The 115343-nt window shown below is 39.1% G+C and carries 98 protein-coding genes and 1 riboswitch (1 of these 99 running past the window's edge); of the genes, 17 read left to right on the top strand and 81 right to left on the bottom strand.

Annotated elements, in window-relative coordinates; genetic code table 11:
• The 6 genes from E0E32_RS01035 to E0E32_RS01010 all read left to right on the top strand — a co-directional run.
• Positions 1-276: the 3' portion of an alpha-helical endospore appendage domain-containing protein gene (locus tag E0E32_RS01035; protein WP_235817440.1), read on the top strand. It extends 126 nt beyond the left edge of the window; the window shows 276 of its 402 coding nt (coding positions 127-402); the start codon falls outside the window, past its left edge; the stop codon is at positions 274-276.
• Between the two features lie 25 nt (positions 277-301).
• Positions 302-814 (top strand): hypothetical protein, encoded by a 513-nt coding sequence (locus E0E32_RS01030; RefSeq protein WP_130858698.1) that lies wholly within the window; start codon positions 302-304, stop codon positions 812-814.
• Entirely contained in the window at positions 792-1811 is a 1020-nt protein-coding gene (locus E0E32_RS01025; RefSeq protein ID WP_066186834.1) for a glycosyltransferase family 2 protein, read from the top strand. The genes E0E32_RS01030 and E0E32_RS01025 overlap by 23 nt, the downstream gene beginning before the upstream one ends.
• Positions 1812-1828: 17 nt before the next feature.
• Positions 1829-2893, top strand: a complete 1065-nt coding sequence (locus E0E32_RS01020) for a polysaccharide pyruvyl transferase family protein (RefSeq protein WP_130858697.1) — start codon at positions 1829-1831, stop codon at positions 2891-2893.
• A gap of 18 nt (positions 2894-2911) precedes the next feature.
• Positions 2912-3859 (top strand): glycosyltransferase, encoded by a 948-nt coding sequence (locus tag E0E32_RS01015; RefSeq protein ID WP_130858696.1) that lies wholly within the window; start codon positions 2912-2914, stop codon positions 3857-3859.
• Positions 3860-3943: 84 nt separating this feature from the next.
• A complete protein-coding gene (locus E0E32_RS01010; protein ID WP_130858695.1) occupies positions 3944-4831 on the top strand; it encodes a CgeB family protein in 888 nt (295 codons plus the stop codon).
• A 99-nt stretch (positions 4832-4930) separates the two neighbouring features.
• Here the strand turns inward: E0E32_RS01010 and uppS are convergent, their stop codons facing one another.
• The 3 genes from uppS to E0E32_RS00995 form a co-directional block, all read right to left on the bottom strand.
• Complete coding sequence (gene uppS / locus E0E32_RS01005) at positions 4931-5710, bottom strand: polyprenyl diphosphate synthase (protein WP_286171608.1); 780 nt, start codon at positions 5708-5710, stop codon at positions 4931-4933.
• Between the two features lie 79 nt (positions 5711-5789).
• Positions 5790-6440 carry a hypothetical protein gene (locus tag E0E32_RS01000; RefSeq protein ID WP_130858694.1) on the bottom strand — a complete coding sequence of 217 codons (651 nt, stop codon included), beginning with the start codon at positions 6438-6440 and terminating at the stop codon, positions 5790-5792.
• A gap of 38 nt (positions 6441-6478) precedes the next feature.
• Positions 6479-7123, bottom strand: a complete 645-nt coding sequence (locus E0E32_RS00995; protein WP_130858693.1) for an NUDIX hydrolase — start codon at positions 7121-7123, stop codon at positions 6479-6481.
• 305 nt (positions 7124-7428) lie between these two features.
• Here E0E32_RS00995 and E0E32_RS00990 point away from each other — a divergent pair, with 305 nt between their 5' ends.
• Positions 7429-9279 (top strand): choice-of-anchor I family protein, encoded by a 1851-nt coding sequence (locus E0E32_RS00990; RefSeq protein WP_165444913.1) that lies wholly within the window; start codon positions 7429-7431, stop codon positions 9277-9279.
• Between the two features lie 787 nt (positions 9280-10066).
• Here the strand turns inward: E0E32_RS00990 and E0E32_RS00985 are convergent.
• The 10 genes from E0E32_RS00985 to E0E32_RS00940 all read right to left on the bottom strand — a co-directional run bounded on the left by E0E32_RS00985 (position 10067) and on the right by E0E32_RS00940 (position 23682).
• The gene (locus E0E32_RS00985; RefSeq protein WP_130858691.1) at positions 10067-11116 is read right to left on the bottom strand and encodes a polysaccharide pyruvyl transferase family protein; all 1050 of its coding nucleotides are present in this window, start codon (positions 11114-11116) and stop codon (positions 10067-10069) included.
• Between the two features lie 76 nt (positions 11117-11192).
• Positions 11193-12284 (bottom strand): glycosyltransferase, encoded by a 1092-nt coding sequence (locus E0E32_RS00980; RefSeq protein WP_130858690.1) that lies wholly within the window; start codon positions 12282-12284, stop codon positions 11193-11195.
• Between the two features lie 326 nt (positions 12285-12610).
• Complete coding sequence (locus E0E32_RS00975; RefSeq protein ID WP_130858689.1) at positions 12611-14050, bottom strand: sulfatase family protein; 1440 nt, start codon at positions 14048-14050, stop codon at positions 12611-12613.
• Between the two features lie 119 nt (positions 14051-14169).
• Positions 14170-15117 (bottom strand): glycoside hydrolase family 43 protein, encoded by a 948-nt coding sequence (locus E0E32_RS00970; RefSeq protein ID WP_130858835.1) that lies wholly within the window; start codon positions 15115-15117, stop codon positions 14170-14172.
• A 61-nt stretch (positions 15118-15178) separates the two neighbouring features.
• A complete protein-coding gene (locus E0E32_RS00965; protein ID WP_066186809.1) occupies positions 15179-16072 on the bottom strand; it encodes a carbohydrate ABC transporter permease in 894 nt (297 codons plus the stop codon).
• A gap of 39 nt (positions 16073-16111) precedes the next feature.
• Positions 16112-17056, bottom strand: a complete 945-nt coding sequence (locus E0E32_RS00960) for an ABC transporter permease (protein WP_066187375.1) — start codon at positions 17054-17056, stop codon at positions 16112-16114.
• Between the two features lie 97 nt (positions 17057-17153).
• Positions 17154-18728, bottom strand: coding sequence for an extracellular solute-binding protein (locus E0E32_RS00955; RefSeq protein ID WP_066186807.1), 1575 nt, complete (start codon positions 18726-18728; stop codon positions 17154-17156).
• 183 nt (positions 18729-18911) lie between these two features.
• A complete protein-coding gene (locus E0E32_RS00950) occupies positions 18912-20918 on the bottom strand; it encodes a glutaminase family protein (protein ID WP_130858687.1) in 2007 nt (668 codons plus the stop codon).
• Positions 20919-21422: 504 nt separating this feature from the next.
• A complete protein-coding gene (locus tag E0E32_RS00945) occupies positions 21423-22073 on the bottom strand; it encodes a YesL family protein (protein ID WP_130858686.1) in 651 nt (216 codons plus the stop codon).
• A gap of 70 nt (positions 22074-22143) precedes the next feature.
• Positions 22144-23682, bottom strand: a complete 1539-nt coding sequence (locus E0E32_RS00940) for a sulfatase family protein (RefSeq protein WP_130858685.1) — start codon at positions 23680-23682, stop codon at positions 22144-22146.
• 392 nt (positions 23683-24074) lie between these two features.
• Here E0E32_RS00940 and E0E32_RS00935 point away from each other — a divergent pair, with 392 nt between their 5' ends.
• Positions 24075-24932, top strand: coding sequence for an AraC family transcriptional regulator (locus E0E32_RS00935; protein ID WP_130858684.1), 858 nt, complete (start codon positions 24075-24077; stop codon positions 24930-24932).
• Positions 24933-25176: 244 nt separating this feature from the next.
• On the opposite strand, the gene E0E32_RS00930 is transcribed toward E0E32_RS00935, so the two are convergent.
• The 4 genes from E0E32_RS00930 to E0E32_RS00915 all read right to left on the bottom strand — a co-directional run bounded on the left by E0E32_RS00930 (position 25177) and on the right by E0E32_RS00915 (position 33220).
• Entirely contained in the window at positions 25177-29301 is a 4125-nt protein-coding gene (locus E0E32_RS00930) for a carbohydrate-binding protein (protein WP_130858683.1), read from the bottom strand.
• A gap of 93 nt (positions 29302-29394) precedes the next feature.
• Positions 29395-30930 (bottom strand): arylsulfatase, encoded by a 1536-nt coding sequence (locus E0E32_RS00925; RefSeq protein ID WP_066186796.1) that lies wholly within the window; start codon positions 30928-30930, stop codon positions 29395-29397.
• A 481-nt stretch (positions 30931-31411) separates the two neighbouring features.
• A complete protein-coding gene (locus E0E32_RS00920; RefSeq protein ID WP_130858682.1) occupies positions 31412-32521 on the bottom strand; it encodes a GGDEF domain-containing protein in 1110 nt (369 codons plus the stop codon).
• Positions 32522-32734: 213 nt separating this feature from the next.
• Positions 32735-33220 carry a DinB family protein gene (locus E0E32_RS00915; RefSeq protein ID WP_130858681.1) on the bottom strand — a complete coding sequence of 162 codons (486 nt, stop codon included), beginning with the start codon at positions 33218-33220 and terminating at the stop codon, positions 32735-32737.
• 141 nt (positions 33221-33361) lie between these two features.
• Here E0E32_RS00915 and E0E32_RS00910 point away from each other — a divergent pair, with 141 nt between their 5' ends.
• The 6 genes from E0E32_RS00910 to E0E32_RS00885 all read left to right on the top strand — a co-directional run bounded on the left by E0E32_RS00910 (position 33362) and on the right by E0E32_RS00885 (position 41279).
• On the top strand, positions 33362-34489 hold the full coding sequence (locus E0E32_RS00910) for a CdaR family transcriptional regulator (protein ID WP_130858680.1): 1128 nt from the start codon (positions 33362-33364) through the stop codon (positions 34487-34489).
• Between the two features lie 80 nt (positions 34490-34569).
• Positions 34570-35982, top strand: a complete 1413-nt coding sequence (glcD, locus tag E0E32_RS00905; RefSeq protein ID WP_130858679.1) for a glycolate oxidase subunit GlcD — start codon at positions 34570-34572, stop codon at positions 35980-35982.
• Positions 35979-37319 (top strand): (Fe-S)-binding protein, encoded by a 1341-nt coding sequence (locus E0E32_RS00900; protein WP_130858678.1) that lies wholly within the window; start codon positions 35979-35981, stop codon positions 37317-37319. The genes glcD and E0E32_RS00900 overlap by 4 nt, the downstream gene beginning before the upstream one ends.
• A 705-nt stretch (positions 37320-38024) precedes the next feature.
• Positions 38025-38987: an ABC transporter ATP-binding protein gene (locus E0E32_RS00895; RefSeq protein ID WP_130858677.1), complete on the top strand. Its 963-nt coding sequence runs from the start codon at positions 38025-38027 to the stop codon at positions 38985-38987.
• Positions 38980-40497 carry an ABC transporter permease/substrate-binding protein gene (locus E0E32_RS00890; protein WP_130858676.1) on the top strand — a complete coding sequence of 506 codons (1518 nt, stop codon included), beginning with the start codon at positions 38980-38982 and terminating at the stop codon, positions 40495-40497. The genes E0E32_RS00895 and E0E32_RS00890 overlap by 8 nt, the downstream gene beginning before the upstream one ends.
• Positions 40498-40838: 341 nt before the next feature.
• Positions 40839-41279 carry a hypothetical protein gene (locus E0E32_RS00885; protein WP_130858675.1) on the top strand — a complete coding sequence of 147 codons (441 nt, stop codon included), beginning with the start codon at positions 40839-40841 and terminating at the stop codon, positions 41277-41279.
• A gap of 95 nt (positions 41280-41374) precedes the next feature.
• On the opposite strand, the gene E0E32_RS00880 is transcribed toward E0E32_RS00885, so the two are convergent.
• The 3 genes from E0E32_RS00880 to E0E32_RS00870 all read right to left on the bottom strand — a co-directional run bounded on the left by E0E32_RS00880 (position 41375) and on the right by E0E32_RS00870 (position 45900).
• Positions 41375-42121 carry an alpha/beta hydrolase gene (locus E0E32_RS00880; protein WP_130858674.1) on the bottom strand — a complete coding sequence of 249 codons (747 nt, stop codon included), beginning with the start codon at positions 42119-42121 and terminating at the stop codon, positions 41375-41377.
• A 462-nt stretch (positions 42122-42583) separates the two neighbouring features.
• Positions 42584-44734 carry a pullulanase gene (locus tag E0E32_RS00875; protein ID WP_130858673.1) on the bottom strand — a complete coding sequence of 717 codons (2151 nt, stop codon included), beginning with the start codon at positions 44732-44734 and terminating at the stop codon, positions 42584-42586.
• Between the two features lie 410 nt (positions 44735-45144).
• Positions 45145-45900 carry an SDR family NAD(P)-dependent oxidoreductase gene (locus E0E32_RS00870; RefSeq protein ID WP_066186770.1) on the bottom strand — a complete coding sequence of 252 codons (756 nt, stop codon included), beginning with the start codon at positions 45898-45900 and terminating at the stop codon, positions 45145-45147.
• Between the two features lie 209 nt (positions 45901-46109).
• Between E0E32_RS00870 and E0E32_RS00865 the strand changes: the two genes are divergently transcribed.
• On the top strand, positions 46110-46400 hold the full coding sequence (locus E0E32_RS00865) for a hypothetical protein (RefSeq protein WP_235817439.1): 291 nt from the start codon (positions 46110-46112) through the stop codon (positions 46398-46400).
• A 56-nt stretch (positions 46401-46456) separates the two neighbouring features.
• On the opposite strand, the gene E0E32_RS00860 is transcribed toward E0E32_RS00865, so the two are convergent.
• Positions 46457-47389, bottom strand: a complete 933-nt coding sequence (locus tag E0E32_RS00860) for a D-2-hydroxyacid dehydrogenase (protein WP_130858672.1) — start codon at positions 47387-47389, stop codon at positions 46457-46459.
• Between the two features lie 60 nt (positions 47390-47449).
• Positions 47450-47887 (bottom strand): MarR family winged helix-turn-helix transcriptional regulator, encoded by a 438-nt coding sequence (locus E0E32_RS00855; protein WP_066186765.1) that lies wholly within the window; start codon positions 47885-47887, stop codon positions 47450-47452.
• A gap of 100 nt (positions 47888-47987) precedes the next feature.
• On the opposite strand from E0E32_RS00855, the gene E0E32_RS00850 reads away from it, so the two are divergent.
• A complete protein-coding gene (locus tag E0E32_RS00850) occupies positions 47988-48977 on the top strand; it encodes a YhdH/YhfP family quinone oxidoreductase (RefSeq protein ID WP_130858671.1) in 990 nt (329 codons plus the stop codon).
• 80 nt (positions 48978-49057) lie between these two features.
• Here the strand turns inward: E0E32_RS00850 and E0E32_RS00845 are convergent, their stop codons facing one another.
• From E0E32_RS00845 to E0E32_RS00800, 10 genes are all read right to left on the bottom strand, one after another.
• Positions 49058-50683, bottom strand: a complete 1626-nt coding sequence (locus E0E32_RS00845) for an extracellular solute-binding protein (RefSeq protein ID WP_130858670.1) — start codon at positions 50681-50683, stop codon at positions 49058-49060.
• Positions 50684-50804: 121 nt separating this feature from the next.
• The gene (locus tag E0E32_RS00840) at positions 50805-51683 is read right to left on the bottom strand and encodes a carbohydrate ABC transporter permease (protein WP_130858669.1); all 879 of its coding nucleotides are present in this window, start codon (positions 51681-51683) and stop codon (positions 50805-50807) included.
• 12 nt (positions 51684-51695) lie between these two features.
• Positions 51696-52649 carry an ABC transporter permease gene (locus E0E32_RS00835; protein WP_130858668.1) on the bottom strand — a complete coding sequence of 318 codons (954 nt, stop codon included), beginning with the start codon at positions 52647-52649 and terminating at the stop codon, positions 51696-51698.
• Between the two features lie 293 nt (positions 52650-52942).
• Positions 52943-54742, bottom strand: a complete 1800-nt coding sequence (locus E0E32_RS00830) for a cache domain-containing sensor histidine kinase (protein ID WP_165444912.1) — start codon at positions 54740-54742, stop codon at positions 52943-52945.
• 17 nt (positions 54743-54759) lie between these two features.
• Positions 54760-55803, bottom strand: a complete 1044-nt coding sequence (locus E0E32_RS00825) for a response regulator transcription factor (RefSeq protein WP_130858666.1) — start codon at positions 55801-55803, stop codon at positions 54760-54762.
• Between the two features lie 93 nt (positions 55804-55896).
• Entirely contained in the window at positions 55897-57015 is a 1119-nt protein-coding gene (locus tag E0E32_RS00820) for an alginate lyase family protein (protein ID WP_286171605.1), read from the bottom strand.
• 41 nt (positions 57016-57056) lie between these two features.
• Entirely contained in the window at positions 57057-58049 is a 993-nt protein-coding gene (locus tag E0E32_RS00815; protein ID WP_130858665.1) for a hydroxyacid dehydrogenase, read from the bottom strand.
• Positions 58046-58912 (bottom strand): sugar phosphate isomerase/epimerase family protein, encoded by an 867-nt coding sequence (locus E0E32_RS00810; protein ID WP_130858664.1) that lies wholly within the window; start codon positions 58910-58912, stop codon positions 58046-58048. The genes E0E32_RS00815 and E0E32_RS00810 overlap by 4 nt, the downstream gene beginning before the upstream one ends.
• Before the next feature lie 26 nt (positions 58913-58938).
• Positions 58939-60099, bottom strand: coding sequence for a Gfo/Idh/MocA family protein (locus E0E32_RS00805; RefSeq protein WP_130858663.1), 1161 nt, complete (start codon positions 60097-60099; stop codon positions 58939-58941).
• Between the two features lie 205 nt (positions 60100-60304).
• Complete coding sequence (locus tag E0E32_RS00800) at positions 60305-61180, bottom strand: AraC family transcriptional regulator (protein WP_130858662.1); 876 nt, start codon at positions 61178-61180, stop codon at positions 60305-60307.
• Between the two features lie 211 nt (positions 61181-61391).
• Here E0E32_RS00800 and E0E32_RS00795 point away from each other — a divergent pair, with 211 nt between their 5' ends.
• Positions 61392-64319, top strand: coding sequence for a chondroitinase-B domain-containing protein (locus tag E0E32_RS00795; protein ID WP_165444911.1), 2928 nt, complete (start codon positions 61392-61394; stop codon positions 64317-64319).
• 223 nt (positions 64320-64542) lie between these two features.
• On the opposite strand, the gene E0E32_RS00790 is transcribed toward E0E32_RS00795, so the two are convergent.
• The 49 genes from E0E32_RS00790 to E0E32_RS00550 form a co-directional block, all read right to left on the bottom strand.
• Positions 64543-65430, bottom strand: a complete 888-nt coding sequence (locus E0E32_RS00790; protein ID WP_130858660.1) for a helix-turn-helix transcriptional regulator — start codon at positions 65428-65430, stop codon at positions 64543-64545.
• A 248-nt stretch (positions 65431-65678) separates the two neighbouring features.
• Entirely contained in the window at positions 65679-67163 is a 1485-nt protein-coding gene (locus E0E32_RS00785) for an MFS transporter (RefSeq protein WP_286171604.1), read from the bottom strand.
• A 221-nt stretch (positions 67164-67384) separates the two neighbouring features.
• Entirely contained in the window at positions 67385-68245 is an 861-nt protein-coding gene (locus tag E0E32_RS00780; protein WP_066186756.1) for a sugar phosphate isomerase/epimerase family protein, read from the bottom strand.
• 48 nt (positions 68246-68293) lie between these two features.
• Positions 68294-69436 (bottom strand): Gfo/Idh/MocA family protein, encoded by a 1143-nt coding sequence (locus E0E32_RS00775; RefSeq protein WP_066186754.1) that lies wholly within the window; start codon positions 69434-69436, stop codon positions 68294-68296.
• A gap of 3 nt (positions 69437-69439) precedes the next feature.
• Positions 69440-70318 (bottom strand): helix-turn-helix transcriptional regulator, encoded by an 879-nt coding sequence (locus tag E0E32_RS00770; RefSeq protein ID WP_165444910.1) that lies wholly within the window; start codon positions 70316-70318, stop codon positions 69440-69442.
• 317 nt (positions 70319-70635) lie between these two features.
• Positions 70636-71502 (bottom strand): aldo/keto reductase, encoded by an 867-nt coding sequence (locus tag E0E32_RS00765; protein WP_066186748.1) that lies wholly within the window; start codon positions 71500-71502, stop codon positions 70636-70638.
• Between the two features lie 389 nt (positions 71503-71891).
• Entirely contained in the window at positions 71892-72221 is a 330-nt protein-coding gene (locus E0E32_RS00760) for a helix-turn-helix domain-containing protein (protein ID WP_066186745.1), read from the bottom strand.
• Between the two features lie 805 nt (positions 72222-73026).
• Positions 73027-73173 (bottom strand): anti-repressor SinI family protein, encoded by a 147-nt coding sequence (locus tag E0E32_RS00755; RefSeq protein WP_130858658.1) that lies wholly within the window; start codon positions 73171-73173, stop codon positions 73027-73029.
• Positions 73174-73184: 11 nt separating this feature from the next.
• Positions 73185-73269, bottom strand: a riboswitch (cyclic di-GMP riboswitch).
• Between the two features lie 161 nt (positions 73270-73430).
• Positions 73431-74426 (bottom strand): metallophosphoesterase, encoded by a 996-nt coding sequence (locus E0E32_RS00750; protein ID WP_066186742.1) that lies wholly within the window; start codon positions 74424-74426, stop codon positions 73431-73433.
• Positions 74427-74436: 10 nt separating this feature from the next.
• Positions 74437-76230: an ABC transporter ATP-binding protein gene (locus E0E32_RS00745; RefSeq protein ID WP_130858657.1), complete on the bottom strand. Its 1794-nt coding sequence runs from the start codon at positions 76228-76230 to the stop codon at positions 74437-74439.
• Between the two features lie 12 nt (positions 76231-76242).
• The gene (locus tag E0E32_RS00740; protein ID WP_066186737.1) at positions 76243-77412 is read right to left on the bottom strand and encodes a nucleotidyltransferase domain-containing protein; all 1170 of its coding nucleotides are present in this window, start codon (positions 77410-77412) and stop codon (positions 76243-76245) included.
• Between the two features lie 5 nt (positions 77413-77417).
• Positions 77418-77876 carry a lasso peptide biosynthesis B2 protein gene (locus tag E0E32_RS00735; protein ID WP_066186735.1) on the bottom strand — a complete coding sequence of 153 codons (459 nt, stop codon included), beginning with the start codon at positions 77874-77876 and terminating at the stop codon, positions 77418-77420.
• A 15-nt stretch (positions 77877-77891) separates the two neighbouring features.
• Positions 77892-78182 carry a lasso peptide biosynthesis PqqD family chaperone gene (locus E0E32_RS00730; protein WP_130858656.1) on the bottom strand — a complete coding sequence of 97 codons (291 nt, stop codon included), beginning with the start codon at positions 78180-78182 and terminating at the stop codon, positions 77892-77894.
• Entirely contained in the window at positions 78179-79150 is a 972-nt protein-coding gene (locus tag E0E32_RS00725; protein ID WP_130858655.1) for an aldolase, read from the bottom strand. Before E0E32_RS00725 ends, E0E32_RS00730 begins: the two co-directional genes overlap by 4 nt.
• A 113-nt stretch (positions 79151-79263) precedes the next feature.
• Complete coding sequence (locus E0E32_RS00720; protein ID WP_130858654.1) at positions 79264-79407, bottom strand: paeninodin family lasso peptide; 144 nt, start codon at positions 79405-79407, stop codon at positions 79264-79266.
• Positions 79361-81340: an asparagine synthase-related protein gene (locus E0E32_RS00715; protein ID WP_130858653.1), complete on the bottom strand. Its 1980-nt coding sequence runs from the start codon at positions 81338-81340 to the stop codon at positions 79361-79363. Before E0E32_RS00715 ends, E0E32_RS00720 begins: the two co-directional genes overlap by 47 nt.
• A gap of 194 nt (positions 81341-81534) precedes the next feature.
• Complete coding sequence (locus tag E0E32_RS00710) at positions 81535-82692, bottom strand: NAD(P)-dependent oxidoreductase (protein ID WP_130858652.1); 1158 nt, start codon at positions 82690-82692, stop codon at positions 81535-81537.
• Positions 82693-82946: 254 nt separating this feature from the next.
• Positions 82947-83510: a dTDP-4-dehydrorhamnose 3,5-epimerase gene (rfbC, locus tag E0E32_RS00705; RefSeq protein ID WP_207302257.1), complete on the bottom strand. Its 564-nt coding sequence runs from the start codon at positions 83508-83510 to the stop codon at positions 82947-82949.
• Positions 83511-83544: 34 nt separating this feature from the next.
• Complete coding sequence (gene rfbA / locus E0E32_RS00700) at positions 83545-84444, bottom strand: glucose-1-phosphate thymidylyltransferase RfbA (protein WP_066186721.1); 900 nt, start codon at positions 84442-84444, stop codon at positions 83545-83547.
• A 20-nt stretch (positions 84445-84464) separates the two neighbouring features.
• Positions 84465-85454, bottom strand: coding sequence for a glycosyltransferase family 2 protein (locus tag E0E32_RS00695; RefSeq protein ID WP_130858651.1), 990 nt, complete (start codon positions 85452-85454; stop codon positions 84465-84467).
• Positions 85455-85474: 20 nt separating this feature from the next.
• Complete coding sequence (locus tag E0E32_RS00690; protein WP_130858650.1) at positions 85475-86641, bottom strand: acyltransferase family protein; 1167 nt, start codon at positions 86639-86641, stop codon at positions 85475-85477.
• Positions 86642-86684: 43 nt separating this feature from the next.
• Positions 86685-88457: an ABC transporter ATP-binding protein gene (locus E0E32_RS00685; protein ID WP_130858649.1), complete on the bottom strand. Its 1773-nt coding sequence runs from the start codon at positions 88455-88457 to the stop codon at positions 86685-86687.
• A 64-nt stretch (positions 88458-88521) separates the two neighbouring features.
• A complete protein-coding gene (locus E0E32_RS00680) occupies positions 88522-88719 on the bottom strand; it encodes a hypothetical protein (RefSeq protein ID WP_165444909.1) in 198 nt (65 codons plus the stop codon).
• A gap of 32 nt (positions 88720-88751) precedes the next feature.
• Positions 88752-89879, bottom strand: coding sequence for a glycosyltransferase (locus E0E32_RS00675; protein ID WP_165444908.1), 1128 nt, complete (start codon positions 89877-89879; stop codon positions 88752-88754).
• A 15-nt stretch (positions 89880-89894) separates the two neighbouring features.
• Positions 89895-91091, bottom strand: a complete 1197-nt coding sequence (locus E0E32_RS00670; protein WP_130858646.1) for a glycosyltransferase — start codon at positions 91089-91091, stop codon at positions 89895-89897.
• A 24-nt stretch (positions 91092-91115) separates the two neighbouring features.
• A complete protein-coding gene (locus E0E32_RS00665) occupies positions 91116-92099 on the bottom strand; it encodes a glycosyltransferase (protein WP_130858645.1) in 984 nt (327 codons plus the stop codon).
• A gap of 17 nt (positions 92100-92116) precedes the next feature.
• A complete protein-coding gene (locus E0E32_RS00660) occupies positions 92117-92533 on the bottom strand; it encodes an FAD synthase family protein (RefSeq protein ID WP_130858644.1) in 417 nt (138 codons plus the stop codon).
• On the bottom strand, positions 92520-93779 hold the full coding sequence (locus E0E32_RS00655; protein WP_286171600.1) for a CDP-glycerol glycerophosphotransferase family protein: 1260 nt from the start codon (positions 93777-93779) through the stop codon (positions 92520-92522). Before E0E32_RS00655 ends, E0E32_RS00660 begins: the two co-directional genes overlap by 14 nt.
• Positions 93695-94744 (bottom strand): glycosyltransferase family 2 protein, encoded by a 1050-nt coding sequence (locus tag E0E32_RS00650; protein WP_130858643.1) that lies wholly within the window; start codon positions 94742-94744, stop codon positions 93695-93697. The genes E0E32_RS00655 and E0E32_RS00650 overlap by 85 nt, the downstream gene beginning before the upstream one ends.
• Positions 94745-94759: 15 nt before the next feature.
• The gene (locus tag E0E32_RS00645; RefSeq protein ID WP_130858642.1) at positions 94760-95938 is read right to left on the bottom strand and encodes a glycosyltransferase; all 1179 of its coding nucleotides are present in this window, start codon (positions 95936-95938) and stop codon (positions 94760-94762) included.
• On the bottom strand, positions 95910-97064 hold the full coding sequence (locus E0E32_RS00640) for a glycosyltransferase family 1 protein (protein WP_130858641.1): 1155 nt from the start codon (positions 97062-97064) through the stop codon (positions 95910-95912). Before E0E32_RS00640 ends, E0E32_RS00645 begins: the two co-directional genes overlap by 29 nt.
• Positions 97051-97422 carry a helix-turn-helix domain-containing protein gene (locus E0E32_RS00635; protein WP_130858640.1) on the bottom strand — a complete coding sequence of 124 codons (372 nt, stop codon included), beginning with the start codon at positions 97420-97422 and terminating at the stop codon, positions 97051-97053. The genes E0E32_RS00640 and E0E32_RS00635 overlap by 14 nt, the downstream gene beginning before the upstream one ends.
• A 3-nt stretch (positions 97423-97425) precedes the next feature.
• Positions 97426-98580 (bottom strand): DegT/DnrJ/EryC1/StrS family aminotransferase, encoded by a 1155-nt coding sequence (locus E0E32_RS00630; RefSeq protein WP_130858830.1) that lies wholly within the window; start codon positions 98578-98580, stop codon positions 97426-97428.
• A 66-nt stretch (positions 98581-98646) separates the two neighbouring features.
• Complete coding sequence (locus E0E32_RS00625; protein ID WP_165444907.1) at positions 98647-99441, bottom strand: methionyl-tRNA formyltransferase; 795 nt, start codon at positions 99439-99441, stop codon at positions 98647-98649.
• A 1-nt stretch (position 99442) separates the two neighbouring features.
• Positions 99443-100078: a sugar transferase gene (locus tag E0E32_RS00620; RefSeq protein WP_286171599.1), complete on the bottom strand. Its 636-nt coding sequence runs from the start codon at positions 100076-100078 to the stop codon at positions 99443-99445.
• A 15-nt stretch (positions 100079-100093) separates the two neighbouring features.
• Positions 100094-101158 carry a UDP-glucose 4-epimerase GalE gene (gene galE / locus E0E32_RS00615; protein WP_130858638.1) on the bottom strand — a complete coding sequence of 355 codons (1065 nt, stop codon included), beginning with the start codon at positions 101156-101158 and terminating at the stop codon, positions 100094-100096.
• Positions 101159-101460: 302 nt separating this feature from the next.
• A complete protein-coding gene (locus tag E0E32_RS00610) occupies positions 101461-102537 on the bottom strand; it encodes an EpsG family protein (protein ID WP_130858637.1) in 1077 nt (358 codons plus the stop codon).
• 13 nt (positions 102538-102550) lie between these two features.
• Entirely contained in the window at positions 102551-103441 is an 891-nt protein-coding gene (locus tag E0E32_RS00605; protein WP_130858636.1) for a glycosyltransferase family 2 protein, read from the bottom strand.
• Entirely contained in the window at positions 103438-104556 is a 1119-nt protein-coding gene (locus E0E32_RS00600; RefSeq protein WP_130858635.1) for a glycosyltransferase family 1 protein, read from the bottom strand. Before E0E32_RS00600 ends, E0E32_RS00605 begins: the two co-directional genes overlap by 4 nt.
• Positions 104541-105695, bottom strand: a complete 1155-nt coding sequence (locus tag E0E32_RS00595) for a glycosyltransferase family 4 protein (RefSeq protein ID WP_130858634.1) — start codon at positions 105693-105695, stop codon at positions 104541-104543. The genes E0E32_RS00600 and E0E32_RS00595 overlap by 16 nt, the downstream gene beginning before the upstream one ends.
• A 28-nt stretch (positions 105696-105723) precedes the next feature.
• Positions 105724-107547: a polysaccharide biosynthesis protein gene (locus E0E32_RS00590; RefSeq protein ID WP_130858633.1), complete on the bottom strand. Its 1824-nt coding sequence runs from the start codon at positions 107545-107547 to the stop codon at positions 105724-105726.
• A 368-nt stretch (positions 107548-107915) separates the two neighbouring features.
• A complete protein-coding gene (locus E0E32_RS00585) occupies positions 107916-108563 on the bottom strand; it encodes a CpsD/CapB family tyrosine-protein kinase (protein WP_130858632.1) in 648 nt (215 codons plus the stop codon).
• On the bottom strand, positions 108544-109287 hold the full coding sequence (locus tag E0E32_RS00580; RefSeq protein WP_066186655.1) for a YveK family protein: 744 nt from the start codon (positions 109285-109287) through the stop codon (positions 108544-108546). Before E0E32_RS00580 ends, E0E32_RS00585 begins: the two co-directional genes overlap by 20 nt.
• A gap of 443 nt (positions 109288-109730) precedes the next feature.
• The gene (locus E0E32_RS00575; protein WP_130858631.1) at positions 109731-110189 is read right to left on the bottom strand and encodes a hemerythrin domain-containing protein; all 459 of its coding nucleotides are present in this window, start codon (positions 110187-110189) and stop codon (positions 109731-109733) included.
• Between the two features lie 73 nt (positions 110190-110262).
• On the bottom strand, positions 110263-110679 hold the full coding sequence (locus tag E0E32_RS00570; RefSeq protein ID WP_066186649.1) for a DUF3021 domain-containing protein: 417 nt from the start codon (positions 110677-110679) through the stop codon (positions 110263-110265).
• A 1-nt stretch (position 110680) separates the two neighbouring features.
• Entirely contained in the window at positions 110681-111130 is a 450-nt protein-coding gene (locus tag E0E32_RS00565; RefSeq protein WP_130858630.1) for a LytTR family DNA-binding domain-containing protein, read from the bottom strand.
• 33 nt (positions 111131-111163) lie between these two features.
• A complete protein-coding gene (locus E0E32_RS00560) occupies positions 111164-111910 on the bottom strand; it encodes an ABC transporter permease (RefSeq protein ID WP_130858828.1) in 747 nt (248 codons plus the stop codon).
• A 20-nt stretch (positions 111911-111930) separates the two neighbouring features.
• Positions 111931-112830: an ABC transporter ATP-binding protein gene (locus E0E32_RS00555; RefSeq protein WP_130858629.1), complete on the bottom strand. Its 900-nt coding sequence runs from the start codon at positions 112828-112830 to the stop codon at positions 111931-111933.
• Between the two features lie 550 nt (positions 112831-113380).
• Positions 113381-114829 carry a sulfatase family protein gene (locus E0E32_RS00550; protein ID WP_286171598.1) on the bottom strand — a complete coding sequence of 483 codons (1449 nt, stop codon included), beginning with the start codon at positions 114827-114829 and terminating at the stop codon, positions 113381-113383.
• Positions 114830-115343 lie beyond the last annotated feature (514 nt).

The raw sequence follows: 115343 nt of genomic DNA, 5'->3' as shown, positions 1-115343 counted from the left end.
GGAGAAAAACTTCAAGCTTTCTTAAAAAACCATGATCATTGCCTGCAAGACTACGTAAAAATAAATCATAGTGTAAACCAAACATTGCGAACGGTAGTTAAATCGCAAATGTTACTCCAGTTTAAGCTCGAAGATGTTGCAGATCTAGACGACTGCGGTTGTGACGAAGGTAAACAAAAACCGAAAAAGCCGGACTGCAATAATTTCCATGAACAACTCCGTTCTAAAGACAGACCTGCTAAACACAAGGGTCATGATCATCATCCCAAAAAATAACGATAATCAAAGGAGGAAATGTAAGATGAGCTCTGTACGATCAACTATCCAACAAGACTTTTGCAGAAGTGAGGCCAACTATACCGCATACACCTTAGCCTTCTTACATTTTCTATTCCGATATTTGCAAGAGTTAACCAACGATAACCTTTCCACACAAGAAAAAAAGCAAATAGAAAAACAATTAGTGTGTTCTCTCCACGTGATTGGAGAGCTCCACCACCACCTCTTGAAAAGAAAAAATCTGTTAGATTCACAACTAAATCTTCTTCCTAATACACCCGATCCTGATCCATCCGATAATGAAGCATTACAGCAGCAATTGCTGCGTTTTAAAAAACTACTTACTGTTCATCGTTTTCAATTGGCTCCAGACAAACAACAATGTCTAACGATTGTCAATCATTTACTAAACCACTATCAGGCCATACCTATTATTAATCAATCCCCCTCTTACGTACCATGGGTTGATCAAAATGTATCAGGTTCACTTTGGAAGAAGGAGAGTGGCAAGCATGACACAGCCAGTATCGATTAGTTTGTGTATGATCGTTAAAAACGAGGAAGCGTTTATAAAAAAATGCTTGGAAAGTGTTCAGTCATTAGTCGATGAAATGATTATTGTCGATACAGGATCAACCGATCAAACCCTTTCTATTTGCGATACCTTTGAGGCAAAAGTTTTCCCTTATACCTGGGATGACCATTTTGCCAATGCGAGAAATTATGGTTTGCAGCAAGCAACAGGGGACTGGATTCTGTGGTTAGATGCGGACGAACAATTAGATCACAGCAAGACAACTAATTTAACGGAAACCTTACAAACTACCAAGGCACTAGCTCTCTCACTTCCTGTCATTAATTACATCGGAGATCAATTAGAAGATATGAATCAGCAGGCTTATTTATACTACCAGCCTCGCCTTTTTCGTAATCATCAGGCGATTCGTTTTGTCGATCGCATTCATGAGACACTTCAAATTCCTAGTGAAACCATCATTACTTATCCAGATCTCTCCATCCATCATTTTGGCTATATTCAAGAAATACAACAACGCAAAAACAAGGCAAAACGCAATAAACAATTATTAAAGAAAGAATATGTCAATGACCAGCACAACCCTTGGACGGAATATCATTTGGCGAGTGAATATTATCGCGAGCAAGATTATCAAGAGGCATTTGACTACATTAATCAATCCTTATTACAGTTTCTCTTATCTGGTAAAAAACCACCAGCCCTTTTATATAAAATGAAATATGACATCCTGTTGCGTACCAATAGTTTAGATCAGGCATTAACCGGTATTGAGAAGGCACTGCAATTATATCCTGATTATGTCGACTTACATTATTACAAAGGTTGTATCTTATTCGAACAAGAAGCGTATGCCAGCGCCTTAACAAGCTTTGATCAATGCTTAACACTAGGCGAAGATCATCCGGACTATCTCGTTTTAAAAGGAGTGGGAAGCGATATGGCACAACAATGGAAGGATGCCTGCTTAGCTAAACTCAAGGAAAAAGATCAATAATATCAGGAGGTTGTCCTATGAAACATGTGTTATATATTGGCTGGATTGGTTATCACAATTTAGGTGACGAACTCATGTTTGATTTATTTAAACAGCAATTTTCTCAATTAGGAGAGGACTATAAGCTAGATACCGTGAATAATGAAAAAAGATACCTCGATAATGCACGTATTGCGGACTATGATTTAATCGTACTTGGTGGCGGCTCGATTCTTAGCGGGCCAGATCAATTGATTCAGCCCTATATTATAGAAACCCTCTATCGGGCCTTGCAACTAAATAAGAAGGTGATGATCTGGGGCTCAGGAATAGATTGGGTGCCACAATCTTATATCGCCCTCGATGCCCCAATCACATGGCAAGCATCGAAAGAGTTAAAACAAAAAACGTCCACTGTTTTCAAGGAAAGTGTCTGGACTGGCGTAAGAGGTCCACTTACCCATCAAGTATTGCAACAATGTGGTATTAACGATTCGATTGAGGTGGTCAGCGGTGATTCTGCCTTTTTATTGGAAAAGGGGGCTACTAAAGAACAGAAAGAGAATATAATTGGTGTTAACTGGGGAACTTCCTATCAGAATATCTATGGTTATGATGAAATCACACTGGAGAATCGTCTAGCTTCTGCCTTAAATCAATTAATTGCCAAAGGTTATAAGATTTATTTCTATCTCGTATGGCAGGCTGATCTAGATGTAACGAAACGTCTCTGTCAAAAAATATCCAACCAACAGGCGATTACCTTAGATGAAAAAATCTACTATCAAGATGATTTAATAGCATTAATGGATCGCTTCTCCTTCACCATTAATTTTAAATTACATGCTAATTATTTATCATTAGCTGCACAGGTTCCATTTATCGCTCTAGGCTATCGTTTTAAAATATATGACTTTGCTGCTTCGATTGATTTAAGTGATATGGTCATTGCAACAGACGACAACCAGCTTGCTGATAAAATTCTTTCACTTGAACAGCAAATCACCACGAATCAAGAGAATATTGTTGACACGATGCGACAGTACCAGCAAATGTATCAAAAAAAGCTTGTTGCACCTTTCCAACAGGGACTTTATCTTTAAGAGTAAGGAAGCGTGATCATGAAGAAATTAAAAATTTTATTTGTTACTCGAAATGATCGTGAATACATCGTGCCCGCCTCCCATTACTTTATCGAGGAATTGGGCAAGTTAACCAATCTACATGTCACACACCAGTCAGGGGATATCAACAAACTGGTTGCAGAAATGGAGGAAAAACCAGACTTTATTTACATTAACGATTACCTGGAAAATGGCTCTCCTGTTGTAAAAAACCTAAAACAACTGAAGCTACCATTCGCTGTAGGCCTTCATGATCTCCACTATCAGAAACCTTACCGAAAGGCGATGCTGAAAAAAGAGGAAGTTCAGCATATTTTCACCTATTATCGTGATAAGTTTCTGCAATGGTATCCTGAATTCTCAGAACAGATGCACTGGTTGCCTCACCACGCCCATAGTGATATTTATTGTGACTATCACCAGAATAAGGACATCGATGTATTAATGATGGGATCTTTATTAGAAGACTATTATCCTCTTCGGGTCTTAATGCAAAAACGTCTGGACAGGCGCCCTGGATTTGTCTATCACTCTCATCCAGGTTATCGTAATGTCCAACAGCAAGAGAATAACGTCTATGTGGGTACTAGCTATGCCAAAGAATTAAACCGAGCCAAAATCAGCCTCACTTGTGACTCTGTTTTCAAATATCCATTAATGAAATACTTTGAAATTACGGCGTGTAACACGCTTCTGTTAGCACCTTATTCCAAGGAATTAGGTGATTTAGGTTTTATACCAGGTGTAAACTTTGTCTCCATTAATGAACAAGATTTTGAAGAGAAAATGGATTATTACTTAGAAAATGAAGCAGAAAGGCAAATGATTGCGCACAATGGCATGTATTTATCACAACATCGCCATTCCACCAAGCAGCGAGCGCAAGACTTTTTAGATGAAGTGGTGACTATTTTAACAGAAAAACCCCCATCTTCTCTGATCTAAAGACAGATAAACATACGCTTTTCCACTTGAACCATACACTAAACAAGATAACAGCTTTTATGCAGAAAGGACTGTATCGACAAAGTGGAAAAGCGTAAAATACTCATGTGTTACGGCAAGACAAATTTCACGCCTGGTCGATATCTAGAGGAAGGGTTGCGCGCAATCGGAATCCATGTCGATGTATTTCAAGATAGTATTGACTTTAATCAAGTTGACTGGAGACAATACCTCGCAGTATTATTTGTAGAAAGTCCTTCCAAACCACCTGTACGCGTCAAACATATCAATCAGGTAACCATTCCGAAACTCTTCTGGGTTCACCACGGTGAAAATCGTTTAGTCACCAATAGACAATTAGCGGCACAATATAAGCCTGACCTTATCTTAATGGCACATTCCTTACATTTGGCAAAGCATTTTGTAGTGCCCGTACATTTCTTTCCATTTGCCATGGCCAAAGACGTCTTTAATAACAGCAAAACCTTAATGGATCGACCTACTGACATTTCCTCTGTAGGTACGTTAGATCCTGTCTATTATCAACGGCGCAAGCGGGCAATTGCTCGTCTAAAGGAACAATTCCAGTCTACCTACCAAATGTCTTTTCATAAACGTGTTTTCTTAGACGAATTAGCGGCGACTTACCGTGACAGCAAACTAGTTGTTAACCATACCGCTGATCATATCAAAAGCCTTAATATGCGACTTTTTGAAGGGGTTGGCTGTGGCGCCCTTGTCCTTAGTGATTACGTGCCAAAAATGGAAGAAATATTTACTCCGGACAAACATCTCGTGCTTTTCGATAACCATAACGATCTATTGGAAAAGGCAGATTATTATTTAAACCATCTCGATGAGGCACAAACGATTGCTTCCTCTGGGTATCGCCATCTTTTAACCAAACACACATACGAACACAGAGCGCAGGAGTTGTTAGATAAAATAGAGGAAGTGAAGGAAAAACAATAAGCAAGATACAAAACGTGAATAGCCCTAAAAGAAGCCATTGTTTGATGACAATTGATTCTATTAGGGCTATTGTTTTTTAGCATAGAAGAGACTTTGAAGCTATTTTGCTTTACGAATATCATACTCTTCCATTGCCTTCATCAATAACTTTGCATTAAAACTGGGCCAATACTTTTTTGTAAACCAAATCTCAGAACTAGAAATCTGCCAGAGCAGAAAATTGCTTATTCTCAAATCCCCACCCGTTCTTATGATTAATTCAGGGTCTTCCACCCCTTTGGTATACAAATAATTTGTAAATGTCTCTTCTGATATATTAAGGATGGTTTCCTTTGATTCATTGATTAGTATCTGTTTAGCCGCTTGAAGAATATCTTTTCTTCCGCCATAGTTTAATGCAAAATGAACATGCATACCATTATTTTTAGATGTTTTCTTTTCTGCTACTTTTAATAATTCCACGGTTTGAGGTGGCAGGCTGTTTATATCTCCAATGAAATTTATCTTTATATTCTTTTTATGATAAACCTTCAATATTTCACTTTTGAAAATTTCCGATGGTAAATCCTTGATTAAATAATCTACCTCTCCTCCGGGGCGTTTCCAATTTTCTGAGGAAAAAGCATACAGCGTTAAATGTTTAAGTCCCATTTTATGACAGTCCTCTATGATATTTCTTAATGCCAGCATCCCTGCATAATGCCCAATGGATCTTGGAAAACCTCTATTCTTTGCCCACCTTCCATTCCCATCCATGATGATTGCAATATGTTTAGGAATGGTCATATCTAATTTATTGATGGTATGAAACGATGAAAACATCGAGAAAAAAAGCCATACTATTTTTTTATATGCTTGAAATATTAATTGGTGAAACATCATATTCGCCTCCTTAAGGAAACTTTACATTCAAATAATATATGACTGTACATGCTGTAGACGTACTAGGATTGATTTCTTATTTGCCAATTTTAATAACTTCATTTATTTCTAAATCAATCAATCTGGTACTAGTATCTGACTTAGAAATAAAAAGTGCTTCCCCATTTTTATTTATACAATAAGCAATTGGTATGGAAATCCCACAGTTTCTAAATGAACCGTCGGCATGACTGGTTCCAATTATGTAACAATTATGCTTAATAGCCGTTTTCTTTGCATAATCAATCCAGTCATTAAATTGATTTTCACTAAACATCCCCGTTCCGATAGGATGAGCAATAAAATCAATGAAACAATCCCCAGCAAACCCTTCCACTCCTTTTAATATTTCCATACAAAGAATATAACCGATAGTACCCTTACTTGTCTGCACTACTATAGGTTCTAAAAGATTATTCTTATGTATTGGTGTTTTAGCTCGATCAAGTACTTTTTTTCCATTGTTGTCAATAATCAAACCACGGTCTTTATTTTGATTATCTTTATATCCCGTAATAATTATCGTTTCTGTTCTTACCGCAAGATTACTGATCTCTTCTAATAAATCTTTATCCTGAAGGTAACCTTCTGGAAATAACAAAATATCTACATTTGGTAAGGTATCCAGTTCTTCCTTCAATTGATTCAGACTATTTTCTTGTTTTGGTTGTCCTACAAGTATTTTCAATTTCATTTATCTCCTTAGTCATTTTCACCTATAAAAGCTTATTCCACTCTACTTATAACTGTATATGGTCTTACTGTAAAATGCTCTAAAGGAATAGAAGAAGAGGACATCGCATCCAACATTCTACTCTGGAAATTGCCTCTTGTTACATACTGACACATATTGTTTTTACTGATTGTGAAGAATCCACAATCTTGTATCTCATTTGATTGAGTACTTAATTGTCCATCTAGATATTGGCCCGCAAAAACGAATACTATATGCCTTTTGGTTTCATTAGTATAGACACCAGTAATCCCACTTAACGTTACCTCAACACCTGTTTCTTCTTTTATTTCCCTCTTACAGGCTTCGTCTATACTTTCCCCCTCCTCTACTATACCGCCTGGCATTTCATACGTATCCGATCTCCATTCCGTTTTTACTAGTAATACTTCCCCTTGTTTATTTTCAATCCATCCACAGGCTGCAAGAGAATACTTACTATCAAAATAATCACCTGTAGAATGTAAAAATTCTTCCTTTTTTTCTAGTATGACTTGATCAATGGAATGCTTGTTTTTCTGAGCTAGTTGAAAAAGAGGATCGTCTTTTACCTTTTGTTGAATAGCATAATAATCATCCATATCTTTATATTCCCATATCGCTTCTACTTTTTTTTTCAATATTTGTCCATCTGCCAACTAATTTCGCTCCATTTTTCATCTGATTAGGTAACAAATAGGAATGAAAATAATTATTAAAAGATTCATATTTATCAGCGTTTATTTTATAGGTCCTTTTGCGATAAATCACAGCTCTCTACTCCTTTTCATGATAAAACATTTATCCTTTTTTAGTTTTCTTTATATCATATAATTGTAAGCGTTTTACAAAATAATCGCAATCCTTGGATTAACCTTTACAAAAAATTAACCCAGATTTTACAGCCATTTATTATTCCAATGCTATGATTAGTGTAGCAATTAACAAAGAGGTGAAAACGGAAATGAAAAAAACATTATTCTATTTATTCATCACCATCACTACCCTAGCAGTTTCACCACTAACTTCAATGGCGAGTGATAATTCTTCAAACGAAGCATTGACCGATCTCTCACTTTACAATGGAGCAACGAAAGAAAGTTTACCCATCGAACTAACCGGACGATACATAAGTGGCGCCGAGTATGGAGCTGGAGGAGCAGAAATTGTGGCTTACGATGAAAGAAGCCATCAAATATTTTCTGTTAATGGCGATGAACAATCCATCGATATTTTAGATGGAGAATCATTAATAGACGATCAGCCTTTTACGGATATTCCTCTTAAAGAACGATTACTAATGGAAGATTTGGATCCTTCTTTGTCGAATGTTTCTGATTTAACAAGTATTGCGGTCCATCCAAACGAAGATATCATTGCAGTAGCTATAGTAGCCGATCCGAAAACAGATCCTGGTCATGTCCTTTTTCTAACAAGTGCTGGTGATCATCTTGCAACAGTTGAAGTTGGCGCCCTGCCAGACATGGTTACATTTACACCAGATGGAGAACAATTACTGGTTGCCAATGAAGGGGAACCAAACGAAGACTATAGTGTAAACCCGGAAGGATCCGTTTCGATTATTAATATTAGCCAAGGCATAGAGGAGACAGATATCGCTACGGCTGGATTTTCGGATGAAATCGTTGATGCTGACGTACGCAAAGTCCACCCTGAGGCAAGCTATCCAGAAGATCTGGAACCAGAATATATTGCTATAAAAGAAGACAGCTCCCTAGCTTATGTGGTCTTGCAGGAAAATAATGCAATAGCAACTCTTGATTTAGAGGATAATACTTTTACAAGTGTACAATCGCTTGGTTATAAGGATCATTCAGAACACGGAAATGGAATGGACGCTTCTAATGAAGACGGTAAAATAAATATCCAGAACTGGCCCGTATTAGGAATCCACCAGCCAGATGCGATAACACTCTATGAAACGAATGGAAAAACATATATTATTACCCCGAATGAAGGGGACGCACAAGACTATGATCGTTTTTCAGAAGAAGCGCGTGCAGCCGAGCTTGAAGATAATGTAACCTTTCATGCAGATTTATTTTCAGGATACACGCAAGAAGAATTAGATCAACTCGTTGCAGACGATCTATTCGCTGATGAAAACCTGGGACGTTTGAACGTAACCACTTCTGCACCAACGAATGAGGAAGGCCACTATGAAGCTCTTTACGCGTTTGGCGGACGTTCCTTTTCGATTTTCGATGCCGATACGATGGAACTTGTTTTTGATAGTGGTGATGCATTCGAACAAAAAATAGCGGAAATCAACCCGGATTTATTTAATAGTGACCATGAGGAAGACGCATTCGATGACCGCAGTGATAACAAAGGTCCCGAACCAGAAACCGTCGAACTTGTGGAAGTAGATGGGAAAACGTATGCTTTTATTGCGCTTGAACGGGATGGTGGTTTGTTTGTCTATGATATTACCAATCCAGCAAATGCCAGCTATGAAGCGTATTTCTCCACACGTGATATAGATGGTACGGGTAAAACAAGTGATATTGCACCTGAAGGACTAACATTTGTTCCAGCAGACAGAAGCCCTAACGGCGAAGCAACGCTCCTAGTCAGCTATGAAGTCACGGGAACGGTCGCCTCATTTACTGTAGGGAGTGATGTTGCAAATACGGAGTCTGCTGACGATGACTTAGTTCATACCGTCAAACCAGGCGAAACCCTGTTTGAAATTGGATTACGTTACAATTATTTATGGACGACACTCGAACAAACGAATGATTTTGAAAACCCTGATTTGATTTATCCAGGTGAACAGCTGATGATCAAATAAGAAAAACCGGGCAAAATTCGTCCGGTCCTTTACGAATAACTAAAAGTAGCCACAGAACTGCCGATAAGATGGATTATGTAAAGTAACCCACTTTCTGGAGTGGTAAGTTTGATCGTTTTATCTGTGCAAAGCAAGCGCTGCGGGAATAGGCTACGCTTTCCATGGGGCCGGCTTCAGCTAACTAAAAAGAAAAGCACTTTTTAGTGGATCTTCAGCTCGTCCTAGTCCCATAGGAGTCTCCGCATATTCCCTCCGCTAGTTTGGAGTACAACAATGGTTGTTACTGCTAGAATGAAGGGTTCTAGGTACCTAGACAGTATTGTAGCAAAAGGAGAAAATCGTCAACTTATTTTTCGGATATGTCATGGATCACGCTACAAAATGGTTCTTTCATTTATAAAAACCACAATGTATGATCGCATCATTCTCTCAACAAATTTATCTAGCATGGTGATGGTGCCTAGAATGCTACATCCTAGCAGTCATTCGATTGTAGTCCTACTACCTAGCGGAGGAAATAGGTGGAGACTCCTGCGAGAAAAGCGCAGTGTGAAGACCCCGCAGGAAGCGATCTTTGCTGACGAGGAGGCTGAGCCAAGCTCGCGGAAAGCGGAACCTATTTCCGGAGCGTTTCCTAGCACAGACAAACAATCAACTTTACTACATGGAATAATGGAACTAGATACTTTACATCATCTATCTTATCGGTACCACCATTCGTTCAAGATCAAAATCGGTCCACATCCTATCATACTCAGAATTCTATACTTTTTTATTTATTTAGCGATTATATCATTTTCTCCTTAAATACCTGTTCAATCTTTGGTTGATAGTAAGCTTGTTTATCTTGATAAGTCTTGATATATGTCTCCCGCCGTTGTGTGACTTTCGTGACTAATGGAATAAGATCTTGAGCGATATTGGCATTAGCAGTAGAAAGAACTAAGTTTTCTAAACCAAATGAGGCATACATATCAAAGACTTTAAAGCGATAGCCTAGTGCAATAGCCGGTGTACCTGCAGCAAAAGATAGTAGATTCGGATGCAATTTAAAATTAATCGTTAGCTGACAACCGGATAGTTCGCTCATTAATTCTTGTTCACTATACCGTTTCTTTTCAAAAAAAACGGCATCTTCTCGGTCGATTTTCTTCTGCAAACGTCGGCAGGCTGCAAAGTCTTGATCCCATACCGCATAAATAAAAATCTGATAGCCTGCAGCAATTAATTGTTGGGAAACAAGAACAAGCTGATCCTCTAATGCTTTTTCATTACCTCCATACAGCTGATTATTGGTCGTACCCCAGTTAATCCCAATGGTTTTCGAATGGAGTTTCTTAGGATTCTCTACTTGCAATAAAACACCAGGATCACCAATTACAGGAATCGTCTCTATACCCGTTAACGTCTCCAATACCTTTTTGGTATAGGGACCTCTGACTCCTGCAAATGTGGCGGCATGCAATACCTCCTTCAGCATGGGAACCTCTTCTCCACGAAAACGCGAAATAGACGGTATGTTTTCTCCTTTTCGAAGCTGGTCGAGCTGCGTTTCCGTAATACGATCGATACCACTTCCCCATATGATAATGTTTTTCCCCTGTTTCACTGCCTTATATAAAACAGATATATAGCTTGGTGCAATCAAGGAGCCTCCACCTAAAACGATTGTGTCATACGGTTCCAACTGATTAATATTAACCGTTGGGAAAGCCGGTACAACGGTCATTTTTTCTGGTGCCAGATACTTCTCTTGCAATGTTTGAAAGGCATGCCACAAGAGATCGTCACCTAAGTTGTGATAACCGATCCAGCCAATATACAATACCTTCCTCATGCCATCACCACCTTTTTTATAATATGATCATCCACAGAAAGGAACCCTTTTCTGCTATAGCGAAAAGGGCTGCGGCCTATTGATTCTTCTTCGCATATTCTTTGAAAAATTTCTCATTATATAGCACTTGTGTATCTTGGGGCCGATACGTTTTCGCCTTGCTATTATGCTCTATGGCACGATCCTGATCACCAATTTGCCAATAACACACGCATAATTGCAGGTGTGGATACCATGTTGCATAACTTTGTTGGTAAAACCCTTGACTGTCGCTGATATCAACATCTACGGCTAATCGATACCAAATAATCGCCTTTTCAAATTTGTTTTTTTCTTTATACAAATCTCCAATACGGCAAGAGACCTCTGGCCGCGGCACATCATAGGTGATCGACATCACTAATGACTCAATCTCTTTTTCTGGATTACCTAGACTCCGGTAACAGGCGGCCATGTTAATACAGGCGCGGATCTCATCCTCGATCCATCCCTTTTTCGTTGCCAGGAATTCACGATAATAGATGGCAGCCTTTTGAAATAAACGATGATCCTTCAGTTCATTTGCGTAATAAAATAAATCGCGCGGACTAAATTTCTCTCCTTGCTTTAGTCGTTTTTCATATATCTTTAAATTACGATCTTTTGGCACAGAATCTTTCGTTTTATCGGACTTACGGTGAGCAACAGCAATATCGGATGAAATAATATGTCCATATACCTCGAGATATTCATGGACCGGGCCTATCCATTGAAAATTCTTTTCTCGTTTGACCAGTCTGTTTCTGCGATAACTAAAGGTTGGGGTGTTGTATTCATCAAAAGCAATATGATATAGCATCGAAACAGCATCTTCTGTCCCATCTAGTTCTGCTTTTAATTGTCTTAATTTTTCTTGATCTTCCTTTTCTAACATATCATCAGCATCAAGCCAAAGAATATAATCACCATGAGCCTGGCTGAATGCAAAGTTTCTTGCCGCTGAAAAATCATCGATCCATTCAAAATCAATAACCTGCTCGGTGAAATCCTGCGCAATTTCCTTTGTTTTGTCCGTAGAACCGGTATCCACGATAATCACTTCATCACAAATTGGCGCCACACTGTCTAAGCATTGCCGCAATACTTCCTCTTCATTTTTTACAATCATACATAAACTAATCTGCATCATAAAAAGCACACCACCAATGATAAGATATAGTAATATATGATGGATAGGGAAATTGTGAAACCTTATGAAGAGAAAATAGGTTATAAGAAGTTGTTCAAAAAGCCCAATAAAAATGACGCATCGAATTTCTGCGTTGGCGATATAGGAACTTCTACTAAGACCGCCCACGTCCTGTAGGCAACGCAGCAGTCAACACATCCTGCGTGAGTCTGTTCCTCACGTATGAAAAGCATACGTTCCGGTACTCAAAACTGCACCGCCTTGAACTTCTTGGTCCTTTTCATCAGGCTTTTTGAACGCGCACTATAACGATAGAAGATATCCATTTACCACGGTGATTGTCTTAATGGTAGCGGATCGGCTGTTTCTGCCATTCGATCACATAAGCGTTGGAATAGCGTCATCTTTATTGTTTGATAAGCAGAGTGATCCCAAATGTTTTCCACTTCATTTGGATCATCCTTCAAATGATACAATTCACCTGTTTTGTCACCGTGATATGAGACCAGCTTATAATCTTCATTCCTTACCATGGTTGCATGAGTTATGTTTTTTTTATCTTTCAAATTTACGTTGTAGTATTCACAATAGACATCATTGCGATAGGAATAAGCTAGATCTTCTTTTACGAGCACAGGCCATAACGATTGTCCTTGCATACCCTCATATATTGGCTCACTTGCTGCTTCTAATAATGTAGGAGCAAGATCCACCAGTTCAATCAAATGATCGATTTTTTGACCTTCTCTTATTTTTGCAGGCCAGGAAACAAGGAATGGAACTTTTACAGATCCTTCATAAAAATGAGGCCCTTTTAAATAGATACCATGATCGCCCAATAATTCACCGTGGTCAGACATAAAAATAATCATCGTGTTATCTATTTGTCCTGTCTCTTCTAATGCTGCTATCATTCGGCCTACCTGGTCATCAATTAAATCAATCATCGCCCAATAAGCAGCCCGAAGCATGCGATGATCATGCTCGTTCATTTCAGAATAAGCTAGATGCCCTTTCATTCCATAGGCACCTTCATGGTCAACTTGTTGATAGATGGGCTTATGGTCAAGCTCATTTTTCGTATAGTTTCGTAATGGAAGCTCCTGCAATCGATCAAGGTAACGCTGTAGATACTGTTTGGGTGGATTGAATGGGTGATGTGGATCAAAAAAATTAACAGAAAATAGCCATGGTTTATCAGCGTTTTTATTCGCTTCCATAAATTGAATAGCTTTTTCTGCACACCACGTGGTTTGATGATCCTCCACCTCAGGCCCATATTGAACATATGAACATGTTTCTAATGATTGCGGTTTAAATTCCTTTCCTTTTTCCTGAAGCCATTGTGTATATTCATTAGTAGGCCAATCTGGCTGTGGGTGATGCGACCAATGAAACTGCGAATACCCGTCATCAATCCTAGCTTCTTCCTCTGGTGCTACCGACGGATGACAAGGTGAAATATGCAGTTTTCCTGATAAACCACACTTATACCCTGCATCTGCTAGCAATTTCGTAACTAATACTTCATCATTTGAAATCGCTTGGCCATTTTGACGGCAGCGATTCGTTCGCGGATAACGACCAGTAAGAAAGCTGGCACGACTTGGCGTACATACAGTACTCTGACTATAGCAATTTTCAAATAGTACCCCCCTTTCAGCCAGTCGATCTATATGAGGGGTTTTGACAAATTCATTTCCGTAACACCCTAATGAATCAAAACGTTGTTGATCCGTACATATCCATAAAATATTTGGTTTCATTTCTACCACCTCTTTGACCTTTTTTCAGAATATTCCTTCATCATATATCCAGAAATAATTTATCGAATGGCGTGTGGAATAAGACGACGCTTACTATATTACCTCTATCTCAGGTTACCTCACTCCCCGGACGGTACAGCAATAGGAATTTCAGTGGCTACAGGAATGCCAAAATTAGGAGACCCATCTGCATTCCACGTGAATTTTTGGATACGAGTACTTCGTTTTTGAGCTCCACCATCTGATTCCGAGATAGCATGATAAATAATCCAATCCTCGGTTCCATCAGGAGACTGCGTAAAGCCATTATGTCCTGGAGCAAACACTTGATTTTCTTCACTTTTCTTAAATACAGGCTGGTCAGATTTTGCCCATGAGTGTGGATTTAATAGATCTAATTCCATCGATGCAGTTAACATACCTAGACAATAATCATCAGACCAGGTAGTACTGGCAGAATATATCATAAATAATTGATTATTCCGCTTTAATAACACCGGTCCTTCGTTAATAGCCATTCCACCTTGTTTTTCCCAATCAAATTCTGGCTTTGATAGCAATACTTCTGCTCCCTTTAATGTCCAGGGATTTTCCATTTCAGAAATATATAATGCAGATCCGTAATCTGGAAAATTACCATACCCAGCATAAATAAAATACCATTTATGCTGATGTTCAAAAACAGTACCATCCAAACCGGGGTGATCAGTATTGACAAAGCCCTTTTCCCTCCATTCTCCAGTAAATGGATCAGAAGTATTCTCCAGAACAAACACTTTTCTTGTTTGGTCCCCACCTTCACCATCATTGGCAGTAAAATACACATACCAAACATCATTTATCTTATGAATCTCAGGTGCCCAAATATTGGCACAATTAATTCCTTTTTCCGGTGCAGTCCAAATCGTTTTATGGTCTCCCTGTGCAATTCCACTTAATGTTGTTGATTTCCATAATTCAATCTTGGTTCTCCTTGTCACCATAAAATAATAGACATCCTTGTCCTTCCATACCCAAGGGTCCGCTCCTAAATGATCTAATAATGGGTTTTGAAATGTATTTTCCATCACAAACTCACACTCCTATAATAATTGTTTTTCAATGTACAAATCTGATACTACTCTCTACTTACCCCTTAATCGAGCCAATCATAACCCCTTTCACAAAATGCTTTTGAACAAAGGGATACATAATTAATACTGGTAAACTAGCAACGATGATTAAGGCATACTTTATACTTTCACCCAAAAGCAGCTTATCTCCTAAACCAAAACTATCAAGACCATCTGTCGCACTTGCTTGTGTCACCAAAAGAATCTCTCGTAAGACAAGCTGTAAAGGATAGAGCCCATCATCTCTAAGATAGATGAGTGCATTAAAGAATGCATTCCAATGACCTACTGCATAAAATAGGATCATTACCGCCAATATTGGCTTAGATAATGGTAAAATGATCTTCCATAGCATATGAATATTGTTACAGCCATCTATCATAGCAGATTCCTGAATTTCCCACGGGATACTGGATTGGAAATAGGTTCGCATAACAATTAAATTATAGGTAGCTATAGCATTGGGAATCATCATCGCCCACATCGTATCCACCAGTCCCAATTCTTGTACGATTAAAAAGGTTGGAATTAATCCCCCACTAAAGAACATCGTAAATGTAATAATAAACATAAAGAGGTTTCTTCCTGGTAAATCGCGTCTTGAAAGTGGATAAGCTGCCAATGTTGTTAATACAATATTAATAAACGTTCCACCGACTGTGTAGATAATCGTATTTTTATACCCATTCCACACCTCTCCATTTTTCAGAATTTCCGTATACGCATCTAGTGAAAAATCCACAGGAAACAGCCACATCTCACCATTCATCACTTTTTCAGGATTGCTAAATGACGCACTGACAACAAAGATTAATGGATAAAGTACAATGATCAAAATAATGGCAGATATAATAACTACAGCTATATCAAACCATTTATCATCTGAAATTTTTCGGGAGTTTCCTCTCATCTCCCTTTCCCCCTTCCTGTCAAATAAAATTAAATCTCCTTACCAAAGACTAGTCTCAGCTTTTTTCTTTGCTACATGATTAATCAAGATTAACAGCGCAAAATTAATAATAGAATTAAATAAACCAATAGCTGCACTATAACTGTAATTACCATTAAGAATCCCGCTTCTATATACAAATGTCTGGATCACATCACTAGCTTCCATGTTCAAATTGTTCTGCATTAACAATATTTTTTCAAAGCCGACATTCATAAAATTACCGATATCCAAAATGAGTAAGATAACAATCACCGGTAATAATCCTGGCAAAGATACGTGTAGAATTCTTTGCAGCCTGCTAGCTCCATCTATTTTGGCCGCCTCATATAATTGAGGATCAATCCCACTTAAGGCAGCAATATAAATAATCGATTGCCAGCCTGCACTTTGCCAAATACCAGAACTGATTAGTACCGATTTAAACCACTCAGGTCTTTCCATAAATGCAATCGGTTCAATTCCCAGAGAATTAAGGATGGTATTGATAAAACCACCATTAGGATCAAGAAATAGATTTAGCATTCCTACAATAACTACTACAGATATAAAATGAGGGACATATGTAACATTTTGAACTACTTTTTTTAACTTATTACTACTAATTTCATTGACTAACAACGCAAGCATAATTGGAATGGGAAAAGCAAAAAGTAAGGATAATAAACTAATCGATATCGTATTCCAAATAATTCTGCCAAAGTAATAAGAATCAAAAAATCGAATAAAGTGTTCCAAACCGACCCATTCACTTCCCAAGAAACCAAAAGCAGGATTAAAATCTTTAAAGGCAATCTGTAAGCCGTACATTGGTACATATTGAAACACAATATACCATGTTAATGGCAGCAGGAGCATTAAATATAAATCGTACCGCTTAGCAATACCCATCCACGTTCTCTTTGCTTTGGATGCAGGTTTAACCTGATAATTAAGCCCTTCCATTTCCGTTTTTGTTTTACTCATACATAGCACGCCCTCTCCACTTCATCATTAAAAGGGAATCATTAGGCACAAATGAACATGTGCCTAACGACAAGAATTAATCTTTATATTGCGTATCATAAGCCTCTTGATAAATTTCAATTAATCGAGACAGACCCATATTTTCAATCGTTGATACATAATCATCCCACTGATCAAAACTCATATCACCATTAATAAACTTAGCAGTACTTTCATTATAGTAGGCATCCATATCTTGACGAATCTGTTCCACTTCTTCTGCCGTGTCTACATCAAACAACGGAGGTCCGTAGATAATCTCCGGCAAATAATCATCCAGTTGTTTCTGAGCTTCTTGTACAGCTGGCGGATTAATCCCGGAAGCATTGTATTCTGTAATATATTGAGGAGCGCCCCCGCCTGGATATGGAGTGAAATCACCAATAGCTACACCATAACCACGTGGGTCATCATAAATTTCATCACTATATTCAGGAAGACCTTCTTCATCGTAATAAAATGTTTCGTCCTCAATTCCATACCTAAACATAATCGAACCTTCTTCACTAAAGAAATAATCTAACCATCTAATAGTTGCAGCAGGATGCTCATTATTGGATGTAATGGCAAAGGTACCGAAATCTCTAGCAATTGGTCCAGAAGGCTGTATTTGGTCTCCGTGGGGTCCTTTCACTGGTGAAATCCCTATATACTCCCACTCTTTCGCTTGATCATTCAAATCATTTGCTTGTATATGAGACATACCAATTTTACCAGCAGCTACTTTCCCCATATAATCGGCTTGGTTATGCGTCAATACTTCCCGATCTAATAACCCTTCGCTGTATAGCTGATTTAAAAACTGTAGCAATTCTTTATATCTATCACTGGTTTTCCAAAATTGCACTTCATCGTTTTCAATATTAATCGTATTACCCATTTGATGTAACAATCCCCATGAACCGCCTATGGTGTTGATTAATGAATATAAATTTCTTTCCGTTAATGGTATTTCATCCTGCTCACCATTCCCATTCGGATCGTCATTTTTAAAAGCGGTGAGCACTTCAATCAGTTCATCAGCGGTGGTAGGTTCGTCCAGACCTAATGTATCTAACCAGTCTTTATTAACCCAAAATTTCTCATTACGGGCAGCATCCAATTCTATAATGGCAGGTAAGGCATAGATATGACCGTCTGGTGCAGTAATAGATGATTTGATTTCTGGATACTGTTCAAAAAGAGCGGTTAAATTTGGCGCATATTCATCGATTAAATCCTCCAGTGCGATGAATATCCCGGATGAACCATATTCCACTGCTTGCGTTTGGGAAAGACTTGCCTTATAGAAAACATCAGGTAGCTCACCAGAAGCTAACTCCAAGCTTTTTCTCTCATCAAAATTATCTTGCGGAACATCATCCCATTCCACCTTGATATTGGTCATATCTGCATACTCTTGAAAAACCAACATATCTTCATAAGGTCCATTCTGTGGGGAACGTCTCGCAAAAAACTCTAGACTGATCTCTTCATCGACAATGGGAAATCCTTCTTCATTAAGTGTTTCAGGGGTACTTTCACTTTGCTCTTCATTGGTTTGTTTCGAGCAGCCAATCATAATCAAAACGCCCAAAATAAACATACACATAAGTCCAATACTTTTTTTCATATTTTTTCCTCCATGGTATTTCTGTCTTTTTCGATAATAACTTCTCGACATTTAATAGAAACACTGATAAATAAAATTCTTAAAAGAAAATCACCCCCTAAATATTTCTAAATCACTATCAACTTTCTAATTTTTACATCTCATGCTGTATGCTCATACCTGTTACAAGGTATAAAGATCACTTCACTTCGGCTCATCCATACGGTCAGCCAACAACTTAATGAACAATCCCCCTACAACAGATCGATTTTTAAATCCAGCAATTCTGCCATCGATGGTATAGTACCAATCTGTGAACGGCACTCGTGAATCTGTTTCATTTAGAAAATCCCAAATAGGATTGATTAATTGTTGAAAATCTGTTTTTTCCTCGGCCAGTGTTGCTGCCCATATTAGCCAGTCCGCCTTGGTATATGTCTTTCGATTGTCTAATGGCGTTCCGTATGGATTACTTTTACGCAAATACCAAGCAACCTCTTTCTTTTTCAAGTCTTCTGAAAATAAATTTAATTGAAATAGGTTATCCCAAACCAAATTGTACTTCAAGCTCCATGTACCTGGTGTATCAAATGTAAGACGATAATGGTCGTCATCTCGGGCCATTGATTCCCATTGACTAGCCATTTCTTTTGCCTTTTGAAGATATTCCACTCCTTCCTCATTGCCCATCCAACCTGATAAGAATCCATAGCTGGCAATTCCAATAATGGCTTTAATGGAAAGGTTCGCATTATGTGCCAGATGTCCGCCAAAATCATCCGTACATAACTGATTACCAGGATCCATTCCATATTCTATTAAATAATTGGCCCATTGCTGCAATAACCCCCAGTAATCAGAAGCAAAACTCGTACTTTGTTCTGCCCAACATACTGCCGCAGTCATAATCAACATATTTCCACATTCTTCTATTGGCATTTGCCTTTTTAGTTCCATTCCATATGCCTGACCTTCTGCAACTGGATATCTGCCAATATCATGAGGGGCAAATTCATACGGCCAAGCTTTTGAATCTGCATATTGAAAAATTGGTCTTAACATCCCTCTGACTAATTCCGTATTGTATAGGAGAAATAGTGGCATTGATGGATAACTCACATCAACCGTCGCTAAACAGCCATTACTATTATTTTCTTTTGATAAAAATAGTATCTCTCCATTTTCATCTGCAACTAATTTGTGGGCCGCAATTGCTTGACGATAGGATAATGCTAGAATATCCGCATATTTCTCACCTCCTGCTTCTTTAGCATTAGCAATCATTTCATTATTAAAGCGATTACATTTTTCCGTAATTACTGAATATTCACGAATAGATGCGAGCACAACATCTTCAAAGCTTTGCCCATTTCTTGCCCAATAACCTGGCAAGTGTTTGTTAAAATACTCAATGGCATACACATCATCATAAGCCACTATCAAATAATTTGAGACTTCTTTAACCCCTACTTCCCCATAATCTAGTACACTAGCAAGTATAGGCATATCATGATCAACCGCTCGAGGAAAATGTTGGTCATCTGTTTCAGGTAATGTTTTCCATTCGATAAATTGATCACGTATGTCTACGGATCCAATAGCAGTTGTAGCTGCTGTACCATCTGGTATAACAAGGGTTGCATATCCCCAATCCACACGAATCATATCACCCTTACGTTTTAAAACTTCTTGTTTTTCCGTACCTACTTGAAGAAGCTGACTTCCATCCTCCAGTCGATTTCTTGAAGTCACTACTTCCTGAATTGGAACATCTACTGCAAGTTCACTCGTAATGTCGTAGTAAATATTCACATGATGATTTTCACCATCGTTTGAACAAGCCTTCACCGTAATATAAGAAGTAGGTCTGGCCATCACATCAAGGTCATCTAACAACAATGGTGTTGTAAAATTAACAGTGAGCGTGATTCCGCCTGCTTCAAATGTATAAATACTAGACAGCGGCTTAATCGTCAGATCCGTCTGCTGCATGGCCGGAGCATTCAGTGATTTAAAATCACTACGGCGATCATATCCCCCCATAAACCGCCATACCTTTCCGTCAATCACAGCCAACCCTACCATGCCATGGGTTGCCCCGGTCCAATGAATTGTTTCTGCTGCATGTAATTGATTGGCGTTTGACCAAATACTAAAATATGGATCAATGGTTGCCAACGGTACTGCAGGTGGTCTTAATTTGTTTGCCATTCTGTTAACCTCATTTCCTCGATAATTATAGTGATTCCCATTTTATTGTTAGTATCCATTTAACTATTATTAATACCCGAGCTTATGATCCAGCTGTCCACCCACCCCCTTCACATTTATTTGTTCAACAACAAAGATATTGGATATCGCTTTCATTACTTTGAATAACGGTTTTCCATCTGCTTGTTCATATGACTAAATATAAGCTATTGAAAATTATTTTAAAATGTTAATTTGTTAGATCGTCAGTTACCATTTTGTTAGAATGAGTAAATTTTTGATGGTTGGTGAGTAAACAAAAGGGATTGCCTCTTATGTTACTTGTTTAAAAATGGACAAAAAAAACATCCCGATATGACCTATAGTAAATGGATAGATTTCAAATACTATAGCTGGGATGTTCATTCTAGAATACATATATGATATTCAATAATTAATGAAGTACAGTTAGAATCTTTCTTATTAAACCAAACTAGATAGTCATTTTCTGATGCCTTGATAAAGTTATGCTTCCTCTACCACCTGTCTTTGATTTTCTTTCCTAGCTTCCATTTTTCTAAATGACATATAGGCTAATCTCATTAAAAGATAACTAAATAGGCTTCCGCCAAAGAAAGGGATCAGGCCAGGTAGAAATAGGAACATTTCATAAATAACATAACAGCTTAACACCATCAATATGGTAACCAAGGGTTGCATAATCACAAATATGACAGCACTTCTAAAGTAATGAATAATCTTCATTTGATAGTGAACAAATAAGGGGAAAATGAATAATAAAACAAGAAAATATACGAGAAAAAGCCCTAGAATGAAATATCTTAGTAGATAAATAATAAATCCTTCTTGCAATTGAAAAAAACGATGGTCCATATATAATAATACACCCATGCTGACGATTATTAAAAATACAATATTAGACCTTTTAAAATCTTTTCGATAGGTACCCCAAAATATATGAAATACAGAAATTTCGTCTGCACCCATAACCATTTTTCTAGTCACCGCAAATAAGCCAGCAGTTGCAGGTCCCATCCCAAAAATAATGCCGCCTACAACGATAAACAACAACCATAATATGTTTACATATGCCAGCCTCATTATCCATTCACTCAGACGATAAAGACCTGCCATAAAACCATTTTCTATCATCATTGCACATTCCCCCCATCCACTTATATTGGCATGCTTTCATTCATCAATCCATGTTGGGTTTCTAAACTCTCTATGCAAAGCTTTGTCTGGGTGGAATCGGTTTTTCTAATTCACCATAAATATCTATTATTCTCATCAACATTTTCAGCTTCATATCTTTATATTGGGGATCATCAAAAAGATTTATAAATTCTCGTGGATCCTCCGTCAGATCATATAGCTCCCCTTCCTCTCGTTCTAAATAATAATTTAGTTTATACTGATCCATAATCAATGTTTTTACATAAAAGTTAGGTTCTGCTCGATTTTCAACTAAACACCATTCTCGGCTTGACTCATCAGGGTGTCTCATCGTATGTAGCTGACTTACCCCTTGCATCGTGTCTGTCTTTTCCAGACCGGCCAGTTCTAAAAACGTTGGTGCCAAGTCTACTAGACTAATCAATGACGATGTTCGCTTTCCTGCTGGAACCTTGTTCTTCCATCTTACAAGAAAGGGGACACGTAGAATATCATCATAATGAATAGGACCTTTCAACCATAAACCATGATTTCCTGCGTAATCACCGTGATCTGAAGTAAAAACAACCATTGTATTATCTGCCATTCCGAGTTCATCTAATTTATTCAAAACTCTTCCAATATGGTAGTCTATTAAACTAATCATACCGTAATAAGAAGCTAACCATTTTCTAGCTCGTTCATATCCGATCTTCTTATTCGTATGACCCAAACATTGTAAACCACCTGTATCATGACCTGGGTCGGCAGTTACTTCAATATCCATTTCATCCATCCGATCTTCAGAGAGATATCGGTGAAGCATAGGCTTATCAAGCATCTCCCCCTCTTTCTCTATAAACAATGGTAGTTGTTCTGGATCATACATGCTGTTCCAAGGTTCGGGACATAGAAACGCATTATGTGGATCTTGGAAACTGCACCATGCCATAAAAGGCTGTATATTATCTTGTTTGTCGAGAAAGTCAATGGTTTTATCTGCAGTCCAACGTGTATAATGATATTCCTCTGGTAACTCCCATGATCCTTCACGATAACCGCCTCCAGGCCCAAAATATTGTTGGGGATCAATCCCCTGTTCCGCCAACCATGCCCCATAATGCATACCATGAGAAGAATCTTCATCTGCATGTCCATGAAGCATTGCCACTTGCTCAAAACCATAATAAGGTCCATCCCATTTTTTCCAAAATTCACGATCATGAATATGTGGTGGTGCTTCGAAACTTCCTTCTTTTAAAACTGGTTTGAAATGTGCTTTGCCAAATAGTCCAGTTGCATAACCACTTTTCTGCAGCTGATGACCAAAAGTAGACCGATTTTCATCTAATTCAACGCCGATATTCCAACACCCATGTCTGGATGGGTATTCGCCAGTGATGATGGAAGAACGGCTGGGAGAACATACCGGGTTGGATACATATGCCCTATCGAATGCCGTACCTTCTGCTGCCAATCGATCTAAATTAGGAGTGTGAATAGCTTCATTACCTAATGCCTGAATCGTATTCCAGTGTTGTTGATCTGTCGTTATCATCAAAATATTTGTTTTCTTATTCTCCATTCCTGTTCCCTCAACTTCTCTCATATCTTTCTGATTTTGAATCCTAAGATACTTATTTTCGTTTCTCTAATAATTCCATGTTTTAAAATACTTCACGCATTGAAAAGGCTTACTTTTTAGGTCCATCATTTCCACTCATATTGGCGAGAAATGATTTGTTTATATCTTCTATTTTACACACAGATAAAAATTTAAAAATGTCCATTTGTTAGTTTTGATTTAACAAATTGTTACTTGTCATTTGTCTTTATTATTGCTCTCCCAAATCGTAAAAAGAAAACTATGTTGACGCACATTTTGCTATTGCCTCTTGCTTATCTATTTTCGCATTTGCTATAATCAGAAAGAATTATAGTTCGATAAGTAGTCACTGTGTTACCTTTAAAAATAAGAAATCAATATTGGTGGTGGAAAATTTGAAGGAATTTTCTCATGAATTTGCTGAACATTGGTATTATAACCCGACCCCCTTACTTAAATCGGGTGGACTTTGGCCAATTAGAGCCGGGCATAATAAAGCTAAATCCAATTATAAAATGGGACCAAGATTGATTACCTATTTCAGTATTCATTTTGTTTTAGAGGGAGAAGGGACGTTCCAGCAGAATAATATAGAAACAACGATTAACAAAGGGGATTTATTTTGTCTTTTTCCTAATCAAACACATCATTACTCAACTAATCCTAAACATAAGTTAAAGATGTTTTGGTTAGCTTTTGATGGAAAACAAGCACTTCCCTTACTAAATAGAACGGGGTTGACACAATATTCTTCCTATTTGAACGGCATTTTAAATGACGCCATTGCCAGTACCATAGAAGAGCTGTCTGATTACTTCCAAGACACGGATGAACCCGATGATTTATTATTTATTAGTATTATCTATAAACTTTTCCACCAATTATATCAACAGTCCATTCGTTTAAATCTATCAACCTCTTCTCCTTCAAATTGGCTTGAAAAAGGGGAAGATTACATGAATATGCATTTTGCTGAGAACATTACCGTTGCCGATGTAGCAAAATATATTGATATTAACCGATCTTACTTTACTACTGCCTACGCCAAAAAAACAGGTATAACACCTAGTAAATATATTTATAAACTAAGAATGGAAAAAGCAATAGAATTAATAACGGATGATTCACATACGATAACGGAAATAGCGTTAACTCTAGGCTATTCGGACTTATATTCTTTTTCCAGAGCGTTTAAGAAATTTTATGGTATGTCTCCAAATCAATACAAAAAACATCAAACGTCAGAGGAATAACATGTCGAGGTATTCACTTGTCTTTTATAGTTTGTTCTTCATCTTATTTTAAGCAATTTCATGAATAGGATTAACGTTCCGTAAAACGTACTTTTACATTACATCATCCAACTTATCGGTATCGTGATTCATTCCAGATTAACATCATTCCAAGTCCTATTATTCCAAGGATTAGTAGACTTTCTTTACTTAAGAAAAAGGACTTATCGATCTGAACAGATAAGCCCTTCATTTATTTAGTAGATTATTTGTTTTCTATCATCTGACGTACACTATCGTGCATAATTGAATAGGCAAAGTCAGAGATTTTTCCGTTTTCCTTCTGTTTGGTTACGTGTTTGATCATATTCTTTAGCTGTTTTATCGCTTGCTTATCTTTTCCTTTATCTTGATGCTTTTCTGCTTGTTTGAGGTTATTTAGAAGTAATTTGTAAAGGGACTTATCGATGTCACCTTCATCATGGAACTTCTCCAATAATCCCTTTGTTGATTCGTAATCTGGGTAAGGCCTGACAAGAAAATTATCATATTTTGTATCACTATAAAAGCTGCGAACACCTACTTTTCCGTGAGTAAAGGCTGTGATACTGTGGTCAGTATAATCAATTTTGGGATTATTCATATCGCCAACATAAACCTTGATATTGGCTCCATTAATATCAACCTTTATATGTTGCCATTCATCAATAGGTTCTGTCAAATCAGCACCTTCCAAATAAGTCCAATCATAATTTAATTTGCCCAGATGTACACCATCATTATTTATATACGCTACATAGCCCTGTAACATATCCGCACTATTATGATTAAGCTCCGTGCCATGCCCTGGATTATTGGCCCTAAACAAAATCCCGCCATCGCCTTTTCCATCAACAATTTTCATATCTGTCTCCACGATATAATTGTTCCAACCATGCTCACCAGTTATCGACTTCGCAAATGTACCTGCTCCTGAACGATATACTCCCTCTGGTTCCTCTACTTCAAAATCATCACTATTGTGAAAACTAAAGCTATGAAAATCAAATTCACCGTTGACGGTTTCTACTTTAATCGTATGTTCACCAGCAGGTAATGATACCTTTTCCTTTATGACGCTTGTCCAATTATCTAATCCACCTGTTTGCGGGATATCGATAATGCCTGTGAGATCTACCTCGTCATCTAACCAAATTCTGGCTTGACTGCCTTGTACATCGTTAGCAACCTTTAAGTCTAATACGTATTCATGAGCTTCTTCTACATCTACTTTGTATTGATACCATTCTCCTGTTTGATTCCAGCCAATGTTAAAGGTTCCATCAGGATGATTACGAATGTCTACCCCACCATACCGATATTTCCCGCCGACATTTTCAATTGTTTGATCATGGTAAGCAACACCTTCTCCACCTGTCATGTAATCCACCGCCATTACTTTTCCAGGTAAAGCGTGGGATTGATCAAAGGTATGAAAAATCATTTTTGAGAAAGCAAACGCACCAGAAATAACTTTTATTTTGACAGTATGCTTGCCTGCTGGTAATTCTAAGTCTTTAACAGATACCCGTTTCCAATTATCATTTTCCGTCACAGGAATCTCAACAGCACCGGTTAATGCTTTTTCGTCATTTAACAATACCTTTACTTGTGTATTTTCATTTGCGCTTTTAGTGATCAAATCCAAATCATATTTACCAGCTTCTGCAACATTCACGTTATAATTGATCCACTCGTCCTTTTCAAAATCAGTGACGGCAAATCCACCTTCAGGGTTTTTTTGGATGTCTACCCCTTCTTCTCTAAATTCTCCACCGGTATTGGTCTCGGTTTTATCATGATAGGCAATTCCCTCACCGCCTAAATTAAAATCAACCGCTTCAAGCAATCCAGGTAAAGGTTTGTGCACATCGAACGCTCGAAAAGTAAGTGTAGACATATCAAACTCTCCGGTAACAATCTCTAATTTCAAGGTATGTTCACCTTCTGGAAGCTCTATACCCTCCATGGTAAGTGTCTCCCAATTATTCCAATCACCAGTATTAGGAACATCTACTGCACCAGTTAAATCAGTCTCATCGTCTAACCATAATCTTACTTCAGCATCAGAAAATGTTGTAGCCAATTCCAACTCCACATTATATAATCCACTCTCTTGCACGTCTACATTATACGTTAACCATTCATCCGTTTGATTCCACCCTACAGCATAACCTCCTTGTGGTTTTTCCCTAATATCTACTGCATCCGCTCTGAGTTCACCACCAATATTTTCTGTTGTTCGATCATGATATGCTACGCCTTCGCCACCAGTCCGGTAATGTACCGCTTCTATCGATCCAGGAATCGGCTTGTAGACATCGAAACCACTGTCAGAATCTTTATTGGTATCAACCCTCCAGGAACCTTCATACCTATCCCAGCCAGTATCTACGCCATCATTAAAATCATCGAACAGCATAGATACAGGTTCATGTTTGTCTACATCAAAGCTGGCTAGATTTACTTCACCTTCCATTACTTCTATTTTAATAGAATGTTCTCCATCAGGTAGTGAGAGTGTATCCAACATCATGTTTTGCCACTGTTCTCCTCCGCCGGTATGTGGGATAGTTATCACACCAGTTAAATCGATATCATCATCTAACCACAACCTTACTTTTGCATCCTTTTCAGGCGTTGCCACTCTCATCGTAAAATCGTAAGTAGCTTCTTCAGTGATATTAACATTATACTTAAGCCACTCTTCTTGTCTAAGAGAATGCACACTTAGACCACCTTCAGGGTTAGTGACAATGTTAACAGCATCTTGTCGATAGGTATCCAACACTTGATTACTTGTGATATGATATCCCTTCCCTTCACCACCGGTGTTATAATGAACGGCCTCAATGGAGCCTGGCAAAGGTTTGTGTACATCAAATATATTACTACCATTCACCTGATTACTCGTTGCTATATAACCAAAAGCGGCGTGAACATCCACTGTTGTGTATCCTATTTTTCCACCAGCTAAGTCTTGAACCTCTCTCGTTTGTTTATGCATATCATCTACATAGATCTTAAATTCTTCATTTTCTTTTTCTACTCTTATATTGTGTAGTGCGGTATAATCAAAGTCTTCAGGTAGTGAGGAAGACTCCCATTCTATATCTACACCATCGATACGAAACATGGTTTCCAAACGATTTTCATCCGGATTTAACACGGCAACGCCATAATTATCTTCATCTTGATATGAGAATACTGCGCCAAAACGGGATGTAGTGTTATCTCCTTCTTCCACCATGTGGACATTGAATTCAGCTGTATAATTCGCTGCTGTCTCATGCGTTGTGACCTGACGAGACCATGAATCACCATCAATTGCAGTTTGTTCCATTGCATATGAGCCACCCTCATTGACAATCGACCATTCTCCATTATTAATTGCCGTCCATTCGGAACCTATATCATCTCGTTCAAAACGGTCACTAAAATCAGGTAATTGCGGATTAGGTTGTTCTGAGGTAGTTGGCCCTAGCGCAACCATTTTATCGCCATTCCAGCCAAGCCGGTCGATATTAATAAATCTCCCTGGTTTGGCATGACTATGGTAGACGATAAACTCCGAGTCAAGATTTGGGCCCCTTATGATGGAATTATGACCTAGCCCAACATTTGAGCCTTCCGAATTAATTAATAATGGATTCTGAATGCTCCCTTCAAATTGATTGGTTGGTGAATTACTAGTAGCATAGTTAATTCGATAGGCATTGCTCCAGACATGATTACCAGTGTATGTCATATAATATTTTCCATGTCTTTTGAATACCGTTGCTCCTTCCGTCCAGCCATTCATTTCTGCACCCGTATTTATTGCTGGTCCAAATGTATAAGGATCTTCCATTTCATGGGCAGTAATATAACCTTGGCCAGTACCGTAAAAATACCACTGGCCATCGTCATCAATAAATATATGACCATCAATACCCATACCGAGATTTTCTGTCTGTAACTCAAAAGGACCTAACGGACTGTCACTCTTATAAACATAATGACCATTTCCACCTGGTGACGTATACATATAGAATGCGCCATTCCAATAAGTAACTTCCGGTGCATATGCCGCCAACGTACTTGGCTCTTCTGTAACGAGGCCAGCATGTTCCCAATTCACCAAATCTTGTGAGGTCCAAGCCTTCACACCACTTTTATCATCAACTGTACTTGCATAAAGATAGTACGTCCCATTATGCTTTAAAATATATGGGTCACCTTCACCATAGAAATCTCCGTTATCCCATTCCCAAGAATCGGGCATATCTTCAAATGGGTTACTATAAGCAAATGATATACTTGGAAACATCAATATTCCGCCAAAAATAAGCAACATGCGTAATAACTTCAATAGTTCATTCTCCTTTTTTATTAAGTTGTCCAAAACTAAAAATAGAAAATCCTGAATTTTTGGTTCCAGTGATGATGGAACATATACCTGTTTCTATTTATTTCGCGGAAAAACATCCGTTCTTTCTGCCCATTTGTTCCAGATCTCAATCATTTCCTCTGTTAATTCTGGATATTGCTCTTTTAGATTATGAATTTCTGTACGGTCGTTATCTATGTCGTATAGTTCCCAATCTTTTTCTTTAACCTTTGACAGCTTCCATTTCCCTTTTCGCACACCACAATGCTGCTCATGTTCAAAGCAAAAGATACGCTCTTTTTGATCCTTACCGAGGAATGCAGGTACTAGACTCTCCCCTTCCATTGGCAAAATAGGGTGATCATTGTATTGTTCAGGATATGTTGTCCCCGATATATCCACAAACGTAGCCATAAAATCAATAAAGTGTCCTGGATGATGATCTATTTCCCCATGTCGCTCTATTCCTTGAGGCCAGTGCGCTATTAATGGTGTACTGATCCCACCTTCGTGACTGTAGTGCTTATATAATTGGAGCGGCGTACTACTGGCATTCGCCCACCCTGAACCGTAACTATGATAAGAGGCCGGTCCTCCCATCGTATCGAGGTCTTCTTGTCGATGTAATCGATTAGAGGTCGTTTTCCAATTATCAAATCCCCACGGATCCCATTCACCACATGCACCATTATCAGAACAAAATAAGATTAATGTATTATCCAGTTCGTCCTTTTCTCGGAGATTGTCTATCACTCTACCAATATTTTGATCCATTCGATCTACCATTGCTGCATAGATTGCCATACGCTTTGCTAGATCCTTTTGACGATCAGAATCGATTGAATCCCATGCAGGGTTCCTTCCTGAGATATCACGATCTCGAGACCAATATTCTGCTCGTTCCGGTAATTGACTGTCCTTAGAAACAATACCTAGCTCTTTCATTTTTTCTAGACGTTCTTCTCTAAGACGATCCCAACCTTTGTTATATACTTTTTCATATTTGTTTATCTCTTCTTGAGGTGCCTGTAATGGAAAATGGGGAGCATTGTAGGATAAATAAAGAAAAAAAGGATCATCATCTTTCCGAGAATCTTCAAGAAAATCCAAGGCATGATCTGTAATAGCATCTGTTGCGTAGAATTCCGCCTCACTATATGATCGCTCTGTCCGTCCCTCCGGCAAACGAACATAATGACGTTGCTCAAAAAAGCTATTAAATCCGCCAAGCAACCCATAATAATCATCGAAACCTCGCTTAATAGGACCTTGCCTACCAACATGCCATTTTCCTGACAGATAAGTGTGATAGCCTCCACTACCTAACACTTCAGCAAGTGTTACACATTGATCTTTCAAATAACCACGGTATCCTGGTGTTTCTAAATCATGATCCATTTTCCCAACACCTGCTTGATGCGGGTACAACCCTGTCAACAAAGAAGCACGACTAGGACAACAACGTGCCGAATTATAGAATTGAGTAAATCGAACACCATCTCCTGCAATTTGATCTAAGTTTGGTGTTTCTATTTCACCTCCATAGCACCCTAAGTCTGAGAATCCTAAATCATCAGCTAATATCAACAAAATATTTGGTTTTTTTGACATTATTATTCCTCCAAATGATATACTTTTGTGAACCTATAATGCTCGTCCATTGCCTGAATCTTATTTGCCTACATACCATAAATATTATCAACTACTTATGTTTTTATAATAATCACTCCTTTGTTAATGCTTTATTAATACAATAATTATATTTACTTACGAATTATATGTATTAATAGAAAAAAGTATACGCTTTCAGAAATGTTTAGTCAAACTTCATTGTATTATTTCTATTTTTAAACCATTAAACAAGCTTTTTTTATACCTTGTAACACCTTTTATTTCGAGGTTTTTGTTTTTATATAATTTATTACAACTTTGATGAATTAATAAAAGTGATAACCAAAAGTTCGGATAAATAAGCCGGTTAAAGTCATTTCATACAATTACGATCTATTTATAAGTTCAACTTATATCGTTCATGATAATAGTCCAGTAAGAGGAATCCTGTAAAATAGAATTTCTCTTACTGGACCATTATTCAAATAATATCTGATCTATTTTTAAATGCATACATCTTCTTATCTACCAATGTATACATTTCATCCGCAGTTATTGCCTCGGAATAACGTTGATACCCATAACTAAATGTTAATCCATTAACATGGTTCATCTCACTTTTCCTTAATAAGGCTTGTACCTCTTCAATATAGTTGTCAATGTTCTCCTCTTCTGTTCGCAATACTACGACAAATTCATCTCCGCCCATTCGTGACACTAGCGCGTTTGCAGCAAACACCTTTTGCAAGACTTGGGCAAAAGCGACCAACACCTGATCTCCGGTATCATGCCCGAATCGGTCATTGATTCCCTTAAATCGATCCAAATCAAATAAGATAACACCAAAGGGTTTCCGGTCTTCCATTAAATAACGGACATATAATTCATAACTATGGCGATTGTATACCTTAGTCAGATTATCTTCTTCTGCAGATATGGTTTCTAAGAAAATGTAAGCTGCCAATATACCTAGCACAATCGAAGTCCATGAAAAATACAACTTCGAATCAAACAATTGGACTACCATCCCTAAAATCGGAAGGATGAAAAAAATGAAGAAGATATTGATCACATAAGGTCTCGTTCTTCGTCGATGCCGCCATACAAACAACGCCATATAGAGGTATACGCTTGCTAACAGAAGATAATGTAATGGCTTCCACATTTCGCTGTGAAAGATATTGTGAACAGGTTCAACAGAGAAATAAATAGGGTAAAAGAGATTAATAAGTAAAATAATAAATGTTAACAAACTAATATGCTGATAAAAAAAACGCCGATAAATACGTTTTGGTGCGGTGAATAAATGATAGTCTACATAAGCTAGCATTAATCCAGCCAGCACAGGCCCTAGCATAAACAATAGAAAATTAGTACCGTACTCCAAAAGAAAAGCACCATAAAAGGTTTTTCGATCAAATATCCAGGTTAACGGCTCCACAATAATAGCGACAGCCGTGCCAATTAGTACGAGTTTCAACAGCCTCTTACCAAACGTCTCCACCTTAGACTTTAACTTTATAATCAGGTAGAGAACAATCAATACCATAATGGCATAAATATTAATCTGGAATTGAACGATATAATCCATGTCTCTCCCCCCAATATTTTTCTCAAAAAACAACTTTGAAGTTGAGATAATTGTTTATTCTTTGAAACAATGGATGGTCTGCCATCAGCGGAGGATCTCAGGTGGTTAGCGAGCTTATCAAGATGTATTACGTCCATTATTCCCGCCTAAACTACTTGGACATTTTCTTATATCTGGAATGAGAACCTTATACGTCGGATTGACTTAAGGCGATCAGCTTGCTAAAAAAGCATCAATTTGCTGCTTATGATGATTATCATGTCCGATAAATCCACTGATATAATTGAATAGTGAGTGAGGGTTGCCGGAGTATACGTCAATTTCCTCCCCATTCAGATGGAATGTAGCGAAGAAATCCTCTTCCGACTTTTCACGTAGATACGCAATTAATAATCGCCTGGTCTCCAGCTGCTCATGAATCAGTTGTGTTTTTGACACACCAGATAGGGCATAAGCGGCGGCAGGCTGATTAATCACTTCAAATGCTGGATTTGTCAGTTTGGCATCTTGTTTCATTTGCGGTATTAATTCTTCCAACAAATAGCGGTCCCAATAAGTAATATGGCTGATAATTTCCGCCGTTGACCACTTTCCTGGCTGAATAGGCTGAAAGAAGGCATCATCACTCCAATTTTCCAACTCACTTACCCAATCATTACAGGCCTCGAATCTTTGGATTAGCTTCGTTACCTCATTCATTAGGTAATTCTCCCCTTCTTTTTTTCTTTTACCATACCATAATTTCGATCTGATTGATATACTAGCTTGCGAGCAAATTCACTTTTCCGATACAATAGAAAGAAAACGGATTCTTCCCAATTATAACGGAGGTGATAGACCATGATTCGTTCTACCTTAGCCAATAATATTTTGAACAAAGTGCGTGATTTATTAGACGAAGACTTGATTATTGTGGATACTGACGGTGTGATTATGGCAAGCACAGAAGCTGAGCGAATTGGCAATTTTCATGAAGGAGCAAGCATAACCTGTCAACACAAATCGACACTCACTATCACAAAAGCAGATGAAAAAAAACTGCAAGGTGTAAAGGCAGGGATTAACCTTCCTATCTTTTTTAACGACCAAATTGTCGGCGTAATTGGTATCACTGGAGATCCTGCTAAGGTCTCTGCCTATGGCGAACTGTTACGCCAAATGACCGAATTAATCGTAAAAGAAAACTATTATGTAGAACAGGCAGAATGGCAAGCACGATCACTTGAAATATTTGTATTTGATTGGATCAATCAAACAACATGGTCTCCTTCTTTTATCCAACAGGCGGACATCTTATTAGTGAACCTCAGCTGTGATAGACAGGTTATTATGGGGCGTTACCAACGAAAAGAGAACGAATGGCTTCCCTATAAAAGCTGGTCTGACTTAATTAGCCAATTTTTCCAACACACACAAGATGTCATCGTGCGCTGGGGTAATGAACGATTCCTGATTTTATCAGCTGGCAATAAAAACACAGCACAGATCAAACAAAAACTGACAGATATTCAGGCTTATTTTTATAAAATTTACAAGCAAGAAATTGTATTTGGGGTCGGCCAGTCACTTGCTGCTCATCAACTATATCAGTCCTTTCATCAGGCAGAGCGTGCCCTCGGCATTACCAATCCAGCTCAACCGATTATTTTCGAGGAAACCATGCAGTTGGAGATGTGTTTACAAGATGTTACACAAGCAAGTCGCATAGAATTAGTTAGACGCACACTTGAGCCAATTATTGCGGATCAGACATTACTCGATTGTTTACAAACCTTTATTGATCACGGACAATCATTGAAACAAACAGCTGCATCTTTACATATACACATCAATACCCTGCACTATCGCTTTAAAAAAATGGAACAGCTAACTGGGTTGAATCCACGTGACTTTCATGACCTTATCACACTTTCAATCGCTTTATATTTTTTGGAGGATTATCTAAAATTCACTCATAAAAACGCTTAATTTTTAGTTATTTCACCATAGATTCTGTGAGAATTTTCTTTATAATAAAAAAGAAAGCCTTCAAATAGGAGTGGATGAAATTGATAACCTCTGAGATCAAAGACAAATTGATCCACATCGTAGGCAGCGAAAACTATCAAGATTCTGCCGCGAGTAAGCTGGCCTACTCGTATGACGCCACACCGCAGTATCAATCGATGCCTGATGCGATAGTGGCACCTCGTAACAAGCAGGAAATCACTGCGATTGTGCAGTTATGTAACGAACACGTTATTCCCATCGTGCCAAGAGGCTCTGGTACCAATCTATGCGCCGGTACTTGTCCAACAGAAGGCGGCATTGTCTTACTATTTAAACACTTGAATCGCATGTTGGAGATCGACGAAGACAATCTAACCATCACCGTCCAGCCTGGTGTTATTACGCAGGAAATCATTCAAGCGGCTGAAGCAAAAGGATTATTCTATCCCCCTGATCCTAGTTCCATGAAGATTTCGACCATTGGTGGCAATATCAATGAAAATTCCGGTGGACTGCGCGGACTCAAATATGGCGTCACCAAAGATTATGTACTGGGATTAGAAGTGGTACTTCCAAACGGTGACATCATGCGAACGGGTGGCAAATTAGCAAAAGACGTGGCTGGCTATGATTTTACCCATTTACTCGTTGGTTCAGAAGGTACATTAGGCATTATTACGGAAGCAATCCTAAAGCTTGTGCCTATGCCAGCTAGCAAGAAAACGATGTTGGCCCTTTATCAGGATATGGAAGCAGCTGCTGCAAGTGTATCTGAGATTATCCGGCAACAAATGATCCCTGTCACGATGGAATTCCTAGACCAGCCTACGTTACAAGTCGTAGAGGACTATGCACAAATTGGTTTACCAACCGATGTAGAAGCTGTTTTACTAATAGAGCAAGATGGACCAAACGAGATTGTAGAACAAGATATCAAAAAAATGGCTACCATTTGTGAACAAAAACAAGCCGTTTCGGTGCGCATCGCTGAATCAGCAGAAGAAGCAGACAAACTTCGAACAGCGAGAAGATCGGCTCTTTCCGCTTTAGCACGTCTGCACCCCACGACTATTTTAGAAGATGCGACCGTCCCCCGGTCTGCCATCGCACCAATGGTAAAGGCGATTAATCATATTGCAGAGAAATATGAAGTAACGATATGTACCTTTGGCCACGCTGGCGACGGAAACCTGCATCCTACTTGTCTAACGGATAGCCGCAACCAAGAAGAAATGGAACGAGTGGAACAGGCCTTTGAGGAGATTTTTATGAAAGCCGTGGAACTTGGCGGAACCATAACTGGTGAACATGGAGTCGGTATGATGAAAGCTCCTTATCTTCATTTAAAGCTTGGAAAGACTGGCATTGAGGCTATGCGTGCAGTAAAACAAGCGCTTGATCCCAATCAGATTATGAATCCCGGGAAGATATTTGCCAATGATATGAGAAAAAGAGTGGTGATGAACAAATGACAACGGCAAAGGAACGGACAGCTATCCAACAGCAATTTCAGGAGCGCATGGATCAAGATGAATTAATGAATTGTATGCGCTGCGGCTTTTGTTTACCAGCCTGCCCTACTTACATCGAGTCAGGCTATCAGGAGGAACATTCCCCACGCGGTCGTTTGGCCTTGATGAAGGCGGTTGCCGATGGGGAAATAGAACCCGATGAAGATGTAGAACGTTCCTTAGATATGTGTTTAGGCTGTCGAGCTTGTGAACCCGTTTGTCCTGCTGGCGTCAATTACGGACACCTATTAGAAGAATCACGGGATATTATTCAGCAAAATAAACAGCATAGTCTGCCAATAAGAACGTTACGGAAAACGGCCTTTCAAGGGCTTTTTCCACACCAAAACCGCATGCAATCATTAACGGGGTTTCTAAGTTTCTATCAACGTTCCGGATTGCAGTCCCTGTTTCAACGTACCAGAATGAATCAGCTTTTACCAAATAGTCTATCTGCTATCGAACAAATTTTACCAAAAGCTCCTACAAAAAAAGAAATGAAACAACGCCCAACGTTTATCGAAGCGACCATTCCTTCTGTCACACGTGTAGCCTTTTTTTCTGGTTGTTTGATGGATACGATGTTTATGGAGACAAACGATGCCACTCTGCAATTGTTAAAACGGGCTGGCTGTGAGATCGTTATTCCACAGGAACAAGGCTGTTGTGGGGCGTTACATGGACATAGTGGAGAAAAAGAAGCTGCTAAAGCATTGGCCAGACGAAATATCGAAGCATTTGAGCAAACAGAAGCGGACTATATTATTTCTAACGCGGGTGGCTGCGGGGCCTTCCTGATTGACTATGACCACTTACTAAAAGATGATCCTGAATGGGCAGAACGAGCACAGCGCTTTACTAGTAAAATTAAGGATATCACTAGTATATTAGTTGATTTACATTTTCACCTTATGCAGCCGCTCTCTTTGCCAGCACAAACGATCACTTATCAAGATTCCTGTCATTTACGCAATGTGATGAAAACGGAACAAGCTCCTCGTACTTTGTTAGGTGCCATTGATGGTATTCATTTTCAAGAGATGGAAAAGGCTGATAGCTGCTGTGGATCGGCTGGCATATACAATATCGTGGAAACAGAGATGTCCATGCAGATTTTAGATACGAAAATGGCCTATACCAAGGCCAGCAATGCTTCCACCATTGTCACGGCAAACCCTGGCTGTTTATTGCAGATGAAGCTAGGCATTGAACGCGAAGGATTGGCCGACCAAGTACGGGCGGTTCATATTGTCGATTTACTATTAGAAGCGGTTAACCATGAAACATCCAATCTCTAGTCATACTGGATTAGGCAAGCGATGTGCTCTTTATGTAAAGGAGCATATCGTTTTTTATGTTAGGCAAAACGCTCTGGGAATAGGTTACGTTAGATCATCGTACCTTGAATTAATCAGAGTACCGATAAGACGGATTATGTTAGCCCTTCTATTTATTCCATGTAGTAAAGTGGATTGTTTGTCAGTGCTAATAGGCGTTGCGGAAATAAGTTCCGCTAGGTAGTAGTACGTCAATCGAATGGACTGCGAGGATGAAGGGATCTAGGCACCATAACCATGCCAGAATATTTTGTTGAGAACGATTCGATCATACATTATGATTTTTATAAATGAAAGAACTACCTTGTAGCATGGAGCCTTTATGAGGCCGAAAAATCAGTGGACGGTTTGTTTCTTTTTGTTGCCATACTATCTAGGTACTTAGAACGCTTCATCCTTGCAGTGATAATCACTGTTGAACCGCTAGCGGAGAGAAATGCGGAGACTCGCAAACACGGTTCATAGGCTAAATCCGTGCCTTCCTGGAACTGTGATTACTCGCCCCACCGAAACCTATTGTCACAACGCCTGCACTTGCACGTCCTGTGCATCGCAGAACGTGCAGAAGCCGACTCCACCGCCTCATCGTTTACCACGTTTGAAATCAAGCCAGAAGGGAATCAATATATATTGTAGATAAACTGTAAAGGAGGGGTTTTCGGCTCGATGATTACCTTTAAAGATGTTAGTAAGCAATTTCCCGATGGCACAGTTGCCGTTGATTCTATTGATCTCACCATCAACCAAGGCGAATTCTTCGTACTGATTGGTCCGAGTGGCTGTGGTAAAACAACCACCTTAAAAATGATTAATCGCTTAATCCCGATTTCTGATGGTACCCTTTTTATCAATGAGCAAAAAATCAGTGAATATCAATTGGAGGAGCTGCGTTGGAACATCGGCTACGTCCTGCAGCAAATCGCCTTGTTTCCTCATATGACGATTGCAGAAAATATCTCCATTGTACCAGAATTAAAACGTTGGGATAGTCATGAAATCAAGGATCGAGTCGATGAATTACTAGAGATGGTGGGGCTTGAACCTGATACTTATCGCAACCGCAAACCAAACGAGTTATCCGGTGGTGAACAGCAAAGGGTTGGAGTGGTCAGGGCATTAGCTGCCGATCCAGATATTATCCTGATGGATGAACCCTTCAGTGCATTAGATCCCATCAGCCGAGAAAAATTACAAGATGATATCATCCATCTCCAACAAACCATTCAAAAAACGATTGTATTCGTCACCCATGATATGCAAGAAGCGCTAAAATTGGCGGATCGAATTTGTTTAATGAACAATGGCAAGATTGTACAGGTCGGTAAGCCTGATCAGATTATCCACCAGCCGGCCAATGACTTTGTTAAAGATTTTGTCGGATCAGCTGGGAAAGCCACTGTCCCTTTTCAGCTAGAAACATTTGTTGAAAAGACCTATAGCCAAGATAAAACCGCTGACGACTTTCAGCTCAACAGCACTGCCACATTACCAGAAATATTAGCGGCATTATCCAAGCATGAGCAGATATTAGTTGAAAAAGAGGGAAAGATCATTGGTCAAGTTAATCGGCAAATGATGATTGCCCATTTTTCTAAGCATTTAGAGGAAGGTGAGGCGTCCGATGCATAATCTCCTTCAAGAATTTCAAAGCAGACAGAGCAATCTATGGCAGGCACTTATTGAACATATTCAATTATCCTTCGTCGCGCTATTCTTTGCTGTCGTTATCGCAATCCCGCTTGGCATTTATTTAACGAAGAAAGAAAAGATAGCAGAAGGTATTATCGGGATAGCGGCTGTATTACAAACAATCCCATCACTGGCTTTATTAGGTCTATTTATTCCTTTATTCGGAATCGGTTATCAGCCTGCCGTTATTGCATTAGTGATCTATGCCTTACTGCCTATCCTGCGAAATACGTATACAGGCATTAAAGAAATTGATCCATCATTGGTCGAGGCCGCAATGGCAATGGGAATGAATCAATACAAAAGGTTGCAAAAGGTGGAACTGCCACTTGCCATGCCTGTAATTATGGCAGGTATTCGAACAGCAATGGTGCTTATTATTGGAACAGCAACCTTGGCTGCCTTAATTGGTGCAGGGGGATTAGGGGATTTAATTTTATTAGGCATTGATCGAAATAATTCTGCACTCATTGTATTAGGAGCTATTCCCGCTGCTCTGTTGGCCGTTATTTTTGATTTTTTGCTAAGAAAGATGGAGAAGTTATCCTATAAAAAAACGCTAATTACTGTTGCTATCATTGTGGTGGTCACCTTTAGTTTCTCTATTGTTCCTAGTTTGATCAAAAATAATCAAGACACCTTAACCATCGGCGGTAAGTTAGGTGCAGAACCAGAAATTCTGATAAATATGTATCAATTACTCATCGAAGAAGAGACGGATATCCAGGTTGAATTGGAACCTAGTCTTGGAAAAACAACCTTTTTATACAACGCCTTGCAAAATGGAGATATTGATATTTATCCTGAATTTACCGGGACAATTATTTCTGAATTCCTCAATGAAACAGCTAATAGCAAGGAAGAGGAAGAAGTCTACCAGCAGGCAAGAGATGGCATTTTAGCAGAAGCTGATTTAACACTATTAGAACCAATGGCTTATAACAATACCTATTCCTTAGCGGTATCGGAAGCATTTGCGGAAGAACATAATCTTGAATCCATTTCAGATTTACATGGTTTAGAGGAGCAAATAAATGCTGGATTCACCTTGGAATTTTCTGATCGCGAGGATGGTTACATTGGCATTCAGGATATATATAACCTTACCTTTCCAAACCTTGATACGATGGAACCAAAGTTGCGTTATACGGCCGTGGAACAGGGGGACATTAATCTGTTAGATGCCTATTCAACTGATAGTGAAATCAAAAGATATAACTTACAGGTGCTAGTGGATGATCAATCCTTATTCCCACCATATCAGGGGGCTCCGCTACTCCGGACCGATACGTTAGAAGACTACCCTGAATTGGAAGAGATTCTCAACCAATTGGCCGGCAAGATAACCGATGAGGAAATGCGAGAGATGAATTATCGAGTAGACGTCGATGGAGAAAGCCCGAAAGCAGTAGCGGAAAACTATTTACAGCAAGAAGGGCTGCTCGAATAATCATTGCCGTTCTACTTTTGTGATCATCAAATCGATGAGAACAAAAAGCTCAAAAAGATGGATCTTTTGCAGACTAAATAAACAGCTACCATATAAACTGGCTGTTGGATCTCCTGCTTCCTATTTTCAAACTTTTCTCTTCTTGAAGTGGGCTCTTACCACCAGTTTCCATATGATAAATTTCTAGAATATCCAAACATGAATGGATATAATGAAAAGGCACTTGATCATCCTACTATGATGTTATCATTGTAGGAATGACAGGTGTTTTTCTATGATATCACTCATACTTTATCTATTTTAAGATTCAAGCCACAAAACGGTTTCACTGGGGTAGGAAAATGTTTTTTAGAAGAAAACCGAAAATAAACGAGCAAACAATCCAAAAACTAGTGCAAAATCTGGAAACAGCGTATATCAATAAGGATATCAAGCAATTGACAGACATGTTTCATCCGTATCATCGTGATATCTCGTTTCTCAATCACTCTTCTCTTTCGATGAATTTTCAAATCTACGATGTAACATCTACAGAGCATACCAAAGAATTCATTGAGGGAAATCCAGTAGAATACAGTGATATTATTGCACAGGAAGAAGATTACTCGATCATTGAAATAAAAATACAAGGTCGTTCTGGATTACAGCATGAATTAGTTTTGAACATTGTTGCGTCGGATGGTTTTTTTATGATCCGTTTTCTACAAAGCTGGAATACCTTGATTGACGAAGAATTGCGCCAGCACTTGATCGAACAAATGAAAAAAGCTGCTGCGATATAGGAATAGTATTTTCAATTGCCAAATATAGGTGATAAATATTGTTGATAAAATAGTTACAGCCTCTTCCCAAGAATGAAAAGAGGCTGTTCTACATTTTATTGCTGAAGCGATCGTACAAACTCCTTAATGGAATCAGTAATTAAATCCTGGTCATAATCCAAGCTGGCTACGTGGTAGGAATTGGGTAGCAACTGCTTCTGCTTATACGTTGAATTCACTCGTTCCAAAATAAAATCCGTATTTTCAACCGGTACTACGTGATCCTGATAGGAAACCATACATAATAACGGACAAGAAATAGTATTCAACTTTGGACGAACCTCATCCATGATGCCCAATAATTGTTGATAGCCATTTATCGGCGTTTCAGTGTAGGTAATCTCGTAGGCATTAGGTCGCTTAATATCTGGTTCACCTTCTGCAATATATCTGTATTTATCTTCCAATCGATAATGTTGGAATGCTGGGATATCCATAGCAGGATTAATCAACATAATACCATCAATATTTGGAATGAATGTTGCCAAGTGTAACGTCAAGGTGCCTCCCATCGATTGCCCAACCACATAGACAGTCTCGCATACCTCTTTTAAACCGTGGTAAGCCTTCACTATATTATTCATCCAATCTGTATACGACGAAAAAGCCAATTCTTCTGGGCTTGTTCCATGCCCATCCAATCTCAAACCACTGACTGTATAACCAGCTTCATGCAATGACTGACCAAGGTATTTCATACTCTGAGGGGTACCAATAAAACCATGACATAATAAAATCCCAATTTCTCCACCTTGATAGTAAAAAGGTTCCGCTCCTTTGATTATTTTATCTGCAACAAGCATGATAAAACCTCCTTGTTTATGCGCTTTATCAAATTATACCTATAGATAAAGTTGGAATTAATCCAACCGATAATATTTCTACTTTCGTCTTTGTTATCTTACATCATATACCGATTAAACACTCCTGTCAATCATTAAATATATAATTCCTATAAAAATACTTGGTTATACAAAAAACATCCACAGATATAAGATGAATTAAATAATTTCGCATTGATCGGATAAATGCTCTGTATCCATTTACGCGGTATGGTGAGATAACCAAGGAATAAATAAATGTATTCTCTGGGTTATCTCACCATACCGCTACCTTTCAACAGAGCTGAAAGGCAGGTGAATGACTATTCACACGAATGGATCAAACGAGGTATTATCAGGAAATCATGCGAGCAAAGACATACTTGTAACACATTTTTGTTACATTTATAAGTTCAACTTATAGAGGTTGTTCACTTTATACTATCAGTTATCGATAGTGACACGAATCACGACTGCAGTCAGCGCCTCTATTTCAATAGAATCTTTCCATAATTGAACACCAATAGGCTTATGGATAACATCTATACCCGCATGCTGCTGGTCAACAATTATTTTTCCACCTTGTAAATCTTCCGATAAGCTCAACTTTCTTGAGGTATTATCCGCATTGATGAACACATAATAGGCGGTCTTTCCATCACTATTTTCCGTGCGAAAAGCAAGTACAAGGTCTTCCTCTGCTATTTCAACTATACCCAGCAACGAAACCTTTTCATGGATCATCTCGATCGTAGCATGACGAAAGGCATCCGCAGAACGCCGTAAGGTAACCAAACCTTTGGTAAACTCTCTTGTAGCGGTCTCCGTAGGATAGACTTTCGTATTGGTTGCCTTTTCCCAGTCGAATTGATTGACCCTATCACTGGCATTATAAGAATCGTGAATAAAATAAGGGTACATAAATGGCTTCCCTTGCTCATCCGTTAAAAAGGTGGACTTATAAGGCGGTTCTGCTGCCATTCCTTGAAAATCTGGATGTAGGAATTGCTTCGTGCGACCATACTCCTGACCAGCATGAAGAAATGACGTCCCTTGTGCCACCAGAACCATCAGATTGCTTAGTCGAATACGCTGATGAATTTCTACCGAATGATCTTTTGGATCCTTTTTTATCGATTGGGCAATCACATCGTGCAAGGTTAAATTATCATGTGCTGAGATATAAGACACAACATCGCCTGGATTCGTTACTTGAAAGTTGTTAGGATTAGCTGTCATATTGCGAAAGATCGTTCCAATATGGCGAGCGCCACCAGTTAGAAATCGAGGTTCTCCCTCACTACCATAACCCGACTTCAACTCATTACGGAATTCATCAGAAAATGAGCCGACACTGTTCGTATCCTGCATCCAATGTTGGTCGGCCGCCTGCACATCCGCATCGTCTTCGTCTCCGGCATATGTCAGCCAACCTTCCCCGATCATCACAATATGAGGATTCCGTTTTTTTGCTTCATTGTAGGCTAGTTGAATCGTTTTCGCGTCATGATCTCCCATCATATCAAAACGAAAACCATCGATTTTAAATTCCTCTACCCAATAAACAATCGAATCGAGCAGTAAGCGACGTGCCATTTGGTGGGTTGTACCTAATCGTCCTCCGCCAAAGCTTTCACGCGCTGTTCCATCGGCGTTCGTAAAATGATAATAATGAGGTTCTAAATCTTCCAGGATATGCAATTGCGCCGTATGATTATAAACGACATCCAACATAACCCCCATCCCTCTTGTATGGATTTCATGAATTAGACCTTTAAATTCTGCTATTCTTTTTTCAGGATCTGCGGGGTTTGTGGAATACATTCCTGATAATGAAAAATAACTATGTGGATCATACCCCCAATTATAATTGGCATAAGCAGCTTGCCAATCGGACATGCGCTTATTGTTATCTAATTCATTGATAAAATAATAATTCATAACCGGTAACAATTGGATATGAGTGACCCCTAAATCCTTTATATAATCCAATTTATCAATAAAAGAACAAAAGGTGCCAAATGGTGCTTGCAGCTCTTCACTAATCGAAGGATCAGAGGTAAAATCACGGACATGGATTTCATATATAATTGCGTCTTCTCGTTTTTCAAATCCTTCAATAGATGCATACATTAATTCAGGCCCTAATGCACTGGGATCTACAATCGCTGCCTTACCAATATGATTATCTGGATCATTGCTATTCCACGCAGCCATGGATTTAGCATATGGATCAAGCGTGAGCACCCTCTCTCCCTCACGTTCTATGGCAACATGATAAAAGTAACCCATCAACTCATTTATGCCTAATGTCTCTGCATCTAATTCTACTAGCCAAACTCCTTGTTTCAGACGCGTCATTGGTATGTCATCCCTCACGATTTGTTTGGGATTATCCTTATCATACAAGACGACTGCTACGTGATCTGCACTTGGAGACCATAGTCTCAAAGTGACATGCTTGTCATCATGTATTTCCAACCCTAATTTGCCTTTATAACCAAACTGATCGTCTTTTATCCTCCAGTTTGCATTTGCATCTGCTTTTTGCTCTTTATGCCCCACTCTCTCCATCGTTATCGCATCTGTTCTCATTATTGCCCCACCCTTTATTTCTACGCTTATTTAGTCAAAGTGGAAATCCCACTGTCGTTCTATAAACCGTTGTCACCAGTACTTTTATTATCATCAAAAGTTTACCCCTATTAAACAACTTTTAATCATTGTACATCTAGGATAAACAAGCCTGTACTACAGTAAATTCCAATGAAAATATGAGTCCTAAACGATTTTATCCGGCAAAATGTTTGTTATTTCCCAGGAAATGAACGGCATGATTTGCACTGTATCTACTTATATGCGAACTTGTTCTCGGTTTTTCTGCTTTATTACCATATCATATGCTACCAATAAATAATAGTTAATTGTTTTTTACATCCGCTCATTAAGAATGCTGACTCCAAAACAAGGAAGTCAGCAAGAATTGCCAATTTATTTGGTTGTTACTAAAGGGAGCTGGTTGCACCGCCATCGACAGGAAATTCCGCTCCTGTAGTGTACGACGAATCATCAGAAGCAAGGAACAGGACGGTTTTCGCTACCTCCGATCGCTTGCCTAAACGACCAAGGGGATAATCTTCACCCAGTTCTTCGGTCGTAGTTCCTTGTTGTTCTGCGCCGTAATCAGCCATTTGTGTATCAATATACCCTGGATGAATCGAATTAACACGAATTTGTTGCCTGGCTACCTCCATGGCTACATCCTTTGTCATGATGCGCACTGCTCCCTTGCTAGCGCCGTACAAGGCATGGCCTGGTGCACCTCGGAGGCCCGCTACCGAAGAAGCATTAATAATCGAACCACTATTTTGCTTTTGCATGACAGGCAGGACATGCTTCATTCCTAAAAAAGTGCCAGTCACATTAATAGCCATTAATTTATTCCATGTATCTAACTCCAGCTCTGTAATTGGTTTAATAATATAAATACCGGCATTATTGAATAAAACATCGATCGTTCCGAATTGGTCAACCGCCTTCTCAACGGCTTTCTGCCAGTCTTCTTCCTTACTCACATCATGTTTTATACTGATTGCCTCTGCACCTAATTCCTTTACTTCTTTTTCCGTTTCCTGCACCGCATCTACAGCCACATCTGTTAAAACTAATTTAGCGCCTTCCTTCGCAAATAACAAGGCTGTTTCTTTACCAATACCTGAACCAGCTCCTGTTATCAACGTTACTTTGTTTTTTACTCTCATATTGCTTTACCTCCTTGATATTTTCACTAATACCCTGTTATTCTTTCCAAGATATCCATGATTACTCATAAGAAGCAGCATAGAGTGTACAGTTAACAAAATAGAGAGAGCTTCTCTGAAAAAAGAAACACAACCAACAAGGACGACGCATAGAGTAAGCAATAGGTGAATTACCTAAAAATATTATATCAATAAATGAGGTGGCGCATTTGTATCATCCTAATTATCAGTACCAGCAGCAAGGGAATATGCATGCTGCGATGGATAATCAGCCAAATAGGAACCAAGGAAATGGGGCTCAACAAGTATTAGCAACGGTAGAGCCCGTCGTTCGGCATGGCCTAAATGAAGCTCAGCAGCTCGGTGTTCCCCATGCGATGACAGAAGCCGTTGCCATTGCCTATTTGATGGGGCAAGGTCAAGATTTTCAATCGGCGTGGTCTACGGTAGAATCCTGGTGGCGACCGCAATTCCCATCACAGCCCAATACTTTTTATTAAATAAGTGCGAGAGAATCATCGATATGCAACCAGACAAATATTCATGATCCTTGATCTTAATAACCCTTTACCATATCCACTTTGTTTGGAAGGGGGTGTTTGTTTTCAATATGCTGCAAAGTTTCAACAAAGCACGCCACCGCTTCTTCCGGAGTAGTTATCGCTGCAATATGAGGGGTCATTCTGATCTTTGGATGTCGCCAAAAAGGGTGATCTGCTCCCAATGGTTCGTGAGCAAACACATCCAGTATGGCACCTCGCACATGTTCGGAAGTTAACGCCTCCAGCAGATCCTTCTCACAAACAGACTCTCCCCTGCCTACATTAATAAAAAGCAGTTGAGAAGTATACTGAAATAAGGTGCGATTGAAGATTTGATCTGTTTTTTCTGTTAATGGCAACGTATTAATCAGATAATCCATTTCTGTTATCTTTGAAAAATGATCAGAAAAGGAAGTCACGGTCTCAAAATTCGGCTTGCTATTTCCACTTAAGGACACACCATATACCTTCATTCCTAGAGAAGATAATACTTTGGCAATATGTTGGCCGATCTTTCCTGTCCCATAGATCAGCACCTTGGCTTCTGATAAGAGCCTTGGTGCTTTTGGCTGCCATGTAGTTTGTGCTTGTAATTCACTAAAAGGAGTATGACACTGCAGATCTGCTAAGATATAACTAAGACAATACTCCGTAATCCGCTGGCCAAACGAGCCAGTCATTCTCGTTAACAATACTTGTTCATCCCATGACTTTTTATATAAAAAATGGTCCACACCTGCCCCAAGGGAGTGTACCCACTTCACCTTACTAAAATCATAATCCTCACTTAATTGGAAGCTGACAAAGGCATCCGCCCAATCTAAATCCGTTTCACTAAGCTCTGCTTCCGTCACAAAACGATACGACTGAGTCAGGTGGTAGCTGTTCAGGATGTCTTTTATTTGAGGATTCATCTCACTTACAAACAAAATATGGTTGATATCCATGTTGTAACTCCTTTTTATTTAACATATATCATGCCGCTGAAATCCGTTATCTCTATGAGCTTACATAGGATCCCCATCGAATAAATCCGTTTGAATGATTTGAAGTAACCCTGCTTTCAAGACGTTTTTTTCCTGATCACTTAGGTTCTGCAATACGGTTTTATCCATTTCAAGCGTTATCTTCTCAACGACATGTCGGATTTGCTCTGCCTTTTCTGTACTGTTTACGACCACATGCCTTCGGTTATGAGAGTCTACCTTCCGTTCAATCAACTCTCGTTTTTGCATTTTATCCAGTATACCTGATACCGTGGGTGCCTCCAGATAAAGCAACTCTCCTATTCGTTTGGGAGAAATCTTCCCCTCCGTCCACAAACAGTTTAAGACGCCATATTGAGCGGGAGTGAGGTTATATTCCTCTAAACATGTTCGAAAATAGGTAAATACTTTATGCTGTGATACGCTCAATAAAAAATTGATACATTGATGTAAATCCACGACAATCACCTCCATCTTGACAATGATATCATAACATGATACGTTCACTATAGAAATAGTTTTGTCACAAAAATATACTAGCATAAATTAGGAGGATATCATGGATTCCTTTCAAGCGATGGTTGTAAAAAAAACGAATGACGATGTCAAATATAACGTAGAAAACGTAACACTCGCTCACCTATCCGATGGCGAGGTATTAATCAAGGTTACCTATTCCTCGGTAAATTATAAAGATATGCTTGCCGTCCAACCAAATAGTGGTGTCGTGAGTGATTATCCAATGATTCCAGGTATTGATTTGAGCGGAACCGTCGTGAGTTCTGCTAACGATCAATTTGCAGAGGGGCAAGAAGTATTAATTACTGGCTTTGGAACGGGCGTTAATCATACAGGTGGGTTTTCTGAATATGCCAGAGTTCCTGCCGATTGGATAGTGCCACTACCGAAAGGACTGACTTTAAAAGAGGCCATGATTTTTGGCACCGCTGGCTTTACAGCAGCTTTATCCCTGCAGGCATTAGAAAATCAAGGGATGACACCTGAACACCACCCTCACATTTTGGTTACCGGTTCAACGGGAGGCGTGGGAAGTATCGCTGTACAAATTCTATCAAAAATGGGATATCCGCATATTAGCGCTTTAGTTCGTAAAGAAAAGCAAGTAGCTGTTGCCAAATCATTGGGAGCAACCGATGTTATATTTGCTTCTGAACTTGGAGATGGCAAGAAGCCACTAAACAAACAAACCTATGATTATGTGTTGGATACAGTCGGTGGAGATGTAGCGGCTCGTCTGATTCCACAAATTCGTTATGGTGGCAGTATGAGTATGTGCGGTAATGCCGGTGGGTTAAAGCTATCGACCAATGTGCTTCCTTTTATTCTTCGAGGTATCAACCTGTTAGGGATTGATTCCGTAAACGTCCCTATTACAGATCGCCCTGCCATTTGGAAAAAGTTAGCTAATGAATGGAATGTTGCCGCAACAACGGTAAGCAATGACGTAACGCTTCAGGAATTGACTGACACCATAGATGCTGTAAAAAATGGACAGCATTTAGGAAGAACGGTAGTAGACCTCTCGTAAATTACGAGAGGTCTACTAGATAGATCGATACTCATACTAAGCACTTGCTAACTTGATTCACTGTTTTCATGCAAACTTCATCATCTTCTTGGCTCTAAATAATCACCGCTATCATAACGTTCTTGGGCCTCTTCTAGCAGATTGCTTCCACCACGTTCTATCCATTCATCAACCACATTAGGCCAATCATCAATTGGTTCGGCACCTGTTATCATCTTAGCCATATTTTCCATAATGAAAGGGGCAGGGACATCTGATTTCGCGGACAAATTTGGCGTATTATCCAAGGCATTTAAACCGGGGATATAGCGTATACCATCCCTACCTTCATTAGCCAAAATTGTATCATAGGTTTCCATAAGCTGTTGCCCTTCTTCCGTTAACTCCAGTAAATTAGCGTAATACGTCGTATCTTTGATTAACCATAACCAACCTGTTCGATACCGTTCGATATTGATTTCATCATTTGTTTCTGGCTGATGATAATTAACCTGTTCACCTTCTACTTCATAGTCTTCCCCCTCGATTCCATATGAGAAGAAAGTTTCTGCTTCGTCAGTTAACATCCAATCCAGGAACTTAATAATCTCTACTGCCTTATCCTCTGCCTCTTTATTGATCATATAAGCACGAGGGACACTGCCATAAAGATAGTATCCACCTTCCCCATCTGGACCTCTTGGTGAAGGAACAATTGCTAACTCGCCCTCTGGTACACTGTCTTCTAACTGACCTTGCCATTGCAATAATTCGTTGGCATTCATACTCCACATGGCGGACTTACCAGAGAGACCGGCATTTTTATAGTCATTATATTCATGCGTTAAAAATTCTGGATGAATCAAACCCTCATCATACATCGTCTTGTAAGTCTCAATAGCATTTGTCATATTTTCCTCATTGAAAAATTTAGGTTGAACTTGACCATCCACTAGTTCCAATTGGGAACCATAAGCGAAGGCATCAAATGATCCAAAAAAGGTATCAGCATATTTAAACTCAGCTCTACCAGAATATGGATGTTCAATACCCATATTTTTAAATGTTCGCAATATGTCCAGAGTTTCTTCAACTGTCCATGCTTCTTCTGGAGTAGTCGGAATAGGAATACCCGCTTCTTCTAGTAAGTCCGCTCTAACAACGGTAGCTCTTCTGGAAGGATTTCCTAAGAACTCAGGAATTGCATAGATGACACCATCATCATAGGTAACAGCATCCCAAGCCTCTTGTGGAATTTCCTCCAATAAATGTGGCCCATGCTCCTTAATAAGATCATCTAATGGCAGAAACACGCCTGCATCAACGGCATCTCGCATCGTATCCCCACCCCCATATGCACCTGAAGTTGTCACCACATCTGGAATATCTCCAGAGGCAAACATTAAATCCATTTTTTGATCAAATTCACTATGAGGCACTGGTTTAATATCAAGATCTACATTAGTAATTTCCTCGAGCTCTTTAACGTATGGGTCATCATTAATATTAGAATGATTCTCCACATGAATAAAACCTAAAGTCCTCATAGATATAGAAATATCTGTCGGCTTCCCGTTATCTTCCTCATTTGAATCACCTTCTTCTGAACTACTTTCTGAACTACTTTCTGAACTACTTTCACTGGACTGACATGCCACAACTACCAGTAATAATAAACTAATAACCATGAACAACAATAGCTTCACTCGCAATACTTTGTTTCTCATAAAAGACCTCCTCTAAAAACGATAGATTATTTCATGCAATTTCATTATATTTTGAAGCGCTTTCACAATATAGGGTTTTCTTTAGGTTATCTTGTGATTTTTTCATTCTTCGTTTATTTTACTATTCTTTAATCGAACCTATCATTACCCCTTTAACAAAATGTTTCTGTAATAATGGATAGATTAACAAGATAGGGACAATAGCTATCATAATCGTCGCCATTTGGATACCTTCTGTTGAATTCATAAATTCAGTAGAAATGGTTGTCTCTACATCTACCGATAAATCATCTGATTGGATCATTTCTCTTAGTTTTACCTGTAAAGGATACAATCGAGGGTCATTTAAAAAATACAGCGCATTCTGATAGCTATTCCAATGGTATACTCCATAAAAAATTGTCATCGTTGCTATCACAGGTTTAGAATAAGGCAGCACAATGCGCAGCAATATTCCCAGTTCATTACAGCCATCAATTCGAGCAGCATCAATTAATGCCGTTGGAATCTGTTGAAAGAAGGAGCGCATAACGATAAAATTAAATGCACTAATCGCATTGGGGATCAACAGCGCCCACAGTGAATCAATCATCCCTAATTGCTTGATAACTAAATAAGTAGGAATGAGCGGTGCAGAGAAAATCATAGTGAAAATAACACCCAATAAAATAATTCTTCTACCTTTGTATTCTGCCCTAGATAATGGGTAAGCCAGTGACGCCGTAGCAATTAGATTAATCAGTGTCCCTACAACGGTAATAAACACCGTAATACCCAGCGCTCTCCATATCGAGGCATCCTGGAATACATATTGATAGTTAATTAAATCAAAATCAACCGGCCACAGAATCACCTTACCTTCTGCTACCGCACTAGAAGAGCTAAAGGATTTGGCCAATATATGAACAATCGGCAAGACCATAGTCAAAGCTAACAGACCAATAAGAGAATAATTAAATACATTAAATAACTTTCTGCTTTTACTTACTTTGAGACTCATCGAAATACCTCCTTAATATAAACTGTTTCCAGTTGCTTTTCTACTTAAGAAGTTGGCTATAAATAATAGAAACAATCCGATTAAAGATTTAAACAATCCCATCGCTGTTGTTAAGCTATACTGAGCACTCTGTAATCCAACTTCATAGATATACGTATCAATAATATGACCCGTCCCCCCGTTCAAAGGGTTTAAAAAGGTGTAGACTCTCTCAAATCCAAAATCAAGAAACTGGCCAATTTGTAGTAGAAATAAAATAGTGATAGTTGGTAATAATGAAGGCAGAGTAATTTTCATCGTTTGCTGCCAGCGATTTGCTCCGTCTACTTCAGCTGCTTCATAAAGCTCTGGATTAATACCGGAAAGGGCAGCCAAGTAAATAATAGTCCCCCATCCTATACTTTGCCATACTCCTGAGCTAATCAAGATTGGCCTTGTGTACTGTTCACTGCCAAAAAAGTAAATATGATCAAACCCCATCCATTCAATGAAACTATTAACAATTCCATTTGACGGAGATAAGATTGTCATAAATAATCCACTAATTATCACCCATGACAGGAAGTGTGGCATGTACACAATCGTTTGAATAACTCGTTTATATAACACCACTCTTAATTCATTAAGAAGCAATGCCAAAATGATAGAAGCAGGGAAATTAAAGATAATATCATAAAAGCTTATCACAAACGTGTTCTTAATAATGTTAAAGATATCCGGATTATCAAACATAGCTATAAAATGTTGAAAACCAACCCATGGGCTATCCGTAAATCCGGCAAAAATATTATAATCTTGAAATGCTATAATAGAACCAGCCATGGGTACATATTTAAAAATAAAAAAATATAATATCCCTGGAATAGACATAATATATAATGCCTTATATTTACGAATATGCTTCCACATTCTTTTTCTTTCTGTCATCTGTTTTTTTGCCACCACTTCTGTTGACAATTGACTCATAACCTTCTACCTCCCCTGAATAAAGATCCCTTAGTAATCGTTTTCATTTTCCGCTTCCATTTTTGATTATCAGACACGAAGCGATCACCTCCTAGTTGCAAACTCTCAACTTCCCGTTACCTTTCATCCTACTGTTTCTGTGGAAATGCTGCTATGGGTTTGTTTAACATCACTTGTGTTTTTTTTAGGAGTTAGAAAACGGAGACGATAAAAAAGACTAGTTTAGTGAGGGGAGCACGTTTCTAACATACAAAAAAACGCCCAGAAATACCCAGGCGTTATGATTGAGTGTTTTAGCTGCCCTCTACCCTTAAATTTGAAGGTACTTTAATAATAACTCGCGTCCCCTTCCCAAGCTCACTCTCCAATTGCAGACCGTATTTATCGCCAAAAAGCAATTGGATTCTGCGATGAATATTTTTTAGCCCAATCCCTGCCGCACCGTCCATTTGCGATTCTTTATCTACTGTTTGTAAGAATCGTCTCATTTCGTGTAAGCGAGCAAGCGACATTCCCTGGCCATTATCTTCTACACTGACTAAAAATAATTCATCTTTCATGGTAGCAGCGATTTTAATCTCACCAAGTGCTTCCCCATCTTTCAGTCCGTGTTCAATCGCATTTTCTACTAGTGGTTGCAAGCTCAACTTGACTATTTCTTTATCAAAATAATTGGGATGAACACAAATTTTTAATGTGAAATTTTTTCTCATACGATGTTCTTGAATTACTAAATAACTTCTAATATGATCTAGTTCATCTGCTAACGTCACCACTTCAAGGTTTTTTACAGAATAGCGGAACATAGAGGCCAATGAATCAGCGATCTCAGATATTTCATCAGAACCCTTGATCAGCCCATAGGCATTCATGGTCTCAAGTGTGTTATAGAGAAAGTGTGGATTAATTTGTGATTGCAAAGCTTGTAATTCGTTTTTTTGCATTTCGATTTCTCTTTCCTGAACCTTTAATTGTGTCTTCTGATTCTGAAGTTCAGCATGATATATCTTATCTATTAATTTCTTTAACTCTTCAATCATCCGATTATAGCTTTTTACCAAACTAACGATTTCTGCGGGTCCATCCAATTTAGGAACCTTTGACCAGATTCCCTTTTCCATCTTTCTTAAATGTTGCTGTAAGAGGTGAATCGGCTTGACGATACTTCTAGTGAAACCAAAGGCCAACAAAGAAGCAAGTAACAGGGATAAACCACCTGATGTAAAAGCAACAATTCTTATTCCAGAAATTGGTTCATATAGTTCTCTTTTTGGAATAGTAGTTACTGTCTTCCAATTGGTGGAGTTAGCCGTTTGATAATAATAAAATTTCTGTTCCTCCTCCCAAGTCGATATGAACGAACCACTTCGTTCTTGACTCATAGCTGTTTGGGTTTTCGAACGGACATAAGAACCAAACAAATTAGAATCAGGATGATAAATAATTTGGCCTTCATCATCTAGAATCATTAAGTTACTTCTTTCTCCAAGATTCGCCATTGACCAAAATTCTTCAATACTAGATAAGGTGAGATCAACTCCTAATATTCCTCGTGGTTCAAAGTCTGTTCCTCTGATCTTTCTGGTAAAGGTAATAACGATTTTTCCATCCATTGTCTTTCTTGCCTTAAATACCACTTTACCACTGTCAGGTGCAATCTCACTGAGTTCTTGATACACTTTTTCTATTGGAAATGGATCGAGTGGTGAATAGTAACGATCTTCTGATAAAATCGAACGACCTTCAGCTGTTATAATATACATTAAATCAATTGCATCATTTTGCTCTGTTATCTGATTCATTTTGTCTACGATATCACTGTACACTTGATATCGTTTCAGTTCTTGATTTGCTCCTAATTCAACGAATTCCTTCACATTTGGATCAGTTACTAACGGCAAGGTGACCTGTTCATACCCCTCCAAAAAACGATCTACTTGCAGATTTGTCACCAATATATTTTTGTGCAGATATTCACCTACTTGCTTTTGTATGGAATGAGCGGCTCGCATATAAATGATTAGCGAAGAAATAAATAAGGGAATGAAAATAGCTATTAAAAAAAATAAAAATAAGCGCTGAAACAAATTCATGGCTCGGAGCCACCTCATCATAAAGGAATACCTAGTTGCTGTTTATATGAGGAGGGCGTGACACCAGTATATATCTTGAAGCTCTTTGTAAAATGAGCTAAATCGCTATAGCCAATTTCATTTGAAATATCAATAATCCTCATTTGATTTTGTTCAATTAATTGCTTTGCCCGCTCCATGCGTATTTTCCTCCTAAAGGCCACAAAACTCTCCCCTGTTTCTTTCTTGAATAGTTGACTAAAATAGGTTGGATTAAAACCAAGTTTCTCTGCTACATCTGCAAGACTTAATCGCTCATCTAAATGTGTTTGAATATACTCTTTGGCAGCATCGATCGGATCGATAACGTTTCCTTTTCTTTTCAAACGGATGACATGAATAATCTCCTGACATCTCAGCAAAAAATCAGCATCTAATTCCTCTTTTGAATAACCGTTCACCTGTAATAAACTTTTAGAGACTTCTGGAATTCCTCTTTTATACAAACGACCAAGCAACAATTGTAATATGTCTTCTAATGACTTTTGATACATCCAGCTATCTATAGGCTGATTAGGTAATTGACGAGACCACCGAAGAAATTGTTCCCCTACACTTTCTTCTTTTAACTGCCATATTGAATGTTCCAATCCTTCAACAATATCCTGCGATTGAGTAAGGCTTACTACAGAATGAATCATTGTCTGCCTGTCCGCCATTAGACGATCAATCGTCTCATTCATTTTCTTCTTTGTTACCGGTTTAAGTAAATAATCTTTCACACCGTTTTTCAAAGCTTCCTGTGCATATTCAAAATCATTAAAACCAGAAATAATCACCCACTGCGTCATCGATTTTTTCGGAGACCATTTCTTCACCAACTCTAGTCCACTCATTTTCGGCATCTTAATATCCGTAAAAATAACATCAAATGATTGCTGATTTAATAATTGATTAGCTTCTTCTCCATCATGCGCGATACAAATATTCGGCGTTTTGTTATTCGGATACTTGTATTCCTTTAACAAAAAGGAAATACCTTTTAAAATCATCGGTTCATCTTCAATGATCAATAAATCCAATAGCAACACCCCATTTTTATTTTAGAAAACGCTTACACAATCGTACCATAAATGAAGAGAAAAGTGGAACCTCTCATTCGAAAAATCTTGAATTTAACCCCAAAGCAAAGGCTGACGTATCGCGATATTCCTCCTAACTTCGGTATCAGTTGGTTCGATATCAAGCCTATTCCATAGATCAATAAATTCTTTCTTCTGTAAGGCATTCCCCGCAAATAATAAGAACGAGACACGAGCCGGCCATCCCTCAAAATGTTCAACGTCCCCTCGATACGGCCACTGTGATTTATCTTGTAAATATGGAAACAAAAAATGCAATCCTTTTTGAATCCCCCTGCCATCAGCTAATTGAAAATCCCATAGGTTTTCATGTTCATTGGTTAATAAATGCGTTAAGGTAACCATGTTATCCAATACAAAAATAGAATAACTGTATGGTTTCGTACGTGCGAGTTCACGGGGAAAACTACCATCCTCAGCCATTTGATTTGGTAGCAGTCTTGACTTGTACGCTTCTCGACAAAAGTTTAGTACATCCTCATCCCCCACTAAAGTTGCAAAACTCGCTGCTTGTACAAACCAGCAGACACTATGATTATTAGACGCTTTACTTTCCTCCACGCCATAAGGATGTGTGTGCATCCATTGCAAGTACTCCTTAAACCATTGCTTTAAATCGGTTAACAGGTTATCCGTTAAGGCGGGTGACGATTGCAATATACGTATCGCCATAGGTATATCGACTAAATGTAATGTATCAATTATACCAAAACTTCGTCCTGTACAAACACCAGGAATAGCTTGCGCATAACTAAGATGCGGATTCATTCTCGTCGAATTCTCAACAAAAAAGGTATGGAGAAAATCAACTGCCTTTTCGGCAAATAATTCATTTTGGGTAAGTAAATAACCGGCAGCTAAATGTGCTACATTCGTTCGCATGCTTCGCAAAATCTGCCGATGAGCTAAAAAATTGTGTGGATTGGATTCTCCATCTCTTTGAATATAAGGTAGCCCGTCATTCGTGTCAGGATTATACCACCAGTAATCAGCATTTGAGTAGAAATCGTGTTTATTGCCTGCACTATGGCTCGCAACAACCTCTGTAATGGACAAAGTATCGTTCTTCAACGATTCGTTTGCTTTTTTCAAGGTCCAATTACAATAATCTTTCGAAAACAGAGCTAACCATCGCTCATTTGGTTTACACACGACAACCTACCTCCTTTCTATGTTTGCACATATTGCTTTTTTTATGCCTGACGTAGAAGTTCTTCACGGGATACTTGCCATTGCAGCGGTTGATTGTTTACATATCGTTCGAGTTCTAACAGCATATAATACCCCATTCTGGCACATTCTTGCCCTTGACTGCCTGCAAGATGTGGGGTTAACACCACATTAGGCAACTCGTACAAGGGGGAATGTGGCTCGGGTGGTTCGGGTTCCGTTACATCTAATATTGCCGTAATATCCTTACGCTGCCGCAAAACTTCAATCATCTCGTCTTCCCTAACAATTGCTCCTCTTGCCGTATTAATAAAGCTGGCATTTTGTTTTAACTGTTGAAGATGCGCTCCTCTAATCAATCCCCTTGTTTCCTCCAACAATGGGGTATGAAGTGACACCACATCCGATAGCTGAAAAATATCTTCCAGCTGACAACGCTTAGCTCCAAGCTTTTTGACCTGTTCTTCACTCACAAATGGGTCATATACAATCGTGTTTACATCAAAGGATTGCAATAACTGAGAAACCCCTCTCCCTACTGTACTTAATGATATGATACCTACCGTACTACCAAAAGCACCTGCTATATCAAATGGCTTTCTAGAATAGAGGTTACCTTGTTGTATATCCCTAACAAAACGCCAGCCATTTTTTAACGAAAATAATATTTGTGATAAGGTGAATTCCATAACTGGAATAGCATTTGCTGTGACAGCATTGGTCACCACTATCTTTCGCTCCCACATTGCCTCGGTTACAATCTTTTTTAAAGACCCAGCTGCATAAAAAACCGCTTTTAAATGAGGAGCGTGTTGGAGTAATTCATGATCCATTCTTGGGCCACCCCAGCCAGATAAAATGATATCAATATCTTGTAATACTGTATAATCTTGTCGCAACATGGCCGGAGTTAATGGAACGGTTTGCACTTCTACTAACTTTTCTATTGCTTCTCTTATGTTTGGAGGATACACCAGAGAAAAGGACTGATCACTCATGATATAGAGTGCCTTCATTGTCCGCCTCCATTATTTATTAGCGCCTTCATATAATGGATATTGTGCTGTAGCGCCTCTTTTGTTGAAAATCTTCCACTAAAATCCTCCATTCCGATGTAACCATCATAACCTACTGCCTGTAAATCAGCTAAAACTTGACGCCAATTAACTACCCCTTTCTCTAACAAACACCAACTCGCTTCCCATTCGACTGTTCCATCTGATTGTTCCTGAATAACTTCCCAACTAGCATTTTTTACATGTACATGGGCCAAATATGGGCCTAACAACTCCATTCCCATACGATAATTTTCGTACCCCTCTTTTACCATATTACCTGGATCATATAGCACACCGATATATTCAGAATCAAAATGATGAACCAACCGATATGCCATTGCAGCACTTGGTGTTATCGTTTGATGATGCGTTTCTACAAGTCCTTTGATTTGGTATTGCTTACACATTTGTTCTACTTCTGATAAGTAACGAACCCCTTCTTGGTATAGATCATGATAGTTTTTTGATCGATTGTATTTAGGCACACCAACTCGAATCGTTGAAGCCCCAAGCTTTTGAGCAACCTGAAGTACACGTTCGGTTGCTGCAATATCATCTGCTGTTAAATAGGGGGTGACACTGATTGTTTCCACGTTACTTTCCTCCGTTAATGCTCTTAATTCTTGTAATGTTTGATCCGTTGCATTCGGCGATATGGTTGCTAGATTATGTCGCCAAAAACTAGGCTTTTCTTCTCTCATATCCTTCGACGTCTCTTTGAAACGCCATTCTATCCCATCATATCCCGCTTCCTTTAAATAAGAAAGAAGCTGGGGCGGTGTCACATCTGGTGTCATTACCGTAAAAACAGAGAATTTCATTATTTAACCACCTTTTTCGCTATAGATTAATAACTTCCTTCTACATGTAACGCCATGTTATTATTGTTCTTTTTTACGTTGGAATTTCGGATCTTCGCTTGTAGATATTGTTCATATAAATCTTCATTTATTGGAAGGTCTATCCAATCATCTAACCAACTTGACAATTGCATAGCATTCGATAGAGTAAGGCCTTTTATCCCCTCTTCGCCCGGAGCCAACAATTCTGTTCCTTTTATAATGGCATCAATGAAATTTTGTGTTATGCCAGGGTGTGCTTCTGTTTTGCCTGTGACAGGTATTTCAATCTTCCAGCTCTCTGGCGAACCAAATCCACCCTGATAGGTTCGGTTAAATTCCGGTTCTGACATACGTAATTTCCAGAAGGTTAATTGCTCATTCTCAATCATCACCTTCCCGTTATCTCCAACTATTTCTAAACGATTCGTTCCAGGTGCTTCAGAGGTCGTTGTAATAAAAACACCCGTCGCCCCATTCTCATATTCAGCATATGCTGTCACTTCGTCCTCCACCTCAATATCTCGATGTTTGCCAAAATAACAAAATGCCCTCAGCCGCTTCGGCATCATCCCCGTCATCCATTGCCATAGATCAAGTTGATGCGGGCATTGATTAATTAACACCCCTCCACCTTCGCCAGCCCACGTAGCTCGCCAGCCTCCAGAATCATAATAACTTTGTGATCTATACCATGTCGTAATGATCCAGTTCATTCTGCGAAGAGTCCCTAATTCCCCGGTTTGAATTAAATCGCGTAACTTTTGATAGAGAGGATTGGTTCGTTGATTATACATCATCGAGAATACCTTGCCACTTTGTTTCGCAGCGACATTCATTTCACGCACCTGTTTGGTATATACCCCTGCAGGTTTTTCGCATAAGACATGCAACCCTTGCTGAAATGATCGGATAGCCAAGCGACTATGTTCGTAATGTGGTGTGGAGATAATCACCGCATCAACCAAATCAGAGTTAAAAAAGGCCTCTTCCTCGGTAAACACCCTAATTTTTTTATTAAAATATTCCTTTAAATAACTTGCTCGTTTCTGATCTGTTTCCAATACAGCCGTTAAAGTTGCACCTGTAATAACTTGGTTTTGCAAATAAGCAGCATGCCTTTGTCCCATTGTCCCTACTCCAATAATACCTATACGAACAGGTTCCATCGTCATTCTCCTCCTTACTATTTCGATATACTTCACCTAAAAATGAGAGCGTTGACAATTATTGAATGACTGTTAATCACATATGATTGACTTCATTTTACTTGGTTGTATGATTCATTTCTTTGGGTTTGTTTTGCTTGATTTGTGTTTTTTTCAGGTAGTTAAAAGAGGATTATTTGTGTTCTAACCAATTGAGGAGTCAAGTCTATGGCTTCTTGACAATTCTCCAATGATTGACAAAATGATGAGTCAACACGATATCCTTACCAATAAAGTCTACGTGGTACTTTCTATATAAGCTTGGTGCACTGCCAACTTCTTGTTGAAATAAGCGGGAAAAAGCAGGTGGTGTCATTCCAACCTTCTGGGCTATTTCTGATATCGTAAGCTTAGAATATTCTAAATAAGAACAGGCACGATTGATTCGTACTGCTTGCAAATATTGAATAGGCGACATTCCCACACATTCTTGAAATATCTTAATAATATAATGTGGATGATAATTGAAACGCTTTGCTAAATGGTCTAAACTGATTTTTCGTGAAAAAGAGGATTCTACATAATGAATAACAGGATGATATTGAGAGGCAAAGGGCAACGGCGGCACCTTTTTTGGGGAGATGCAGCTGCCTTCATTTGCGCATGGAGAAAGCAAAGAGAAAAACGTACTTTTAAAACCGGCATCTATTCTAGATAAGAAAAAAAGGGAGGGTGAGTTAGTTATTTTTCTTGCAAGTTGATACCATTTTTTTAATTCCCCTAATTCCTCAATTGGACAGACACCAATCATTTTATTGTTTCTCACGATTTGTTCCATATCTTTATTTAAAATTTGGAACTTAAAATCAATCGTAACAGTAGGTTCTGTAAAACTAAATTGATGTGGGATGCCTCGATGAAATAAACAAATCATGCCACTGGTTAGCATATGAGATGTTTCATGAATGACCACCTTTCCTTTACCAGTAAGAACAAGTAACACTTGATAGAATTGATCGTGCTGATGACGTTCGACAGCAGAACCAGCTTGGTAATCTACCCTAGCAGCCCACAATAATTGCAAATGAGGATCTCGCAACATGCTTTCAACCTCCTATATCAATTTTTATTAGCTAATTATATATGATTTGATATATTTCGCAAATAGAGAAGATATGAAGATTGGTTAATAGATAATGAGGAACGGCTATAGCAATATCAACAAAAGCTCTCTACAATTAAGTTGAAAATATTTTTTTAGAAAGGATGAGTGGATGCGTAACCTCTATATAATTTTCTTTTTTTGTTTCATTATGCTTGTATTTTTACCAGTTAATACGAAAGCGCTATCTGAAGAGGATGATGTTTTTTCTCTTGATTTTGAAGCGGAGATGAAAAAATTTCAACTTAACGAAAGTGCTGAAATTGTTGATGGGACAGTCAAAGCTACTATTCCCAATCCAACAGAGTATTCATTCGCAAGGGTAATGGTAACCCCACTTAACAGCAACGAATCTCTCTTTCCCATTAAAAGCATGCAAAATAAGGTAAGCTATCGTGTCAAGATAACGGGAGCTGAAAGTAGTCAAGTAGATTATATTGCTTTTCGTCTGAAAGGAAAGAGTAACTCACAAGCTTTTATAACCTTACACAGAGATATTACGCTGAATCAGTGGTATGAAGGAGCGTTTACCTTAAACGAAATGACGACAAGTAACGGTAAAAATCCATTATTTATTGGGGAAGAAATTACCGAGGTTCGGATGGATGGCAAGAATTCATCAAAAGAAGAAAATCCCATCACGATTCACGTGGATTATATACATGTCACTCAACCAAACCCTGAAGACACAAAAGATCCAGAAATTATTGAACTGGAACAAACTTTACAGCGTCAAGTTGCAGAAGCTGAACCAGGAGATACAGTTGTCGTACCCAATGGAAATTATAAAGATTTTGAAGCTTCTTTTGTTGGAAATGGCACAGAAAATAAACCAATTATGATAACAGCAGAAACTCCTGGTGGTGTAACGTTTAGAGGAGATACACAAATCACCTTAACAGGGAATTATCTTACTTTTGAAAACTTTCACTTTGATCATGCAAATCCATCTGGACGGCATTACTTGCTTGGATTAGATAATTTGTCTCACAGTCGTATTAATGGGAATTTTTTCAATCATTCTGGTCCGCCAGATCCTTACGCAGGTGTAATTCGAGTGCAAAATCAATCTCAATCTAACCGTATAGATCATAACACTTTTAAAAATAATGTTGCAATGGGAATTGCCATACGGGTAAATGACCAGAACAACCTTAAAAATCAATATAACACGATTGACCATAATTATTTTAAGGATATTCCTGAAGTAAGTGAACTTTACCCTGATGAAGATAACGGGTTAGAGGCCATTCAAATTGGACAAGGCTATGGATACGAGCAAGCGGACGTATATACCACTGTAGACTCCAACTTGTTTGAAAATATTACAGGGGATGGATCAGAAATTATTAGTAATAAGACTGCCCACAATGTTTATCGACATAACACCTTTAAAAATTCTGACTCCGGATTCACCTTACGCTTCGGAGCTCACAACATAGTAGAAAAAAATGTTTTTCTCCGCACTAAATATGGAATTCGTGTAACAGATCAACAACAAACAATTAAGAATAATTATATGTTCCAGGTAGAACAGGGCATTCGCGTGTTAGCAGGACGTCATGACGCCGAGGCTGAGGAAGGAAGACAAATGAATTATATCCCTGTAGAAAACGCAAAAATCAACAATAATGTCATTATGTATCCTTCTTCACAAGCGATTGTAATTGGTGACGGATTCAGTTTTAATCCTGCCCCAAAGTATACTTATTACGAGCCAAAGGAGAGTGAACTTACCGATAACCGCATCGTTTTACATGAAGGTAGTGCTATCCATGAAGTAGCTGCAGACCATATGACATACAAGAATAATCGTGTAGAAATAACGAGTGATAATGCCACAATAGGAAATATCGAAACTGGCATCCATCAACAAAAATTAAAAATGAACTATAATTCTAACCTGCAAATGTATCACGCAAAAAAAGAAAAAGATTATCCAATACCACTAACTAAAAAAGACGTTGGACCACTTAATAAATGGTGGTTGCAAGGATGGGAGGAAACAGCCGATCAAATTGAAACAGTTACTCAGGCATCGATCAATGAAGATACAGTTACAAAGCTTGTTAATAAGGGAACAAAGATAAAAGTGAATGGAGAAAACCCAGTTAAATTGATTCCGCATATATTAAAAAACAAAGATTATATTGCCTTTGACGTTAGAGCAAACAACAATGACTTCCCTTCTTGGGATACACTAATAATGACCACGTATGAAAAACACGATAAGGAAGAATGGCGTGCTGAAGTAGGCTCTATAAAAAAAGAATGGCGCCGTGTCATAATCCCTATAGAGGAATTTTATTCTTCTAGTTTCGTTCATGGCAATCACACTATGGATAAACAGGAGTTACAAACGATGACGCTTCAAACATTATCTGGCATGAATGTAGAAGTGAAGAATTTTCGTATCGGCCAATTCCACACTGAGGAAATCATCAATCACGATGAAGAAATCCTGCTTCCATTGAATGCTGATAAGAATCTTTCTGATATGGTAATTCAAGCAACATATAAAGGAGGATACCAAGCCCCTGTCGCCGCAGACGAAATTACATGGGAGATTATGGATACAGGTTTATTAACTATTAAAGATAACCATTTACGCACGGTTGGAAAAACCGGTAAAACTAAAATAACAGCTACTTACCGTGACTTTACACTCGATATCCCAGTAAAGATAGTCAAGCAGACTATTATTGACGTCAAGGCAAGTGACGAACCACAACCAGAGAACAATAAGGAAAATACAATAGATGGCGATCTCACTACTCGTTGGTCCGCAGAGGGGGAACAATGGATTCAATATGAATTGCGCGAAGAAATGGCAATTAATAAGGTTCAACTCGCTTGGATGAACGGTAACAAAAGAATTACCTATTTTGATATAGAAACGTCTGTAGACGGAAACACTTGGAATGAAATATTCAGCGGAGAAAGTAGTGGGGAAACTAGCGAATTGGAAACTTATCCATTCTCTGATACCTATGTTAAATATGTTAGAATAAATGGACACGGCAATTCGGAAAATAATTGGAACAGCTTAGCAGAAATAGTTATTTCAGAAGTACCGTGATAACAAGTTTAGATGGGCTTAGTTTTATATCTCACTAAGGAAGGCACTTCTATTTCTTTTATTTCAAAAGTCATCGGTTTGAAAAAAGACGTGATCGAGGCGTCAAAAGAGGACCTCTAAATAATATGCCTATCCCAAGTTCATCATGGAACTTGGGATAGGAGGAAACAACGTATATATGGATAGGGCAGTGATTCATTCATCTATCGCTTAACAGCAATTACTATGCTTCTTCAAAGTTTAAATTAACAGGGTGATCTGCCAAATCTTCCTCCGGTTTTTGTTCTGTCACAGGAACGGTTTCATCCACTATTTCAAAATGAAGTTCATCCATCCAAATGTGTCCTTTACCGTTTAATAAAGTCCCAAACGCAAGTACATTACTTTTCACTGGCACGTCTAATACTACACTAAAATGATTCCATTCATTCGTGCCTGTAATTGGCCGGTTCATCATATTATCAAAGGCAAGCACCTCCCCTGATGAATGATCTATACGCATCCACAGTCCAGCGGAACCTTCTACATTCTTACTTTTGATGAAAGCAGAGAATCGCAAGCGCTCACCACGATAACGATCTGCCTTAATTTGTTGCATCAATGTCACAAAACCTCTAGCTTCGTCACTCCTTGATTGTAAATATGCCGAGTAGTTACCACTATGCACTATGCGAGTGTCCAAACCCGTTTCATAATCAGCGGTGGCTTCTCCGGTCACAATCCATCCAGAAGGTGCATTATTTGTTGTCATTAGTGATTCTCCTTTGTCTATCAGTTTTCTTAATAATTTTCGATAACGCCCAGGCGTCATGTCATATGTTTTATGAAAGGCCCTAGTGAAAGATTCTTGTGAGCCAAAACCATAATCGAAAGCAATGTCTACTACTCTACAATCAGTGCTAATTAAATCCTTCGCTGCCCGAGTCATTCGACGTTCCCGGATATAATCCACCACTGACTTTCCGATCATTTTCCGAAATATACGATGAAAATGGAACCTGGAATAACCAGCATGTTGCGCCAACAATGCAAGTCGTAAATCTTCTGTCAAATGTGTTTCAATAAAATGTAATGTTGCTTGAATCGTTTGTTCATGTTCTTTATAGGGCAATCAAACACCTCCTAAGCCTCTAATATCAGTATATCTAAAAGATTGTTATCATTCTTGATTTTTTGTGCGAAGATATGAGATATGATCGAGTAGATTTTCTAGCACTAATGAAAAAAGTTATACTAATCATAAAAAAAGAGCGCAAACCTTATATCAGATTTGCGCGTCTGCTTCCATGTTAACTATAAAAATAGAAAATTGTATTTGTGGTATTCCTAATTAGATGATCACAATTTTGAATACCTTTTTTAACGCTTATCTTCATCACTCATATCTACCGCACCTGCTTCTTTCATTTTGGAAATCGCCTCTTGAACTTCTTGCATCTTGTCTTTATCTAATTGATAGAACTTCATCGCAATGATCGAAATCAACCAACCGATTATAGGAATCCCAAATGCAACAATCAATGTCATCGTAAACAAATCATCCGTTAGTGTTTCGCCAATTTGTGGGAACTCATTATGGTAACCAATAAGCGCTACCATAAAACCAACAATGGCCGGGGCTAAGGAAGATACCACCTTATCTACCAAGGAAAATAAGGCAGACATCATACCAGGCACAAACCGTTTACTTCTATATGTTTCATAATCAGCCGCGTCTGCAATCATCGGAATAACGATAGCTGGTGTTAACGAAGCAACCCCGCGTCCAACGCTATAGAACAAGATAAACAGAATCGTTACCAAACCGAAATTCGTGAAATTTGCTGATTCTGGATTATCCACGACTAAGAACATAATGATAAGGAGAGAGAATGCTATTACTCCTAACCAAGAAAATCGAACTAAGGATAGTTTCATTCCCCTCTTTCTAGCATAACTAACACCAAAGTACGTGATAATCAAGCTTGGTATAATAATAATCAAATTGAAATGACCACTTAAGGCAAAATTACCTAGCATAATGCCAAAAAGCATCACATATACCGGTTGCTGCTGCATTACTTGAGAAGCCAATTTATCTGTAGAAGCAGATAAGACAAGCATTTGCATCGGTCGGTTATTTTTTAATACTGGCCAATAATCTCGAAATCTTGTTTTAGCATTAACATCTGCCAGTCCATAAAATTCTTTGCGGTCCTTCGATTTAATTGCAATCATCGCAAGAATCGTAAAGATAAACGACGCAATAACAACAAACGTATTTAATTCTAGAAAGACACCCATCGTAAAATCTCCACCGTGTTTTGGAACCAAATAATTCGATACAATGAATTGACCTCCAGAAAAGACAAACACATTAAAGATGGAATCAAACAAGCTAAAGATTGGTCTTTGCTTTGGATGATTGGTTAGAACCGTTTGAGCAGCTCTTGTTACAGTCGTCTGCATTGTGTAACCCAAAATATAAATAGCATGGATGACAATAAACGCTATTATCCGAAGCCCCTCTGGTAAATGATGCAAGTTGTACATAGCAATAAAAGAAGTAATTAATACAATATTACCAATCAGTTGTATCGGTCTGAATTTACCATATTTTGATTCTATTTTATCCAAGATAAATCCGATAATCGGGTCTGTAATACCATCAAATACTCTCATCGTCGTTAAAATCGTACTTACTACAACAACTGTCAGACCAGCGATACCGGTTGCATAATAAGTAACAAACCCTATCGCAAACAGAAATAAATTGGTTGCTGTATTATTTAAAGTGAATAAGGCTATTTGCCAAATTTTTGCCGTATGATAATTTGAATTCATGGCTGCTTCTTGATTCGTCATGATGTAAACTCACCTTTCGCTAGTAAAGAATTACTTATTAGAATTCGCTTTCAATTACTTTTCATGATATTTTTTAAAAGATATAGCGCTTTCCAAGATAAAAAAAGACCGCTGAAAAACATATTCACGCTTTATTTAACAAGAAATAGTAATAAACCTATTCCTAGCGATGATTACATGAAATCTAAAAATGTTTTTCAGCAGCTCTTGGAGGCTTTGTCTTAAAACCAGTCCGCATATCCCATGTTGCGCAAGTTATCGGCAGAAATTTGTAAAGACTCAAATGGATCACGACCATATGTATCATCTTGTTCAATTAAGAAATATTGTGCTCCTGCCTCTAAACTGGCGTCTATAATAGCTGGCATATTCAGGTTTCCTTCTCCTACTTCAGCAAATTCAATCAGGTTAACGAATTTATCAAAGAATTTCCCCATATCTTTAAGATCATCGTCGGTTACGTTCAAATCACCAATGCGATAATCTTTGAGGTGAATCAAAGATACACGACCTTTATACTGTTTAATAAAGTCAACTGGATCTACCCCAGCTCGCTGGATCCAATGGACATCCAGTTCAAATCCTAGTTTCGACGTATTTTCTTTCATCAAATCTAATACATATTTTCCGTTTTGACGTTGAAACTCAATATGATGTGTATGGTAATAAAGTTGAATCCCTTCTTGTTCCAGCTTACCTGCCATTTCTTCCGCACGAAAGATAAAGTCCATTATTTTATCCTTATCCCCCATGATACGCAAAGGTAACATACCAATGCGGATAAATTGACAATTTAATGCCTTACAATCGGCAATCATTTTGTCGAAGTGATCAGTAAGATTTTCAGCCTTATCTTCTGGATGATTTGGTTCCAACGGTGCAGAAATAGCTGTGATATCAATGGTAAAGTCGTCACTTGCTCTTTTTAATTCTGCAACATTTTCTGAAGTCATTGGAATTTGTGAAATCTCAACCGAACGATAACCTAATTCATGTATTTTTTTCATCGTTTCATAGGCACCTAGATCTTCTACTTTTCCTTTGAGCATCATCATTTGCACGCCAATTAATCCTTTACTCATTATAAAACCTCCATTTTTTACTTTATTATGCTTGTGCTAAGCATAGTCCTATCGCTCTTGGCTTCTTCGTTTATTTAATTCTTCTAAAAATAAGTCTTCATCAATCGGTAACGAAACTTCTTTATTTAACCAGCTAGACAAGTGGATGGCATTCGCTAATGCTACACCATGAATTCCATCCCTTCCTGGTGCAATTAGTGGTGTATTATGGAGGATATTTGCTGCAAAGTTTTCCAGTACTGCCACATGCTGACCTCCCCAAACACTTTCAAACTCTAAAACCTCTTCCTCATAAATCGAGTCTGGTCCATCTCCCTGAAATAAGTTCATGACATCTCCCATCGACATCTTATCGCTCATCTCATTCTCGGGTGTGTTTAAACGTTTAATATTTATGGTCTTACTATCGTTTACGACAATCTTTCCTTTATCTCCATGTATCTCCAGACGATCTGTGCCAATTACATCGTGCGTACATGTAATAAACACACCTGTTGCACCGTTTCCATAATCAAACAAAGCCGTTACATCATCTTCTACCGGTATGTTGCGTTGATAGCCATATTGTGCTTTGGTATATACTTTTTCAGGCATACCGCATATCCATTGCATTAAATCAATTTGATGTGGAGCTTGGTTAACTAACACACCTCCGCCTTCACCATCCCATGTTGCTCGCCAAGAACCAGCATCATAATAGCCTTGCGGGCGCCACCAAGTAGTAATAATCCAGTTCGTCCTGCGAATACCACCAATTTCTCCATTATCAATTACTTCTTTTACTTTTTGATAAAGTTGATTGGTTCGTTGGTTAAACATAATCGCATAGGTTAATTCCGGCTTGGTTACAGCAAAATCATTTATTTCCCGCACTTGCTTGGTGTACACACCGGCAGGCTTTTCTAATAACACATGAATATCACGCTTCAATGCCTCTATCCCCATGTTGGTATGATCATAATGTGGGACACAGGTGACAATTGCATCAATATCTCCACTCTCTAGCATCTCTAGATAATTATCGTAAAAAGGGGTACCTGGATACTCTTTCTCTGCACCCATTCTCTTTTTTGGATCGATATCACAGATCGCCCCTATTTCCATCTCAGAAACACGGCCCTCTTTAATAAATTGCGCATATGCGCCACCTTGCTGTCCTAAACCAATAATACCCAATCTTACTTTTGACATGTGTCATTCACTCCTTTTCTGTATTTGCCATTGATTCTCTCGATATTGTTTAGGTGTGATTCCTTCATTCCCTTTAAAAAATCGAGTAAAATGTGCTGCGCTTTCAAAACCGCATTCTTTTGCTATTTGTTGTAATGTCTTGTTCGTTTCCATCTCTAATAGTAACTTTACCTGCTGTAGTCTCACTGCCATCACATATTCCATTACTGCAAACCCTGTCATTTCTTTAAAAACATGAGAAACATAAGATGGACTTAATTGGACCTCGTTGGCAATCAACTCAAGTGATAGTTTATTTTGAAAATTCGCTCGAATAATTGATGTGATTTTTTCTGCTTGTCGTGCTTTGTCGTTGTGAGCAGAGGTTTCCTTTTGAGACGTTATTTGCCCTAAATGATTGACCTTAATTAAAACATGGGTGAGTAAAATCTTTAATATCCATTCTTCTTGCTGCGCAGTGCCTTCTTCAGACTGAGCTTCATTCATTTTCTTGAAAAGTGATTCTAAACCTTCCAACTTATTTTTTTCCGTTGGTCGTATGAGACAATGATGCAGCCGATGAAATACATTTAATAATTGTGTAGCTCCTAATGATTCTAAAATGGGTGCAATATAATTGGGATCGAAATGGATATGACTTCTGATATAGTCGCTATCGTCCGGAACATTTGGTTTGTGCAATGCCAGACCATCCATTAACAGAATGTCTCCCGACTTCAAATCATAAATATGATGATTGATTAAATAACGACAATTCCCTTGGTGAAAGAAAAAAATCTCATAATGTTGATGAGAATGTGATTTGATTTCTTCTTCAAATCCCTTCAACCGATAAGTAACGGTGATTGGATTGTTAAAATACTGCACTCCTTGCACAGTCATGGTCATCACCTAATTTCTTAAGATTGATTGTATTATAAACAATTAGATAATAAAATAGCATGGATTGTTCTATATTACCCTTATAATTGACTGGTTAAGCTTTCCTTAAAAAGTAAATTATTTTGGAACGAGTAAATTATTTTTCTCAAGATGAGGGTGTTGTTTCGATAAGATGGAATCACGCAGGGGATTTACTGGGAAAGGCATTATAAAAAAGACCCTTTCCGTGGATGAGTAACCAAAGAAAGGGCTTTTGCTGATTAAGTTTTTCAAACAAAAATGCGACTCATGTCTTTTTTTGTTCTATTCATTTACGTTTATTTCAACTTACCACCAAATACAGGCATATCACTCGCGTCACCATAATCTTCAATGCGCTCTACATTTTTCAAGAATTCCATATCTTGATCAGAAATAGTAAAGTCCACTTCGGCATTGTTTTTCATATGATCAGGTTTTGCCGTTTTAGGTAGTGGAAGCAGCCCAAGTTGTAAGGTATAACGAATACTTAATTGTGGGATAGACACACCATATTTTTCTGCGATTTCGGCAACTTTCACGTTTTTGAACAATTCACCGTGTGCAATTGGGGAATATGCCTCAACTAAGATATCTTGTTCTTGTGAATAGGCAATCAAATCAAATGGTGTGTTACTAATATGAGCTAAAATTTGATTTACCATTGGTTTAACCGTACCATTACTTATAAGGTTATCCAGATCCTCTTTTTGGAAGTTCGATACCCCAATAGCACGAAGTTTTCCTGCTTGATAGGCTTCTTCCAGAGCTTGCCAAGCTTCTTGATTTCCTTCAAAAAATCGGGCCTCTTCGCCAAAATCCATCCATGGTTGTGGGCTGTGAATGATCATCATGTCAATATAATCCAGACCCATTGTCTCTAACGATTGATTAATGGAGGCAACGGCTTCTTCGTATGATTTCACTTCTGCAGCAAGTTTTGTCGTAATAAATAAGTCTTCACGGTTCACACCACAGGCTTTAATCCCCTCACCAACACCACTTTCATTACCATATGCTTGAGCCGTGTCAATATGGCGATAACCAATTTGCACCGCGTCTACTACGGCCTGTGCAACATCGTTATTATTGATAAACCATGTACCCAGTCCAATTTTAGGAATCTCCACTCCATTAGCCAGCTGAAAATTTTCGTTTAATATCATATGACCATCTCCTTGTATAAATTTCCATAAAGTACATGTTGGTATTATATACTTTATGTTTATTCTAATACTTAAAGTTAACTCTAAGTCAACTGACTTCATCATTTTTATCCTGGTAACACCATTCATAATCCTTCACTTAAGCTGTGGGGTTTGGTTATTGGAGTATCATTTAAGGAGGAGTGCGATACATATGCGTGAAACTCATGCTCTTCTATTGCAAAAAGCTAGGTATGGGACTGTTGATAGGATAGCAGCATGGTCCTTGTTATGAATGTGGTTTCAACTATTCAAGATTAAAGCTGTTCTACTACTTATAGTAGTGCGAATTTTATACTTTTTTACACATCAAAAAAACCGCAAAGCAAATTGCTAAACGGTTCAATGATTTATTTATCATGGTCTTGACGCCATTTATTAAATTCCAGATATTCTTTGAATTGTTCCTTCGAGACTCCTGATTCCATTGCCTCTTTCACAATATTCATCCATTCACTATCTAACTCTTCATCAGCGATTGGACGGTCTTCATTTATCAATTCATTCACTGAAACTCCTAGTACTTGACTGATTTTTTCCATAAACTGGATTGATGGATTAGATTGAAGGTTTCGCTCAATTGAACTTAAATAGGATTTTGCTATTCCAGCTTTTTCAGCTAGTTCGGAAAGAGACATCCGCTTTTCATTGCGGAGCTGTTTTATTTTTTCACCAATCAAGTTCTTCACCTACCTTCTATGCGATTATATCATAATTTTGGTGAAGAGTTCTAATATAATTAGAGGATATTCAAAAAATGTTCGTTTATGGACGATTAACTGTCACAATAGAGGTATACCTACGCTTCACAAATAAATGGAGATCGTCATTATGGACTTCATATGTTAGCACAAGGATAACATAACAACGCTCCGGCAAACCACTCCGGAGCGCTTGTCTTGCACAGAAAAATAGACTCGTTCACAGCCACTCTCTTATTCAGAAGAGTGGTTCTACGTATCGCAAAGCCAGCCACTACTAGTCTTAAGGGTTTTCGTTGCACAAGACCTGTACTGGTGCAGGCATTGCGATTGTCGTCGCGGACTCCGTTTGTTTCTACATCCTCGACTAATGTTATCCCCGTTGTCCTCACTCATTTTTTATTCCTCTGGCAGCTTGAAGTGGGGACTCGAACGATTATAACACTGTGATAAAATGCACCTCCAACTTATATCAATTAAATGGCTTTATCAGAAACAAATGAGCAGTTACCCTTATGGAAATAATGAGGTAAAATGATGTTTAGTTTGATAGCGAATAATCTTGTACTCTTTTTGTCTGAAGAGCATTAAACACGCAAACCCAAACGATATCAACCAGGATTATTTAGGCTGTTAGCAAATTGGAGAAGCCAGCCAGAAAGATCTTTTACCTACCATCTATCTTTCTGCTTTCTGTGTTCATCAATAATTCGGAACATACTACAAATCCATGTAAAGCTGGAATGAGGACCATTCCTACTTTACACATCCTCCTATACTTCATTTACTTTTTACTTAAAGGCAGGAATGATTCTGGCTTATTAAGAAATTCCCTTATTTCTTCTTTAGTTATGCCAAGTTTATGTGCTTCTAAAATTAGCTCAGCCCATTCAGCATCTAAATCCCTTGAAAAAAGTAAGTTACTGCTCACGTGTCCCCCCTTTCTGTAGTCCAGCCACCATAGTCGAAAAACGTTAGGTCTGTGACTTTGCGTCTCAATCTTTAGATTGATTTGCCTTTATTTAGTTAAATTAATTTTATTACCGGTAAAGCGTTTCATTATATTTATAAGCATATCAAAGATATTGCTTATTTCATACTGAGGAATGTTAATAATTTGCTAACTTTTAAAAGATATGCGACAAACACCACAAAAATGACACGCAGGTTGACTGCTTCAGGAAATCTTTACTCTATGTTGGCTGCTGTCTTTAATCGAACCAGATTGATTTCAGGAGGATTAAACAGCCGGAATTTGCTAAAGGATAACGCGCCGCTGCTGCCAAGACCTGTACTCACGTATTGTTTCGTTCCTTTATACTCCCATAACCCCTTGACACGATCTTGTGGAGGAAAGATACCGTTTGGTTCATACCAAGGTTCTGGAACGAAGAGAGCGCCAACCAACGGTACACGAATCTGCCCGCCATGATAGTGCCCTGCCATGATCAAATCATAATCCCGCCATGTTAAATGAGGATTAGCTTGGATATGATCAACTCGAATATCAGGTATTGGATAATGATTTAGAGCAACCATAACATCCGCCTCTTTTCGTTGATCGAGTACGGATAATTCTTGCCATCGTGCTGCTTGATATAATTGATAGTTTTCATCATTTACGTACTCCGGCTGCAAAATACCTTGCACATTCGTTGCATACTGTGGAGTCTTTAAAACGGATAATTCAAAGTTAACCAAATATACCGTACCTTCCCCCGCCGTAAGGCCTTGAATAGACTCTAATAGTTCCACCCCTCTTGCTTCCATCCCACTGATAAACGGGCTTTTTTCTACCTTTTGTTCAACATGATAATTGGCAGGATCCGTATTTCCAGCTACATAGAACGCATTGTCTTTATTATCGATTCCTTCAATCAATGAATAGAAACGATCGTAATTAGTGCTTTCTGATTCATCCAGCATATCCCCCGTGAACACAATGGCATCATAATCAATTGAATTAATTGCGGTTACTAATCTTTTTTGATTTTTACCAAATTGTTTTTCATGTAAATCACTAACCTGAAGTATGCGGAATTCGTCTAACTCTTCTGGAAGAAGATCGATTATGATTTCTTGTTCGACAACCACAAATCGATGATTATCCCAAATCGTATATAATGTGATCACAAGGACGAGACAGCCGATTCCCTGAATTATTCTCTTTATTATTTTATCCATCAGACTTCCCCTACCTGACTGCTTCCATCTGGTTACGTAACAAATGGTGGAACATACTTTTCGTCTCTTGGGAAAGCTCGGCAAAACCACCTTGCTGAATGATCTGTCCTTCTTCTAAGACAACGACCTGATCGGCATGTCGAATCGTTGATAATCGATGGGCAATGATGATTATCGTCATCTTGCCCTTCAGCCGTTCCAAAGCAGATTGAATCTTGACTTCATTCTCCGTGTCTAGTGCACTGGTTGCTTCATCCAAAACAAGAATGGATGGCTTTCTTAAAATGGCACGTGCTAATACAAGCCGCTGCCTTTCTCCACCAGACAACTTAATACCGCGATCACCGATAATGGTGTCTAGTCCTTCTGGAAGCTGTTTGACAAAGGTAATAGCAGAAGAGAATTCCAGCGCCTGCCACATTTCTTCTTCTGTGGCACCTGCCTTTACCATGGTTAAATTTTCTCTGATACTGGTGTGAAATAGAAACGGTTCTTGTGGCACATAGCTGATAGATCTTCTCCAAGCAAATAGATTTTCATCAGTAAGTGGTACCCCATCGATTAAAATCTCTCCACACTCTGGACGATTCAGACCCATTAATAAATCAATTAAAGTGCTTTTACCTGCACCAGAGCGACCAACAATGGCTGTCATTTGATGAGAAGGAATAGTAAGATGGATATTCTTTAAGGCATAATATTCCTTTTTATGGTAGCGGAAATGGATCTGGCTACAACGAATATGTTGTTTCATCGTCATAGAGGTGTTGTCAGTCTTCTCATCGATGTTGCATTCCTTAGCCATTTTACATTCTTCCTGCAAGGCGATCACAGCATAAAAGGAAGGGACCGTTGTCGCTATTTGTTCCAGTGATGATTGAATGCCTGTCACCCTGGGCCACAACCTGGAAAACAAAATGATAATCAACATCAGTTGTGCTGCTTGAGCTTGGAACATCATTACCGCAACATATATAATAAGAGCAATTAGAATCGCCGAGGCTGCTTTATAATATAATTGCGAAGTGGACTTCAACCTCATAAATTCTACTTGCTCTTTTTCTATTTCTTTTGTGATCATGCCAAACCAGTTTAACCGAGATCTTTCCAATGTATTGCTTTTAATGTCTTTAATTCCATCCAGATGATCGGTAATCCCGCTAATGTATTCCTTTGATAACTCGTAATTCCTGCCTCCCAAAGTCAACGATCGTTTTAAAAATTTACGATTAAAAAGAATAAGAACCAATCCACAGACAAGGATAAAGATTGTAATCATCGGAGAAAGGATAAAGGCAAGTACAATTTGGATAAATGAAAGCCCCAGAGAGGAAATAAATTGTAATACCGAATATGCCCCTACACTGGAACGAGCAATCTCGGATGTTAACATATTGATGAAATCTGATTTTCTATTTTTAAGGAACAGCTGCCAGTTGGCATATAAAAGCAATTGATAGGTTTCTACCCGCATATATCGTAAAAAACCTTGCTGTATCCTGGTGTTTTTCACATTTAATATTCTTTTGACCAAATTCTGCCCAATGACAATCACGACAAAGATAGCCAATATAACCGGCAACCCAAACGCCATTGGCATATCTGCAAAAGAACCAAACATATGCACAATTGGTATATCTGTTGTTCCCATATCAACAAGACCGCTGGTACTAAGCAATGGAACAAGTAACAGAATAGCCATACTATCCAATAAACCGATGCCTGTCACGGCCAATAAATTAATATAAACGATCTTTCCTGAGTAACGATGGATTTGTTTCAAGAAATAAATAATGGCTTTCATCTGTGTGTCTCCTTATGATAAGGCGTGTTTTCTCGTTTTTCTCCATGCCCAAAGAAAGGGACGGAGCGGAAAATAGAGAAAATGTAGCGATTTTGGTAATGGTAAGGTTTTGACATCATCTGGATATGGATACAGGAAGCTTAGTGTAAACAAAACCCGTTGCTCCAGCGACATTAATTCAATTAAATACCTTTTATGATACTTCACTACCGCTTCTGGTAAGGGTAAGGAATGAATATTAATCATTGATTCCAAGTAAAAAATCGATTTTATCGCTAATTTTTTGGAGCGGCGATTGATCAAATGAGACGCTGCCTCATTCGAAATCTTTCCATTTAATAATTCTGATACTAACACCAGACCTTGCCCTCCAACATGGAAATAACCATACTGCTTTAATCGCTGGCTTACCTTGCCCCAGTCTAAATCTCGATGGATGAGCTGCTTGATATCTACTAACCAACGTAATCGCGACCAGCCATGCTGGGAGCCATGTGTATTCAGATACCAATAAAGATCCTCATCACTTAGCATATTGACGTCATGGATCGATGGTACGTCTTGTCTTCTATTCCACAATTCATTAAATCGTGGTTCTTTCGCTGGACCAGTATTTAATCTCCAATGTATTTCGATGGTGATTTGCTTATCTGGATGATAATAATTAACATGTCGATGTCTCCATTTCCATTCATTCAACGCTTTATTGATCTCATATTCCTTTTGATAACCACGCTTGAAAAGCAGTTCCTCTGCCTGATCCAGCTGTTCAATTGGTATAAGAATATCAAGATCCCTGGATGTACGAAGGGAAATATCACCATATAATGTTTGTGCAAGCACCGGTCCCTTTAAGAAAAGTGTACGTATTTGATGAATCTTAAACAACTTGCTTACCTCTTGCATTTCTGCACTGAGGAAAAGCATTTTGATCGTATTTTTTCGATAAAGGTACGCCAATTGCTTTCGTACAGTGGAAGGGATAGCGTCACTCTCTATCTGCTTTAACTGAAGATACAGCAGGGAGTACACACGATGATGAATCGCTAAATCAATGAACCTATTCCAATCCAGGTCAAAGAAACGCACTTCAGATATCTGCCTATCATCATTATCCTTAAGTAAATCCATGATCAGCAACAATTCTTTTGGTATATGCTTTAAGTCTAATCTATTTTCCATTTTCGTCACCTTTTATCTTTCATCTCTATTGTTTTGGCGAATGTGCTAACCATCGTAAATCGCTCCATCCCTTCTGCTCCGGTTATACAAAATGGACCACTGCGCAGCCAGGCATGTGCCATCAATTTTCCCGCTTCGTCTTTGGCTGTTCCCAGGTAAAGCGTACTCTCAATCTTCCGTCTTTCTAACATTTTTAAAGCTGCAATCCCTCGGACCAGACATTCGCTTTCCCAAAAGGTATATTTGCTTATCATATCGATTGCTTGTGAGATTTCCATTAACGTTTTCTTATACCCATTATCGATATCCGTTGATGTTTCTTTCATTCTTTCTCCTAATGAAGGCGCTATTTTGGCAAAGGAAAACGTCTTTAACAGACGAGCCAGAGCAAGGAAAACAAATGCTTCCATAAGTAGACATTTCATTCTTATATTTAATGCCAAGAGTATTTTTACTTTTCTCATCCTGCTGCTCCTTTTTTAAGTGCTCTCTACTTTTATAAGCTCTTCTGTTGCTAAATGCTCGATAAATTGGAGAACTTGATCACTGCACGCCTGTTCTTCCACGTCATATTCCCTAACTAATCGATGAATTAAATCTTGTATAGCAATCGGTTCTTTCAGATAATCCCAAATCACCCCGCCTATTTCACCGAGGTTATAATACTTACCATTCTTCATGCTTAGCATGACCTTCTCCCCAGCCATATCACTTACAATATGATCCTCTAATTGACAGACAACATCACGATTGGAAATGGTTTTGTTCATATCAGCTGCTCCTCCTTCCTTGACGGATGGTGATTTTCTAAATTAGCACCATCGTTGATTAAGTGTAGAATATGATCGACTAATTCCTCGGCTGTAAACCGTAAATGGGGACGCACAATTTGATAAAAAACAAGCCGATTCACCAAATCAGCCGAAAAGGAGAAATGCCAATCTAGCAAACCAGCACGCTGAATCATAAAATGACGAAAGGTATGATAGTATAAAATAGGAAAGCAGGCCAGCTTTGGAATAGGAGCTATTTCAATTGTAGGCTGTTCGGCCTTCTCTAGTACAAATACCCCGGCTAAGGGGGCTGGTTTATCCATAAACCCATGATTAACCGGAATTTTATATTTTGTTTCCCGCTGATAGATAGGTTGATAGGAGTGAGAGGCTATCCCGAATTCGTCTAAGCTTTCCTGCCATAACTTCTGCTGTGGATAGGAAGGGATACCGAGCGGATGGCCATTTTTCGTCATCGTCACCGCAAGAATATCATCGGTTAGTAATCGAAAGCCTCGATTTAAAAAAGCAGACGCAAGCGTTGATTTTCCCGCACCTGACTCACCCACAATGGCATAAGCCTTCCCATCGATAATCACACCACTTCCATGCATAGGCAGTACTTTCCTTTGCATCAGTAATACACCGAAACACGTCCCAAGCAAGTAAAGTCGAAGCTGCTGATCATTGACACCCGCTATTGGTGAATACGAAATCACACTGCCTGCTTCCATCCTATAAATAGCCACACCTGAAACGTGAATCAGACAAAGATCCTTTTTTATGTAATAATAGGAATCAGGTTCTGCAAGTTGTGACCATAAAGCAGATAAATCGACTTTCTTAATCACTACATCGGGCTGTTCCTCGCCTCCACAGTGAGGCAATAATTCCGGCAATGACAAGTCGCTGAAAATATGGAGTCCGAATGCCTTATAGCAGGATATATTTGACGTTTTAGCCATCGTTTGTCACCTTCATTTCTAATGATTGATGAATTGATCAGGGTGTTTGCGTCCGTCATCTCACGCTTAAAAACGAGGCTTACGGACGCCTGCACCGGGATTAAACTAGTTCATTAACTGATTTCTTCTTCTGGATTTGGATCGGGTTTGTTGTATCTGCCAATGAAAAATCCATCCCAAGAATCTCCTGACCAGCTGGCCATTGTTTCTTTAACATCCAACGATTCCAACTTTGGTTCTTTCCATTCCTTTTTCATAGGTATCACCTCCTTTAAAGGTTTTTAAGAATCGATAAACAATAATCCCACGCATTAGCAATCTCAACTCTGGCTTAAAGGCAAAAGCAGCTTTTGGCTGTTCTATGGCTGCTGACAAGGCCCTTCGAATGGAATCCATGTTCAAATAAGTAGCTGCTTCTTTATCTCTGAGCAATTCGTTTACCTCATCGATAAATTCCTGCCAATAAGGGATCATGCGATGAAGCCAATCCGCTGCTTGAATACCATAATTCGTTTGATTTAACCGTACCTTATCTGGCAAGTATCCTTTGGTGGCATGCCTAATTAGTGCACGATCCATGCCGCAATTGATAAACTGTTTTAATGGCAATGACATGCAATACTGAATCACTCGGACATCATTAGTAGGGTCCCGCATCCATAAACCGTATCGCAAGGAAAGCTTGGAGCTTGCTATCCCATTTCCATTCCAAATAAATTCACTTTCTATCACGTTGGTTCGTTGATTCACAAGATCAAGATCGGTAAACCCATTTGCATCCATACCATATACCTGCAATTTATCAAATACCTTCATCTTGTCAGCAAAGTGTGGATGGATAAGCATGGGGAAGGACGGATCCGTTTCCTTATCTAAAAAAGGAAAGGCTTGTTGACTGATAAGAGACAACAGTCTTTTTCTTCCTATTCCGATAGTTCTGCTGTATTGCTGCAATTCACGTCCTAGCTGCATCCATTTCAACCTTTTTAATAAATAGCCATAATATTCTAACGCTGGGCCCCAAGATATGGTGAAATTACCTCTTGCTCCACTTAATAAAATTCCGATGTCCTCTTGCCTTGCTTGTTCGAATATACCTTTCATCCAAAATGAATTCTCAAAAAACTTATAAGGAGACTCAAGCATGTCTAGCCAGTCATCGATATCATGGTAAGGATTTTTGTCAGCGAAACGAAGGTAGTGCTCTTCGATATTGCCTACATAATCAACCGTGGCCCGAATATAGGGACGCTCATCGGTGAAATAGTTCTTAGGCGTATAATCATGAAAATCTGCTTGAGGGATGGAACTATAGGTATGCAATGTTTTATGTTGCGTTTGCAACGTTTTTGCCGCAAAACTCGCCACTGCTCCGGAATCAAGCCCGCCGCTCAGGTGTGATCCTACTGATTTAAAGGTGCGCAGCCTGGCATCTGTTGCCTGTTGAAAAATAGCACGGAAACGCTCCGTATACTCTTCATTATGTTGGCATCTGATTTTTTCATTTAAAGATAATACGTGATATTTCCTTAGCTTCACGCTTCCGTTTGATACGGTAATCGTATGGGATGGCGGGACTTGCTGGATATCTTCCAGCACTGTATGGGATACGTCAACGGCATCGATAAAGGTGGAAATGGCTAAATACTCCGCCAGCCACGATTCATTCAATCGTCTCTGTACATAGGGCAGTGTCAATAACGGTTCCATAACGGTACAGAAGGCAAATCGCTGGTCCCCACGGAAATAATAGAGTGACCTTGCGCCCGAAAAATCCCTTGCTCCAAACAGCCTTTGTTTTTGTTCATCCCAGATCATAAAAGCAAAGTCACCAAGCAAATACCGTGGAACTTCCTCTTGCCATTTGTCGTATGCCAGTAAAATTAATTGACTATCCGGCATAACTTTTCTTTCCTTATGAACAATTCCTAATCTATCAAATAATACGTCGCGATTATCAATGATAGCATCAGACGTGATAACCAGCTGGCGTTCATCATCGTAAAAAGGAAGGGGTTCATTCATAGATTCAGGCGTTATCCACTGGGCGTGGCAGCCGAAGAACAAATTTTCTTGACGCCAGATTCGACGATCATCCGATGGAAATTTGTGTAATACCTGCATCATTTGTTGTCCAAATGATGGCGGAACCGGATCTTTCATGTGATAAATGCCAGCAATTGCACTCATGCTATCTTCTCCTATTTCTTTGGATTAATAATTGTTCTTATTAAAGAACAGATGGATGTTAAAAAACCTGATGTGATTCATAAGTCATGCTACAAAACGGATGAACATTTTCAGGGCAGTTGCAAATATTTTTTGTTCTATATAAAGAACAATACACTATTTATTCTAATAATTCAATAGTTAATTTGGATTTTTTAAATTGAAATAAAAGTGCTTTCTTTTATGGTTTCCTGCCAAGCTGTTAAGGCCATACTATCAGGCAATATAACATCATCAAAAGTGAGGATTTCGCCTACTTTCACTTCTCTTGTAACCACGGCATTCACCAATAAACCAATGGGCACATGTGCTTCATTTCCGGCTATTTTCACCGCTTCTCCCCTTACTTGAAAACTACCAATCCCCTTGGTAACTTGCTCGCCAATCTGTAAGGTTCGTTTGGCTACCGCTGCTACACTTACGGAAGGCGTTATGCCGTTATTTAATAAAATGCCGCCGCCATGAATGACTCTCTTGATCGTTTTCATGATTTCTAAATGACATAAGTGATAGTTTTGCAATAACGTATAATAAGGTCCTTCCCCCATTTTATAATAACGCAGAGCATCTTTTTGTCTGGGGTCGTGAGTTGCCATGATAAATACACCAGGAGGCGCTTTTGGCGCTATAACAAAGTCACTAATCGGATAACCTAAACGCTCTGCTGTCATTGCCAGTTCTTCCCCTACCTTGTTTAAATCATCTGTCTGTGGCGCAAGCAACCCATCCACGGCAATGCCCGCCCCCAGTCCGTTTGCAACGAAGGCCTGCTCTATCTGCACTTTCGTCCCATCAGTAAACGATGTCGTCATATCTAGACGCATCCCATTTTTCTTTGAGAAATATTCCATATCTTTTAAATTAGGATCTAATTTTAAGAAACCTTTGATATTACCATACACCAATGGTTCAAACCCCATCTGCACAACATTTTCATGTAACGCTGCCAAACAACCTGGTTGATCCCCTTCCGCTTCGGTAATAAACCCTCTCCTAGCAAAATAACTGCCTGTTGTCACTTGAAGCTCTGCATTCATCGTGATCACTGGAATGGCCGCTTTTATTGCTTGATCGATTACCTCTGTTCCGTAAAGCACATCTCCACTACACTCTACTACTAGCTGACAGCTGTTTATCAATTCTTCTACGGAATTGGTTAAAACTTCGGGATACGGGTATGCCGACATCTGTTTTATTTCACGACGAGTAAGTACCTTTGTTAGCTCTAAATCGGATTGCTTTTTGATTTCGATGGCCAGTCCGTTACCAATTAAGCCAGTGCCAATAATGCCTATTTTAGTTACACTATCCATGACGTTAGCCTCCTTTTATAAAAAAAGATTGTAGAACCTCGAAGTAGTAGTTACAAACATACTATATAAGTTGAACGTATAAATCGTGACAAGCCAGTCTTTTCTCGCATATTTCCTGAGCATCCCTCGTTTGATTCATTCGTATAAATAGATCAAAAACACCTCGGATCCATGAGAAATTATTTCAACTTATATAATCGTTCATTTTTTCTGCTGAACAAGCGCTCGATCCTGCATTCGCCAAAAAACACCACTCACGGTGTCACATAATCACCTTCAAACACTTCCGCATGGATGAATGCCGGATGCTGCTTATCTTTCTCGGATAATATCGGCCGGCTCGTCGGCCAATCAATCTGAAGCGTTGGGTCATTCCAGATGATACCTCGATCTAATGCAGGATAGTAGTATTCATCCACTTTATAGATCACTTCTGTATTGGCTTCCAGTGTGCAAAAGCCGTGCGCAAAACCTTTGGGAATGTACAATTGCTTTTTATTTTTATCACTGATTTCGACACCAAACCATTTGCCGAAATTTACCGAATCTCTTCTAATATCTACGACAACATCAAAAATAGAGCCTCTGATCACGCGGATTAATTTTGCTTGTGAGCCTGGGTTCAATTGATAATGCAATCCTCTCAATGTCCCCTTTTCCACAGATAAGGAATGGTTATCTTGAATGAAATGATCCTTGATTCCGTATGTTGTTAACTGTTGATAATGATAACTTTCCATAAAAAAACCCCGGTTGTCTTGCCATACTTTTGGGATAATCAGCTTTACTTCATCCCATATCGGTTGAACCTCTATCATGGTTTAACACCTGCCATCTTTTTTTAGTGTGGGCTTACTTATGCACGACTAATTTCTTTTTCATTTGGTTCGTCTCGACAATTTGCAGTAAATACGCGCCATAGTGACTCTTCTTCAGCGGCTCAGCCAGTTGCAATAACTCCGTTTCGGATATATATCCCTTGTAAAAGGCGATCTCTTCTAAACAAGCAATTTTCAAACGTTGTCTTTTTTCAATAATCTCAATAAACTGGGAGGCTTCTAATAACGCTTCGTGAGTGCCTGTATCTAGCCAAACAAAACCACGACCCAACAGCTCGACATTCAATCTGCCCCGCTTGACATACTCCTTGAGAATATCGGTTATCTCTAATTCCCCTCGAGCTGATGGCCTGACACGTTTGGCAAAATCAACAACCTGATGATCGAAAAAGTATAGACCGGTAATCGCATAGTTTGATTTCGGAAAGGCTGGTTTTTCCTCAATCGATACCACATGGCCATATTCATCAAATTCCACCACCCCAAAGCGCCTTGGATCTTTGACATTATAACCAAAGATCGTTGCCCCGTTTAATTCTGCGGACACTCTCTCCAAGTGATAGGTGAATTCATGTCCATGAAAAATATTGTCACCTAAAATCAAGGCAACATCGTCCTGCCCAATAAAATCTTCGCCAATGATGAAAGCCTCTGCTAAACCGTTCGGATGTTCCTGGACAGCATAGGAAATATGAATGCCCAGTTCGGCACCATCCCCGAGCAATTGTTCAAAACGAGGCGTATCATGTGGTGTTGAAATAATTAATATTTCTGTTATCCCCGCCAGCATTAAAACAGAAATAGGGTAATAAATCATCGGTTTGTCATAGACGGGCAGTAATTGTTTCGATATAGATCGCGTTAATGGGTAAAGCCGTGTCCCATTTCCACCTGCTAAAATAATTCCTTTCATAACTAGTCACCTCGATTGTTTTATGTCAGTTGTCGTTTTTTCGTAGGAATATGGTTGATGCGTTCAAATAACGATGGATGGACGCAAAATATTACACACATCACCTTTTGCTTCCAGCCCATTTCTTTATGCAGCAAAAGATAAAACAAGGTTCGGTCAAACGAACGTTTCATCATCTTTAATGCTTGCCTCCTATCTGTTGAATCGGACTTCGCCAAAAAGTAATACCAAAAAAACTTCTCCATATAATGTTTTAGAGCTTTTTGATGTAACGAAGCTAGTTTTCTCTTTCGAAAATAAACTTCTCTATCCTTTAGTGCCGATACCGCACCGAATCGTATCGAATAAGCAAGGGAATGAATTTGACTATCCTTACGCTGAACATAATAATATAATGGTGTCTGAATATAAGTTGTTTTTTCACTCTTATCAAGCAGCTTATGCACAACCGTTTCATCATCATTGATATTGCCAACCTCATATCTAATATCTTGAAATAACGATTTTTTATAAAGTTTATTCCATGGACAGATAAACGTCAGAGCATTCGTTTCATAGATTTGGTGTAAAGCCTCTATATTGGTAAAGTGCTGTATCTTATAATCGTCCGATGCACATTTCCTATCAACAAGCTGGTCTTCGTTCACCTTGACAAAATCACAGGCGACCATATCGGAATCATACTTCATCGCATTGGTATATAACAGTTCCAGCATCTGTTCATTGATATAATCATCATTATCGACAAACCCTATATATCTCCCTTTTGCCATCTCCAAGCCTGCATTTCGTGATGACGCCACTCCGCCGTTTTCTTTATGAATCACCTTCACTCGCTTGTCTCGTTTAGCATATGCATCGCATAGTTCACCGCTAGCATCGGTAGAACCATCGTTAACTAGAATCAACTCAAATGCTTGGAACGTTTGAGCTAAGATCGAATCTATACATTTTGGTAAGAACTTCTCCAGATTATACACAGGGACAATCATACTTATTTCTATAGTCATCACTTGCCTCCTTCTTTGGTTCACACCGTCTTTTTCTTGGGCACCCACACTTGCTGTTTGTCACTCGTTCGCTGCGCTAATTTTCTGCCCATTTTTTGTGCGGGGTTTTCAATGGCTAGCCAGGCGAGCGCTGCTATACCAAAACTCAACGTCATCGCTATGACCGATATCATCCATAATGGCAGCAATCCCTGAAGCAGGTATAAGCAGGTTAAAATAACCGGTAAATGAAAGAGATATAAGCTATAAGATATTCTTCCTAAAAAAAGAAACGGTTTAAGCTGCAGCACGCTTGTTAACTTAACTGAACCAAACGCACATACAACTATGCCGATACAACCAAGAACTATGCCATATTCTGATATCGTATTAAAATGAGTGGAGAAAAAACTAATTCCTGTCAGTTGATAGGCAACATGCAAACCAAAATTCGAGAACTGAAACAACCCTAAGGACATAAAAAGCAGGGCACATTTAGATAAAAATTTTCTATGATGAAAGAATGCTGTTAGCTCTTTTCGATGTTTAGCCATTAAGGAACCAAACAGAAAAAAAGCGGTGTATTGCAACGTTTTAAAATAGTCTGTATGATATCCCACGGATTCCTGCCAACGATACATCGTATTTAACGCTGAAATGCCAGATAGCAGAAGAGCTATCGTAATGATTATTTTCCAGTTCAACCGCTTCACTACTAGCATTAGAAAAGGGAAAATCAAAGATATACGTAATTCATGCACCAAGGACCAGATCACACCATTAAATGCATTGGTATGATAATTACCTAGGAATAAAAGATGTTCCGTCACTAATGGCATACGGATGGATTCCTTCCATAACAGGTTCCAGTCACCAATGGCCGCAATGTCTTGATTCAAAAAAATTTGTGATAGTATCATCGCAAAAACAATCGCAGACAAGTAGGGAAGATAAATTCTAAACAATCGTTTGATTACATAAGGCAGATAATCCAGTTTGTCTTTTCTTAGGAAAGGGAGTGACAACACGAAACCACTTAACAGAAAAAACAACATCACAGCACGGTAACCATCCGTAAAACCTAACCATACAAGAGCCTGATAGACGACAGGGGGCAGCGAAAACGCAAAATACGGGATATGACTAAATAGAACGACTAATGCTGCTAAACCACGAAGCGAGTCTAATTGTTCCATGCGATTGCTCATTATTTTTTACCACCTTTAGCCTCATTTCTGACTGACTATGATTTTAGATTACTGACTGCTTCCATTCATGATGAACGGAGACCACCTGACCGTCGCTAATTTCGAAAACAATATCGCAATTTTCAATCGTACTTAATCGATGAGCAATGATAATGAATGTCTTCTCACCCTTGAGTTCATCAATCGCCTTGATGATATCCTTTTCGGTCTCATGATCCAATGCAGATGTTGCTTCATCCATGAATAATATTTCTGGGTTGTGATACAAAGCCCGGGCAATGCCAATACGTTGGCGTTGTCCACCAGACAGTCTCAATCCCCTTTCTCCTACGGTTGTTTCTAATTGATTTGGCAGGGTTTCCACATACTCTTTTAATTGTGCTTGTTCTAGTGCTTGCCAGACCATGGCATCATCAATTTCTTCTCTTTCCATACCAAAGGCTACATTGCCGCGGATCGTATCATCTGATAGAAAAATCGTCTGCGGGATGTAACCTATTTTCTGCTGCCAACTATGTTTTTGTTCGAAAATATCTTGGCCATCTGCCAACACACGACCATTTGCCGGCTCAAACAGCCCGAGTATAATGTCCACTAATGTCGTTTTCCCTGAACCAGATTCTCCGATAAACGCAATCGATTGGCCAATTGGGATTTCTAGCGATATATTCTTGATCGTGTCCATCGTTTGATTCGGATAACGAAACGAGACATTATTTAACTGTATGGAATCAGTGTACGTCTTTGCCCCCGAATTCTTGTGTTTTTGTTTGAGTTGATGGGCATACTCTGTTTCTTCTTTATGCCATATTAAATCTTCATAAACGACATTCAATGCAGGCTGACTGTAACGAATGGTTGTGATCAGTGCGACCACTCGTGTAATAGACGGCATTAAACGAAAGGCGGCCATAGCAAATAGCGCCATGGTCGAGATCAGTTGTGTTGTTCCTGTTCCTTGAAACACGATAATCAGCATGGTAATCAAGACAATCGAGACCAACATTGTCTCAATAAACAGCCTTGGTACTGTCTCCAGCATTTTCATATACCTGCTATTATTCGCCTTGATCTGGCTTTGAGCGGCGTAGGAATCAATAAAGAACCTTTCCTTCCCTGATACCTTCACTTCTTTGCTTGCTCCTAATCCTTGATTGACCCATTTAATCATTTTTCCGCCAACGATTTGCTGTTCTTGTCCTAAGGTACTAATCTTCTTGCGCAAGATGGTAAAGAACAACACCACACTTCCACCTAATAAAACAGCAGCCGTTAATGTAGCGACTGGTGCTGTAATAAGCAGCAAGATCAAGATACAAAGGATAACCAGTATTTCAGTAAATAATTGAAAACTCGACATGATAATACCTTGAAACACCTTGGGCACCTCTTCATTTACATTACGGAGAAGATCTGCTGAATTCCGTTGCAGATGAAAAGTATAAGGTTTAGTTAGATACGCCTTAAATAGATTGCGTGATAACTTTACTTGTTGATTCAGGATAACCCTAAATTGGGCATAGTTGAAAAGCAGTAGATATAGATTTTTCAAGACAAATACGATAAATAACAGGATAACGGCAAATAGGATAAATGCAGTAGTCGTTTGAAAGGAAAATAGTTCATATATCTTAGCTAAAATGGCTTGTTCTTGAATCATTTCTGGATTCGTCACCATACCAACAAAAGGAACGATTAATCCTATTCCAATGGTTTCTAACAAGGCGGCTATTACCATCATAAAAAAAAGAAGCACCAGTCGTTTCTTTTCCCGTCGCTGAAAGAGTGCTGCTATTTTTTGTATCGTTGTTTTCACATTCTCACTTCCTTTCTATAGGGCATTCACCCATGGGAGATAGCTACTATACAATCCCGTATAGCTACTCGTGAACTATTGAATTTTCGTCCACCATTTTTCTCACTTCACTCGAATTTTTGGCCGTCATTTTCGTGATGACGACCATTTTTTCCGCTTCCCACGAGATTTTGGCCGTCATTTCCATGATGACGACCATTTTTTCCGCTTCCCACGAGATTTTGGCCGTCATTTTCGTGATGACGATCAACCGTGTTTTCATATATACCAAGATAGTTTCTTTCATAAAAATAGCTAGGTGGAAGCCGCCGATGGAAGATCGTTTCGCTCTATCATACGTTGCACTGCTGCATATATTTGCTGCTCATCAACGTCTACGATTATACTGTTTGCATGCTGTGACAACTGTTCATGGGCACCGGTAAAATTAGTCGTAATAATCGGATTAGAAAAACACCTGGCTTCTGCAAGGGTAAGGCAATACCCCTCATGACGAGATGGTTGAACGTATAGATCACATTGCTTCATAAACGGATAAGGATTAGACATGGCACCTAACAGGATAAAATCGGATTCCAACTGATATTTTTTTATCAGCTGTTCATATGCTTGTTGGGCACTTCCTTCTCCAATGCAATACCACCTTACAGGAAAGCCGCTTTCTTTTAATTTTGCTAATACGGGAATAATGACATCCTGACCTTTCTCTTTACTCAAACGGCCGACCGTTAAAATCCTTACACCAGGAAAATGATCTGTAAATCCTTTACCTTCCTCGGCCTTCTCCGTTATCCGTTCAGGCTCTATGAGATTGGCACAAAAATCGATTTTCGCTTTTAATTTCGGGAGTTTATCGATTAGTTTATCTCTCCCTTCCTGAGATACTGCATAAACTTGATCGAATTGCCGATAAATTTTTGCAGCAAAGGATACATCAAAATCAATCTTGGTCACATCAAAATGAATCCACTGTACTTTTTTCTTGGCATTTATTTTGTGACAAACAAAATAGCTTATTAGATCCATAGGACCTGCATAAGCTACCGCCACATCGTATGCTGTTGGTAAGTTTGGCGTGTTTTTCAACACATAGTTTAAGAAATATCCTCTATTCCTCATAAATCTTGCTCCTAACTGTCTAAAAAAGGGACGCCAATCGTTGATCCTTTTATCCTTTTGAAAATTATTACGCAGCATTTTCCTGAGTGGGCTGTTTAACATCTCTTTGATTGTTGGATATTCATCGATAGAGGTAACCTTTACATGAGCAGGGATGGACGCTAAAAAACCACCACGTTTCTCCAACATCAGAATCGTAATATCATATTGATTCTCCGGCATTTCAGCAATCCTATTCAGCAATGACCGTTCTGTCCCACCTACATTCATATTAATGACCATAAATAATATGCTTTGCTTCATTTCGAAAACCATCCTTTATGTGGATTCAATCAACTGATAAAAGTTCTCTATTTCTTCCACATTTCCTTTTTTCTCATGGATTAAGTATTGAATGATACGGCTTTTTAACGGTTGATTATCTAGAATTTGTTTAATTGCTGCCGAAACATCATCCGCATTTCGTTCCACGACTAATCCATTTTTCTCGTTTACCATTTGATTATATACGGCATCAAAGATTGAGGTGACGACGGGAATATTCAGCATTCTGGCTTCTGCTATAGCGAGGCCAAACCCTTCAAAACGCGAGGTCTGAACATAAATATCCGCCTGTTTAATAAAAGGATACGGATTCGCCTTTACCCCCAATAAAATAAAATGGTCGGTTAATCCCATCTTTTTTATCTTTTTTTCAATCTCTACTTGCAAGGGACCTTTTCCCAGTGCATACCATTTAAAATGTACGCTAGCTTCTTTCAGCTTTTTACAGGCCTCCAGTGCCAGATCATAACCTTTTTGATGAGCTAATCTTCCAATGGTTAACAGCCTTACACCATCAAAATCATCTTTATAACCTTCTCCAATTTCCGCCATTTTAGTAATAAAGACAGGATTATTAATATCATATTGTATGGCTAGTTTCTTTTGATAAAAAGGAAATGTTTCTAAAAAAACTTCTTTTGCTGCATCTGATACAGTGATGATTTTATCGTATCGATCATAATAATATTGTTGAAACTGTCTCTCACGTTGATCCAATCGATAACTAACATTAACCCAGGCCAGTTTTCTTTTCGCCGTTATTTTCTCTGCCACATAAAAGGTAGGTACCCCTTGTGCATAACTGATCGCAACATCATATTGCTTCGGGTTATCCTCAATCACGCGTGCTGCACTTTCCCAGTAAATTCTAGCCTTCTGGATATTGCCACAATTCTTACTGCGAATTTGGTATGAATATCTGACTCGTGAGATAAGCATCGTATAGTCTGTTGTGGTCATCGATTGCATTAGCGCCGATGTCCAATGCTTCCCTGCAAAGCTTGTATAGCTCAATGGTTTTAATAGATGGACTTGCTCGGGAACCAATTGCTCCAGTGGATTACCATAAGCGAATAATTGCAAATCGACTTCATACTGATGATAATCCAATAAATTTAACAGTGTCACCAGACTTTTTTCAGCGCCGGCCACATCCAATGAATCAATCACAAACAATAGCTTCTTTTTCATCGTTTCACCACCTGTATATTTTCTTTATGACAGGCCCAACGTTTGCTTTAATCGGCTGGAGAATAACAATAAAAAAATATTGTAGCGAATCATCGACACAATATATTTATATTTATAAGACAAGATGTTATTTCTCATCATCTTCCTGTAGTGTTTACGACTATAGCGCCGAATCTTCAGCAGATATAATTTCTTCTCTCTTCTATTCATTGTTTGATTCAATACGTAAAAAATATTATCTACACACCAATAACCATAACAGGCATACACATCCGTCAGCAGAGAAGAATCATACTGCTCAATAAATTCCAATATGTCATTCCAGGCAATAAAGGCATCCAGTCTGCCCTGATGAAACCGCTCATTTAAAATACTATGACTCCTTTTCACATAGACATAGCCAGCAAAATTGGAATAAGTAACCGTTTCTGCATTGGCGAACAACTTGTATGTGGTCGATAAATCTTCATGGATACGTCCTACCGGAAAAGATACGCCCGTAAAACAGCTTTTTTTAAATAACTTATTGCATAGAGAGAAACGAAATAAGCGTCCCTTAAAAAGTTCCGACATTGCTTCTTGATTGGTCATCACTTTTTGATAAGGCGGACCGTTACGGGAATCTATGCGTTTTCCATCTATTTCTCTTCCTAAATCGCAAACAGATATGGCACATCCTGTTTCTTCGCAAAGTTGATAGAGTCGCTGATACATATCCTTTTCAATATAATCATCGGCGTCCACAAAACCGATATACTCCCCAGTGGCTGCCGCTACTCCTGCATTTCTTGCTGCACTAACACCAGCATGTTCCTGATGGATCACCTTCACCCTGTTATCCTTGCTGCTAAATTGGTCACAAATAGCTCCGCTGCCATCTGTCGAACCATCATTAACAACCACCATTTCCATGCTCGTAAACGCTTGGGCGAGAATACTATCTAAACATTTAGCCATATAGGCTTCCAAATTATATACTGGCACGATAACGCTGATGATAGGTTTCAACGATGACACCTCCCTTTTTACAGCTTAATCTTCTCTTTCATCAGCGATGACGACACCCCTTTGGTATAGGGAAAATAGATAATATCCACCCCCACTTGTTGGAACTCTTTCTCCAACGCAGTAAATAGAGGATCTCCTTTCCAATCATCGCCAACAAACATCACATTAAAAAGCAAGAAGTCCCAGGCAGCCATTTTATCCCGATTGTGTTGGGGGATGACTTGATCCACGTATTTCATCCCTGCTACAATTTCTTTTCGTTCTTCATAAGGAATGACTGGCCGTTTGGCTTTATATTCCTCCACCAGTTCATCGGTACTAACACCTACAATCAAGAAATCACACTGCTCTTTTGCCTTGCGTAAGATATTCAAGTGTCCTACATGAAATAAATCAAACACGCCTGTTGTATATCCAATTTTATACCGTTTCATATATGTCACCCCTCGTTTTATAATCAAAACAAACTTCCTCTAATCGCTTGACTAACCTCTCACTTGCTCGACCGTCTTCGTAAGAACCGACTTCATCGAGAAATGTCACTACATCCTGTTGATAGACCTCCGTTTGAAAGCTGATTATGTTACCGTACAGCCCTTGATGATTCGTTGCATAGGTAAAAGGTAATTGCGTAATAGTAAAATAAAGGCCTCTCTCTGCATTGACATACTGTCCTAAGTCCGGTGTGTAAAGGAAACATGGTCGTTTGGTAATAGCAAAATCAAACATAAGCGATGAGTAGTCCGTTATTAAGATATCGGCAAGCAGCAGCAATTCCTGTACATCATCGTACAAGGTCACATCGATTACCTGCTCACCATCATGAAACTGCTTGGTTGCAGCGCTCAAATGCGGATGTAATTTCACCAAAACGAGCCATTCTCCTCCAAACTTCTCCTTCAATACCTGCGACAATGGTTGATAATCCAAATCATATACGACCTCATGGTTGCCCGCTCGAAAGGTAGGTGCATACAGTAATAATTTCTTCCCTTTGGGTAGCTGTAATCTTGCGAGTATATGATCTCGTTGACGGGAGCCGCTTTGATACAATAAATCATTGCGCGGGGTGCCATGCTCAAAAATTTCTCCGTCATACCAAAAAGCCCTTTTAAAAATATCCGTACTAAATCGACAGCCTGATAATACCAAATCACATTTTGCTGCGTCTTGCTTTGCCATCTGCAGGTAGCTCGCTGGCAAGGTATTCTCTGCGTCCTTTTCAATTTGCTTTAAACGTAAGGAACTATGCCAGGTTTGAATATAATACTGATTTTTTCTTTTGATAAATAAGTCGGTTGTGCGGTAGTTTGTAATAACTACCTTTGCCGTGCATACTTCATAAAAATATCGCCAAGACATGTTCTTCACTTTTCGAACATGGGGTAATTCCAGCTTTGATTCCGGTTCGTTGAAAGCCCAGACCAGATCAAATGGATTAGCTGTATGTTCGTTGATATATTGCGAAATATACTTGGGATTGCAGCCATAGTTACTGCCATAATAGCTAAACAGCATTATTTTATTTTGCTTGATCGGCAACAGGTTACAAAGATAAATCCACACGAATGCGATCCATTTCTTGATTTTTTTCATCATTTCACTAGCACCTCTTTTGTCACTTCTGTCAATCCAGTCGGTGTACGTAATAGTTTCATTTGCCGTAATCCTTTTTTCCATCCGAGATAACCCATATACAAATAGGGATGCCATAAGAATAATCGTAAGTGAAGACGTAATTGTTTGTCCCCGCTAATTGCTTGTTTCAGCTCCATGTCGTTGTTCCGTATATAAAACGCAATGGCTTCTCTATGTAACTTATTGCTATCGATACTTCTGTTCAACGTGCACAAGTTGTAATGAATCAGACTCGTTTTTAAAATCAGTTTGTACGAGGTATCCATCAGCTCTGGGTAATTGGATTCAACAAAGCGATGTCTTTCCTTTAAACCCTTCAGCATATCTAAGCTTCTAGTAGTGTAAGTTGCTGCAATACTGTTATCACGCTGATAGTAATAATACATAGGCTGATGCAGTATGAGATATCGATCCACTTGATGCATGACGTGATGGGCCCAGAAGACATCCTCAAATAAAACACCTTTTTTAAATGGAATATTCCGAATGAAGGAAGTTTTATATAACTTTCCCCATGCAAAATTTTTCACTTTTTCATTTGCGATCAATTCATACATCAACCGATCCTGTTGTAATAGAACCGGTCGATCGTGTTCCTTGAAGTAGCGTTGATCCACCAGCAGCTTGTCTTGATAAGCATAATAAAAAGCGGTTTGGACAACATCCGCTTGATAGCTGATCATATAGGTCATCATCATCTCCACCATGGTTTCCTTGAGCCAATCATCACTGTCCACAAACATCGTATAGTCGCCCGACGCCCGCTTCACTCCCTGGTTTCTTGCGTCTGACAATCCAGCATTTTCCTGATGAATGACGTGTACTCGACGATCTGTTTGTTGATAATCATTCGCTATTTTTCCGCAATCGTCTGGGGAGCCGTCGTCTACTAGAATGATTTCCAAATTGGAATAGGTTTGATGAATAATACTATCCAAACAGCGATGAATATATGGCTCAACGTTATAGATCGGCACAATGATGCTCACTTTAGCTTCTCCCCACATCCAATTCCTCCTTTTTTAGACGATTTGATAAAGCTTCTCTAACTCCCATTCATTAGCATAATCTGTATTGGCACATGCCTCAGCCAACTGGTTTCTTTGTTCTGGATGCTCGTATAACGTTTGAATACCCGTTGCAATTCCAGCAATGGATGACTCACAGATCCTGCCATCCTGTCCATCGTTTACTTGACTTGGTGCCGTTGGATAATTCGTTATTAAGACCGGTTTGGCGAGTATTTGCGCCTCCCCAACTGTCACAGCTTTTCCTTCATAGCGTGATGGCTGGACATACAAATCAGCAGCCTTGATGAAAGGATAGGGATTGACCTTTTTTCCTAGGAGAATAAATGCTTCCTGCAAGGAAGCGTCTGCTATCAGCTCCCTTAGCATGCGTTCATCCCCGCCATAACCAACCACATACCAGGCAAGATTCCGATAGCCCTTTTCCTTTAACAGCTTCAGTGCTCGAACCGCTTGATCTATCCCTTTGGCATGAGATAAACGTGCCACAGTGATTATTTTAAATCGTGTATCATCCAGCATGGGATTTTCCAACTGTACGGTAGCCAATGAACGGATCAAATCAGGCGACGTGACATTTTCCATCACAAGCACCTTCTGCTGGAGCAGCGGATATTTGTGAATAAACGACTTTTTACATTCCTCCGAGACGGCGACAATGTGATCAAACTTCCTCCACATCTTGATATCGATGTCCTCATTGGTATCGACCGAAGAGAAGTCGGTGTGTATCCAGGCGATTTTCACCTTTGCTGCTACTTTTTCCGCTACAAAGTAATGAGGCCACAAATAACTAACAGCAACATCATAGGTGGTGTCTAACTTCGGTAAGAAAGGCAAGGCATACTTCCACATATACTGCATTTGCTGATAGCCCGTTTCTGCCGAATCCTGCCAATGTGTCCGCAGTTTGGCTAATAAACGAGCAACCCCAATGGCGGGATACCCTGATTGGAATATTTGCTTGATGGACATTCGAAACGTTTTATAACGAGCTGATTCTTGCAATAATTCTGGTTCGGTTGGTAATTGCTCCAAAAAATCACCACTATGGCTATACAGCATTAAATCCACCTTATATTGCTGATAATTAAAATGATGTAACATACTGATGAGACTGCGCTCCACTCCTCCTACTTCCAGATCAAAAGTAGCGATCAATATATTTTCCATGTTCACCGCCCTCCTCATATTGATAGATTTTCATCAGCTTCGCCAGGGCCTGTTTGACGGAATAACCGTTGTACTCCAATCCATTGCTGATTTTCGTTTGGTTATATTCCTTTTGTCCTGCCTTTTCGATAATTTTGTCAGCCCACAGGCTTGGCTTATCTGACAAGGATAATTTGGTAAATAGGTCCACTTGCAGGTCTGCTTCTGGCTGGATTGCTTCAGAAACAATACACGGCACTCCACTCGCCTGTGCCTCCAGCAATACTAAACCTAAGCCTTCGTAAATCGATGGGAAAACAAACACATCCATGCTGTGCAGCATCGTAGGAATGTCATCCCTTACACCGATAAAACAGATATAATCCGACAGCCCCTCTGTTGCAGCGACCGCCTCTATCTCTTCGCGCAAATCGCCATCCCCTACCAATAATAATTTCGCCGCCGGCTCCTTCTTGATCACTTCTTTCATTATTTTCAACAAAAATTTATGGTTTTTTGCCTCCATAAAGCGGCCAATGTGTCCAATAATGATATATTTATCAAAACCTTGTTGAGTGATAAACTGTTGCACTTGTGTTTCTGACTTGTGTAAATAGGGATAGTAATCAATCACATTGGGAAAATAGGTGTACTTGGCATCACCAAGAAACTTTTTACCATATAAATATTTCCCAGCTTCCTTGCTGCAAGCTAATAGATGAGTAGAATACTGTGTGATAAAGTATCGCATCATCTTTAAATAAAGCTTTCTGATGATTCCTTCACTATCGTCCAAGGTGGTATGGGCATGAGAGATTCTTATCTTCACATCTGCTAACCGCGCAGCCATCATCGAGATACCACAATGAAACAACGTATGGGCATGAATAACATCATAGGGACCATATTTTTTGATCACCTGATAGATAGCTAAACTAGAATTTGTCTTGCGAAGTCGAATGACGTTGCCACCAAGTTCTCTAATTTCTTGATCATAATGGGCCTCCTTCTGGCTATACGAGATAAAATCAAATTGGACTTTTTGATAATCAATGTTGCGATAGACATTCATTAACATCGTTTCCGTTCCAGCCCGATTCATGGCACCAACAACGTGTAATACCTTTATTTTCTTAGGAGTTTTCATGTTTATTACCCGCTTTATCGTTTTTATCGAGATTCTCCTTCTGCCATTTCGCAAACTCAATGACTGATTTGAAGTCTTGTAAATCATTGGTTTTTACCCCCGAATTCTTCAAATCAGTAACAAATTGCACCCATTTCGCTTCAGGGTTCTGCTCGGTTGATGATTCTTTGCTAACCAATGTATTGACATCGACATGCAATACTTTTGCGATCTTCTCGATAATTTGCAAGGAGGGGTTCTGATTTTGATTGCGCTCTATATTACTCAAATAAGATTTGGATATATTCGCTCGCTTGGCACACTCGGATAATGTGAGCCTTCTTGTCTTACGTATTTTTTTAATTTTCTCTCCAATCATCTGTTATACCTCGTATTCTTGTAATTTCATCTCATCCCTTGTTCCGATCGCACTATCAAAATGACTCCTTATGCTCCTTATCACTCGATGTTGTTCTACTTCTGTCAGATTGGAGCCTGACGGAAGACAAATCCCTGTCTCAAATAATTGGTCAGATACCGACAGGCCCATTCCATGCGCATAATACCTTGTTGTTTGGAAAAGCGGCTGTAGATGGAGCGGTTTCCAAACAGGTCGTGCTTCTATGTTTTCCTCATGTAAAGAAGCCAAGATTTGCGTCGCAGTAATCCCTGCTTTGCTTGCATCGATCGTTAATGTCGTTAACCAGCGATTGCTATGTGTATCTTCCATCTCTTCCATAAACGTGACCCCAGGCAAGTCTGATAAGGCATGAACATAGGTGGCAAATACCTTTCGTTTCAGCATCACCCTCTCATCCAATACTTGCAGCTGCGATCTACCGACACCAGCTAGCAAGTTACTCATCCGATAATTAAATCCCATCACACTATGCTGATAATGGACGGCCGTATCTTTCGCCTGTGACGCTAAATATCTTGCTTTCTCTAAAGCCTTCGTATTATTGGAAACAAGCATACCGCCACCAGAAGTTGTAATAATCTTATTGCCATTAAACGAATAAATACCGAACTCGCCAAACGTACCACTTGCCTTTCCTTGGTAAAGAGAACCTAGCGACTCTGCGGCGTCTTCAATCATCGGAATGTCATATTCATTACATAAACGAAGAATCTCGTTCATGTTGGCACTTTGTCCATATAAGTTAACTACAATCACTGCTTTCGGAAGCTTTCCTTGCAGTGCTGCTATCCTTAAAGCCCTTGCTAATGCTTGTGGTGACATATTCCAAGACGATGGTTCCGAATCAATAAACACGGGAGTTGCTCCCTGATAAAGAATCGGATTTGCGCTTGCGACAAACGTCAATGTCGAACAGAAAACGAGATCTCCTTTGGTGACTCCTAACAAAGCAAGAGACAAATGGATGGCAGCCGTTCCAGAACTTACGGCAATCGCTCCTTTTGCCCCTACTTTTGCAGCTATTTCCCTTTCAAACCCATCGACATTCGGTCCTATCGGTGCAACCCAATTCGTTTCCAATGCACGTTGTATATAATTGATTTCTTTTCCGCTCATGTGTGGCGGTGAGAGATAGATTCTTGCTTGGGTCAACGAAAACACCACCTTTTTTAAACATCCTTTTTAATGCTTTATTAGATTTTTTTGCTCACGTACAACAGCTGCCGTGCTGTCTTTGGTCATTAATTGTTTCAAGATAAAATCGTTAATCAAGGTGTATTTCTTTCCCTTCACTTCAATAAAAGCCCCATTATATGGCGGAAACCAAAACGCTCTAATTTTCAAATCAATATCGTCGTTGATTAAATCTATTCTTTTCATTTCTTCCATCTCTAGTCTTGTAATATATCTTCCCTGATTTGGCTCTTGTTGGATCGAAGGGAGTCTCCCATTGGTTAAGATGTCTAAGAGCACACTCTTGTATAGTTCCACTTGTATTTCTTGTGTTTTCTTTTCTAAACTAGCAGCTGTCTCCATTCGATAATCAAAGTTAAAGGAAAAGGTACGGATGATATCCCCTGTGTCAATTTCACTATCCACATAATGTGCCGTTGCTCCCCACTCAACAAGCTTATTCAAAATCGCCACATTATATCCGGCAGTACCTTTCCACTCCGGTAATAACGCTGGATGAAAGTTAATACAGCCATATCGAGGTCCACTAATTAGTGGTTCCTTTATCTTTTTCCAATATAAATAAGAAATAATGACATCGATCGAATGATACGGGTCCATTAGCATTTGCTCCACATCTTCCATGGTTATAACGGGTATTCTTAATTCAAAAGCTTTTTGTGCCGTTGGTGAGTTAGGAAAATGAGAATCGGTAACTACGGCGACAATCTCCACCCCTTGATTTAACGTCCACTCTAACAACTCTGCGGCATACTTTTTTCTTCCCATAAATATCATTTTCATTTTATACATCCTCCGAATTCCCTGCGAAGTATTGAACCGTTGCTTGTTCTTCCTGATGGATCCCTTCTTTTAAAAACACACTTTTGATAGTGGTTATGATAATTTTCCAATCTAATGCGAAACAGACATGATCGACATATTCAACATCCAATCGAAACTTTTCCTGCCAGCTAATGGCATTTCTTCCATTGACCTGAGCCAATCCTGATAAACCCGGCCTTACTTCATGGCGCCGTCGCTGCTGCTGATTATATAGAGGCAAATACTGTACCAGTAGCGGACGCGGTCCAATAAGTGACATGTCGCCTTTCACAATGTTAAATAATTCCGGCAGCTCATCTAGAGAGGTTGCCCGAAGCAAGCTGCCAAACCTCGTTAATCTCTGATAATCAGGAAGCACATTTCCTTTTTCATCTCGCGCATCGGTCATGGTTCGAAACTTATACATCCAAAAGATTTCTTCCTGCAAACCAGGTCGTTCTTGTTTAAAAAGGATGGGACTGCCTAATTTCGTTTTTACCAAAATGGCGATCACTAGGAATACCGGGCTTAGCACGATAATGGCAAGGAGCGATAAGATCAAATCCATCGGCCTTTTGAGATAGGTTCGATAGATAGGTATTTTGAGCATACTCATGACGCTGATCACCACCTAATGCATTAAAAACACCGATGTTGGCTTTTGCATCGGTGTTTTTTCGCTTATGATGCGATATCCAGTTGGATTATTTCTTTGCCATCGCCAAGCATCGGCGCACATTTCCTCGATTCCTCTCATGGCTTGCCAAGCTAACTGCTTTTTCGCTTTCGCAGGATCGGCAAAACAACTGCTAATATCACCTGGCCGTCGTTTGACAAAGGTGTAAGGAATTTGATTTCCTGACACCCTCTCAAAGGCGTCCACTACCTCAAGTACACTATAGCCCTTGCCTGTACCTAAATTATAGGCTTCTATGCCATGATTTTTTTGCATGTGTTCCAACGCTTTTAAGTGTCCCATTGCCAGATCGACGACATGGATATAATCTCGTACTCCAGTTCCATCCGCTGTGGGGTAATTATTCCCGAATATTCGAAGTTGTTCCCTTCTGCCAATCGCAATTTGCGAAATATACGGCAGGAGATTATTCGGTGGTCCCTCTGGATCTTCACCGATAAGCCCACTTTCATGTGCCCCGATTGGATTAAAATAACGTAATAAGGCAATACTCCATGACGAATCCGCATGGGCTGTATCGAGTAATATTTCTTCGATCATCTGTTTCGTTCGGCCGTATGGATTCGTAGCCCTCAGCTCTACATCTTCTGTGATGGGCACTGTTTTCGGGTTACCATAGACCGTAGCCGAAGAACTAAAGATTAGTTTTTTCACGGAGAATTGCTCCATTACCTCAAACAAGATTAGACTGCCTTTTACGTTATTTTGATAATACTGTAAGGGGACTGCCACGGATTCTCCGACCGCTTTTAGGCCTGCAAAATGAATCACAGCGTCTATTTGATGATCAAGAAAGACCTTTTCTACGCTTTTTTTATCTAAAAGATTAATGTAATACGTCTGGAATGTCCTTCCTGTGATTTGTTTTACTCTGTGCAATGATTCTGGGCGACTATTGGAGAAGTTATCGACAACAATAATGTCATAGCCGTGTTGGAGGAGCTCGACACATGTATGACTCCCAATATACCCAGCCCCACCCGTTACAAGAATCGTCATTCGTTTCCCTCCCTTAAATTCGTTAGAAAAAACCAGACAAAAGACAGCCCGGTCCATGTAAAACACTAGGTTGTTATTTTTAGAAAATATATGTGCGATCACCCAATCCCTTCACTTTTACCCACAGAGCATAAGTTAACAAGCGATTCAGGCAAAGAACATCTTCATCGAGTTTCCTATACTTAGAAGTGAAGCCTATTTCCAAAGTGGTCAAAAACGATCCACTTTACGATATGGGATAGTTGAACTAGCTCGTCTTATCATTACTCAGGTTCATTCCAGGTTATCAAGTGATCTTTTGCTCACCAGGTTAAAAATTCGCTGATATACTCGATATTCAACGTCACAACCGACTCATAGTAATAAAACACAAAATAACTAATGATCAACAACAAATAAATAAGCTTCTGATCTTTACTTCGAAATAACTTAGGTATCCATGAAATAAGAATCAGCTGATAAAGCTGAAAATAGATCGATACCCTGGCAAAAATCCATTCTTGCGTAGAAATAACCATAAAAACTAAGCCTACTAACGCCATATTCACAACAAAATCACTGTGGCGGAAAAGATGTTTCAGCTTCTTCCTCCCTAAAAAGGCAACAAAAAGCGGGCTTGCCTCTACTGCAACCCGAATAATATTGGCTCCGCCTTCTGCAAACTCATCATATGCACTGTACTGTGAATCCTCCAAAGCAGTAAATAATAAAGCGGAAAATTGTTCATATCCGATGACGACGACAACGGAAAATATAATTAAGGCAATCGTCGCCTTTGACCATGCCTTCAATCGGACCAAAAAATACATAGGAAGCAGAATGAGTGCACTCTTGTGAAAGAAGGAAGCAAACATAACAATCAGCGCATATTTAAAAAAATGACCACTCATCAAAAACTTGATGGCCGTAAAAGCAATCGCTGCCGCCAATAATTGTCTAATCCCATTCATCGAAATTAAAAATAAGCCGCCCGTAATATAGACATATAAACTGAGTTCCAGCAGCCGAGAATATTTGTATAAAACCATGATAATCAGTACATTTGTTACGAGCGCCGTGATAATAAGCAGGACTTGTGAATCCTCCGAGATATAGTTTTTGATCAGGACTTGAAGCATCCCAAACCCGATGTCACCTTCAGAAGTGATATATTCCCAGGTGAAATCCTTTGTTTCAAAGATATTTCGATAATTGTAGGTATCACCTATCCCACTTCGGAGACCAGAAATTAGAATAAGTGACAAGCATGCACCAAATACCAACAACTTATTTGATTTTAAATAAGCCGACCGCCCCATATCTGGTACCGTTTTGGCAAAATATCTTGCAGACACAGAAAAAAGAAATACAACAGCAAGATTGATCCAAAGTAAGGTCATGGGTTATATCCTTTCAGCTACTTGCCTTGCTCGTCTTTGAAGCAACATATACATATAATAAAAAACCCAACGGAATAGCGAATGTCGTTAGGGTTTTAGCAGGTGTTTCTTGTAAAAATGCTTTGTTTTTACTTATGAGATTACTGGATACATAATGAACCGCCTGCCTGAATTTAAATGCCGTATTAGCAAAAGGCAACTGCATAAGTGCTTTACGATAAAAAGAAAAACCAAGTGGATTTTTGCGATATTGTCTTACCATATTTAAGGATGAACCATCTGCTAGATATTCGACATGACAGAGAACGTCATTCATAAGTAATAGTTCATAATCCTTGTCTAACATATAATATTTGTAGGCTAATCCGACATATTTTTCGTCTTTAAAAATCGGATAGGAATATTTTTTAGTTAGCTCGGTGCGATAAACTAACTTCTTATCACCTGTTACAGCATGTTTATAATAGACATCAAACAGTGTCGCCTGCATTAAGCCTTGCGGAAATGGCTTGCCAATGATGTTACCTTCTTTATCAGCATCAAGCCCAGCCATGCCACTCACTTTTTCATTCCCATGTACGGCCCAAAAATAAAGGATTTTTGCAACGCCATCATCGGGCATATAATCATCGGAATCGATGCACACGTTCAACTCCGTTTCTATTTTTTGATAGGCTGTATTATGAGCACCGTGCATACCTTGATTTTCTTGCCAACAGTAGTGTATTTCCAGCTCCTCCTCATGCTGCCATCTTTTGACCAACTCCCTTGTATTGTCGGTGGAACCATCATCGATCACTAACCAAACAAAGTCTTTACATGTTTGTCTTTTCAGGCTTTCATAACAGTGGTGCAAACAGTAGGCCCGATTATACGTAGGGGTGAACACAGTCAGTTGCTTCATAGGACACCTCCTTTTGTTGTTAGATAATGTTGTTGTAGTGTTAGAGCGATCTTCTGAATGTCAAAATCTTCTATTAACACTCCTTGTTTGGCCAATACTCGAGAAGCCGGTTGATTGGTAATGTCGATAATCTTTCGTGTCCATGCAGCTTGGTCAACTAACGGCAAGCGGTGTACTAATCCCAAATCCATATCCACTTCATCCGTAATCGAATCAGAGATGATACATGGCAATCCGGCAGTTTGAGCCTCAATCAGCGTAACAGGCAAACCTTCAAAGAAAGACGGAAAGACAAACAGGTCAAACATTTGCAACAAGTCAGGAATATCGTCTCTCACCCCAAGGAACTTCACTTTACGTTCCAGTTTTAAATCCTTTACCTTGGTTTCCATCTTTGTTCGGTAAGGACCATTACCAACCAAGATAAGCAAGGTATTAGTTATTTCTTTGCTTACTTGATGAAAAAGCTCGATTAAAAAGGTGTGATTCTTTTGTGGATGGAACCTGCCGACATGGCCAAGAACCAGTGTATCATCAGCGATATCAAATCTCTCTCTCATCAATCTTCTTTTTTGCTCGGAATAAGTAAATTGCTCGATATTAATCCCATTATTTACGATGAAGGTGTGTTGTGACTTCGATCGAAACATCCATTCCGCCGCCGCTCGGGAACAGGCATATTGCTGAGTGGCATTGGGCTGAATCAAAAGACCGGCATACCACTTATACAATTTGATTAAAAAATGCCCTTCACTTCTCGTATTATGACTATGAGCAATTCGCACGGGAATACCAGATTTTTTGGCAGAGCGCATCACCAAGCCGCTCATCTTATCCATATGAGCATGGACAATCTGATACGTCTTATGTTCAGCAAAAAAATGATCCAATGCCTGTAGATAACCAGAATGACCCGCTTCCGTCAGATAAGGGATCCGGTGAACTTCCCCGCCAAGTGCTTCAATTTCTTTGTCGAATACGCCTTCTTTACAGGTTAGGAAATCGAATTGGATTTTTTCTCGGTCGATGTTCTGGTATATGTTCATAAGAAGCGTTTCCGCACCACCACGATTCATATTCACAACTACATGCAACACTCTTAATGGACTGCCCACCGCATCCCCCTCCATTCCTCCATGTACTTTTCGTACACTTTCCTTTTTTCCATCAGTATTCTATCTACGGTATATAACGATTCGATTTTTTCTCTGGCATGCTTGCCAAACATCAACTCGGTTTCTGCCATCTTGGACACATCAATTAATTGGTTCGCAAAATCAAGGGCATGAGGACTTGAAAGCAGCCAACCAGACTTATTATGATCAATCAGTTCTCGGTGCCCGCGATTATCAACTGCCACAACCGGTAAGCCACAGGCCATCGTCTCCATGATATTAACAGGCAAACCTTCCCTTAAACTGGAGGCCACCCCTACATCACACATGGGCAAAAGCTGATCGATATCCTTGCGAAAACCAAGGAAATCAATCCTGTCGACAACACCCAGCTCACTCGCCAGCTGTTGACAGTGCTCGAATAACGGCCCTTCTCCTGCAAGCAATAATCGTGCGTTTGGCACTTGCTCTTGCACGAGTGCCATGGCATGTACAAGTAATTGCTGATTTTTATTTTTATTAAATTCTGCTGCATAAAATAATAAAAAGTCATCGGCTTGATAGCCCAATGACTTGCGCAACTCTCTTTTTTTCTGCTTATCTATAGGCTTATATTTCTCGGTATCCACACCAACTCCGTGTACATGTTCAATAGATGTCGCATGGAATTTATGTTTTTTTGCCAACTCATAGTCTTCTTGATTAATGAGGATAAGTGCATCGGTATATCTTGACAAATATTTTTCAATCGGATAATAGAACAGCCAATTTGCTACTGGTGCCCCTTTACAAAAATGAAATCCGTGTGCCGTATACAAAACTCTCGTTCCCTGTTTCCTAGTCTCTCTTGCCGCTAGTCTGGCGAGTACCCCACCAAATGGAGTGTGACAATGAATCATAGTATAATGATTTTGATCGATAATTTCTTTTAGTTGCTTATAAGCTGCTAGATTCGATCGATGAAAAGGAGATCGCTGAATCGCAATACGGTATTGTTGATTGGTGTAGGGCAAATTGATATTTCCTGCTGCTGCCACATGTACTTCCCAGCCCTGCTTTTGAAACCACTGCATATACGGTAAATGAAACGCCTTAAAATGATAGTCGACGGTTGCACAAAATAATATTTTATGAGCCATGTAAAGCTCCCCCTTCCACCGTTTTATGTCAGATATTCACAACTGCTAGCTCTTTTGTCACCAAGTTGTTGGCTAACGTCAATAATTGCTCTCTCACTGTATCGGCATCTAGTGTGTCATAGCTGGCAATCAATTTTGTGATTTCATCGATATAGAGATTCGTCGTTTTTCCAATATAAATTTTGGGATATATTTGCTGGTTATGCACTTCATTCTCCTGCAATAACTCCTCGTAAAGCTTTTCGCCAGGACGAATACCAGTGTAGCTAATTCCAATATCATCAACGGCATATCCTGATAATTTGATCAGGTTCCGCGCCAAATCAATAATCTTTACTGGCTCCCCCATATCAAGAACAAACACCTCACCGCCATTCGCTAAGGCACCTGCTTGCATAACAAGCCGGGATGCTTCTGGAATGGTCATAAAATAACGGACCATTTCCGGATGGGTTACCGTCACCGGTCCGCCATTCTTGATTTGCTTCTTAAATAAGGGAATCACACTTCCACGACTGCCTAGCACATTACCAAAGCGCACGGTTACGAATTTCGTATCACTTCGTTTATTCATATCTTGGACAATCATTTCTGCGAGCCTTTTGGAAGCACCCATGACACTCGTTGGATGAACCGCCTTATCCGTTGATACCATAACAAAGATACCAACATGCGCTTGATCAGCCGCCTGAGCAGCATTTCTAGTACCAATCATATTATTTTTGATGGCTTCCTCAGGATTACGCTCCATCAAAGGTACATGCTTATGCGCAGCCGCATGGTAAACCACATCTGGCTTATACTTGTCCATCACGCGCAGCATTTTCTTGGCATCTTGTACATCGGCTATTTCTGTCATCACCTCTATCGAACGATTCGGATATATTTCCTTTAACTCCATCTCGATTGAGTAAATACTATTTTCACCATGCCCCAATAGAATGAGCTGAGAAGGGGTGAAACGGGATACTTGTCTGGTAATTTCAGAACCAATCGATCCCCCTGCACCAGTAACCATCACTACCTTACCTGTTATATATTCAGAAATACTTTCCATATCCATCTCCACTAGGTCTCTCCCTAATAAATCTTCCACTTGCACATCACGGAACTGATTCACTGATACTTTGCCCGTAATTAAATCTTCTAGAAAAGGTAGAATTTGTGTTTTTGCCGTTGTCTTTGCACATTCTTGAAAAATAATAGTTAATTCTTTCCTTGTTAAAGAAGGAATAGAAATAATAATATGTTCAATTTCCCATTTCTTTACTACTGATGCTATTTGACTTACACCACCTACGACTGGAAGGCCTAAGATATCCAAATGATGTTTCTTGGGATTGTCGTCAATAAAAGCAACAGCCAATAAATGACCTTCGTTTTGCTTTAATAATTGTCTGGCCACCATGGTCCCAGCAGAGCCAGCTCCAACAATCAAGGTACGAATTCTATTTTCTGATTTATTCAGGATCGTGTCGCGATATATCCTCCACACCAAACGTGATCCACCAATAGAAAACAGGTAAAGCAGCCAAGTCACTACAAACAGCTTTAAAGATAATGCTTGTGTAAAAAAGTAATGAATAATAACAGCTGTCAAAGTGGAGTAAGTCACGACTTTTAGGATAATTAATAATTCTCGAATACTCGCATATTCCCAAACCTTTTTATAAAGTTTGTACTTTATAGAGAACAGATGATGCGCAAATAATATAGCTAGACAACTTATCATAATGGACAGGTAGATCGGAAAAGCCACCACATCAATCAGCTGGGTACTAATAAATAAGACTGTTAAAATAAGACAAGAATCAATAATAATAAATAACGATATGCGCTGGCGATAAGTCACTCTTCTCACTCCCCTTTCTCTAAATAGGTTGAACTTATAAATGTAACAAAAACATGTGAAAGCAAGTCTTTGCTCGCATGAGTTTTTGATCATACCTCGTTTGATCCATTCGTGTGAATGACCATTCACACGCCTTTCAGCTCTGCTGAAAGGTAGCAGTATGATGATCGTTGCTATAAAAGTCTACTTCATTTATGTATAAACGGGCATCTAACCCGACCTCACACTACACTATTGACAACGAACGCGTCTAAGGTTGATGGCAACCCACAGCATAGCCGAGTACCTACATTGATAACGGTAAGTATGATATCACCACATATCGATAATCAATTCTTAATAACGAACGATAAAACAATAAAAAACGACTAATTCAGAATAGCCCCAATTAAATTGGCATTCGCTAGATCCAGTACTTGTTTTGTTTTTATGGCTTTTTCGATTTCTGTTTTGCCTTGTTTTAATACAAGTACTACTCCCTCACATTGATTAGCAATCACCCTTGTTTCGGTTGTTTGTAATACAGAAGGCGAATCGATCAGCACAATATCATACGGATGATCCAATTCATCGAGCAGCTTTTTCATCGCATGGCTCTCTAGAATTTCTGCTGGATTAAACACCTCTGGTCCTGCTGTAATAATATCTAACTGATGAATATCCGTGTGACGTATGGCTTCTTTTACGGTCGATAACCCCCTAAGCACATTCGATAAACCGTTTGCATTGGATATATTGAACAGCGAATGCATAATCGGTGTTCTTAAATTGGCATCAATCAGCAGTACTTTTTCATTTTGCTGTGATAGAGAGACCGCTAAATTTGCCGCCATGGTTGACTTTCCTGTCCGCTCTTCCGGCGAAGTAATCAGTAAGATTGAATGATTCTTCTTTTCTCGTAAAAATTGGATATTGGATCTGATTTCTCTAAATTGGTCTGCTATGACTGAATCTGGATAGGAATAAGTTAATAGATGGATAGGAGTAATTGGTGCATTACGTATTTTGTTTAACATATACTTCCCCTTCCTTCATCTGTTTGAGCATGGGAGACTGTTTTTTAACAGCGAATTCCCGTTTATTCATGTTCGATACGGTGCCTAATACCGGAACTCCTAATAACGCTTCTACTTCACTTTCTTTTCTAATTTTCGCGTCTAAAGAATCGATCAAAAAGATAATCCCTAAGCCTACAATGAGCCCAGATACAAAAGTAATGATTGTTAAATTACTAGAGGCTGCATTGATCGAGGCTGTGTTCGTTTTTGCCTCTGATAACAATTGTACTTCGGTAAATCCTAGTATATCTTTTATTTCGGTTTTGTAGGTAGCAGCCGTTGCGTTCGCTAGATCAGCCGCCATCTCTGGATCAGAATCCGTTACAGATATCTGTACCACCTGCGATTCATCCACTTGCGAAACCGTAATTTGGTCTGCTATAGCACCTGCAGATCTTTCTAATTGTAGTTCTTCGACAACTTTTTCCATGACAATGGGATCTTTGATCATAACCATTAGTGTACTCATGTCTTCACTGCCTGATCCAAGAATCATTCTTGTAGAAGATTCATAGATTGGCGCATTATTATAATGGCTGTAATAGTATCCTGCTAGTGTGGAAATGACGGTCATCACGATAATAATCCAGAACCTCTTTTTAATTAACAGAAAATATTGTTTGAGGTCAATCTCTTTGATGTTTGTTTGCTCCTCGTAATGAGAAGCATTATTATGATTCATTTACATCACCTTCACCCTTATTTATAAAATCTATTTTGAAGTGACTTCCATTCTTTATAAAGAACGATTGAGTAAAAAAATTAGCTTATATAACTTATAATAGTTCTTTATAAAGAACATGTCAATAGCTAATTTGATAATTACGTATTTGTTTTTTGTTGGCCTTTCGCACGTGTACTATAAGTGAAGAAAAACAGTTGGTCGCTTGTGCAAATAATATATTACACTACCGATAAAATGGGGGATCACTTTCCTGAGCCATGAGCGTGACTGTTTTTTTATGCTGAGCGAACACTTCGGGAATATGCTACGCTAGGTAGTAGCTCAACACTGATTATCACTGCAAGGATATCTTACATCATCCGTCTTATCGGTAGTCCGTATCTACTGTTGATTAGTAATCAAGGTCAGCTCGGGTTTTTCCAAGTTTTTTATACTGCATGTTAAAAACCACTATGCGAATCGCGATGAAACCTTCCGTTAGCTTGGTACAAATACTTTTCAGGTACAGCTTGTTCTATAAGTGGAAACAGTTGACGTTCCTCCAAACGCACATGGTTGTTTAATAGTTCGCCTAACTCATTCATTTCTTTATAGGAAGTCTGCCTGTCTTCTCTCAAATGTTGAATACTGCTTCTTATTTGAGCATGCTGATAGAGTATTTCTTTTACTAAATCCATCTCTATTGAATCAGCATGTTCCAAATATAAGGGAATGAGAACTTCTTCTTCATCACGAAAATGATCATTGCCGTCCTTTTCCCAAAACTCAATCAAATCACGCAATAATTCCGTATAGCCTTTCTGACTTTTCTCAGTACCAGCCCGTTGCAGCTCCAATGCTTGCGTTAATGTATGATGATGGTGATGCGATAAAGGATTTAATGCTTCATGTCGTTTCATTTTTTACCTCCTCAAATGATTTGTTGGCTGTTTACTTTTACTTTACACCATTCTAGCGTCATTCAAACCAGTTTCATTCGTCTTTATTACTTTGCAAATACTTATTTAATGCCTCTTCCTCTCGTTTGAAGTAAAGATACCAGCCAAACCAATATAGCACATACATCAGAATAAAAATCACACTAAACCATAAAACGGACCAGCCACTGATAGGAATCCAACCGGCCATACCAGCGATAATAAGGCAAGCAATATACGTAAGGATAAAGTGGCTAATCGACTTTTTGATAAGATGATTACCGCTGTTCCCAAAAATAAGGGAAGATATGCCAAAATAAACGCCTAAGAACATGCTGGCCCCCATATGCAGCCATATTTCTGATACAGAAGCCTCCCATGCATTGAGTTTCATAATCGTGAGGACAATAAAAGTTGCGATAGCTCCGAAAGCGATACCCAACGTTGAACGCTTTAACATTTCAAGTATCATGTTACTGCCCTCCCTGCATCAGTTTTTCTTTAATGGCACTGACATATTTCCGTGTAATGTATTCCTTGTTGCCGGATTGAAAATAAACACATAGATTTCCATTAAAAGACGCCTCGAACTTTTCAATACGATGAAGGTTTCCGATCACCGATTTTGAAAAGCGCATAAAACCATGTGGAGCTAAGAATTCTTCCACCTCATACAGCTTCATCCTCAATTCAAAACGCCAATCTTTGGAGACCGCATATATCTTGCGTTTTTCCGCATGAATAAAATCGATCTCCTTTGGCTCCAGCAGAACGGTCTGGTCTTCATCCATACCAAATAAGCGCTGCTGTTTCTCTTTTTTAATCACGTTGACAATCTCCTCCAGCTCCCTCGTCCATTCCTTCGCCTGAATGGTGATTTGCGTCTCGTCATGGTTAGCATCGATATCAATGTTTATTTTCATTCCAACCCCTCCACATACAAACCATATCTCCTGCTAGCTCACAGCTCGTTTTAGAAAATAGGGATACCGGACCATAGCGATAATAAATGCTAGTAACCCCATCGCTAATAATACCCCTAATGTTTGGAATAGCTCCACGATTTGTGTGGTCCCAGCCATCGCATCCTGAAAAGACTGGTTTGCCCAATACTGCGGCAAAAAGCGAGCGATTGTCTGCATAAAGTCCGGCAGCATGTCAATCGGCATCCATAACCCGCTCAGCATAGCCCCACCCAAAGCAATAACCTGGGTAATAGCAATTCCCATATTTTCTGTATTCACAGTAAGCGACATCGCTAATCCAATTGCGGTAGCTGTAAACGTCATAAACAATGACACAACCAACAGAATCAGCGGCTCACCAAACGAAATATCGTAAACCATTCCTCCAAATAAAAATAACACAATAATCTGAAAGAATACAATAAACATAAAAGGAATCCACTTTCCGAATAGATAAGCATAGCTTTTAAGTGGTGTGCTTGCCATACGTGCCGTCGTACCTTTATCCCTGTCTTTGATAAATACCTGCACCATCGAAATCATAATAAAAAAGACAAACATCACAATATATGCTGGAACAATTGTCTGAATAACCTCCTGTCTCTCCGCGTCTTCCACACCTGCCGTAAAAATGGCAATAAAGATAATCGTAAATAAAATAGGCAAAAGAAGAATCCAGAAAACCAGACCTTTATCCTGTATATGCTTTTTCAATTCTACTATCATCATAGCATTCATCATCTACACCTCCAACTTTATTATTCTCTCAAGTTACTTCCTGTCAACCTAAAAAACACATCTTCCAATCGAGGACGAACCAGCTCCAGCCGCTCTACATCAACCTTATTCTTGCGGCAATAGAAAATTATCTTTTCCATTACAGGTAAGGCTTCTTCGGTAAAAATGACAAATGCCTCCTGCCGTTGTTGAACAGAACCAAATGCCTCCAGTTGTTCTAGCGCCATCCCGTCTGCTTTGATATAGATGGAAGGAACCGCATATTGCTGAAGCAGCTCATCGATCGCACCATTCTCTATCATTTTCCCCTTATCGAGAAAAGCGACATAGTCACAGAGCCTTTCTACTTCCTCCATATAATGACTGGCATAGACAACGGTCTTTCCGGTAGCTTTCAACTCTTCAATCATCTGAAAAATATACTGTCTTGATTGCGGATCTATACCGACGGTCGGTTCATCCATAATGATAAGCTCTGGATTATGCATTAGCGCACAGCCTATATTCAACCTTCGCTTCATTCCACCTGAGAAAGTGGCGACTTTATCCTTACTCCTTTCGCTAAGTCCAATTAACGACAGCACCTCTTTTGTTCGTTGTGCCAATTTGCTTCCTTTCAAGCCATATATTCTACCAAACAGATATAAATTACCGATTGCAGTGATATTTTCTTCCAAAACAATATCCTGTGGAACATATCCTGATTGCTGTTTGGTTTGGTCAGAGATTGGTTTATGGTTAAATGCAATATCTCCTTCATAACCACGGATAATCGATGTAATTATTTTAATAAGGGTGGACTTCCCTGCACCATTTGGACCAACCAGCCCGTAACAAACTCCACTAGGAATTGTCACGGAAACATCGCTTAATGCCTCTGTTTTATCATAATATTTCGTTACCTTTTCGATCGTCAACATGCTTCTCATCTCCTTTGTTCTCCATTATCGCAAAGGAATAGAAGGTGGTGATAAAAAACGGAGTAACATGTAAGAATAAGTGTATGACATGCTGCGTTCATTGTTTAAGAATAGTGGAGCTGGCTGTGCGTGGCTTTCATTGCTCATCACTTTTCATCGCGTTTATTGTAATTGCTGTAATAAATAGGCTTAAGCTGATAATACCTGTGGAAACGACCATTACTGTGGGTAACGTCATGATTTATTCCTCCTTTCCCTGGTATTATCGCAAAGGAACAAGGATTTGTATGGAAAGAGAGAATAACCTGCAGGAGGATAGGTATGAAGTGACAAAGCGGATGTGTAACATGTAGGAGCAAGTAGAGGAAAATAAATATTTTATAAGTGGGGACCATCTCTCCCCAGTGACGACTGAAAATCGAGGCTTGAGCCTCATCTGTGAAATATTTATCGATTGGTGAGCCATTGTTCTACCGCCAAATAACGTGCCGATGGACAAGCCAGAAGCCGCTTATCCATCAGATACCAATTCATTTTACAAAAGCAACTTTTACCACGGCGATTGCCTGATCGGTAGTGGATCAATGGTTTCCACTATTCGATCGCATAAACATTGATAAAGTGATAGCTTGATAGTTTGATAAGCAGGGTGATCCCAAACATTAGTCGATTCACTTGGGTCCACCTTCAAGTGATACAGTTCACCTGTTTCATCACCATGGTATGCAACCAACTTATGCTCATCCGTTCTTATCATGGTGGCGTATACTCCCTTTTCATCATGCTTGAAATTTGCATTATAGTGTTCACAATAGACGGCTTTACGATAGGTGTACGTAAGATCATTCCCTGTAAGCACAGGCCATAACGATTGTCCTTGCATACCTGCATATACCGGTTCATCCGCCGCTTCTAATAGAGTCGGTGCAAGATCAATCAGTTCGATGAAACGATCCACCTTCTTATTTTCTCGTATCTTTTCAGGCCAGCACATAATTAATGGCACGTTTACAGATTGCTCGTAAAAATGAGGTCCTTTTAAATAGACACCATGATCTCCCAATAATTCTCCGTGATCAGACATAAAAATAATCATGGTGTTATCTAACTGCCCTGTCTTTTCTAATACCGTTATCATTCGTCCTACCTGTTCGTCAATAAGGTCGACCATCGCCCAATAAGCAGCCCGAAGCATGCGGTGATCATGCTCGGTCATATCCGAATAAGCAAGATGTCCTTTCATTCCATAAGCACCATGATGATCCATCTGTTGATAGATTGGCTTATTGTTCAATTCACCCTGCTTATAATGGGGTAATGGCAGCTCCTCTAATCGATCTAAATAACGCTGTATATATTGTTTGGGCGGGTCAAATGGATGATGCGGATCAAAGAAATTCACAGAGAATAACCATGGCGTTTCACTGGCCTCATTCGCTTCCATAAATTGAATCGCCTTCTCTGCACACCAGGTGGTTTGATGATATTCCGCATCAGGCCCGTATTGAACATATGAACAGTTTTCTACTGATTCTGGTTTAAATTCCTGTCCCTGTTCTTGGAGCCACTGTGTATATTCATTAGCAGGCCAATCCGGACTTGGATGATGCGACCAATGAAAAGTTTCATACCCATCATCCACTCTTGCTTCTATCTCTGGTGCAGCAGATGGGTGACAAGGTGAGATATGCAACTTTCCCGATAAACCACAAGTATATCCTGCATCCGCAAGTAATTTCGTGACCAATACCTCGTCATTTGGAATCGCCTGCCCATTCTGACGACAGCGATTAGTTCGCGGATAGCGTCCTGTCAGAAAGCTGGCACGACTAGGGGTACAAACCGGACTCTGACTATAAGCATTTTCGAATAATAGTCCTCGCTCAGCCAGACGGTCAATATTAGGCGTTTTGACAAACTCATTTCCGTAACAGCCTAATGAGTCCAAGCGTTGTTGATCGGTACAAATCCATAATATATTCGGTTTAATAATGTTCACCTCTCCTTTTCATTTAACACTTATAAGAAAACGATTACAAAACAGTGTTACTATCACTATCTTGTGTGTATACTCATGATTGATTTATGATGAGTAGATTAGGAAGCACTTTTCATCAATCAAATAACATGTCACATGTATTTTACCAAATACAGAATAAAATACAATGGAATGGCCCGTTTTTCCATTTAATAATAAGTAATTTCAAATGGTAGCCATCCAAGGTTAGAGTGCTGAGAGATAACAATGATCGAACGCTGCATTTTCTTGAAAAATAGTAACATTTCATTTTAAAGATCTGTTTCTCAGCAAAAATCATCAAATAGCCAGGCACTATTCCGATTATCTCCCCTCTACACCTCATGAAAATCTACTTTTACCGTTTTACCTTGCCCGCCATAAAGCGATAAGATGAAAACAAATTTATGCTAACGAAAGGATGTGGTATACTAATGTTAACCGCAGTAAAAGAAGATACCCATGATTATCGCTCGACACCTCCGGATTATGATGG

The sequence above is a fragment of the Gracilibacillus phocaeensis genome, from assembly GCF_900626275.1.
Lineage (GTDB): Bacteria > Bacillota > Bacilli > Bacillales > Amphibacillaceae > Gracilibacillus > Gracilibacillus timonensis.
The sequence above is the reverse complement of the archived record's forward strand: the minus strand, read 5'-3'. Positions and strand labels throughout refer to the sequence as shown.

Coding starts and splice junctions, on each gene's coding strand:
- E0E32_RS00580 (WP_066186655.1), bottom strand. CDS start 109,287: ATGAATCATAATAATGCTTCTCATTACGAGGAGCAAACAAACATCAAA.
- rfbC (WP_207302257.1), bottom strand. CDS start 83,510: ATGATAGAGGTTCAACCGATATGGGATGAAGTAAAGCTGATTATCCCA.
- E0E32_RS00565 (WP_130858630.1), bottom strand. CDS start 111,130: ATGAAAATAAACATTGATATCGATGCTAACCATGACGAGACGCAAATC.
- E0E32_RS00960 (WP_066187375.1), bottom strand. CDS start 17,056: ATGGAAGGGCTTAATTATCAGGTTAAACCTGCATCCAAAGCAAAGAGA.
- E0E32_RS00990 (WP_165444913.1), top strand. CDS start 7,429: ATGAAAAAAACATTATTCTATTTATTCATCACCATCACTACCCTAGCA.
- E0E32_RS00800 (WP_130858662.1), bottom strand. CDS start 61,180: ATGTTGCGAGATCCTCATTTGCAATTATTGTGGGCTGCTAGGGTAGAT.
- E0E32_RS00560 (WP_130858828.1), bottom strand. CDS start 111,910: ATGAATGCTATGATGATAGTAGAATTGAAAAAGCATATACAGGATAAA.
- E0E32_RS00835 (WP_130858668.1), bottom strand. CDS start 52,649: ATGAGTCAATTGTCAACAGAAGTGGTGGCAAAAAAACAGATGACAGAA.
- E0E32_RS00810 (WP_130858664.1), bottom strand. CDS start 58,912: ATGAAATTCTCTGTTTTTACGGTAATGACACCAGATGTGACACCGCCC.
- E0E32_RS00630 (WP_130858830.1), bottom strand. CDS start 98,580: ATGAGCGGAAAAGAAATCAATTATATACAACGTGCATTGGAAACGAAT.
- E0E32_RS00815 (WP_130858665.1), bottom strand. CDS start 58,049: ATGAAGGCACTCTATATCATGAGTGATCAGTCCTTTTCTCTGGTGTAT.
- E0E32_RS00880 (WP_130858674.1), bottom strand. CDS start 42,121: ATGCTTGTTGCAGATAAAATAATCAAAGGAGCGGAACCTTTTTACTAT.
- E0E32_RS00745 (WP_130858657.1), bottom strand. CDS start 76,230: ATGAAAGCCATTATTTATTTCTTGAAACAAATCCATCGTTACTCAGGA.
- E0E32_RS00725 (WP_130858655.1), bottom strand. CDS start 79,150: ATGGCTAAAACGTCAAATATATCCTGCTATAAGGCATTCGGACTCCAT.
- E0E32_RS00555 (WP_130858629.1), bottom strand. CDS start 112,830: ATGTTGACGATCGAAAAGGTAACGAAATATTATGATAAAACAGAGGCA.
- E0E32_RS00850 (WP_130858671.1), top strand. CDS start 47,988: ATGGATTCCTTTCAAGCGATGGTTGTAAAAAAAACGAATGACGATGTC.
- E0E32_RS01020 (WP_130858697.1), top strand. CDS start 1,829: ATGAAACATGTGTTATATATTGGCTGGATTGGTTATCACAATTTAGGT.
- E0E32_RS00920 (WP_130858682.1), bottom strand. CDS start 32,521: ATGGATTATATCGTTCAATTCCAGATTAATATTTATGCCATTATGGTA.
- E0E32_RS01030 (WP_130858698.1), top strand. CDS start 302: ATGAGCTCTGTACGATCAACTATCCAACAAGACTTTTGCAGAAGTGAG.
- E0E32_RS00605 (WP_130858636.1), bottom strand. CDS start 103,441: ATGAAGCAACTGACTGTGTTCACCCCTACGTATAATCGGGCCTACTGT.
- E0E32_RS00900 (WP_130858678.1), top strand. CDS start 35,979: ATGACAACGGCAAAGGAACGGACAGCTATCCAACAGCAATTTCAGGAG.
- E0E32_RS00635 (WP_130858640.1), bottom strand. CDS start 97,422: ATGATTGGAGAGAAAATTAAAAAAATACGTAAGACAAGAAGGCTCACA.
- E0E32_RS01025 (WP_066186834.1), top strand. CDS start 792: ATGACACAGCCAGTATCGATTAGTTTGTGTATGATCGTTAAAAACGAG.
- E0E32_RS00620 (WP_286171599.1), bottom strand. CDS start 100,078: ATGAGTATGCTCAAAATACCTATCTATCGAACCTATCTCAAAAGGCCG.
- E0E32_RS00785 (WP_286171604.1), bottom strand. CDS start 67,163: ATGACGAATCAAGAAGCAGCCATGAATTCAAATTATCATACGGCAAAA.
- E0E32_RS00875 (WP_130858673.1), bottom strand. CDS start 44,734: ATGAGAACAGATGCGATAACGATGGAGAGAGTGGGGCATAAAGAGCAA.
- E0E32_RS00950 (WP_130858687.1), bottom strand. CDS start 20,918: ATGGCAAACAAATTAAGACCACCTGCAGTACCGTTGGCAACCATTGAT.
- E0E32_RS00770 (WP_165444910.1), bottom strand. CDS start 70,318: ATGACTGTGCAAGGAGTGCAGTATTTTAACAATCCAATCACCGTTACT.
- E0E32_RS00830 (WP_165444912.1), bottom strand. CDS start 54,742: ATGAATTTGTTTCAGCGCTTATTTTTATTTTTTTTAATAGCTATTTTC.
- E0E32_RS00585 (WP_130858632.1), bottom strand. CDS start 108,563: ATGTTAAACAAAATACGTAATGCACCAATTACTCCTATCCATCTATTA.
- E0E32_RS00690 (WP_130858650.1), bottom strand. CDS start 86,641: ATGAGCAATCGCATGGAACAATTAGACTCGCTTCGTGGTTTAGCAGCA.
- E0E32_RS00655 (WP_286171600.1), bottom strand. CDS start 93,779: ATGGAAAAAAGGATTACGGCAAATGAAACTATTACGTACACCGACTGG.
- E0E32_RS00780 (WP_066186756.1), bottom strand. CDS start 68,245: ATGAGTAAAGGATTAATTGGCGTGCAAATGATGATGCTCAAAGGAAAA.
- E0E32_RS00740 (WP_066186737.1), bottom strand. CDS start 77,412: ATGGAAAATAGATTAGACTTAAAGCATATACCAAAAGAATTGTTGCTG.
- E0E32_RS00570 (WP_066186649.1), bottom strand. CDS start 110,679: ATGATACTTGAAATGTTAAAGCGTTCAACGTTGGGTATCGCTTTCGGA.
- E0E32_RS00720 (WP_130858654.1), bottom strand. CDS start 79,407: ATGAAAAAGGAATGGAAAGAACCAAAGTTGGAATCGTTGGATGTTAAA.
- E0E32_RS00980 (WP_130858690.1), bottom strand. CDS start 12,284: ATGATGCAGATTAGTTTATGTATGATTGTAAAAAATGAAGAGGAAGTA.
- E0E32_RS00640 (WP_130858641.1), bottom strand. CDS start 97,064: ATGAAAACTCCTAAGAAAATAAAGGTATTACACGTTGTTGGTGCCATG.
- E0E32_RS00975 (WP_130858689.1), bottom strand. CDS start 14,050: ATGAAACCAAATATTTTATGGATATGTACGGATCAACAACGTTTTGAT.
- E0E32_RS00625 (WP_165444907.1), bottom strand. CDS start 99,441: ATGAAAATGATATTTATGGGAAGAAAAAAGTATGCCGCAGAGTTGTTA.
- E0E32_RS00965 (WP_066186809.1), bottom strand. CDS start 16,072: ATGAGAGGAAACTCCCGAAAAATTTCAGATGATAAATGGTTTGATATA.
- E0E32_RS00860 (WP_130858672.1), bottom strand. CDS start 47,389: ATGGATATCAACCATATTTTGTTTGTAAGTGAGATGAATCCTCAAATA.
- E0E32_RS00885 (WP_130858675.1), top strand. CDS start 40,839: ATGTTTTTTAGAAGAAAACCGAAAATAAACGAGCAAACAATCCAAAAA.
- E0E32_RS00870 (WP_066186770.1), bottom strand. CDS start 45,900: ATGAGAGTAAAAAACAAAGTAACGTTGATAACAGGAGCTGGTTCAGGT.
- E0E32_RS00940 (WP_130858685.1), bottom strand. CDS start 23,682: ATGAGAGAAGTTGAGGGAACAGGAATGGAGAATAAGAAAACAAATATT.
- uppS (WP_286171608.1), bottom strand. CDS start 5,710: ATGTTTCACCAATTAATATTTCAAGCATATAAAAAAATAGTATGGCTT.
- E0E32_RS00985 (WP_130858691.1), bottom strand. CDS start 11,116: ATGAGGAAGGTATTGTATATTGGCTGGATCGGTTATCACAACTTAGGT.
- E0E32_RS00715 (WP_130858653.1), bottom strand. CDS start 81,340: ATGAGTGCAATTGCTGGCATTTATCACATGAAAGATCCGGTTCCGCCA.
- E0E32_RS00895 (WP_130858677.1), top strand. CDS start 38,025: ATGATTACCTTTAAAGATGTTAGTAAGCAATTTCCCGATGGCACAGTT.
- E0E32_RS00925 (WP_066186796.1), bottom strand. CDS start 30,930: ATGTCAAAAAAACCAAATATTTTGTTGATATTAGCTGATGATTTAGGA.
- E0E32_RS01015 (WP_130858696.1), top strand. CDS start 2,912: ATGAAGAAATTAAAAATTTTATTTGTTACTCGAAATGATCGTGAATAC.
- E0E32_RS00890 (WP_130858676.1), top strand. CDS start 38,980: ATGCATAATCTCCTTCAAGAATTTCAAAGCAGACAGAGCAATCTATGG.
- E0E32_RS00735 (WP_066186735.1), bottom strand. CDS start 77,876: ATGAGAAAAGTAAAAATACTCTTGGCATTAAATATAAGAATGAAATGT.
- rfbA (WP_066186721.1), bottom strand. CDS start 84,444: ATGAAAGGAATTATTTTAGCAGGTGGAAATGGGACACGGCTTTACCCA.
- E0E32_RS00730 (WP_130858656.1), bottom strand. CDS start 78,182: ATGAACAAAACCATTTCCAATCGTGATGTTGTCTGTCAATTAGAGGAT.
- E0E32_RS00670 (WP_130858646.1), bottom strand. CDS start 91,091: ATGAAAAAGAAGCTATTGTTTGTGATTGATTCATTGGATGTGGCCGGC.
- E0E32_RS00660 (WP_130858644.1), bottom strand. CDS start 92,533: ATGAAACGGTATAAAATTGGATATACAACAGGCGTGTTTGATTTATTT.
- E0E32_RS00575 (WP_130858631.1), bottom strand. CDS start 110,189: ATGAAACGACATGAAGCATTAAATCCTTTATCGCATCACCATCATCAT.
- E0E32_RS00675 (WP_165444908.1), bottom strand. CDS start 89,879: ATGAAGCAAAGCATATTATTTATGGTCATTAATATGAATGTAGGTGGG.
- E0E32_RS00750 (WP_066186742.1), bottom strand. CDS start 74,426: ATGGATAAAATAATAAAGAGAATAATTCAGGGAATCGGCTGTCTCGTC.
- E0E32_RS00680 (WP_165444909.1), bottom strand. CDS start 88,719: ATGAAAACACGGTTGATCGTCATCACGAAAATGACGGCCAAAATCTCG.
- E0E32_RS00610 (WP_130858637.1), bottom strand. CDS start 102,537: ATGACCTTACTTTGGATCAATCTTGCTGTTGTATTTCTTTTTTCTGTG.
- E0E32_RS00795 (WP_165444911.1), top strand. CDS start 61,392: ATGCTTGTATTTTTACCAGTTAATACGAAAGCGCTATCTGAAGAGGAT.
- E0E32_RS00695 (WP_130858651.1), bottom strand. CDS start 85,454: ATGACTATAGAAATAAGTATGATTGTCCCTGTGTATAATCTGGAGAAG.
- E0E32_RS00845 (WP_130858670.1), bottom strand. CDS start 50,683: ATGAGAAACAAAGTATTGCGAGTGAAGCTATTGTTGTTCATGGTTATT.
- E0E32_RS00840 (WP_130858669.1), bottom strand. CDS start 51,683: ATGAGTCTCAAAGTAAGTAAAAGCAGAAAGTTATTTAATGTATTTAAT.
- E0E32_RS00910 (WP_130858680.1), top strand. CDS start 33,362: ATGATTCGTTCTACCTTAGCCAATAATATTTTGAACAAAGTGCGTGAT.
- E0E32_RS00915 (WP_130858681.1), bottom strand. CDS start 33,220: ATGAATGAGGTAACGAAGCTAATCCAAAGATTCGAGGCCTGTAATGAT.
- E0E32_RS00710 (WP_130858652.1), bottom strand. CDS start 82,692: ATGGATAGTGTAACTAAAATAGGCATTATTGGCACTGGCTTAATTGGT.
- E0E32_RS00805 (WP_130858663.1), bottom strand. CDS start 60,099: ATGGAACCTGTTCGTATAGGTATTATTGGAGTAGGGACAATGGGACAA.
- galE (WP_130858638.1), bottom strand. CDS start 101,158: ATGACGATTCTTGTAACGGGTGGGGCTGGGTATATTGGGAGTCATACA.
- E0E32_RS00775 (WP_066186754.1), bottom strand. CDS start 69,436: ATGTCAAAAGTAAGATTGGGTATTATTGGTTTAGGACAGCAAGGTGGC.
- E0E32_RS00765 (WP_066186748.1), bottom strand. CDS start 71,502: ATGATATTAAACGAAAATTTTCAGCTGGCTAATGGAGTGGAGATTCCT.
- E0E32_RS00955 (WP_066186807.1), bottom strand. CDS start 18,728: ATGAAAAAAAGTATTGGACTTATGTGTATGTTTATTTTGGGCGTTTTG.
- E0E32_RS00645 (WP_130858642.1), bottom strand. CDS start 95,938: ATGGAAAATATATTGATCGCTACTTTTGATCTGGAAGTAGGAGGAGTG.
- E0E32_RS00970 (WP_130858835.1), bottom strand. CDS start 15,117: ATGGAAAATACATTTCAAAACCCATTATTAGATCATTTAGGAGCGGAC.
- E0E32_RS00595 (WP_130858634.1), bottom strand. CDS start 105,695: ATGGCTCATAAAATATTATTTTGTGCAACCGTCGACTATCATTTTAAG.
- E0E32_RS00945 (WP_130858686.1), bottom strand. CDS start 22,073: ATGATGATAGAAAATGGTTTTATGGCAGGTCTTTATCGTCTGAGTGAA.
- E0E32_RS00650 (WP_130858643.1), bottom strand. CDS start 94,744: ATGTGGGGAGAAGCTAAAGTGAGCATCATTGTGCCGATCTATAACGTT.